The sequence below is a fragment of the Ideonella lacteola genome, from assembly GCF_038066555.1.
Taxonomy (GTDB): domain Bacteria; phylum Pseudomonadota; class Gammaproteobacteria; order Burkholderiales; family Burkholderiaceae_C; genus Ideonella; species Ideonella lacteola.
The window spans coordinates 342,258-438,763 of the sequence record NZ_JBBUTG010000005.1; the positions used below are offsets into that span (position 1 = coordinate 342,258).

Here is a 96,506-nt window from a genome sequence, read left to right on the forward strand (position 1 = left end):
CTGCCGCATCGGACACCCACGGATCGGGGTCTGCGCGGTAGGCTTGACCCACTGCAAACTTTGCTGATGGCCGCATTGCTCGATATCGGCCGAACGTCAAGGCGTCGTCACACCCGATACATACAGTCCATCGCAGCTTCCTTGTCAGGACCCTGTGATGACAACTTATCGCCCGCTGCTCTGCCTGGCCCTGGTGGCCGCTTCGATCGGAACCGCCCGCGCCGAAACGACGTTGACCGTCTACACGGCGCTCGAAGCCGATCAGCTCAAGTCCTATCAAACGCTGTTCGAAGCCGAGAACCCCGGCATCAAGCTCAAGTGGGTGCGCGACTCCACCGGCATCATCACCGCGCGCCTGCTGGCCGAAAAGGCGGCCCCGCAGGCCGATGTGGTGATGGGTGTGGCCGCCAGCTCGCTGCTGATTCTCGAGCGCGAGGGGCTGCTGCAGCCGTATGCGCCGAAGGGCCTGGCGCAACTGGACAAGCGCTATGTCGACAGTGCGCCCGTGCCAAGCTGGGTGGGCATGGACGTCTGGGGCGCCACGGTGTGCTTCAACACTGTAGAGGCCGCCAAGCAGGGCCTGAAGAAGCCCGAGAGCTGGAAGGACCTGCTCAAGCCTGAGTACCGCGGCAAGATCGTGATGCCGCACCCGGCCTCCAGCGGCACCGGCTATTTCGACGTGACCGCGTGGCTGAAGATCTTCGGCGAGAACGATGGCTGGGCCTACATGGACAAACTGCACGACAACATCGCGCAGTACACGCATTCAGGCTCAAAGCCCTGCAAGCAAGCCGCGGCCGGTGAGTTCCCGATCGGCATTGCATTCGAGTACCGCGCTGCCAAGCTGAAAGAAGCCGGCGCGCCGATCGACCTCGTCTTTCCCACTGAAGGGCTGGGCTGGGACCTGGAAGCGACGGCCCTGATGAAGGGCAGCAAGAACAGCGACGCCGCCAAGAAGCTGGCCGATTGGGCCGCCTCGCGCCAAGCCAACGAGCTCTACGAGAAGAACTTCGCGATCGTGGCCTACCCCGGCGTGGCCAAGCCGAATGCGCACATCCCGGCGAACTACGAGCAGTTGCTGATCAAGCAAGACCTGCGTTGGTCGGCCGACAACCGCGACCGCATCCTGGCCGAGTGGACCAAGCGCTACGACGCGAAAGCCGAGCCCAAGCGCTGAGCGTTGGGCCGGAGCCCCGCCGACCACGGAACCTGCATGAACGCCCCACTCCACCCGACACCGGTCGCGATGGCCGCATCGATGCCCGCGCCGCAACGCCCGGCCTGGATGCGATTCGAAGGCATCACCAAGCGCTTCGGCACCTTCCAGGCCTTGGAGGGCATCGATCTGTCGGTGTCGCAGGGCGAGTTCGTCTGCCTGCTCGGGCCATCGGGTTGCGGCAAGACGACCTTGCTTCGGATCCTGGCGGGATTGGAGCAACAAGATTCAGGCCAGCTGTGGATGGGTGGCCGTGACATCAGCCGCGTGCCCCCTGCGGGGCGCGACTACGGAATCGTCTTCCAGTCGTACGCGCTGTTTCCCAACCTGAGCGTCACCGGCAACGTGGGCTATGGGCTGCGCACCTCGCCCGCGCAAAGGGCCCGCCGCGTGTCAGAGCTGCTGGACCTCGTCGGGCTGGCGGGCTGCGCTGACAAGTATCCCGCCCAGCTCTCGGGCGGGCAGCAGCAGCGCGTGGCCTTGGCCCGGGCGCTGGCGACATCGCCCAGCCTGCTGCTGCTGGACGAACCGCTCTCGGCGCTGGATGCGCAGGTGCGTGACCACCTGCGACGTGAACTGCGCGCCCTGCAGCGCAAGCTGGGCGTGACGACGGTGATGGTGACGCACGACCAGGAAGAAGCGCTCACCACGGCCGACACGATCGCCGTGATGAACGCCGGGCGCATCGAGCAGGTGGGCACACCCGAAGAGATCTACAGCCTGCCGCGCACACGTTTCGTGGCGGATTTCGTCGGCCATGCCAACTGGCTGCCAGTGCGTCGGCGGGCGGATGGCGCGATCGACATCGCCGGCCACGCCATCGACGCGCCGGCCGCTGCATGCACGCTGAAGCCAGGCGATAGCGGCACCTTGTTCTGCCGACCGGAAGACGTGGTCCTGCAGAGGCTCCCCGCACCCGGGTTGCTGGCCCGGGTGGAGCGCGTTGATTTCATGGGGGGCATTCGGCGCGTGGTGCTGACGCTGTGCGACCTTCCCTCGCTGCCGCTGATCGCCCATGTCATGGCGAACGACCCGGTGTGCACGCTGCTGCATCCCGGCTCACGGTGGCCGATCGGGCTGCGCAGCGAACGCGTGCGCTGCTTCGTTGACGTGGAAGGCGCGGCATGACACGGGCCGCGCTCGCTCGCTGGCCCACCACCCCACGCCCCCCGCGCTCGGCCGATGAGCGGTGGGCGGACGTACTGGCCTGGCTGCTCGCCGCCAGCCTCATCGTCTGCGTGGCCTGGCCGTTGGCCAGCATCTTGATCAAGGCGATGGAGACGCCCTCGGGCGAGCCCGCGGGCCTGGGGCCGCTGCTCGCCGCCGCCGCCGACCCGCGTTTGCGCGCCGCCATGTCCAACAGCGTGTCGCTGGCCCTGGCCAGCACGGCCATCGTGCTGCCCCTGGCAACGATCTTTGCCTACGCTCTGACCCGCTCGTGCCTGTGGGGCAAGCCGGTGTGGCGCGGCATCGCGTTGTCGCCGCTGCTGGCGCCTTCGTTGATGCCGGCCCTCTCATTGGTGTACCTGTTCGGCAACCAAGGGGTGCTGAAGTCGTGGCTGGGCTCCGCCTCCATTTACGGCCCGATCGGCATCGTGATGGGCGAGGTGTTCTACACGTTTCCGCACGCATTGCTGATCATCGCGACCAGCCTGGCCACCGCCGACCAGCGCGTGTACGAGGCGGCCGAGACACTGGGTGCAGGCCGAGTGCGGCGCTTCGCCACCGTGACCTTGCCCAGCGCGCGCTACGGGCTGGTGACCGCGGCGATGGTGACCTTCACCCTGGTGGTCACCGACTTCGGCGTGCCCAAGGTGATTGGCGGGACAACCCAGGTGCTGGCGCTGGAAGCCTACAAACAGGTCATCGGCCAGCAGAACTTCAACCGGGGCGCTGTCATCGGGCTCATGCTGCTGTTGCCCGCTTTGCTGAGCATGCTGGCCGAGCGGTACGTGGCACGCCGTCAGTCTGCATCGCTCAGCGGGCGGGCTGTGCTCTACCAGCCCCAACGCAACCACTGGCGGGACGCGCTGCTCGGCTTGTTCTGCCTGGCCATGGCCATGGGGCTGCTGGCCATGCTCGGCACGGCCATCGTCGCCTCGTTCATCAAGCTGTGGCCCTATCAGCTGGAGCTGACCCTCACCCACTACCAATTCGACGACGTCGACGGGGGCGGGTGGGCCGCTTTCTTCAACAGCATGCGGCTGTCGGCGGCCACAGCACTGGCGGGCACCGCGGCGGTCTTTCTCGGTGCGTACCTGAGCGCCAAGCTGCCGGTGCCGATGGTGCCGGCGGCCGTCATCCGATCTGTGTCGATGCTGCCGATGGCTGTTCCGGGCCTCGTGCTCGGCCTGGGCTACATCTTCTGCTTCAGCCAGCCTTCGCATCCTCTGCATGGGTTGTACGGCAGCATGACCCTGATGGTGCTCGCCACCATCGTTCATTTCTTCACCACCGCCTACCTCACGGTCGGCACGGCACTGGGCCATATCGCGCCCGAGATCGAGGCGGTGGGCCGCAGCCTGCGCCAACCGTGGTGGACGGGGTGCTGGCGCGTCACCTTGCCCATGGTCACGCCTGCGCTGCTCGACGCCGCACGATTCTTCTTCGTTTCCGGCATGAGCACCGTGAGCGCGGTGATCTTCCTCTACACGCCAGACACGCCTCTGGCCTCGATCGCCGTGCTCTCGATGGACGACGCCGGCGACACCGCCGCCGCCGCCGCGATGGCCACGCTGATCCTCGCCACCTCGGTGGTGGCCTCGCTGGGCTTCGGCGCGCTGGAGCGCGTGCTGCGCCAGAAGACCCAAGCCTGGCGTCCGAACTGAATTGACTTGTCTGCCCCTGTCCAACCCACCATGCGAGACGCCCTGCTTCTGACCCCCGGCCCCTTGACCACGTCACTGACCACCAAGACCGCGATGCTGCGGGATTGGGGCTCGTGGGATGCCGACTTCAATGCGATGACCGCCCGCGTGTGCCGACGCCTGGTGTCGCTGATCGACGGTGAAGGCGAGTACACCTGCGTACCGCTGCAGGGATCGGGCACCTTCGCGGTGGAAGCCGCGATCGGCACACTGGTGCCCCGCGAGGGCAAGCTGCTGGTGCTGGCCAATGGCGCCTACGGCCATCGCATGGCCCGGTTGACCGCGGTGATGGGCCGCGACGTCGAGGTGCTCGATGTCGGCGAGACGTCGCCCGTGGACCCGGCCCGCGTCGACGCCGCGCTGCGCGCCGACAAGCGCATCACCCACGTGGGCGTGATCCACTGCGAGACCAGCACCGGCATCCTGAATCCGCTCAGCGATGTGGCCCGGGTGGTGAACACCCATCGCCGTCGATTGATCGTCGATGCCATGAGCAGCTTCGGTGCCCTGGCGATTTCTGCACGCGAGATCGATTTCGACGCCGTCATCGCGAGCGCGAACAAGTGCCTGGAAGGCGTGCCCGGCATGGGCTTCGTGCTGGCGCGGCAATCGTCGCTGATGCAGGCGGAGGGGCGCGCTCATTCGCTGTCGCTCGACCTGCACGACCAGTGGTGCTACCTCGAACGCACGGGCCAATGGCGCTTCACGCCGCCCACCCACGTGGTGGCGGCCTTGGCACAGGCGCTGGACCAATTCGATGCCGAAGGCGGCCAGCCCGCCCGCCTGGCGCGCTACCAGGCCAACTGCCATGCGCTGCAGGAAGGCCTTCGCGCGATGGGCCTGCAACCCTTTCTGCCCGAACGGTGGCAGGCCCCCATCATCGTGACCGTGCACGCGCCCGCCCATCCCGCCTGGGACTTTGGCGACTTCTACCGACGCACCAAAGCCCGAGGGGTGGTGCTGTACCCCGGCAAGCTGACGACCGTGGAGACCTTCCGCGTCGGTTGCATCGGTGCCATCGACTCGAGCGACATCGACGCCGCGCTGGACGCGATGCGACGCAGCCTGGCCGACATGGGCATCCCGGCCTGAATCCCCCTGCCTCCCGACGGAATCCGCCATGTTCTCGACACTTCACCGCTACGAACGCCGCTACCAGGGGCCAATCCAGGCCGTCATCTTCGATTGGGCGGGCACGCTCGTCGACTTTGGCTCGTTCGCCCCGACCCAGGTGTTGATCGACGCCTTCAAGGGTTTCGGCATCGACATCTCGATGGAAGAGGCCCGCCAGCCGATGGGCTTGGCGAAGTGGGACCACATTCAGGCCCTGGGGCACCTGCCTGGCGTGGCCGCCCGATGGCAGGCAGCCCATGGCCGCCCCATGGCCCGGGGCGACGTCGACGCGATCTACGAAGCCTTCATGCCCTTGCAGATCGAGCGTGTGGCCGCCTATTCGGCGGTGATCCCGGGGGCCTTGGGTGTGCTGGCCGGGCTGCGCGAGCGCCAGGTGCGGATCGGCTCATGCACCGGCTACCCGCGCCAGGTGATGAACCAGCTGCTGCCCCACGCCGCGATGCAAGGGCTGGTGGTCGACCATGCGGTGGCCACTGACGATCTGAAGGCGGGGGGCCGACCAGGGCCCTGGATGGCGCTGGCCAACCTGATCGAGCTGGGCGTTCGGGAGGTGGCAGCCTGCGTGAAGGTGGACGACACCACACCCGGCATCGAGGAGGGCCTCTGCGCCGGCATGTGGACGGTCGGGCTGGCGGTCTCCGGCAACGAGTTGGGCTTGACCCTGGCCGAGTGGCACGGCCTCGACGCTGAATCCCAATCGCAACGCCGCGCCGCGGCAGGGCGCAAGCTGGCGCAGGCCGGCGCGCACGAGGTGGTCGGCACGATCGCCGATTTGCCCGCCGCCCTGTCGCGCATCGAAGCGCGCCTGGCACGCGGCGAACGGCCGTGAGCCGACGCGTCGCGATCATCGGTGCCGGCGTGGTGGGGCTGGCGCACGCGTGGGCGGCCGCCGAGCGTGGGCACCAGGTGACGGTCTTCGAACGCGATGCACAAGCGATCGGCGCTTCGGTGCGCAACTTCGGCCTGGGCCTGGTGCTGGGGCAGCCGCTGGGCGAGAGGCATGACCTCGCCCTGCGCAGCCGAGAGATCTGGCTCGGCCTGCTGCCCCGCATCGGCGCCTGGCACAAGGCCGAAGGCAGCCTCATGGTGGCCAGAGACGAGGTGCAGTGGCGGATGCTTCAGGCGTTTCAGGCGCTTCTGGGCGCCGACTACGCCACCCGCCTGATGACCGACGGTGACGTGGCACGCCAGGGCGCGCAGGGCCTCGGCGGTCTTTTCAGCCGACATGAGATTTCATTGGACGCCCGCGAGGCCATACCGCGGCTCACCGCCTGGTTGAAAGAGGCTCACGGGGTGGTCGTCCATCACGGCGCGCAGGTCCATGGCATCGAGTTACCTCTGGTGGAAACCAGCCACGGCCGATTCACCGCCGACGAGGTGGTGGTCTGTGCCGGACACGACTTCCAAACGCTGTACCCCAAGGTCTTTGCACCGCTGGGGCTGCGCCGATGTGCGCTGCAGATGCTGCGCCTGGCCGACCCGGGCATCCAGCTGAAGCCGGCACTTCTGACCGGGCTCTCGTGCCTGCACTACCCGTCGTTCACCCAACACGACGCCCTCACTGCGCCGCTGCACGCCTTGCGCCAGCACGTGCAGTCGACGCAACCCGATGTCTTGGCGCATGGCGTGCACCTCATCGTGCAGCAGGTGGGCGCCAACGCTGAATTGATCATCGGCGATTCGCACGACCATGGCGCGGCGCCGGCACCCTTCAACCGCGCGTCCATCGATGACCTGCTGCTCGCCGAAGCCGCCGTGTTGCTGCAGCGCCCGCTGCGCGTGTTGGAGCGATGGCAAGGGCTCTATGCAAGCGGGCCCAAGCCCTTCGAAGTCCATCAGCCCGCACCCGGGGTTCGCGTTGTCGCCATCACCTCTGGCGTGGGGATGAGCATCGCCTACGCGTTGGCAGAGCGTCACTTCGCGGAGTGATGGGCAGATGTTCGTCACCCAACTCAAGGCCTTCTTCACCGTGGCGCGGGTCGGCAGCGTGACGCGGGCGGCCAAGCAGCTGCGCCTCAGCCAACCGGCCGTCACCGCGCAGATCAAAGCGCTGGAAGCGCACTATGGCGTTGAGCTGTTTCACCGCCAAGGCGGCCGATTGCGGCTCAGCGACGAGGGCGTTCGCCTGCTGCCGGCGGTGGATCAACTGTTGCAAGACGAGATCAAGGTGGAGTTCGCGCTCCGCGAAGCGGGCGACAGCTACCGAGGCAGCTTGAGAGTCGGTGCCACCGCGCCGTACTACGTGCTCGGTCTCCTGCGCCAATATCGCGAGCGCTATCCGCTGGTCGAGATCGGCATGAGCGCCGGCAACTCGCAACAGATGATCGACGCCCTGCTCGAATCGCGGGTCGACGTGGCAACCTCTTCGCACCTGGAGAACGACAGGCGCCTGCACCGCATCGTGCTGGGTGACGATCCCTTGGTGCTGGCCCTGCACCGAAGCCATCCCCTGGCGACGCGACCAGTGCTGTCGTGGCACGACCTCACGGGCTGCGACCTGCTGCTGCGCGAGCAAGGCTCGATCACCAGGCGCCTGACCGAGCAGGTGCTCGACGACCACGGCATCACCCCCGTTCACGTCATCGAGATCGCGAGCCGAGAGGCCATCCGCGAGGCCATCTTGCGGCAGATGGGCGTCAGCGTCTTCGCCCGCCACGAGACAGGCAACCATCCAGACGTGGTGGTGCGGCCCTTCGCAGAGAAGACGCCACACGTCATCGAATACCTCTACTGCCTCGCCGAGCGCCGAGCATCCCGCCTCATCAAAGCCTTCATCGGCTTGGCCGAAGCTGGGCTTGATCCGGAGCACGGATGAACGGGGCCGGGCATCACAGGAGCGCGGGAGCGCGGGACAGGGACCCACAAAGAAAAAGGCCCAGAGCGCTGATGCTCCAGGCCCTCTTGCTACGCCGCGGGAAGCCCGCAAGCTTTGAATGGTGGAGCCGGGGGGAATTGAACCCCCGTCCGCAAGCCATCGCCAGGTAGATCTACATGCTTAGCTGACTGATTTGGTTCTCACGGGCCCGATCGCGCAGCAGCACGCTACCGGACTCGCCAGCCACTTGATCTCGTTTCCTGGCGCGTGGCCCATCAGGAAACCAGCCAATGTGAATGACCTCTCAGCTTCAGACCTTGCGGTCTTCAACCCGGCCCATTGGCCAACCGTTGAGAGGCTCACCGGTGTTAAGCGGCGAGGGCGAAACGTTCGTCGTTCGCAGTTACTTGATTCCAGTGGTTTAACGAGCGAACTGGTGCTCGGCATGCACTATCCCGACTCCGCACCCACGTCGAAACCAGGTCGGCCCCAGGAGAACTTGTAGTTTAGGCCAGATCCAGCCACTTCAAGAGGTCGATCGGGCCTTCGATGATCACATCAGCCTCCCATTGCTCGACGCCCTCACCTTGGCCCAGGTAGCCCCAGGCGGCCACCGCCGTCGTCATACCCGCCGCACGCCCGGCCTGCACATCTCGCAGATCGTCTCCCACATACACGCATTCGGCCGGGGCGTGGCCGAGGCGGCGCGCGGCTTCCCACAGCGGCTCGGGGTGCGGTTTGGCATGGGGCGTGGTGTCTCCGCAGACAAGCGCCCCGGCCCGCGGCGACAGGCCCAAGCCTTCGGCCACCGGTACCGCGAACCGCGTGGCCTTGTTCGTGACGATGCCCCAGGCGATGCCTGCGGCTTCGAGCGACGACAGCAGCTGCAAGACCCCGTCGAAGATCGCCGTGCGATCCAGCATGCCCCGCTCGTACCAAGCCAGGAAAGCATCCCGCAGGGCTTCGAAGCGCTCGTCCCCGGGCGCCACGCCAAAGGCGAGGCCCACCATGCCGCGCGCGCCGGCGCCCACCATGGGGCGCAAGTGCTCGTAGGGCAATGGCTCCAGACCATGTTCCTGGCGCAAGGCATTGGCCGCGCCGGCCAGATCGGGGGCGCTGTCGATGAGCGTGCCATCCAGGTCGAACAGCACGGCACGCGGCTTGCGCCGCGTGGCATCTTGGCGCTGCGGGCTCATGCCGGCCAGCGGCACGCGACCAGGTAGTTCACATCGGTGTTGGCAGACAACCAGTAGCGCTTGGTCAACGGGTTGTATTCCATGCCCTTGAACTGGTCGATCTCGAGACCCGCGTCGCGCGCAAAGCGAGCCAGCTCGCTGGGCCTGATGAAGCGCGCGTACTCGTGCGTGCCCTTCGGCAGCAAACCCAGCACATGCTCGGCACCCACGATGGCGAAAAGGAAAGACTTCGGGTTGCGATTCAGCGTCGAGAAGAAGACCCACCCACCCGGCTTCACCAACTGGGCACAGGCTTGCACCACCGATGCGGGCTCGGGCACATGTTCCAGCATCTCCATGCAGGTGACGACATCGAAGCTGGCCGGTCGCTCCGCAGCGAGCTGCTCGACGGCCACTTCACGGTAGGTGAGGCTCTCAACGCCTGCTTCCATCGCGTGAAGCTGCGCCACCTTCAGCGGCTTGGTCGACAGGTCGATGCCCAGCACCTTGGCGCCCCTGCGGGCCATCGACTCTGCCAGGATGCCGCCGCCGCAGCCCACATCCACCACATCTTGCCCCGGCAGCGCAGCCAGGCTGGCGATCCAATCCAGCCGCAGCGGATTGATCTGATGCAAAGGGCGGAATTCGCCCTCCGGATCCCACCAACGGTGCGCGAGGTCACCGAATTTGGCGAGTTCTTGCGGATCGGCATTCACGGTGGTTTGGCTCATGTTGGCAATGTTAATGATGCAGCGAATCGGCCGGCGCCAGGGGCTCAGAAAGCCCGCTGCCGACCCAGAAAAAAAAAACCCCGCCGAGGCGGGGTTTCGGGCAAAACCAGCGTACTGGTTATTGCTTGGCGCGGGTGCCAACGACTTCGATTTCAACGCGGCGGTTCTTCGCCTTGCCTTCACGAGTCTTGTTGTCGGCCACGGGCTGCTTCTCGCCCTTGCCTTCGGTGTAGACGCGATTCTTCTCGATGCCCTTCTCGACCAGGTAGGTCTTGACGGACTCGGCGCGCTTGACCGACAGCTTCTGGTTGTACGTGTCGGAGCCGTCGCTGTCGGTGTGACCGACGGCGATGATGACTTCCAGGTTCACGCCCTTGGTCTTGCTGACCAGGTCATCCAGCTTCGCCTTGGCTTCGGGCTTCAGCACAGCCTTGTCGACATCGAAGAAGGCATCAGCAGCGTAGGTGACCTTCTCGCTCACCGGAGCGGCCGGCGGCGGGGGCGGGGGCGGCGGAGCAACCGGAGCGGGAGCCGGCGCCGGGGGCGGCGGGGCAACCGGCGGCGGCGGCGGCGGCTTCACGGCGCCGTCGCAGTTCTCCGCGGCGGTGGCGGGCGTCCAGTTGGCATCGCGCCAGCAGAGTTCGTTCGTGCCGTTCTTCCACACCAGCGAGCCATCGCCGTTGCGCCAGTTGTCGACTGACTTCTGGGCAAACGCGCTGGGCAGGGGCGCGGCAAGCGCGGCCGATGCGAAGAGCATCGCCACCTTGTTCAATTTCTTCATTGATTCTCCTCTCAAGGAAAGCCGCAGTTGCCTGCGATACGTCCGCATAGGAAGCGAAGTTTTCAGGGCAAACACTGCTGTTTCCAGTGCTTGCCACCGACGACTCATTGTGCCATACGGTCTCGGATGAGCCGCATTTTGGGGCGGTGCGCGCCGGGGTGCGCGCGCCATGTTGCGGCGCCACCACAAGGCGGCGACCGTAGAATCGTCTTTTTCGCGGTTACCGCTTTGCACGCCCGTGCAACGGCGCGCCAAAACAGGCCTTCAGCCCGCCCTCGCCTCGATGACCTCATTCGCCAAGGAAACCCTGCCCATCAGCCTCGAAGAGGAGATGCGGCGCTCGTATCTAGATTACGCGATGAGCGTGATCGTCGGGCGTGCACTGCCCGACGCGCGCGATGGACTCAAGCCCGTGCACCGGCGCGTGCTGTTCGCCATGCATGAGCTGGGCAACTCATGGAATCGGCCTTACAAGAAATCGGCTCGCATCGTCGGCGATGTGATCGGTAAGTACCACCCCCACGGCGACACGGCGGTGTACGACACAATCGTGCGCATGGCGCAAGACTTCTCGCTGCGCCACATGCTGGTGGATGGCCAGGGCAATTTCGGCTCGGTGGACGGCGACAACGCCGCCGCGATGCGATACACCGAAATCCGCCTGTCGAAGATCGCGCACGAAATGCTGGCCGACATCGACAAGGAGACCGTCGATTTCGGGCCCAACTATGACGGCTCCGAGAAAGAGCCTCTGGTGCTGCCCACGCGGCTGCCGAACCTGCTCGTCAACGGCGCAGCCGGCATTGCGGTGGGCATGGCCACGAACATCCCGCCGCACAACCTCAATGAGGTGGTGGATGCCTGCCTGCACCTGTTGAAAGCGCCCGAGGCCACCATCGACGAGTTGATGGAGATCATCCCGGCGCCGGATTTCCCGACCGCGGGCATCATCTACGGCCTCAATGGTGTACGCGAGGGCTATCGCACCGGACGCGGCAAGGTGGTGATGCGCGCGAAGGTGCACTTCGAAGACATCGATCGCGGCGCTCGCCAGGCGATCATCGTTGACGAGATCCCCTACCAGGTCAACAAGAAGACGCTGCTGGAGCGCATTGCTGAGCTGGTGCACGAGAAGAAGATCGAGGGCATCAGCCACATCCAGGACGAGTCCGACAAGTCCGGCATGCGGGTCGTGATCGAGCTCAAGCGCGGCGAAGTGCCCGAGGTCGTGCTGAACAACCTGTACAAGCAGACCCAGCTGCAGGACACGTTCGGCATCAACATGGTGGCGCTGATCGATGGTCAGCCGAAGCTGTGCAACATCAAGCAGTTGCTCGAGATCTTCCTCGAGCACCGTCGCGAAGTGGTCACCCGCCGCACGGTGTACGAACTGCGCAAGGCCCGCGAGCGCGGCCACCTGCTGGAAGGCCAGGCGGTGGCGCTGGCCAACATCGACGAGTTCATCCGCATCATCAAGGAATCACCGACCCCGCCGATGGCCAAGACGGCCTTGATGGCGGTGAGCTGGGATTCTTCCCTGGTGCGCGAAATGCTGGCGCGCGCCGAAGGCGATACGCCCGGCGGCCGCGAGGCCTATCGGCCCGAAGGCCTGCCGACGCACTACGGCATGCAGCCCGATGGCCTCTACCGGTTGTCTGACGATCAGGCCAGCGAAATCCTGCAGATGCGCCTGCAGCGCCTGACCGGCCTGGAACAGGACAAGGTCATCGGCGAGTACAAGGAAGTGATGGCCGTCATCGCCGACTTGCTGGACATCCTCGCCAAGCCGGCCCGCGTGACGACCATCATCAGCGACGAGCTCACCGCCCTGCGCCTGGAGTTCGGCCAGACGAAGCTCGGCGAGCGTCGCTCGGTGGTCGAGCACAACGTGCAGGAGCTGGGCACGGAAGACCTGATCACGCCCACCGACATGGTCGTGACGCTCAGCCATACCGGCTACATCAAGAGCCAGCCCTTGGCCGAGTACCGCGCCCAACGTCGAGGCGGCCGGGGCAAACAGGCGGCGCAGACCAAGGATGACGACTGGATCGATCAGCTCTTCATCGCCAACACGCACGACTGGATTCTCTGCTTCTCCAACCGGGGCCGCGTGTATTGGTTGAAGGTGTGGGAGGTACCGCAAGGCGGGCGCGCTTCGCGCGGCAAGCCCATCGTGAACATGTTCCCGCTGCAGCAGGAAGAGAAGATCACCGTGGTGCTGCCGTTGACCGGCGAGTTCCGCAGCTTCCCTGCCGATCACTACGTGTTCATGTGCACCGCGCTCGGCACGGTGAAGAAGACGGCGCTCGACGAGTTCAGCAACCCCCGCAAGGCCGGCATCATCGCCGTGGACCTGGACGAGGGCGACTACCTGATCGGCGCCGCCCTCACCGACGGCAAGCACGATGTGATGCTCTTCAGCGATGGCGGCAAGGCCGTGCGTTTCGACGAAGACGACGTGCGCGCGATGGGCCGCAACGCCCGCGGTGTGCGCGGCATGATGCTTGAAGACGGGCAGAGCGTGATCGCGATGCTGGTGGCTGAGGATGAGACGCAAAGCGTGCTGACGGCCACTCAGAACGGCTACGGCAAGCGCACCTCGATCGTCGAGTACACACGCCATGGCCGCGGCACCAAGGGCATGATCGCCATCCAGCAGAGCGAACGCAACGGCAAGGTCGTGGCCGCCACGCTGGTGCGCCCGAATGACGAGATCATGCTGATCACCGACAAGGGCGTGTTGGTCCGCACCCGCGTCAGCGAGATCCGCGAGCTCGGCCGCGCCACCCAGGGCGTGACCCTGATCGCGCTCGACGATGGCTCCAAACTCTCCGGCCTGCAGCGCATCGTGGAGAACGACGCTCAGACCGAATCCGACAACGACACCGAAGGCGGCTCGCCGTCCAACGAAGAAGGCACCGCATGACGCTGCGTAAGTACACCCCACCCGCCCTGCTGCTGGTGGCTCTGCTGGCCGGCTCGCCCATGGCGCAGGCCCAGACCAAAAAAGAACTGGTGGCCAAGGTCATCCAGTTGCAGCAGCCCGCGGTGGATGCGCTGTCGGCCAGCATCGCACGCGACACCGCCGCACGCATGATGGACGCGGCGGGCCAAGCGCTGGCTGGCGTTCCGACAGACAAGCGTGAAGCGCTCGGCAAGCAGGTGCAGGCGGACATCAAGGCCTTCTACGAAGACGTGCAAGCCAAGCTGCACGACAGCGGCGTGAAGATTGCACCCACGACGCTGGGCCCCCTGCTCGAGGAAAAGTTCTCGGAAGACGAGCTGAAGCAGATCGCGGTCTGGCTCGAATCACCGGCGGCCAAGAAGTTCCAGCAGTTGGGTGGCGAGATGCAGTCGCAACTGTCGCGCAAGCTGGTTGAAGACACCCGCCCCGCAGTCGAGCCGAAACTGAAGGCGCTGGAGCAGACGCTGCAGAAGCGCTTCGCACAAGCCGCACCCGCCGCCGCGAGCGCACCGAGCGCCCCCGCTTCAGGTGCCAAGCCTGCCGCCGCCCCTGCCAAGAAGAAGTAACCCTGAACGCTGCCATCCGCCCGCACGATGCCCACAGCAAATCCACGCCCATTCAACTTCTCTGCCGGCCCTGCCACCCTGCCCGAGCCGGTGCTGCGTCAGGCAGCCGAAGAGATGCTGGACTGGCACGGCTGTGGCATGGGCGTGATGGAGATGAGCCACCGGGGCAAGGAGTTCATCAGCATCCATGAACAGGCGGTGGCCACGCTGCGCGAGCTGCTGGCGGTGCCGTCGAACTTCCATGTCCTGTTCATGCAGGGCGGCGGCCTCGGCGAAAACGCCATCGTGCCGATGAACCTGGCCGGCCCCCAACCCGGCGGCCTGGTCGACGTGGTGGTCACCGGCTCGTGGAGCAAGAAGTCGCTTGCCGAAGCGCAGCGCTACGCCGATGCGCGCGCCGCGGCGAGCAACGACGCCGACGGACGCTCGGCCATCCCCGCCCCCGGCACGTGGCAGTTGCGCGAGGGCGCAGCCTACGTGCACGTGTGCTCGAACGAGACCATCGACGGCCTTGAAATGGCCGAGCTGCCTGACCTGGCCGCCCTCGGCTGCCGCTCACCGCTGGTGGCCGATTGCTCGTCGCACATCCTGTCGCGCACCATCGACTGGAGCCGCGCCGGCGTCGTGTTTGCTGGCGCGCAGAAGAACATCGGCCCAGCAGGATTGACGCTGGTGTTCGTGCGCGACGATCTGCTCGGTCGCGCACTGCCGATCTGTCCTTCGGCCTTCGACTACTCGGTGGTCGCCGCGCACGGCTCGATGTTCAACACGCCCCCCACCTATGCGATCTACGTCGCCGGGTTGGTTTTCGAATGGGTCAAGGCCCAAGGCGGTGTGGCCGAGATGGACCGGCGCGCGGCGGAGAAATCCGCCCTGCTGTACAACTACCTGGACGATTGCGGTGGCTTCTACCGCAATCGGGTTGCCTTAACCGCACGTTCTCGCATGAACGTGCCCTTCTTCCTTCACAACGAATCCCTGAACGACGCCTTCCTGGCCGGCGCACGCGAAGCCGGTTTGTTGCAGCTCAAGGGCCACAAGTCCGTGGGCGGCATGCGGGCCTCCCTGTACAACGCCATGCCGCTGGCCGGGGTGCAAGCCCTGGTCGGCTACATGAAGGACTTTGCCCGCCGCCATGGCTGAACCCGCCGCCTCTCCCATCGCCCCCGAATTGCTGGCCCTGCGGCAGCAGATTGACGCGCTCGATCGCGAACTGCTGGGCTTGCTCAATCGCCGCGCCGGCTTGGCGCTTGCCGTAGGTGAGTTGAAGAAACAGGAGGGCTCGGTCGTCTTCCGGCCCGAGCGCGAAGCGCAGGTCATCGACGGCCTGAAAGCCACTAACCCGGGCCCGCTGGGCACCGACAGCGTCGCACCCATCTGGCGCGAGATCATGTCGGCCTGCCGTGCCCTGGAGACACCGACTCGCGTGGCGTACCTCGGGCCGGCCGGCACCTTCAGCGAAGAGGCCGCGTTGGGCTTCTTCGGTTCGTCGATCGTGCGGGTGCTGTGTGCCAGCATCGACGAGGTGTTTGCGATGACGGCGGCCGGCGCCGCTGATTTCGGCGTGGTGCCGGTCGAGAACTCCAACGAAGGCGTGGTCGCCCGTTCGCTCGACATCCTGTTGACCACGCCGTTGTTCATCATCGGCGAGACGAGCCTGTTCGTGCGGCAGAACTTGCTGCGCAAGGACAACGCGCTCGAAGGCATCGACGTGGTCTGCGCGCATCCGCAGGCGCTGGCGCAATGCCACGGCTGGCTGTCCAACCATTTGCCGCATGCCGAGCGCCGTCCGGCCTCCAGCAACGCCGAGGGCGCCCGGCAAGCCGCACAGAACCCGAAGATGGCCGCGATTGCGAGCACACGTGCGAGCAGCGAATACGGTCTGCATGTGGTGGCACCAGCCATTCAAGACGACCCGCACAACCGCACCCGGTTTGCCATCGTCACCGATCCGCACCGCCACCCGGCGCCCAAGGCATCGGGACACGACTGCACCAGCCTGATCGTCTCCGTGACGAACCGGCCCGGCGCCGTGCACGACATGCTGGTGCCACTGAAAAAGCACGGCGTGTCGATGACACGCTTCGAATCACGCCCTGCCCGCTCAGGCCAGTGGGAGTACTACTTCTACATCGACCTGCAAGGCCACCCGGACGAACCGCACGTGAGCACCGCGCTGAAGGAGTTGCGCGACGTCTGTGCGTTCTTCAAGGTGTTGGGCACCTACCCGCTGGACGTTCACTGACCGAATGCCGACGATGTTCAAGCAACTGGGCCTGATCGGTTGTGGCTTGATGGGTGGCTCCTTCGCGCTCGCCTTGAAGCAGGCGGGTCTGGTCGAGCGAATCATTGGGTACAGCAAGTCGCCTTCCACCACCGAGCGCGCCCGCCAGATGGGCGTGATCGATCAGGCCGCCGAATCGGCGCTGCTGGCCGTGTCCGGATCGGACATCGTGCTGCTGGCGGTTCCGGTGGCCGCCACCGACATCACCTTCCGCGCCATCCGCCATCTGGTCAATCCGGACGTGCTGTTCATGGACGTGGGCAGCACCAAGCGCGATGTCGTCGACGCGGCCCGGCGGGTGCTGAAAGAGCGCGTCGGGGCGTTCGTGCCCGCCCACCCGATCACCGGCAAAGAGCTGGCCGGGGTGCAGCACGCCGACGTTGACCTCTACAAAGACCGGCGCATCATCCTGACGCCCATTGCGCAGACCTCGCCGGTGCTGCTGGAAAAGGCCCATGCGGTGTGGACCGCCATCGGTGCCCACGTGCAAGAGATGACGCCCGAGGCGCACGACGCCGCCTTCGCCGCCGTGAGCCACCTGCCGCACCTGCTGGCATTCGCCTACTTCACCAGCATCCTGCAGCAGAAGGAAAGCGAGCAGTTCCTGGCGCTGGCTGGCCCGGGCTTCCGAGATTTCACACGCATCGCGGCGAGCGATCCCGCAATCTGGCGCGACATCCTCATCGCCAACCGGGAAGAAATCCTCAAGCAGAGCGAACGGTTCCGCGGTGCGCTCGGGGTGCTCGAACAGGTGCTGCGCGACTGCCAAGGTGAAGCCTTGGAGGCGCTGGTCACCGGCGTGTCGCACACCCGCAGCCATTGGCGCATGGGCGCCGGCAAGAACCTGAAGAAATAGCAGTCGAACCTTCCCGGTTGCGCAGGCCGCCGGGCCCGCCATGTACACCACCGCGTTCCTCGATCTCCCCCCTTTCGTCCGCGCCGGAGGCACGGTTCGCCTCCCCGGCTCGAAAAGCATTTCGAACCGGGTGCTGCTGTTGGCGGGCCTGTCCGAAGGGGTCACGGCCGTGCATGACCTGCTCGACTCGGACGACACCAAGGTCATGCTGGAGGCGCTGGCCCGGTTGGGCTGCCAACTGGAGCGCCAAGGCGAGGTGTTGCAGGTGACCGGTATCGGTGGCCGTTTGCGCACCCGTGAAGCCCAGCTGTTCCTCGGCAACGCCGGCACCGCGATGCGCCCCCTGACGGCCGCTCTGGCGGTGCTGGCGGCCCGCCAGGGCGGCAGCTTCGAGCTCAGCGGCGTACCCCGCATGCATGAGCGGCCAATTGGCGACCTGGTGGACGCGCTGCGGCAGCTCGGCTGCCCCGTCACCGACCTGGGTCGCGCGGGTTACCCGCCGCTGCGCGTGGGAGACGGCACCGAGCGAGCTTTGGACACGGCCACGCCCATCCGCGTGCGCGGAGACGTCTCCAGCCAGTTCCTCACCGCGCTCCTGCTGGCTCTGCCCCTGGTGACGCAAGACGGGCCCGTCACGATCCAGGTGGAAGGGGAGCTGATCTCCAAGCCGTACATCGACATCACGCTGCGGCTGCTCGAACGCTTTGGCATCGCGGTGCAGCGCGACGGATACGCCTGCTTCGTCATTCCACAAGGCTCTCGGTACCGATCGCCTGGCCGCATCCATGTCGAAGGAGACGCTTCGTCGGCTTCGTACTTCGTGGCCATCGGCGCCATCGCCGGCGTGGATCGGCCGGTGCGCATCGAAGGCGTTGGGCTCGATTCCATCCAGGGCGACATCCGTTTCGTCGACGCCGCTCGCGCCATGGGTGCGCAGGTCGAAGGCGGGCCGGGCTGGCTTGAAGTCCGCCGCGGCGCGTGGCCGCTGAAGGCCCTGACGCTCGACTGCAACCACATCCCCGATGCTGCGATGACGCTGGCCGTCATGGCGCTGTATGCCGATGGCCCCTGCCGCCTGACCGGCATCGCCAGTTGGCGCGTCAAGGAGACGGACCGCATCGCGGCCATGGCCGCCGAGCTGCGACGCGTGGGCGCCACTGTCGTCGACGGGGCCGATTTCATCGAAGTCGCCCCGCCCAAGCGCTGGCAGGCTGCCGCGTTGCAGACCTACGACGACCATCGCATGGCGATGTGCGGCTCGCTGGCCGCCTTCAACCCGCTGGCGGCGAATGCTGGCGGCGGCGCGCTGCCGGTGCGCATCGTCGATCCGCGCTGCGTCGGCAAGACCTTTCCCGACTACTTTGAAGCCCTGTTTGACTTGGTGACCCCTTCGGCGGGCGGCGTCCCGGTGCTCGCAGTCGACGGTCCCACCGCCTCCGGCAAGGGCACCTTGGCCGCGGAGCTGGCACATCAGCTGGGTTACCACCTGCTCGACTCCGGCGCGCTTTACCGGGCCACCGCGCTGGCGGCACAAGACGCTGGCATCTCGCTCGAGGATGAGCCAGCGCTCGCCGAACTGGCCGCCCGCCTGGAATTGCGCTTCACCGGCCACCAGGTGTTTCTGGCCGGCCGCGACATCACCGACCCGCTGCGGCTGGAATCGACCGGCGGCATGGCCTCTCGGGTGTCGGTGCATCCGGCCGTGCGCAAGGCCCTGCACGCCCTGCAACTGAGCTTCCGGCGCGCGCCCGGCCTGGTGGCCGACGGGCGGGACATGGGCACGGTCGTCTTCCCCGAGGCCGACCTCAAGGTTTTCCTCACCGCCAGCGCCGACGCGCGCGCCGAGCGCCGCTATAAGCAATTGATTTCCAAGGGAAATTCCGCTAATATCGACAGTCTTCGGGCTGATTTGCAGATGCGCGACGAGCGGGACAAAAACCGCGCGGTCGCACCGCTCAAGCCAGCCGAGGACGCGATGCTGCTGGACAACTCCCACCTCTCGGTCGAGGCTTCGGTCGAAAAGGTGTTGGGCTGGTGGCAGCAACGCAGGCCGTTCTGATCGTCAAGCCGACGGTCAAAACGTTCGAGAAAGAGCTGCGAGGCGTGCAAGGCCCCGCGGCTTCACGGGCCCACCGCCCTTCCCTCCAGGCTGGCATCAGCCGATCGAGGGCGGTGAACTCATCAACCTAACCCCCTGCGGTGTCACGCACCGCAAGCGGCCGGTGACTTGCAAGCCGGCCACCCAAGGAAATCCACATGTCCCAGACTCAAGCCGCCAGCTTCGGTGGTGAATCGTTCGCCGCCCTGTTCGAGGAAAGCCTGCAGCGCTCGGAAATGCGCTCGGGTGAGGTCATTACCGCCGAGGTGGTGCGCATCGAGCACAGCTTCGTGGTCGTCAATGCCGGCCTGAAGAGCGAAGCCTATGTGCCCATCGACGAATTCAAGAACGACCAGGGCGAGATCGAAGTCCAGGTTGGCGACTTCGTCTCCGTGGCCATCGACGCTGTCGAAAACGGCTATGGCGACACCATCCTCTCGCGCGACAAGGCCAAGCGCCTGGCCTCGTGGCTGGCTCTGGAAACCGCGCTGGAATCCGGCGACTTCGTCACCGGCACCGTCTCCGGCAAGGTCAAGGGTGGCCTGACCGTTCTGGTCAACGGCATCCGCGCCTTCCTGCCCGGCTCGCTCCTCGATACGCGTCCTGTCAAGGACATGTCGCCGTTCGAGGGCAAGACCATGGAATTCAAGGTCATCAAGCTCGACCGCAAGCGCAACAACGTCGTGCTGTCGCGCCGTGCTGTGGTCGAAGCCTCGATGGGTGAAGAGCGCGCCAAGCTGCTCGAGACCCTGTCCGAAGGCGCCATCGTCAACGGCGTGGTCAAGAACATCACCGAATACGGTGCGTTCGTCGACCTGGGCGGCATCGACGGCCTGCTGCACATCACCGACATGGCCTGGCGCCGTGTCCGCCACCCGAGCGAAGTGGTGCAGGTTGGTCAGGAACTGACCGCCAAGGTCCTGAAGTTCGACGCCGAGAAGAACCGCGTCTCGCTGGGCCTGAAGCAGCTGGGCGACGATCCGTGGCTGGGCGTGGCTCGCCGCTACCCCACGGGCACCCGCCTGTTCGGCAAGGTCACCAACATCGCCGACTACGGCGCGTTCGTCGAGATCGAGCCGGGCATCGAAGGCCTGGTGCACGTCTCCGAAATGGACTGGACCAACAAGAACGTCGCCCCCTCGAAGGTCGTGACCCTCGGCGAAGAAGTCGAAGTCATGGTGCTCGAGATCGACGAGGACAAGCGCCGCATCAGCCTGGGCATGAAGCAGTGCAAGGCCAATCCTTGGGAAGAGTTCAGCGCCACCGTCAAGCGCGGCGACAAGGTCAAGGGCCCGATCAAGTCGATCACCGACTTCGGCGTGTTCGTCGGCCTGGCTGCCGGCATCGACGGCCTGGTGCACCTGTCGGACCTGTCCTGGCACGAGCCGGGCGAGACCGCCGTGCGCAACTACAAGAAGGGCCAGGAAGTCGAGGCCGTGGTGCTGGGCATCGACGTCGAGCGCGAGCGCATCTCGCTGGGCATCAAGCAGCTCGATGGCGACCCGTTCGCGACCTTCACCTCGGTCAACGACCGTGGCTCGGTGGTCTCGGGTGTCGTCAAGACGGTCGACCCGCGTGGCGCTGAAGTGCAACTGGCCGACGACGTGCTGGGCTACCTGCGCGCCTCTGAAATCAGCCGCGACCGCGTCGAAGACGCCCGCAACGTGCTGAAGGAAGGCGACGAAGTCTCGGTGATGATCGTCAACGTCGACCGCAAGACCCGCAACATCCAGCTGTCGATCAAGGCCAAGGACCAGGCCGACCAGCAAGAAGCGATGCAGCGCCTGTCGGCCTCGAACGAGCGCGAAACCGCTGGCACGACCAGCCTGGGCGCCCTGCTGCGCGCCAAGCTGGACAACCAGAACAACGGCTGATCGCAAGCCCCCGCGAGCCCTCTGGAGGCCGCCCACCCGAGTTGAAGCTTGTGACAGGTCGGCATCATCGCCGGCCTGCTCAAGCCGCCTGCCCCGGGTGAGTCGGCACGGATGAGGAGTGCGCGGGGTTGCCGACTGGAGGAGAACCGATGACCCGATCCGATCTCGTTGCCAAGCTCGCGGATCGCTTCGCGCAACTGACGCAACGCGACACCGAGTTCGCGGTCAAGACGATCCTCGATGCCATGTCCGACGCCTTGGCGCGCGGCCACCGCATCGAGATCCGAGGCTTCGGCAGCTTCTCGATCAACCGTCGCCCGCCGCGCGTGGGGCGCAATCCCCGCAGTGGCGAGCAAGTGACCATTCCGGAGAAGCTGGTGCCGCACTTCAAGCCGGGCAAGGCCCTGCGCGAAGGCGTGGACGCCAGCCTCCCGGCCGATGCACCAGCGGCCGAAGAAGAAGCGCCAAGCGCCTGACCGGCGCCGCCCGGTCAGCCTTACCGCGGCAATCACCCTCCAGGGCCCCGACCGGGGCCCTTTTCGTTTCAGGCACCACGGCACATCGAGCCTGTTCGTAGAATCCACGGTGATGCGCTTCCTCACCTGGCTCGTTCGCGCCTTCATCTTCTTTTCGCTGTTCGCCTTCTCGTTGCACAACCAGCAACCGGCGTCGGTGAACTGGGCCTTTGGCTATGCCTGGAACGCGCCCATGGTCATCATCGTTCTCGGCGCTTTTGCCGCCGGCACCGTCTTTGGCGTGCTGGCGATGACGCCCAGTTGGTGGCGACACCGTCAACTGGCGCGCAAGCTCGCACCCGACGCCGGCGTGACCGAGCCGCCCCCCGCCAAACCTGACACGCCGCGCGAACCGCAGCAACCTGTGATCCCCGATGGAGTTTGACCTGCTGTATTGGTGGCTGCTGGCCTTGCCGGCAGCCTTTGCGGTGGGCTGGCTCGCATCGCGGCTGGATCTGCGGCAACTCAAACGCGAGAACCGTGAATCGCCCAAGGCCTACTTCAAAGGCCTGAATCTGCTGCTGAACGAACAGCAGGACAAGGCCATCGACGCCTTCATCGAGGCGGTACAGCACGACCCAGACACCAGCGAGCTGCACTTCGCGCTTGGCAACCTGTTCCGCCGCCGCGGCGAATTCGAGCGCGCGGTGCGAGTGCACCAGCATCTGCTTGGCCGGGCCGACCTGGCCGTGAGCGAACGCGATCGTGCCCAGCATGCGCTGGCGCAAGACTTCATGAAAGCCGGGCTCTTCGATCGCGCCGAGCAGGCTTACCGGGCCCTGAAGGGCACGGCATTCGATACCGAAGCCCAATTGGCATTGCTGAACCTTTACGAGCGTTCGCGAGATTGGTCGGCCGCGGCCGAAGCGGCCGCCGCGCTCGAACGCAGCGGTACGGGCTCATTCGGCACCCGGATCGCTCACCATTGGTGTGAGCTCGCACTCGAGGCCGATGCCAAGGGGCTGGCCGAAGCGGCCGACGCCGCACTGGCCAAGGCGCGAGCCGCCGCCCCCCACGCGGCACGCCCGCTGCTGCTGGCCGGACAACGCCTGGCCAAGGCGGGCCGGCATGCGGAAGCCATCACCATTTGGGACGAATTGCGTGTACGCGATCTCGCCAGCTTCGCCCTCGTGGCGCACGACTACGCTGACAGCGCGGTCGCCAGCGGCCAAGCCACCTCGGCGAGGCAGCGCCTGCAAGCCGCCTACGAGCAGGCGCCCGGCATCGACCTGCTGCGCGCACGCGCCCGGCTCGACGGCCACGACTTGAGCGCCGATGCCGCGCTGATGTCCCACCTGCGGCACCAGCCCACCCTCAGCGCCGCCCTCGCGGTACTGGCCAGGCCGGTCGACCAGTGGAGTGCCGAGGCCGCGCAGGCGGTGGGCGAAGCGGTGGCCCGCGCCGCCAAACCACAGCAGCGCTACCGCTGCGCAGCCTGCGGCTTCGAGGCCCAACGCTATTTCTGGCAATGCCCTGGCTGTCTGACCTGGGACAGCTTCCCACCTCGTCGGGTAGAAGAGCTGTGAACACCATCTCCTCGATGGGCTCTGCCCCCATCTGAGGCACCAGGAGCAACAACACCATGGCTTCGCTCTTTCTTGCCAATCTGGCCGAACACCTGCGCACCTTCGAGCGTCTGCCAGCCCTCGATGCCGAGATCGCGCGGGCCGGCTCTCTGATCGCGCAAAGCTTGGCTGCCGATGGCAAGCTGCTGTCCTGCGGCAATGGTGGATCGGCCGCCGACGCCCAGCACATAGCCTCCGAGCTCACGGGGCGCTTCATCAAAGAACGCCGGCCGCTCGCCGCCGTTTCGCTGACGACCGACAGCTCGGCCCTCACTTGCATCGGGAACGACTACTCTTTCGATGAGGTCTTCGCCAGGCAAGTGCGGGCACTGGGCCGCCAGGGGGACGTGCTGCTCGCCATTTCCACCTCCGGCAATTCGCCCAACGTGCGGCGTGCGGCCGAAGAGGCCCAGGCCCTTGGCATGCCGGTGATCGGCCTGCTGGGGCGCGACGGCGGCGCGATCAAGACGCTGTCCGACGTGGCCCTCGTGGTGCCCAGCGACGTGACCGCCCGCATCCAGGAGGCCCACATTCTGATCATCCACACCCTGTGCGGCTTGATCGAGCACGAGCTGCAGCTCGCATGAACACGCACAGCGTCTCGCGGCCCTTGCCCACACGAGATGCCCTGGCGGCCAGCCGCGTGCTGGTCGTGGGCGATGTGATGCTCGACCGGTACTGGTTCGGTGCGGTGGATCGCATTTCTCCAGAAGCCCCTGTGCCGGTGGTGCGCGTCACCCGCGAGGAAGACCGGCTGGGCGGCGCAGCCAATGTGGCGGTGAATGTTCAGTCGCTGGGTGCGCGAGCGAGCTTGCTGACCGTGGTGGGTGAAGACGAGGCCGCCAGCCGCCTCGAGGCGCTGTTAGCTGAACGCGGGATCCGCACCGCGCTGGGCCGGGACCCGCAGCTCAAGACCATCGTCAAGTTGCGCGTGATCGGACGCTCGCAGCAGCTGATTCGGGTGGATTTTGAGAACACGCCGGACCATGAGGTGCTGGCGCAGATGCTCAACGCCTTCGACGCCGAGTTGCCACAGCACGACGCCGTCATCTTTTCCGATTACGGCAAGGGCGGCCTCGCGCACATCCCGCAGATGATCCAGCGCGCACGCGCCGCTGGCAAGCCGGTGCTGATCGACCCCAAAGGCAGCGACTACCGGCGCTACGCCGGCGCATCGGTGTTGACGCCCAACCGTGGCGAGCTGGCGCAGATCACGGGGGCGTGGCGCGACGAGGCGCACTTGGCGCAGCTCGCCCAGCAAATGCGCTCCGATCTCCAGTTGGATGCGCTGCTGTTGACCCGCTCGGAAGAAGGCATGACCTTGTTCGATGCCGCTGGGGCACGCCATGTGGCCGCCGAAGCGCGCGAGGTGTTCGACGTGACCGGTGCGGGCGACACCGTCATCGCTGCGTTGGCCGCGCTGGCTGGCGCCGGCATGCCCATGCGCGACGCCGTCGCCTGGGCCAACCATGCGGCCGCCATCGTGGTGGGCAAGTTCGGTACCGCCAGCGTCAGCTACGACGAATGGGCGCGGTGACCACTGGCCTGCGTCCCGCGGCCTTTCTCGATCGTGATGGGGTCGTCAACGTCGAGCGTGACTATGTGTACCGCATCGAAGATTTCGAGCTGCTGCCCGGGGTGATCGACGCCCTGGTCACACTTCAGCGGGCTGGCTATGCGCTGGTCGTCGTCACCAACCAGGGCGGCATCGGTCTGGGCAAGTACCAAGAATCTGACCTGCAGCGTCTGCATCACCATCTGCGCGCCGAACTGGCTGGCGCGGGTGTGCGCCTGGACGGCATCTACCACTGCCCTCACCACCCGCGCAGCGAGCGCCCCGAGATGCGTGGCCCGTGCGATTGCCGCAAGCCCGCGCCGGGCATGATCCTGCAAGCCGCCCGCGACCTGGCACTCGACCTGCCGAACTCCTTCCTCGCTGGCGACAAGGTGGGCGATGTGGCGGCCGGGCGCGCCGCGGGTGTGGGCCAGAATTACCTCGTGCGCAGCGGCCACCGGCTGTCCGTCCAAGACATGGCCCTGGCCGATGGCGTCTTCCACGATCTTGCCGATCTGGTACACCACCACATCGTTCCTCGTGCACCGGCGTAACCGGAGCGCGCCCCATCCCGAACCGACACCCACGCCGATGCAAGTCGACGCCTCCCATTACAAGTTCGAGCGCTATGTCGATATCAAGCGCTGGTGCAGCTACTGGCACCAACTGCGGGAAGTGCTCGCGCTTCAGCCTCGCTCCGTGCTCGAAGTTGGCGTGGGCAACGGCATCAACAGCTTATTGCTGCGGCAGCTGGGTTGCGAAACGGCGACGATGGACATTGACCCGGCGCTGAACCCTACGCACGTCGGCAGCGTCACGGCCATTCCGCTGGCTGATGCCAGCTACGACGTGGTCGCCGCATTTCAGGTGCTCGAACACCTGCCGTACGACAACTTCCGAACCGCCGTGTCCGAGCTACGCCGCGTGTCCACTCGATACGTGGTGCTGTCGCTGCCCGATTCGCACAAGATGCTCACCTTCGTGCTGCCGCTGCCCTTCGGCGGCGAACGACGAATCCAGTTTGCCAAGCCCCGCTGGCGGGCTCGCGTGCACCGCATCACCGGCGAGCACCAGTGGGAGATCAACAAGCGCGGCTACCCGGTATCCCGCATCGTCGACGATCTGAGAGCCTCAGGGCTTGAGGTGCTGCGCACCTTCCGCGCACCCGAGAACCCGTATCACCGATTCTTCATCTGCCGCAAGTAGACAGCCAGGTTCCCCTCGACCATCGCATCGATCGAGAAGTGCTGCTCCACCCAGGCCCGTCCAGCGGCGCCTTGCTGTGCACGCAGGGCCTCTGAATCCAGCAGGGTGTTCAAGGCCCGGGCCAAGCCGGCGACGTCGCCGGGTTCGATCAACTCGCCGTTGAGCCCCGGCCGCACGATCTCGGGGATGCCCCCGGCGCGGCCGCCCACAATCGGCACACCGCAAGCGGCCGCCTGAAGAAGCGCCACACCCAGCCCCTCCATCGACGCCGGATGCGCCAGCACGTCCAAGCACGGCAGGACGCGGTCCAGATCGCGGCGAAAGCCAGGCAGTTGCACGCGCGAGGCCAGGGCGGCATCCGCTGACAGGCGTTGCCGAACCATCTCCACCAGCGGCCCCTGGCCGAACAGCAGCACCCGTGTCTGTGGGTGTCGCTGCAGCACCGTTGGCAACGCATCCAGCAAGGTGGCGTGCCCCTTGCGCTCGATGAACTGCGCAGCCATGCCGATGGTCAAGGCATCGTCAGGCACGCCGAACTCACGCCGGAACCACGCCAGTTCGCCCCGCCCCGGCCGGTACTGTTCGGTATCCACCGCACTGGGCACGCAGGTGATCCGATCCTCGGGCACGCCCTCACCGAGCAGCACCTGGCGTATGCCTTGAGAGATCGTCACCACATGGTTTGGCCCCCGGTACTTCAGCGCCGCCCACCAACGGGATTCGGGGTTGTCGACACGGCGGCTGAGCACGGTGGGAACACCGCGAAACCGGCCTGCCAGCACGCCCCATGTGTCGCAGCCGCGGCGGCTGTGAAGGTGCAGCACATCAGGCGCCCAGCGGCCCATCAAGCCCCCAAGGCGCTCCACGAGGCCCACATCGGCATCGCCGCGCATCGGCATTTCATGCACCGTCAAACCCAGCTCGCGCACCGCCGACGCGATCGCGCTGCCCGTGGGGCAGGCCAGGGCCACGTCGACGCCGCGCTGGGCCAGGCCCCGCATCAGGAAGACGACCTGAAGCGCCCCTCCGTAGAGGTGCTTGCCCGCCTCGACGTGCAGCACTCTCATGCTCATGCGTCGGGCACCTGAAGCTGAAGACGCGCCTGCGCCATCACGCGCTCCACCGTCCAGTGCCGCATGCAATGAAAGGCGCCGCCGCAGGTCGGGTGGCGGCGGCACGGGGAGCAATCGAGCGGTTCGTAGAGGATGGCGGTGCGAGGCGTGCCCGTGTCGAGGTAGGGCCGGGTCGATCCGAACAGGCCGACGGTGGGCACCCCCAGCGCCGTGCCCATGTGGGTCAGGCCCGTGTCCACGCCGATCAGGAGCGCAGCGTCGGCGATGGCGGCGACGGTTTCGTCCAGCTTGAGTTGGCCCACCAGGTTGATGACCGCAGGCGCCGACTGCGCGATGCGGGCCGCGGCTTCGCGGTCGCCTGGGCCACCCATCAGCACCGGCACCAGCCCTTCAGCGCGCAGGGCACCCGCCAATGCAGCCCACCGGTCTTCGAACCAGTGTTTTTGCGGACGGGTCGTGAACGGGGCCAGCACCACGAAGCGGCCGTCTGAAGCCGCTGGTACGGCGGCGCGAGCCAGCGCGGCGCGTGCCACGTCTCGCGGCGCAGCGCCCACGGCCAGATCAAGCCGAAAGCTGCCGGGCGGCGCACCCAGATGGTCCGCCAGATCGCGGTATTCGTGGCTCATCCTGGGATCATCGCCTTCCCGTGGGCCGACCCGCTCGGTCATCAACCACTGGCTGCCTTCGCGTGACAGCAGCCCGACACGGCGCGGCGCGCCGGCCAGCCAGCCCAGCCATCCGCTTTTCAGCAGGCCCTGGGCGTCGAGCACGATGTCGAAGCGACGCACACGAAGCTCGCTGCGAAACCGACGCACCGCGTTCCACAGATCGCGAAAGCGACGTTCCTTCCACATCTGCTGCCAGGCGGCGCGCGGCCAGGGGATCACCTCGTCCAAGCGGGGGTTGTGGCGCAGCAGCGGCACCGTGGTCGGCTCAGTGAGCCAAGCAATGTGGGCTTCAGGCCACCGGGCGCGCAGCGCCGGGATCAGCCCGGAGGCCATCACCACGTCGCCGATCGCGCTCAGGCGCACGACCAGGATGCGCGGGGTCACGCGGCCAGCGGGCGCCGATCAAGGCGCGAGGAGGGCAATGAGCCCGAGAGCGGGCGAACGGGCGAAACGTTCATTCGGTGATACAGGTCAAAAGGCCAGATCGTGCTGTCGCAGCGGGGGCGCGGGCCGCCCCGCCGGAGCCCGGCACAGCCAAAGGCGCGAATTATCCCGTGGGCCGTGACGCCCCCTGCAGGGCCCAGAATCGCTCGATGGCAGGGATTTGCCGGATAAGCGATAATGGTGCGTTGGCGGAGCCAACGCTGCCCACCGCCTGCACCCACAGGCGGTGAAAGGCCGCGGCGCTCGCCGTTTCGAGTTCTGTCAGTCAAAGGAGCTTACCCTGGCCAAGGACGATCCCAAGACCTCCATCGATGCAGGGGGTTTGCGTTACCGCTCGAAAGTGGCGGGTTCTCCATTCTCCGCGACAGGTGCCTTTGGCGCCGCCACCATGTCGTGTTTTCTGTGCGGCAAGCACCGCCCCCGGGCACAGCTGAAGTCGCGCAAGTTGTTGGGTAAAGCCCAGGCAGTCTGCTCGCCATCATGCCGCGAGCTGGACGCCGCCCAATCCTGACAGGGCCCCGCGGCCGCCTTTTGGCGGCCGCGCCCATTTTGAGCACAGCGATTCATGTCGATGCCTGACAACGAACCGTCTGCGGCTCCGCAAGCCGTTGATCCTTGGGCGGATTCGGCCCAGCCTGCGGCGTTGTCGCGCCGGGAACGCGCCGCGGTGCTGGCGCGCATTGAAGCCCTGATGGAGTTCTGGGGCATCACCGTCGACGACCTGCTGGCACCCACGCCTGAGCCCGAAGCGCCCGCCCCCAGCGGCCCGCTGCCCATCAAATACCGTCACCCCGTCACCGGCGAAACCTGGGACGGACAAGGCCCTCACCCGGAATGGCTGCGCCGAGCGCTGTTGCAAGAGGGCCTGCGCGTCGACGAGCTGAAGCCCGCCGAGGCGGTGCCACCCGCGTCAGAAGCCAGTTGATCCCCCCATCGCCGGCGCGCCTCGCAAGGGCCCCGGCGATCTACTTGGCGTAGAACTCCGCGTCCAGCGCAGCCCGCCGAGTAGGCGGCAGCCGCTCGCAGTAGCCCGCCACGAAGCTGGTCAGCTTCATGCGATCGGGATTCGCCCTGGCATGCGCCTGAGCGGCTTGAAGCGCCTGCCGCAATTGGGGCATGGACGCCCCGGTGGACTCGCCGGGGAACATGCGCTGCAACGCTGTTGCCACGTCGGCATCCATCATCCCCGGCTCATCGAGCAGGAAGTCGGCCACGCTGCTGCCCAGGTCCGCGCAGAGCTGGGCGCCCGCACCCTCCTGCCGCTGCCCGAACGTCGGATCATCTTGTTCCAGCGCGGCGCGCGGGATCGTCAGGCAAAGCTGCTGCAGCTCGCCGCGGACGGCGGCCAGTGGTGCACCGGCCAAAAGGCGTTGATAGGCCAAGTCGGCCATGCGAAAACGGGGCCCGTCCCGGCGAAGCCCCAGCTCGTCCATGACCACGGTACGAGGCGCCTTTCGATCGATCAGCGTCTTCACGCCCTGGGCCAGACCATCGGCCTGCAGCCTGCAGTACGCGGGGTGATCGATCCCCGCCGACGTCTGTGCATGGGCGGCCAGCGAGAGCCACGCCAGCAGCGCCGCCGTCGCGCGAATGAACAGGCCCGCCGCACGATATGACGCGGGCCAGGTCAACAGATGTCGCATCGAGCGGATGATCATCAGTAAATCATAGGACGTGCTCGACCCCGACCGCCACCGCACACGGGCACAACACATTGCGAACCCAGCGTTCGGCCCACCACAATGCGCGGCTTGACTCTGAACCGGGCCGAGGGAGACCTGATGGCGATCGACAAGGTGGTGGTGGCGCTGAAATCTGCCCTGCGGGCCAAGTACGGCCACGCAGGTCTCGGGCACATCGACAAGGCCCTGCGGGCCCTGATCTCGGCAGACCGGCGCCGCGGGCTGAGCACCGTGGTGATCCATCTCGATGAAGCCGATGACATGGCCAGCTACGGTGGGCCCGCTCCAGAGCAGCCCACTCCGCGAGACGTCAAGAAGGCGATTGACCGCATCGCCACGACGGCCAAACCACACTATCTGCTGCTGCTGGGTGGGCCGGACGTGATGCCGATGGTGCCCATCACCAACCCGGCGTACAGCGGCCCGGAGGGCGACTCCGACCGCCACGTCCCCAGCGACCTGCCCTACGCCTGCGATGCGCCCTACAGCACCAACCCCAACCGGTTCCTTGGCCCGACGCGGGTGGTGGGGCGCCTGCCCGACCTGATGGGCGCCCGCAAGCCCACCTTGCTCACCCAGTTGATCAACGCCGCCGCCCGGGCGCAGCCGCGTCCGCGCTCCGAATACCAATCCAGCTTTGCGCTCAGCACAGCGGCGTGGGCCAAATCAACCGAGCTGAGCTTGACCAACACCTTCGGCCACGCTCGCAACCTGCACACGTGCCCGGGCAAGGGCCCGCGGTGGACGGACCGCCAGATCGCACCGCGCGTTCACTTCATCAACTGCCACGGTGGCGACAGCGTGCCCGAGTACTACGGCCAGCCGGTGGACCAGGACGAGTTCCCGATTGCCCACCATGCCAAGCACCTGCGCGGCCGGGTGAGTGCGGGCACCATCGTCGCCGCCGAATGCTGTTACGGTGCACAGCTGTACGACCCGGCCGACGCCGGTGGAGAACAAGGCATCGCCCTCACCTACCTGGAAGACGGTGCCGCCGCCGTGCTGGGCAGCACCACCATCGCCTACGGCCCGAGCGAAGGCAATGGCTCAGCCGACCTGATCTGCCAGTTCTTCATCCAGAACGTGCTCAACGGCTCGTCCATCGGCCGTGCGGCACTGGAAGCGCGGCAGAAGTTCGCCGGCGCGCGCACGCATCTCGACCCCTACGATCTGAAGACGCTGATGCAGTTCTACCTGCTCGGTGATCCATCGGCCCAGCCGGTGAGCATGAGCGCCCACGCACTGACGCGGGGCAAGGCATTCAAGAAGGCCTTCGCCGACGTGCAAGACCGCACCGTGAGGAACCTGCGCCGAGAGCGCCTCGAGCGCGAAGGTCAATACCTGGGCAAGGCATTGCCGGCCCTGAAGCCCACGAAGCACCGCCCTTCGGACAAAGTGGCCGCCACACTGCAGGCGATGACCCAAGAGACCGGCCTGAATGGCCCGCTGTCGCAGCTGAGCTTCGAAATCGTGCCCAGTGGCCGTCGCCCTGGCCCGGCCGCTGCCCGGCGGGTGCATGTCGTGAAAGGACGACGCCAGGTTCAGGTGAACGGTGCGACCATGACACGTGTGGTGGCCTTGGTGGCCACCGAGGAAGATGGGGAGTTGATCCATGTGCGCCGACTCCATTCCCGCTGACGGCGAGGCTGGCAGCAGCGGCTCGATCGTGCTGCAAGGCCGGGTCGAGAAGCGCCCGCTGGGCCAGGGCACCAAGAGTGCCCACCCCGGCATGGTGCTGGTGCTTCCTGATGGGCGCTGGCACGTGCTGCGGCGTGCCGGGGGCCACGCCTACTCCGACCCAATGTTCGAGGCGATGGAAGGTCAGCAGGTTCGCCTGCGTGGGCGGCTGAGGCCCAACTTCTTTCTCGTCGACGGCCTGGACGAAGAACCCAACGACTGACCATGGGCCCGCGCCACCTGGCGGCCCCGCAGACCGGTCAGGCGATGCCGACCACCTTGTGCGTCTGCAGGCCCAGCCGCCACTGCGGATGCTGCATGCAGTAGGCGATCGCCTCCTGGGTGTGGCGGGCACGGTCCGGGCCATCCATCGGTTGCAGGATGAAGTGGCGGAAGTCCAGCGCTGCGAAGCGCTCGGGCTGCGCCAGTGCCTGCGGGTAGACCAGCTTGAGCTCATCACCCCGCGTGAGGGCCAGCGGCGCATCGGCCTTCGGGCTGACGCAGATCCAGTCCAGCCCGCGAGGGGCCGGTTGGGTGCCATTGGTTTCGACCGCCACATCGAATCCCCGCGCGTGCAGGGCGTCGATCAGCGGCTCGTCCAATTGCAGCAAGGGCTCGCCGCCGGTGCACACCACCATCGGCCGGCCCCCGGTGCCGCCGGACCAGGCGCGAGCCACCGCCGCCGCCAGGTCGTCCGCCGATTCGAATTTGCCGCCACCCACGCCATCCGTGCCAACGAAATCCGTGTCGCAAAAGCGGCAAACGGCAGTGGCACGATCAGCCTCGCGGCCCGACCACAGATTGCAGCCCGCAAACCGGCAGAAGACCGCCGCCCGGCCCGCCTGAGCGCCTTCGCCCTGCAAGGTATAGAAAATCTCTTTGACGGAATAAGTCATGGCTGCTCGTCGCTCACGCCCACATCGGTTCAGGCGAGCCCGACGCCCACGCTACCGCACCACAGCCTTCCGTCTCAAAGAGATCAACCCGGCAGACCTGCGGCAGCCGCTCGCGCGCCTGCGACAGCACCCACTGCGCCACGCTGGCACAGTCTCCGTCCGGCAGGCCGGGCACGTCGTGCAAGGCATGGTGGTCCAGCGCCTTGAAGACAGGCTTGAACAATTCCTTCACGTCGCCGAAATCAACCGCCCAGCCGCGCAGCTCATCGAGGGCCGCGCTCAGGTGCAGACGCAGGGTGTAGGTGTGGCCGTGCAGCCTCGCCTCGGGGTGGCCCGCCGGCGCGTGGCGCAGGCGCACCGCGCTGTCCAGGTGAAAGTCTTTCCAGATGCGATGAGTGGCACCGTCGTACAGGGCCCCACACGACGCCGTCTCGTACACCTTCACCGCGCGCAGCCTAGCTCCCGCGCCAGCCGACAGGCGCTGCCACAGCCATCGGCTGAGCATCTCGCTGGTGGGGTTCTCCAGCCCGGGCAGCTCATTCAGGCAGGCGTAGTTCAGCTCGAAGTGCAAAGGCGCCCAGAGGTCGTCGAGCCAGTCGGTGGTGAGGTGCGACGGCTGACCCTCGCCCACCCGCACATGAACGACAGCCTCGAATCCATGACCATGCATGCGGCCGCACTTGTGCCCCAGCGGCACGTTCGGAAGCCGATGGGCCGACTGAAAGCGATAGCGGCGCCAAGCCCACGCGGCACCCGCTTCATCGATGTCGACACCGCTGGCGGGATGACTCTGAACCGACACCGCCGCGCCGGGCACACCGAGCCGGGCGCCGATCCAGCGGGCCAGGCGTTCGTCACTCGGCTCTTCGACTTGTTCGTTCAACAGACTGTGATCCAGCGGCGCCACCACCTGCGCCAGGGCATGCTGCAACCAGCCCACCTCACCGCCCGCAAAGGGCGACGGCGCCGCATCCAGGGCCGAGCGCACTTGCACCACGAAGCCGTGGCCGTGCGGGCGCGAAGCGCGGTGGCTGGACGGCAGCGCATGCAATTGCCGCGCAGCATCAAAGCCAGCCTGCGCGATGAAACGGAGAGGTCGGGTGGGCATCTGCGAAAAACAAGCGAATCTGCCGAGGGGTGACGCGTCGCATGGACATGCGTCAATGCGGCCCGGGCCAGCCAGGGCATCATCCAGGGCCAGCAACCCAACGGCGGGTTCTGCTCGCCGGCGATCCGTGGCGGGCACGGCATCTGGCAAAGCGGGCCGGCGGGCGGCGATAACGGTTTCGATTGTCGCACGCAGGCCCTGCCCCTACACCCGGCTCGCCAAGGCCTCCCAGCCTCTGGCCTACAGTCGGCCCCATTGCGATGAAGCGTGCGATGACGCCTGCGATGGCGTGTGCGGCGCCTCCATGCATCACCCCACCCCGTCCCGATGGACTACACCTTCGTCAAACTCATCCACCAAGGCGCCGTGGCGCTGTCGGTGACCGGATTTTTCGCCCGCGGCTTCGCCTCGTTGCGCGGCGCGCCATGGGTGACCGGACGTGCCGCCAAAACCTGGCCGCATGTCATCGACACCGTCCTGCTGGCTTCGGCGGTCACACTGGCCTGGATGCTGCGGCTGAACCCGCTCGCCACGCCGTGGCTGGCCGCCAAGATCTGCGGCCTGTTCGTCTACATCGGCCTGGGCATGGTCGCGTTGCGGGCATCGCTGCCGCGGCGCCTGCGAGCACTGGCGTGGGTCGGCGCGCTGGCCACCATCGGCTGGATCGTCTCGGTGGCCATCACCAAGCACCCCGCCGGTTGGCTGGCCGGATGAGCCGGCGCAGCCATCACCCGCGTCCCCCACCCCAGCTTTCTCAACGCTCCATGCAAGCGCACCTCACGCCCCTTGACGCTCCATCACCCGCGCAGCCCAGGGCTGCGGCCATCGTTGACGACCAGTTGCTGGACGTCGGCGCGCTGCTGGCCCAGATCGTCCGCCAACAGCTGCAGGCGGGCCGCCGCGTGCGCGGTTGCCTGATGACCCGAACCCCGCGCACCGAGACCCGTGCGGCGACCATGGTGCTGGAGGAAATCGACGGCGGGCAACGCTTTCTGGTGTCGCAACCCATGGGCAGCGGCTCGATGGCGTGTCGGGCGGACCCACAAGGCTTTGCGAACGCCAGCGAGATCTTTCGCCGCGCCCTGCAACAGAAGCCCGACCTGATCGTCAGCAACCGCTTCGGCGACCTCGAAGTCAAGCGCGGTGGTGGCTTCATGGCAGAGTTGCTGTCGATCATGGCGGAAGGCATCCCGCTGCTCACCACGGTGGCGCGCCGCAACGCCCCAGCCTGGCAAGACTTCACCGGCGGCGGCGCCCTGCTGCCGCCGGATGCCTGGGCCGTCGCGTCGTGGATCGACGCGGCCGTGGCGCAGTACCGATCCGATCAGCGCGACAGCGTGAAGTAGCGGCCTGGCCGGTGATTCCAGATCAGCACGGCATTGACCGCCAGCGCCCCGACCACCGACCATCCCACCCGCCGCAGATCCATCACGCCGAAGGCAGCCATCAGAATGGCCAGGTCGATCGCCATCTGAACCTTGCCGGCCGGCCAACCCCAACGGCGCTGCAGGTAGAGCGCCAGGATGTTCACGCCGCCAAAGCTGGCTTGATGCCGGAACATCACCAGCAACCCCGCCCCGACCAGCACACCGCCCGCCACAGCGGCATAGCCGATGTCTGCCTGAACGACCACGAGGCGCCGGACCACCTCTACCCCCAGCGACAGACCCGCCACCGCGGCCAGGGTCTTGAGCGTGAAGCGCGGCCCCATGCCCCGCCAGCCCAACAGGTAGAACGGGAGATTGACGAGGAACAGAGCCACCCCCAGCGGCAGCCCCACCGAGTAGCTGAGCAAGAAGGCGATCCCGGGCGTACCACCAGTCATCAGCCCCGCACTGTTCAGGAACGACAGGCCCAACGACACCAGAATGATCGCGGTCGCCCCCGCCTGAATGTCATCGACGGAGCTGTGACGCAGTGCCGTACCGCTGGCCCGTGCGGGGCCGACGCCCGCCGGTGTCGGATTCGATGGCTCGGCGGGTACGCCGCCAGCGGCCTCGCCTGCGGGTGCGGCAGGGGTCGCGGTCGAATCAACAGGAGAAGCTGCAGGCGGTGTCATGGGAGCAGGTGGGCAGACAGATCAGTCAGCGGTCATCGGCCCAGCCACGCCGGGCCCGGTCGCCTCCGGCCGCACCCCATCGGGCCGCAAATTCAAACATGGCAGGCCGACGCCGACACCCGGCCCGGGCGATGGCAGATCGACCGGCGCGGGCGGTGAGACCGGTGAACCCCATTCTCGCCAATCGTCGCCGAAGAGTTCAGCCGGATGTGGCGTTCGGATCGTGCCATTGCCGCAGATCATCGAAGTCGCCGGGCAGTAGCGGTCACAGCCCCAGCAAACGCGCTCGGGGTGGGCCGGGGTGATCGGAAAGCGTTTGCTCATCGCGTAGGCGGCAGTCTGCCTGCCAGCTTCCCGAGGGCGCCTGACCGGCGTCAACTGCGATCGTCGCCGTGCGGCGCCTGCCACCCCACCCTTGCACGCCCCCCGCACCAGTCTTTGACCTCGATCAATGCCGACTGCACCCACAGATTGAGCCTGGGCAAATCCACGCTGGCCGTGGCGCGAGAGAGTGAAGCACATCGCCAAGGAGCCAGCTCATGGGAACGGACACCGCCACTGTCACGCTGGAGCGCCCCGACGCTCCCTCGCCACGCCATTCGTCGTCACGCACTGCGGCCTTCGACGCCACGAGCGGCTCGGCCGTGGCGGATGCGCTGCAGCGCGCCTTCCATCCCTCTGAGCTCGATCCGGCCGATGCCTCCCTGCTCGCCCAAATCGCCATCCGCCACGCGTTCGCGGCCCATGCGCCGGTGTTGCAGCACGGGTCGCCCAATTCATCGCTGTGGCTGGTCGCTCGGGGACGTGTGTCGGTGGGCATGCACGACGCGCAAGGCCACTGGCGCCAGACACGCGGGGCCAACGCCGGCGAATGGCTGGACGTGGCCAGCGCGTGGCTAGGCGGTGCGCTGTTCGAAGAGGCGGTGGCCGCCACCGACGCCGTGGTGTACGAACTGCCGCTGGAGGAAGTGCAGGCACTGTGCAATGAGCGGCCTCGCGTGGCCCAGCTGCTGATCGAGGCACTGGCCCTGCGCATCCGACAGACCACCGACACGGCCCGCGAGCTCGCCGTCAAAGACGTGCCGAGCCGCCTGGCCGGATGGCTGCTCGATCACCTGAGCCCCGCCCAACCTGGGCCGGCGCGGGTGAAGCTGGACCAGCACAAGCGACTGCTGGCCTCAGAGCTCGGCACCTCACCAGAAACCTTCTCGCGTGCCCTGGCGCGTTTGCGCGCGCTCGGCTGCATTGCGGTCAAAGGCTATTCGGTGGACGTGCTGGACGTCGAGGCCCTGAGCCGACTCGCCGGGCGCGCGTCCTTGGCGCACCGCCCCGGCGCTTGACGCAACGCAAGCCGTATCCGCCACCGCACACCTAGAGTGCGCGGCATGGCCACACCTCGCTCACTCGCTCTGCGCCTCGTCTTGACCGGCGTGGTGTTCCTGGCGGTGGCGCTGGCCTCGATCACCGTGAGCCTGTGGGTGACATGGCAGCTCGAAGGGGGTGCGGCAGCGGTCAACGAAGCCGGCCGGATGCGGATGATGACCTACCGCATGGCCTTCGACGTGTCGCAAGGTCGGCGTGAAGCCCTTCCGCTGCAGATCGCAGCGTTCGAACGCACCCTGGCGCTGCTGCGAGACGGCGATCCGTCGCGGCCACTGTTCGTGCCCTCCTCCGACGACACCCGGGCCGGGCTGGCCCGCGCCAACGAGGCGTGGGCGGTGTTCAACACCTTGCTCACTCATGACGCGCAGGTCGACGCGGCGCCGGCGGCCACCCTCGTCTCGGCCATCGACAACCTGGTGCAAGCCATCGAGCAGCGGCTCGCGTACTGGACGTCCGCGCTGCGGGCCTTCCAGCTGACGATGGTCGCGTTGGCCGTGATCGGTGCGATGCTGCTGCTCTACACCAGCCACATCACCGTGCTCGATCCGCTGCGCCGCCTGGGCGCTGCGATCGCCGCCTTGCGAGGCGGTCACCTGTCCGCCCGGGTCGATGCGATGCCCAGCGCCGAGTTCCAGGAGCTTGCCGATGGCTTCAACACGATGGCCGAACGCCTTGAGGCCCAGTACGCCACGCTGGAAGAGACCGTTCGCCTGAAGACGGCCGATCTGCAGGCCCAGCGCGAACGCCTGTCCGCGCTGTACGAAGTCAGCGCATTCATTGCCACCGCCGATACGCTGGACGACATGGCCAAGGGCTTCGTGCAGAAAGTGCGCCGCATCGCGCGGGCCGACGGCATGGCGCTGCGCTGGTCCGACGCGGACAACCGCCGCTACCTGCTGCTCGCACACGAAGGGCTGCCGCCCACCTTCGCCGCCGAAGAACAATGCCTGTCAGCGGGGGACTGCCACTGCGGCCAGGCCGGCCGAGGCTCGATCGCTCCGGCCTCGCGCGTCATCCCAATACGCGATGCCGTCGATGGTCACGGCCGCTGCCAGAAGGCCGGCTTCCAAACGCTGCTGACCATTCCCGTCAGTCTGCACCATCGCATCCACGGCGAAATCGATCTCTTCTACCGCACCGGCCCCGATTCGACCGACATCGATCAATCACTGATTGAGCTGCTGGCCAGCCATCTTGCCGGCGGCATGGAAGGCCTGCGCTCGGCCGCGGTGGAAAAGGAAGCCGCGGTCTCCAACGAGCGCGGCCTGCTGGCGCAAGAGCTGCACGACAGCATCGCGCAGTCGCTGGCCTTCCTGAAGATCCAGGTCCAGCTGCTGCGCGGCGCCCTGGGCCGGCGCGACCAGCCCGGCATCGATCGCAGCATGGGCGAAATCGAGACGGGCGTACTCGAGAGCTACGGCGACGTGCGCGAGTTGCTGATGCACTTCCGCACTCGCGCCGACACCGAAGACATCGAACCGGCGCTCCGCACCACGCTGCGCAAGTTCCAGTTGCAAACCGGTCTCACCACCGAGATCGACATCCAGGGTCACGGCGTGGCCTTGCCCAACGATGTCCAGGTGCAGGTGCTGCACATCGTGCAGGAGGCCCTGTCGAACGTCCGCAAGCACGCGGGTGCGCGCCAAGTGTCGGTGCAAGTGCAGCAGGCCCCCCACTGGCGCTTCACCGTGGCCGATGACGGCGAAGGCTTCAATACCCAGTCGCGGACCGGGGAAGACCATGTGGGCCTGCGCATCATGGCCGAGCGTGCTGCGCGCATCGGCGCCCGGCTGGAGGTGCGCTCCACGCCCGGACGAGGCACGGCGGTCATCTTGACGGTGGCGCCGCCCGCCTGCCCCCAAGACACGGAGATCCAAGATGCCGCCTATTCGACTGCTGGTGGTTGACGACCACACCTTGTTCCGGCGCGGCCTCATCGCCTTGCTCTCGCAGCACGATCGGCTGCAGGTGGTGGGCGAAGCCGGTGACGCGGGCGAGGCACAACGGCGCGCGGCCGAGCTGCAACCCGACATCATCCTTCTGGACAACCACCTGCCCGGCGTGCGCGGCGTCGATGCGCTGCCCGGCCTCAAAGAGGCGGCCCCTGATGCCCGCGTGATGATGCTCACTGTCAGCGAGGACGAAGCCGACCTCGCCAGCGCCTTGCGCCATGGGGCCCACGGCTACCTGTTGAAGACGATCGACAGCGATGACCTGCGGGCCGCGATCGAGCGCTGCGTGGGCGGCGATTCCGTCGTGAGCCCCGACATGATGCCCAAGCTGGTCGCCGCATTTCAAAACGCCAACGCCACCGCCGGCGCGGCGACTCGACCACCGGACCCGCTCGACAGCCTCTCACCGCGCGAGCGCGACACACTGCGCCAGCTGGCCCGTGGGGCCAGCAACAAAGAAATCGCGCGCCAGCTGGACATCGCCGAAACCACGGTGAAGATCCACGTGCAGCACATCCTGCGCAAACTCCACCTCAGCTCACGCGTACAGGCCGCCGTGTTCGCCAGTGAGCGCGGCATCGCGCTGAACTAGGAAAATCCGACAGCCAGTGGCCTGTAACGTTTAAATCGGGGTGGAGGACGGTGCGAGACGGTATGCCATGCAAGGCACGAAGCGCAGCGATGCCTCGTGGCATCGCGAGCATTCGCAACGCCGCAGTGCGTGCCGTATCGCGTCGGCAGCCGCTTCCGAGTTAAGCGTTACAGGCCAATAGTTCTTTCGAACGATCCCGCGGCGCCCTCGCCTCGTTCTTCTGCCTCGCCCGGTACCCACCACCGGAGAATGGTCTGAATGGGCCGCGACGGCCACAGTGGCATGTATCCGAAGGAGGATACATGGCCGCCGCAGACATCGCCGTCAAGGCACCCACTCGCAACCCCCATCACGCCGCGGCACCGGTCCATGCCAGCCGCACCGCCGTCCTGATCGTCAGCACGCTGGCCTTCACCGCGTGCTTCATGGTCTGGATGATGTTTGGCGTGATCGGCATCCCGATCCGAAAGGCGCTCGACCTCAACGCCACCCAGTTCGGCCTGCTCACCGCCATGCCGGTGCTGACGGGCTCGCTGATCCGCGTGCCGCTGGGTATCTGGACGGACAAGTTCGGCGGCCGCATCGTGATGGCCGCGCTGATGGCGGCGGTGATCCCCGCGATCTGGCTGATGAGCTACGCCACCGCGTACTGGCACTTCCTCGTCATTGGCCTGTTCGTGGGTTTGGCCGGTGGCAGTTTCTCGGTCGGCACACCATATGTGGCGCGCTGGTTCCCGAAGAACCGCCAGGGCTTTGCGATGGGCGTGTACGGCGCCGGCAACTCGGGTGCAGCGGTGAACAAGTTCATCGCGCCAGCCCTGCTGGTGGCCTTCGGCTGGTCGATGGTGCCCAAGGTCTACGCCGCGGTGATGCTGGGCGTGCTGGTGCTATTCTGGCTGTTCAGCGCCAGCGACCCCTCGCACCGCGTGCCGAGCCAACTGAGCTTCACCGACCAGCTCAAGGCGCTGAAGGATCCACGCGTGCTCAAGTACTGCCAGTACTACAGCATCGTCTTTGGCGGGTACGTGGCGCTCTCGCTGTGGATGGTCCAGTACTACGTCGGTGAATACGGCCTGGATATCCGCGTGGCCGCGCTGCTGGCTGCCTGCTTTTCATTGCCGGGCGGCGTGCTGCGCGCCGTGGGCGGCTGGCTGTCCGACAAGTACGGCGCCCACTCGGTGACCTGGTGGGTGATGTGGGTGAGCTGGATCTGCCTGTTCCTGCTCTCATACCCGCAGACCCAGTTCACCGTGCAGACGGTTCATGGCCCGGCCACCTTCGAGATCGGCCTGAACGTCTACGGCTTCACCGGGCTGATGTTCGTCTTGGGCATCGCCTGGGCCTTCGGCAAGGCGAGCGTCTTCAAGTACATCAGCGACGACTACCCGCAGAACATTGGCGCCATCAGCGGCATCGTTGGGCTGGCGGGCGGCCTGGGCGGCTTCGTGCTGCCCATCCTCTTCGGCGCCTTGCTGGACATCACCGCCGTGCGCTCATCGGCCTTCATGTTGCTGTACGGCGTGGTCTGGGTCTCGCTGATCTGGATGTACTTCACCGAAGTGCGCTGCGCCACGCTGTTCGGTGACGCGGCATCCCGTCCCACCGCGCACGCCACCACGGCCTAAGCCGCGGGTCGCCTCCACCTCTTGTGTGTCGTCCGGGCGCCAAGCCCTCGACACGCCCCACAGGTCATCAAGGACACACCATGGCATCTACCGCTGCCCCCTACGCGCAGCCGGCCCGAAAGGGCCGCACGCTGCAAATCTGGACCCCGGAGGACAAGGCCTTCTGGGAGCGTGAAGGCGAAGCGATCGCCAAGCTCAATCTCTGGATCTCGGTGCCGGCGCTGTTCCTCGCATTCGCCATCTGGCAGGTGTGGAGCGTGGTCGCCGTCGGCCTGCCTGCACTCGGCTTCAAGTACTCGACCAACCAGCTCTTCTGGCTGGCCGCAGCGCCGGCCCTTTCAGGGGCGACGCTGCGCATCTTCTACTCCTTCATCGTGCCGCTCGTCGGCGGCCGGCGATGGACGGCCATCTCCACCGCCACCCTGCTGATCCCCGCGGTAGGCATCGGCCTCGCCGTGCAGGACAACACCACCACCTACCCGACCATGCTGACACTGGCGCTGCTGTGCGGCCTGGGTGGTGGCAACTTCAGCTCGAGCATGGCCAACATCAGCTTCTTCTTCCCGAAGGAGCGCAAGGGATCGGCGCTCGGCGTCAACGCCGGACTCGGCAACCTGGGTGTCTCGGTGGTGCAGTTCCTGAGCCCTCTGGTGGTCACCGCCGGCATCTTCGGCGTGTTCGGCGGTGAGGCGCAGACCATCGTCAAGAACAACCAGACGTTGCAGGTGTGGACGCAGAACGCCGCCTTCATCTGGGTGCCCTGGATCCTCATCGCCGCTATCACGGCCTGGTTCGGCATGAACGACATCGCCGACGCGAAGGCATCGTTCGCCACCCAGGCCACCATCTTCCAGCGCAAGGACAACTGGCTGATGTGCGTGCTGTACCTGGGCACGTTCGGCTCCTTCATCGGCTACGCCGCCGGCTTCCCACTGCTGATCAAGAGCCAGTTCCCTGGCGTCAACCCACTCGCCTACGCCTGGCTGGGCCCACTGGTCGGCGCGACCATTCGGCCATTCGGCGGTTGGCTGGCGGACAAGCTCGGCGGCGCCCGCGTCACCTTCTGGAACTTCATCGTGATGGCACTCGCGGTGCTGGGCGTCATCTGGTTCCTGCCCAAGGGCCAGGCTTCGGCGTTTGCCCTGCCGTGGGGCCCCGCCGAGGGCAGTTTTGCAGGCTTCTTCGCGATGTTCCTGGTGCTGTTCATGACCACCGGCATCGGCAACGGCTCCACCTTCCGGATGATCCCGGTGATCTTCCTGAACCTGAAGCTGCGCGGCGTCGACAAGAACGATGCGCAAGCCGTGGCACAGGCGACCAAGGAAGGCAACACCGAAGGCGCCGCGACGCTGGGCTTCACCGGTGCGATGGCGGCCTACGGCGGCTTCTTCATCCCGAAGAGCTACGGCACCTCGATCGCCATCACCGGTGGTCCCGAAGCCGCGCTCTACACCTTCCTCTCCTTCTACGTCCTGTGCATCTGCATCACGTGGTGGAACTACGCGCGCCGCAACGCGCCCATGCCTTGCTGATTCGGAGCACCCAATGAGCCACTTCCTCGATCGACTCACCCATTTCTCGCAACCCAAGGAGAGCTTCTCGGACGGCCACGGCGTGGTCACCGGCGAAGACCGCACTTGGGAAGACGCCTACCGCAGCCGCTGGCAACACGACAAGATCGTGCGCAGCACCCACGGCACCAACTGCACCGGCTCGTGCTCGTGGAAGATCTATGTCAAAGGCGGCATCGTCACCTGGGAAACCCAGCAAACCGACTACCCGCGCACTCGCCCGGATCTGCCCAATCACGAACCGCGCGGCTGCGCGCGGGGTGCGTCGTACTCCTGGTATCTCTACAGCGCCAACCGAGTGAAGTACCCGATGGTGCGCGGCCGATTGCTCAAGCACTGGCGCGCCGCCCTGGCCGTTGCCAAGAGCCCGGTCGATGCCTGGGCCAGCATCGTCGAGAACCCCAGCTCGCGTGACGACTGGACACGCCAGCGCGGGCTGGGCGGCTTCGTGCGCTCGACCTGGGACGAGGTCATCCAGATCGTGGCGGCGGCCAACATCCACACCATCAAGAAGCACGGCCCCGACCGCATCATCGGCTTCTCGCCGATTCCGGCGATGTCGATGGTCTCTTACGCTGCCGGCTCACGCTACCTGTCGCTGATCGGCGGCGTGTGCATGAGCTTCTACGACTGGTACTGCGACCTGCCCCCGTCGAGCCCGCAAACCTGGGGCGAGCAGACGGACGTGCCCGAATCGGCCGATTGGTACAACTCCACCTTCATCATCGCTTGGGGCTCCAACGTGCCCCAGACCCGCACGCCCGACGCCCACTTCTTCACCGAGGTGCGGTACAAGGGCGCAAAGACGGTGGCGGTCACGCCCGACTACGCCGAGGTCAGCAAGCTGGCTGACCTCTGGATGCACCCCAAGCAGGGCACCGACGCGGCACTCGCGATGGCAATGGGCCACGTGATCCTGAAGGAGTTCTACTTCGACAAGCGGTCGGCGTACTTCGATGACTATGCCCGCCGCCTGACCGACCTGCCGATGCTGGTTCAGCTCGAAGAGCGGACGCTGCCGGATGGTCGAAAGGTGCTCGCCAGCAAGCGTTACCTGCGCGCCAGCGACTTCGACGGCGCCCTGGACCAATCGAACAACGCCGAATGGAAGACGCTCGCCTTCAATGACGACGGCAGCATCGTCGTGCCCAATGGCTCGATCGGCTTCCGCTGGGGCGCACAGGACCGCGACGACAGCGGCAAATGGAACCTCGAAGACCGCGAAGCCCGCGGCGGCGAGAAGGTGCACCTGCGCCTGTCGGCCATCGAGGGCGAAGGCCACGAACTGGTCGACGCGGCTTTCCCGTACTTCGCCGGCATCGAGACGCCGCATTTCAAGGCCAACAACCAGGGTAGCGACGTGCTGGTGCGCAAGGTGCCCGCGCGGCGCCTGCAGCTGGGCGCCGGCCGCAGTGTGCTCGTCGCCACCGTGTTCGACCTGCTGGCCGCGCACTATGGCGTGGACCGCGGCTTTGGCGACGGTGCGGCCAGCCACGACGAAGACACCCCGTACACGCCCGCCTGGCAGGAAAAGATCACCGGCGTACCGCGGGACCAGGCCATCACGGTGGCACGCCAATTCGCCGACAACGCCGACAAGACGCACGGCAAATCCATGGTGATCATCGGCGCGGCGATGAACCACTGGTACCACTGCGACATGAACTACCGGGGCATCATCAACATGCTGATGCTCTGCGGCTGCATCGGTCAATCGGGCGGTGGCTGGTCGCACTACGTGGGCCAGGAGAAGCTGCGGCCGCAGACCGGCTGGACCGCCCTGGCCTTCGCGCTCGACTGGGTTCGCCCGCCGCGCCAGCAAAACTCGACCAGCTTCTTCTACAGCCACACCGACCAGTGGCGCTACGAGCGCCTCGGTGTGGACGAAGTGCTCTCGCCGCTGGCCGACAGACAAGAATTCGGCGGCAGCCTGATCGACTACAACGTGCGCGCCGAGCGCATGGGCTGGTTGCCTTCGTATCCCCAGTTCAAGACCAGTTCGCTCGACGTGGTGAAGGCCGCCACCACGCAAGGCAAAGAGCCGCTTCGGCACATCGTCGACAGCCTGAAGGACGGCTCGCTGCAGCTGAGCTGCGAAGACCCTGACCACCCCGACAACTGGCCGCGCAACATGTTCGTGTGGCGCTCCAACATCCTGGGCTCGTCCGGCAAGGGCCACGAGTACTTCCTCAAGCACCTGCTGGGCACGTCGCACGGCGTGCAGGGCAAAGACCTCGGTGAATGGGACCCCCATGCGCCCCAAGGGGGTTCGCCCGGTTTGGGGCGGCCCGGCACCGGGCGAGGCGACGCCAAGCCGCAGGAGGTGCGCTGGCACGACCAGGCCCCTGAAGGCAAGCTCGACCTGCTGGTGACGCTCGACTTCCGTATGAGCACCACGTGTCTGTACTCGGACATCGTGCTGCCCACCGCCACCTGGTACGAGAAGAACGACCTCAACACCAGCGACATGCACCCGTTCATCCACCCGTTGTCCGCAGCCGTGGACCCGGCCTGGCAGGCCCGCAGCGACTGGGAGATCTACAAAGGATTCGCCAAGGCCTTCAGCGAACTCTGCGTCGGCCACCTGGGGGTCGAGAAGGAAGTGGTGATGACGCCGCTGATGCACGACACGCCGGCCGAACTGGCCCAGGCGCTCGACGTGAAAGACTGGAAGCGCGGCGAAGTCGACCTGATTCCCGGCAAGACCGGGCCGAATTTCGCGGTGGTCGAGCGCGACTATCCGGCCACCTACGCACGGTTCACCGCACTGGGCCCGCTGATGGAGAAGGTAGGCAACGGCGGCAAGGGCATCGCCTGGAACACCGTCGACGAGGTGCGCCAACTGGCCGAGCTCAATGGCAAGGTGCACACCGCCGGGCCCACCAAGGGCATGCCGAAGATCGAGAGCGACATCGACGCGACCGAGGTCATCCTGATGCTCGCGCCCGAGACCAACGGCCAAGTTGCCGTGAAGGCCTGGGAGGCTCTCAGCAAGATCACAGGCCGCGAGCACGCCCACCTGGCGCTGCACCGCGAGGACGAGAAGATCCGCTTCCGTGATGTGCAGGCCCAGCCGCGCAAGATCATCAGCTCGCCCACCTGGAGCGGGCTAGAAAGCGACAAGGTCTCGTACAACGCCGGCTACACCAACGTGCACGAGCTGATCCCCTGGCGCACCCTGACCGGGCGGCAGCAGTTCTACCAGGACCACGCCTGGATGCGCGCCTTCGGCGAGGAGTTCACCAGCTACCGGCCGCCGGTCGATTTGAAGGCGGTGGCTGGCGCCCAGGGCATCAAGCCCAACGGCCACAAGGAGATCGCGCTGAACTTCATCACGCCGCACCAGAAGTGGGGCATCCATTCCACTTACAGCGACAACCTGATGATGCTGACGCTCAACCGAGGCGGCCCGGTGGTGTGGCTGTCGGAAGACGACGCGAAGTCGGCCGGCATCGTGGACAACGACTGGATCGAGCTGTTCAACGCCAATGGCGCCATTGCAGCGCGTGCAGTCGTGAGCCAGCGGGTGAAGCCCGGCATGACGATGATGTACCACGCCCAAGAAAAGATCATCAACACACCGGGCAGCGAGATCACCGGCCAGCGCGGCGGCATCCACAACTCGGTGACCCGCATCGTGACCAAGCCCACCCACATGATCGGCGGCTATGCACAGCTGAGCTACGGCTTCAACTACTACGGAACCATCGGCACCAATCGAGACGAGTTCGTGGTGGTGCGGAAGATGAATCGCGTTGATTGGTTGGATGGAGAACAGCAATGAAAGTCCGCGCCCAGATCGGCATGGTGCTCAATCTCGACAAGTGCATCGGCTGCCACACCTGCTCCGTCACCTGCAAGAACGTCTGGACCAACCGTCCCGGCATGGAATACGCGTGGTTCAACAACGTCGAGACCAAACCCGGCATCGGCTACCCGAAAGACTGGGAGAACCAGGACAGGTGGAACGGTGGCTGGACACGCCATGCCGATGGCTCGATCGAGCCCAAGCAGGGCGGCAAGTGGAAGCTGCTGATGCGCATCTTCGCCAACCCGAACCTGCCGCAGATCGACGACTACTACGAGCCGTTCACCTTCGACTACGACCACCTGCAGTCGGCGCCTGAATCGAAGGCCGCGCCGACCGCCCGCCCGCGCAGCCTCATCACCGGCCAGCGCATGCAGAAGATCGAATGGGGCCCGAACTGGGAGGAGATCCTCGGCGGCGAATTCTCCAAACGCTCGAAGGACAAGAACTTCGACGACATCCAGAAAGAGATGTACGGCGAGTTCGAGAACACCTTCATGATGTACCTGCCCAGGCTCTGCGAGCACTGCCTGAACCCGGCGTGCGTCGCCTCGTGCCCCTCAGGCTCGATCTACAAGCGCGAGGAAGACGGCATCGTGCTGATCGACCAGGACAAGTGCCGCGGCTGGCGCATGTGCGTGTCGGGCTGTCCGTACAAGAAGATCTACTACAACTGGCAAAGCGGCAAGGCCGAGAAGTGCATCTTCTGCTACCCACGCATCGAGGCCGGCCAGCCCACGGTCTGCTCGGAAACCTGTGTGGGCCGCATCCGCTACCTCGGCGTGATGCTGTACGACGCCGACCGCATCGAACACGCGGCGAGCATCGAGCGTGACCGCGACCTGTACCAGGCACAGTGCGACATCTTCCTGGATCCGAACGATCCGAAGGTGATCGAGCAGGCCCGTGCCGACGGCATCCCCGAGCCCTGGCTGATCGCCGCGCGCAACAGCCCGGTGTGGAAGATGGCGATGGACTGGAAGGTCGCGCTGCCGTTGCACCCCGAGTACCGCACGCTGCCGATGGTCTGGTACATCCCGCCGCTGTCGCCGATCACCGCGGCGGCCCATGCGGGCCACGTCGGCATCAACGGCGAGATCCCCGATGTCGCGAGCCTGCGGATCCCGGTGCAGTACCTGGCCAACCTGTTGACGGCCGGCGACACCCAGCCGGTGGTGCGCGCACTCGACCGCATGCTGGCGATGCGCGCCTACCAGCGCAGCAAGCATGTCGACGGCACCGAGAACCTCGCGGCATTGAAGCAGTGCGGGCTGAGCGTCGAGCAGGTCGAGGACATGTACAAGATCATGGCCATCGCCAACTACGAAGACCGCTTCGTCATCCCGACGACTCACCGCGAATACGCCGAGAACACCTTCGACCTGCGCGGCGGCTGCGGGTTCTCGTTCGGCAACGGCTGCTCGGACGGCGCCTCCGAGACCTCGCTGTTCGGCGGCAAGAAGCGCCGCACGATCCCGATCAAGGCCACGGTGTGAGGAGAGACAAATGAAGAAGAGCTACACGATGCGTGCGCTGGCCGCGATGCTGCGCTACCCGGACGCGGCCTTTCGCCAGGCCGCGCCCGATATCCGCCAGGCCTTGGCCGATGAACAAGCCCTGCCCAAGGGCCGGCTTGCCGAGCTGGATGCGCTGCTGAAACAGTTGCAGGCGTCGGATGCATTCGAGGTGGAGTCGCGCTATGTCGACACCTTCGACCGTGGCCGTGCCACCTCGCTGCACATGTTCGAACACGTGCATGGCGATTCGCGCGACCGCGGTCCGGCGCTCGTCGACCTGGGCCAGATGTACGAGCGAGCCGGCCTGTTGCTGGCCGAAGACGAACTGCCGGACCACCTCGCGGTGGTGCTCGAATTCGCCTCGACGCAGCCCGAACGCGTGGCTCGCGACTTCCTCGGCGAGATGGCCCACATCCTAACGGCCGTGTTCAGCGCACTGCGCGAGCGCGACAACCCGTATGCGTCGGTGCTGGCCGCGGTGTTGGAACTCGCCGGCCAGAAGGTGCAGGCGGTGCCTGTCGTGCCCGACGAAGACATGGACGAAGCCTGGGCCGAGCCTCCCGCCTTCGCCGGCTGCAGCACGCGCGGACAGGCCAGCCCCGACACGCCGCAGCCGATCCAGATCGTCCGTACCGCGACGAACGGGCCCAAGAATAGACCTGCGTCCTCCGCGCAAGGAGCATCCGCATGAACACGACAAGCCTCTGGCTGGACACCCTGCTGTTCGGCTACTACCCCTACATCTGCCTCAGCGTCTTCCTGCTCGGCAGCCTCATCCGCTTCGATCGCGATCAGTACACCTGGAAGAGCGACTCTTCACAGCTGCTGCGCGCGGGCAGCCTGCGCTGGGGCAGCAACCTGTTCCACCTCGGCATCCTGTTCCTGATGGCCGGCCACACGGTCGGCATGCTGACGCCGCACTTCCTCTACGAGCCCCTCATCAGCGCCGGCGCCAAGCAGCTCGTGGCGATGGTCTCGGGCGGCCTGTTCGGGCTGCTGGGCTTTGCCGGCGTGAGCCTGCTGCTGCACCGCCGGCTGTCGGACGAGCGCATCCGCGCCACCTCGAAGACCAGCGACATCGTGCTGCTGATGCTGCTGTGGGTGCAGTTCGCGCTTGGCTTGGCGACGATCCCGCTGTCGGCCCACCACCTGGACGGCGGCATGATGATGAAGCTCGCCGAATGGGCACAGCGGGTCGTCACCTTCCGATCTGGCGGGATTGAGCTGCTGGCCGATGCGAGCTGGGTCTTCAAGACCCACATGGCGCTGGGCATGACGATCTTCCTGATCTTCCCCTTCACACGACTGGTGCATGTGTGGAGCGGCTTCGGCACGCTGGCCTATGCGATTCGGCCTTATCAGATGGTGCGAAGCCGCCGGCTCAATGTGCCGCACGGACACCTTTCGCCTCAGCACGGCCTCAACGCCGCTTCACCCGCCCCGCTGCCGACGAGTGCGCCACGCAGCGTGCCGGCGCCCACCACCCGCGAAGCCCAGGCCTGAGGAGACACCATGAGTGCGATCGACATGGCCGCGATGGCCGAAACGGCCCGCGTCAACGGCGTGGCCCTGCACACGCCTGGCGCTCAACTGACGCCCGATCTGATCCGCCAGTTGGCCTGCACCGAATTGCTGCGGCAGGAAGCCATCGCGCGGGGCTATCTGCACGACACGGGCGACCCACGCGATACGACCAACTCGGTCGCTGGCGCCATCGAGGCATTGTTGGAAGACGCCTTCGAAACCCCCGAGCCAACGGAAGAGGCCTGCCGGTGCTATTTCGAAGCGAACGCGGCGCGCTATGCGCACGGCGAGCGGCTCGCCCTGCGCCATGTGCTGTTCGCGGTCACCCCGGGTGTGAACGTGCTGGCATTGCGGCAGCGCGCGGAGGCGCTGCTGTTCGAGCTGCGTTGTGCCGAGCCCACCTCAGACGACTTCGGCCAGGCGGCTCGCCGATGGTCCAACTGCCCCACCGGCGCACGAGGCGGCGAACTGGGCTGGACCACCCGCGACGACTGCGCGCCGGAGCTCGCGCAGGAGGTCTTCGGCCAGCAGACGATCGGCGTCCTGCCGCGCCTGGTGCAAAGCCGGTTCGGCTTCCATATCGTCGAGATCACCAGACGCGAGTCAGGGTTGGAGCCGAGCTTTGAGCAGGTCAAGCCGGCGGTGGCCATGCGCCTGAAGCAGCAGGCATGGGCGCATGCACTGCGGCAATACCTGTTGCTGCTCGCCGGCCGTGCCCGGTTGGAAGGCGTGGCGCTCGAGGGCTCGTTCAGTCCGCTGGTGCAGTGATGCCCGACGAACTGCTCGAACGGTTGCGCCGCTTCCGCGAGGATGCCTTCCCGCGCTACCGGGTGCAGTTCCAGGCGCTGGTCGACCAAGGCCAGCATCCGACCACGCTGTTCATCGGCTGTTCGGATTCGCGACTCGTGCCCTACTTGCTCACCGGCACCGGGCCCGGCGATCTGTTCATGGTGCGCAACGTCGGCGCGCTCGTGCCCCCGTGCTGCGGCACACGCGACGGTGGTCACCACGGCACGTCTGCGGCCATCGAGTTCGCGGTGCTGCAACTGAGGGTCAAGCGCATCATCGTGTGCGGCCACACCCACTGCGGCGCGATCCGTGCGCTGTACGAAGACATTTCGCCCGAAGCGGTGAATCTCGGCACCTGGCTCGACTTGGCCCGCGATGCCACGCTTCCCGTGCAGCCCAGCCCGGAGGCCCTGCGCCGAACGGAACAGCGGTCGATCGCCTTACAACTCGAACGATTGATGGACTACCCGATGGTTCGCCGCCGTGTCGACGCAGGCGAGCTGACTTTGCACGGCTGGCACTACGTGATCGAGGCCGGCGAAGTCAACGTGTTCGATGTGCGCACCGGCAGCTTTGTGCCGGCATCGCGGCTGGAAGAGTCGCGGGCAGATGCCGACGCCGACGCGAGCGACACGATCGCCCGGCGCTGTTGACCTCGATCAGGCGAGCTCCGCAGGCGAACGGCGACCTGTGTCGGCCCAGAATCATGCGGTCCCTTGTCCGGGCTACGCGACCACCATCGACAGGCAACGTCCCCTGGCCGTCGACAGCCTTTGCCCGAGGTCAAAACCACATCGTCGATAGGCACCGACGATGCCCGGAACGCTTCAACCCTTGACGGAGGCATTCATGTCGTTGACCACCTATGGCACCCAAATCGATCTGCGCGACATCCCGGCGCGTGATCGGGTCGCACTTCTGTTCAACACCTACCGGTTGCTGCAATCGGGCCAGTCGATGGAGCTGCTCTCTGACGAGGATCTGGCACCACTGCAGACCGAATTCCGGCTGCGCCAGCCTGCAGGCTTCAGCTGGGCGCCCACCGAAATCGGGCCGGTGGCGTGGCGCGTGCGCGTGGTGCGCCTGAGCCACCGCGAGCGCGAGGTGCCCTGTGGAGGCGGCTGCGCCTGCGTGTGAGCGCAGAGGCCAACGCGCCCTTCGTCTGGACATTGACGTGGCGCAAGGCCCACCGACGCGGCGCGGTCCACGATCACAGCATTGAGCGCCCGAGGCAGGGCGTGCGGGAGACACCCATGCCGAAGCTGTGCCTTCAGATCATTCGCCGCGAGCATGAGGCGCTGGCGGCGATGCTTCGATCCATCCCGCTGCTGCTGGCGCAGCGACGCGACCCGCAAGAATCACCCGATTTTTCAGCCTTGCGCGCCATGTTGTTCTACATGGACGAGTTTCCGGAGAAGCGCCACCATCACAAGGAATCGGCGCTGCTGTTCCCCAAGCTGAGGGCACGCACCCCGCTGCACCGCGATTTGCTGGATCAGTTGGATGCAGACCACTCGCGCGGCGAGTTGCGCATCCGAGAACTGGAGCATGCCTTGCTCGCGTACGAGGTGATGGGCGAGCCGCGCCGCGCGGCCTTTGAAGAGAAGCTGTCGAAGTATGTCGACTTCTATCTGTCTCACATGGCCAAGGAAGAGCGCGAGATCCTGCCCCTCGCCGAGCGCGTGTTGACGCCTGAAGACTGGGCCGAGTTGGACGAAGCCTTCGCCGCCAACCGCGACCCCTTTGCCGGTCTAGAACCCGAGGCGGCCTACTCGGCCCTCTTCTCCCGCATCGTCCACCTCGTACCCGCACCCATCGGGCTGGGGCCGGCAATCGCCTGACGGCGGCGCGCCGTCTGTGCGGCGGCGGCGGCTCGCCCGGCCCGCACCGTGCCCCGGCCCTTCAGACCATGAAGAGGCCGGCGACTGCGTCATCGCACCGCAGGGAACGATGTCGCACCTGAATCGACGGAGGCGAGAAGATCCGGCGTGGTCTACCAACGAAAAAACCCGGCGCCCTTTCGGACACCGGGTTTCTGCGTTCAATGGTCGGGGTGGCGGGATTCGAACTCGCGACCCCTTGCACCCCATGCAAGTGCGCTACCAGGCTGCGCTACACCCCGACGAAGCTCGCAGTATAACTTGGTATTGGGCACTCATCGGCATCTCGCGCATTTTTCGACTGTTCGTGCGGCGAAGACAACAGGCGCTCGCGGCAAGCAACCACCGCCTGGTCTGACCAGGCCAGCCGAGCCGGCAGGACCGGGCGCTAGAAAACGAGCAAGTCGCGGATGGCGAGCAACTCGTCGCGCACCTGTTCGACGCTGGGATTGGCGGGCAGCACGGGCAAGCGCAGCTCCGCCGTTGCGGGGTGGCTCAGCGCAGCCATCGCCGGCGCTGACGCTGCCATGGCAGCCGGCGGCAGCGTGTGCGGCTCGGGCAGCGAATCCGGCAGGTTGTCGTCGACATCGTCCAGGACGGGTGACTCGGACAGGCGATTGCGCGCCCCGCTGATGGTGAATCCCTGATCGTAGAGCAGATCCCGAATCCGCCGGATCAGCAGCACTTCGTGGTGCTGGTAGTAGCGGCGATTGCCTCGCCGCTTCATCGGCTTGAGCTGGCTGAATTCTTGCTCCCAGTACCGCAGCACATACGGCTTCACGCCACACAGCTCACTGACCTCACCAATGGTGAAGTAGCGCTTGGCGGGAATCGCGGGCAGGCGGGAAGAGCCAGAGTCCATGTGTATGGGCGTGCGAATTCAACTCGCTCAGGGCGGGTTGCTCAAACTTTACTCGAACTCCTCCGCAGGGGGTACGTCGCCCTGAACAATCGCTTTCAACTTGTGGCTTGCGTGAAAGGTGACCACGTTGCGCGCCTTGATCGGGATCGGTTCGCCGGTGCGCGGGTTGCGTCCTGGGCGAGGTGCCTTGCGGCGGATGGCGAAATTGCCGAAGCCGGAGAGCTTGACGTCGGTGCCTTGCACCAACGCCTCGTTGACGATCTCGAAGAACGCTTCGACCATGTCCTTCGACTCGCGCTTGTTCAGGCCCAGACGCTCGAACAGCAGTTCAGCCAGCTCGGCCTTTGTGAGCGTGGGCGTTTCAAGCGAGGGCAGGATGACGCGGTCCACCGGCGATGGTGTGTCGATGGGGTCGGAATTCGAATCGGGCAGCATGCGCAACAGCCTTTGAAATCAGTGCGTGTGTCGTCCCATCTCAACCGCGCAGGCGGGCGCCATGCGCCGCTTGCGCCCGCGCCACGGCCTGCGCCACAGCTGCGTCGATGCGATCGTCGGTCAAGGTGGCATCGTCATCCAGCATTTCCAGCCGAACGGCAAGGCTGCGGTGACCAGCGGGGATGTCGACAGTGGGCGCGGCCGGCTTGTAGATATCGAACAACACAGCGCTGCGCACAAGGCCATCGGCATCCGCGCGAAGCGTCGCCGTCAAGGCGTCGTGGGTGACTTGCTCAGACACCACGAGCGCCAGGTCACGCACGGCGGCCTGCTGCCGGGGCACCGGCTGCGCTTGGGGCACATCGCGACGTTGCACCGCCGCCAGGTCGAGTTCGAACATCACCGGTGCGAGCGGCAATTCATAGGCCTGGCGCCAGCGAGGATGCAATTCACCGACGTGGCCAATGATCTGGCCGTCCAGCTCCACCGCCGCACAACGCCCTGGGTGCATGGCCGGGTGTTCCGCCGCGACAAACTTGGCCACGCGTGGTGCCAGCAACGCCTCGACGTCGCCCTTGACGTCAAAGAAGTCGACAGCCTTTTCGGCCTGCCCCCACTGCTGCACCACCGTGGGGCCATAAGCCAGCCCCGCCACGCGCGCCGGCTGGGCAATGCCCTGAACCGTGCTGTCGCTGGCGGCCACTGACGCATCGCGGCGGAAAACACGGCCCACTTCGAATACACGAACCCGCGCCGCCTTGCGTGACAGGTTGTAGCGAAGCACCTGCACCAGGCTTCCGAGCACGCTGGAGCGCATCACCGCCAGCGGGGCGGCGATCGGGTTGAGCACCTTGATGGGGTCGGCATTGCCGGCCAGCTCGCGCTCCCATCGCTCTTCGACGAAGCTGAAGTTGATCGTCTCCTGGTAACCCAAGCTGGCCACGGCGCGGCGCACGGCGTAGGCGCCGCGTTGCGATTCGACGCGCACTTGCGCTTTGACCGGTGCGAGGGGCGGCGTGGACGGCAGGCGGTCGTAGCCCATCACGCGGGCCACTTCCTCGATCAGGTCTTCCTCGATCGCGATGTCAAAACGCCAGCTCGGCGGCGTGACGGTGAGCATGCCCTCGGCTTCGGTGAAGCTCAGCCCGAGGCGGCGCAGCACGCTGGCGCACTCCTCCTGGCTGATTGGCATGCCAATGACTTTCGAGGCTCGCGCCACGCGAAGCACCACCGGCTTGGCTTCAGGCAAGGCCCCCTGCCAATCGGTCATCGGGCCCGCATCGCCGCCACAAATCTCTTGCACCAAGCGGGTGATGTGCTCGATGTGCTCCACCGTCAACGCCGGATCGACGCCACGCTCAAACCGATGGCCGGCATCGGTCGAGAAGGTGTAGCGACGCGAGCGCCCGGACACCGCATTCGGCCACCAGAATGCGGCCTCGATGTAAATGTTGGTGGTGTCGTCAGACACGGCGGTGGAATCGCCGCCCATGATGCCGGCGAGCGACTCGACCTGCGCCTCATCCGCGATCACGCCCACCTGCTCGTCCAGCTCGATCGTGTTGCCGTTCAGCAGCTTCAGCGTTTCGCCCTGACGGGCCCAGCGCACGTGCAGACCGCCATGGATCTTGTCCAGATCGAAGATGTGCGATGGCCGGCCGTACTCGAACATCACATAGTTCGAGATGTCGACCAGCGCCGAAACACTGCGCTGGCCACAGCGGGCCAGGCGCTCCACCATCCAGGCGGGCGTTGTAGCCTTCGGGTTGACCCCCCGCACCACGCGGCCGGAGAAGCGGCCGCAAAGATCGGCTGCGTGCACCGTCACGGGCAAGCGCTGATCGTGGCGCGGCGCCACGGGTTCAAAGCTGGGCACCTTCAGCGGTGCGCCGGTGAGGGCCGACACCTCGCGTGCGATGCCATAGACCGACAGGCCATGCGCCAGATTCGGCGTGAGCTTGAGGGTGAACAGCGTGTCGTCGAGCTTCAGGTACTGGCGGATGTCCTGGCCGAGCGGCGCGTCCAGCGGCAACTCGAGCAAGCCACCGTGGTCTTCCGACAGCTTCAGCTCGCGCGCCGAGCACAACATGCCGAAGCTCTCCACGCCACGCAGCTTGCCCACCTTGATCTCGAAGGGCTTGCCATCTTCGCCGGGCGGCAGCTGTGCGCCCACCGTGGCCAGCGGCACGCGGATACCCACCCGGGCATTGGGCGCGCCGCACACGATCTGCAGCGGGCCGTCCTTGCTGAACGGGCCGGCATCGACGCGGCACACGCGCAGTCGATCGGCATTCGGGTGCTGCTCCGCCTCGACGATTTCGGCCACGACGATGCCTGAGAACGGGGGGGCGACGGGCTTCTGTTCTTCGACCTCCATGCCGGACATGGTCAGGAGATGGGCCAGTTCGGCGGTGGAGAGCGGCGGGTTGCAAAACTCGCGCAGCCAGGATTCTGGGAATTGCATGGATCGATTCAGTCTTCTGTGTTCAGGGTCGACGGCATCCGCGGCACCACCGCGTCACTGGAACTGCGACAGGAATCGCAGGTCGCCATCGAAGAACAGGCGCAGGTCGTTCACACCGTAGCGCAGCATGGTGAGCCGGTCGGGGCCCATGCCGAACGCAAAGCCGATGTAGCGCTCGGGGTCGAGACCGAAGTTGCGCACCACGTTCGGGTGCACCTGGCCCGACCCCGCCACCTCCAGCCACCGGCCCTTGAGCGGGCCGTGTGCGAAGGCGATGTCCACCTCGGCCGAAGGCTCGGTGAATGGGAAAAACGAGGGGCGAAAGCGGATCGTCAGATCATCCGTTTCGAAGAAATGGCGGAAGAAGTCGGCGAACACCGCCTTCAGGTCCTTGAAGCTGACGTTCTCGCCAATCCACAGGCCTTCGCACTGGTGGAACATCGGCGAGTGGGTGGCGTCGCTGTCGACGCGGTAGGTGCGGCCCGGCGCGATCACACGGATCTCGGGAATCGCCTCCCCCCTGGCCAGCGCTTCGGCGTGCCGCGCGGCGTGGGCACGCGCGTAGCGCACTTGCATCGGGCTGGTGTGGGGGCGAAGGTTCAGCCAACGGCCTTCATCGTCCTTCATGTCGACGTAGAAGGTGTCCTGCATCGAGCGCGCCGGGTGGTTCTCGGGGTTGTTCAACGCCGTGAAACTCATCCAGTCGGTTTCGATTTCCGGACCGTCGGCCACGTCGAAACCCATCGACCCAAAGATGCCCTCGATGCGCTCGATCGTGCGTGACACCGGGTGCAAGCCGCCAGAACCACGTTGGCGGCCGGGCAGGGTGACGTCCAGAGCCTCGGCCTTGAGCTGCGCCTGCAGCTCCGCATCGGCCAGCGATTGGCGGCGCGCGGTCAGCGCTGCTTCGATGCGCTGCTTGGTCTGGTTGATTTCGGCACCGCGGGTCTTCTTGTCATCCGCGCTGAGCGCGGCCAAACCCTTGAGCAGCTCGGTGACACGGCCAGACTTGCCCAGGAATCGGGCCTTGGCGTTCTCCAGCTCGGCCGGCGTTTCAGCGGCGTCGAAGTCGGCACGCGCGGCATCCACCAGTTGATCGAGGTCGTTCATGGGCGAAGCGAGAAATGGAAAGCGAAATAAAAAAGGCCGCACCAACAGGTGACGGCCTTGGAGTGCCTGTGCGGTTTCCGGCAGGCCCGTCACCGGGCCCATCGAAGACCGTCAGCGGTATCAGCTCAGCTGGGCCTTCACCTTGTCGACGATGGCAGCAAAAGCAGCCGGATCGTGAATGGCCATGTCCGACAGCACCTTGCGGTCGAGTTCGATCTGGGCCTTCTTCAAGCCGGCGATGAACTTGCTGTAGGTCAGGCCCAGGCCACGGGTTGCCGCGTTGATACGGGCAATCCAAAGCTGGCGGAACACGCGCTTCTTGGTGCGGCGGTCACGGTAGGCGTATTGGCCCGCCTTCATCACCGCCTGCTTGGCGATGCGGAAGACGTTCTTGCGGCGACCACGGAAGCCCTTGGCCAGGGCCAGGATCTTCTTGTGACGGGCGCGGGCGGTTACACCACGTTTGACGCGAGGCATGGATGGTTTCCTTTCAGTCCGTCAGAAGATCAGAGGCCAGCGAAGGGCATCATCGCGGCGATGTGGCCCATGTTGGTCTCGTGCACGTTGGCAGCACCACGCAGTTGGCGCTTGTTCTTCGTGGTCTTCTTGGTCAGGATGTGGCGCTTGTACGCCTGACCGCGCTTGACGGTGCCACCCGGACGGACGCGGAAGCGCTTCTTGGCCCCGCTCTTGGTCTTCATTTTGGGCATGACTGCTCCTTATCGATTGCCTTGGCTGGGCGGCCACCGGGTACTGTGACACTTGACGAGCCTGCCGAGGCTTCTGCTTCAACCCGGCGGTGACCAAACCACCGAGCGAAATCTTCAAAACTCTTTCACCCTCCGCTCGCCCGCTTCTCAAGCGGCGCGGAGGTCGGGTGCCATCGCACCCCGACCGAATCAGCGCTTCTTGGGCGCCAGCACCATGATCATCTGGCGACCTTCCAGCTTCGGCATGTGCTCTACCACCGCCACATCGGCCAACTCGTCACGGATACGCTCCAGCAGACGCATACCGATGTCCTGGTGGGTGATCTCGCGGCCACGGAACCGCAGAGTCACCTTGCCCTTGTCACCGTCTTCGGCGATGAATCGGCGCAGATTACGCATCTTGATCGCGTAATCGCCTTCGTCGGTACCAGGCCGGAACTTGACTTCCTTGACTTCGATGACCTTCTGCTTGGCCTTCGCCTCGGCGGCGCGCTTCTGTTCCTGGTACTTGAACTTGCCGTAGTCCATCAGCCGGCACACCGGCGGATCAGCTTGAGCGGCGATTTCGACCAAGTCCACGTCAGCCTCGCCCGCCATTCGCAAGGCCTCCTGGATGTTCACGATGCCAAGCGGCTCGTTGTCGACGCCGTTCAGGCGCACATTCAGGGCGGTGATCTCACGGTTCAGTCGATGCTTGCGCTCGACGTTGGGCATCCGACGGTCGGCAAAGGTAGCGATGGTTTAAACCCCTCAAACGGGCCCTGAGGCAAGTGCAGAGCCCGACAAAAAAACGTTCGGCGAACGAAAACCGAGGCAGAACTCAAGCCTTGGCCGCAATGTCACCTGCGAGCTTCGATTGGAAGTCTGCGAGGGACATCACGCCCAGATCCTGATTGCCTCGGGCGCGCACCGCGACGGCCCCGCTTGCCTTTTCCTTGTCACCTACGACCAGGATGAACGGGACCTTTTGCAACGAATGCTCCCGTATTTTATACGTGATCTTTTCGTTGCGCAAATCCGCCACTGCCCTAACCCCTTGTTTTTTCAGCGTTTTCACGACTGAATCAACATAGTCCGCCTGGGCGTCGGTGATCGACGACACCACCACCTGCGTCGGCGCCAACCACACCGGCAAAGCACCGGCGTGCTGCTCGATCAAGATGCCGATAAAGCGCTCCAGGCTTCCGACGATGGCGCGGTGGAGCATCACCGGGGTGCGGCGCTCGCCTGACTCCTCGACGTACTCAGCCCCGAGCCGCTCGGCCATGAAGAAATCGACCTGCATCGTGCCGCACTGCCATTCACGGCCCAATGCGTCCTTCAGCGTGTATTCGATCTTCGGGCCATAGAACGCCCCGTCGCCCGGGGCGATCACGAACTCGCAGCCGGAGCGGCGCAGGCTTTCCATCAACGCGTGCTCGGCCTTGTCCCAACTTTCGTCAGTGCCGATGCGGGCCTCGGGCCGAGTGGCCACCTTGTAGAGAATCTCCTTGAAGCCGAAGTCGGCGTAGACGCGCTGCAGCAGCGCGGTGTACTCCACGCATTCCGGCAGGATGGAATCTTCGGTGCAGAAGATGTGGCCATCGTCCTGCGTGAATCCGCGCACCCGCATGATCCCGTGCAGGCCGCCCGTGGGCTCGTTGCGGTGGCACTGACCAAACTCGCCGTAGCGCAACGGCAGGTCGCGGTAGCTCTTGATGCCCTGCTTGAAGATCAGGATGTGGCCCGGGCAGTTCATCGGCTTGAGCGCGTAGTCACGCTTTTCCGACTCGGTCGTGAACATGTTTTCCCGGTACTTCTGCCAGTGCCCCGTCTTTTCCCAGAGTGACTTGTCCAGGATCTGAGGCCCCTTGACCTCGAGGTAGCCGTTGTCACGGTAGACGCGGCGCATGTACTGCTCCACCTCCTGCCACACCGTCCAACCCTTGGGGTGCCAGAACACCGTACCGGGCGAATGCTCATCGAGGTGGAACAGGTCGAGCTCGCGGCCGAGCTTGCGGTGGTCCCGCTTCTCGGCCTCTTCCAGCATCGTCAGGTACTTCTGCAGATCATCCTTCGAAGCCCAGGCGGTGCCGTAGATGCGCTGGAGCATCTCGTTGCGGTGGTCGCCTCGCCAGTAGGCGCCCGCCACCTTCATCAGCTTGAAGTGCTTGAGCTTGCCTGTCGACGGCACATGGGGGCCGCGGCACAGGTCTTCGAACTTGCCCTCGCGGTAGAGCGACACGTCTTCATTGGACGGGATCGAGCCGATGATCTCGGCCTTGTAGTGTTCGCCCAGACCTTTGAAATAGGAGACCGCTTCGTCGCGCGGCAACACCCGACGCTCGACTTTTTCATCCTTCTTAGCGAGCTCGGTCATCTTCGCCTCGATCGCCGCCAGATCATCCGGCGTGAAGGGGCGCTTGTAGGAGAAGTCGTAGTAGAAGCCGTTGTCAATGACCGGGCCGATCGTCACCTGCGCATCGGGGAACAGCTCCTTCACCGCGTAGGCCAGCAGGTGGGCCGTCGAGTGGCGGATCATCTCCAGCCCGTCGGCATCCTTGTCCGTCACGATGGCCAGCGGCACGTCGGCGTCGATCAGGTAGCTCGTGTCGACCAGCTTGGCCTGCTCACCCCGGCCGATGCGGCCACCCAGCGCAGCCTTGGCCAAGCCGGCGCCGATCGAGGCCGCGACCTCGGCCACTGTCAACGGGGCCGGGTACTCGCGCTGCGAACCATCAGGCAATGAAATCTTGATCATCTTGAATCCAATCCAGAAACGAAAAACGCGGCTCAGTGGCCGCGCTTCGTTGCAAGAGAAAAGACGTGTGTGAACGAGCCGCGGCCGACCGACTAGGAAAAATCTCCGGAGGTCGTAGTTCGCGGTGTCATAACCCGTGCTGCCTTTCCTGCTCTTTTTGAGGTGAATGGCGATTGTAGGCCCAGAGCGCCCACGACATGGCACGAAGCGCTGCCCCAGCCGGGTTCAAAGGGGCTCCGCCTCGATGGAGGCGTTGGATTCGACCAACGCTGCGAACTCGTCGGCCAATCGCTGCCCTTCAGCGACCGCTTTGCGCCAGGCGGCCTGCCGTCCCGCCAGATCGTTGCCGTAGCGCTGAAAGTCGCCGCGATCCGGCAGCTTGCCCCCCGGGAGCGTGGCCAGCCATTCGGTTCTCGGCGCCAGAACCACCAGGCGATCCAGGGCGTGGGTCGCGCGGTGGCGGTAGCGCAGGTTCTTGTCCAACCAACCGGGCACGATCGACGATTGAAAGTGGGGATACAGCGCCAAGCCATCTGCCAGAGCGTCGTAGCGCCAGTGCAGGTGATAGTCGGTGATGCCTCCGTCCCAGTAAGCCCCGGCGGGCCCGCCCGGCACATCGTGCACCGCCTTCATCCAGAACGGAATCGAGCAACTGGCGATCACCGCCTCCAGCAGGTTGTCCGCCGTCAGCGAGACCTGACGGGAAGGAAAGTCGCTGAGCGGGAAAGGAATCGGATCGCGCGGGTCTGAGAAGACGACGCGCTCCAGCCACGACCCCAGCGCCCGGCGAGAGACCATGTTCACGGCGAACGCGGTCAAGAAACCCGCCGGCGTGCGCCACCGCCCCTCGCGATGCAGCAAATGACGGCCGCGGCTGGCCACCACATGCAGCCGAAGGCGCGGGTGCGACAGCAGTTCGCGCTGCCGCCCGCCAAAGTGCTCATTCACGGTCGAGACGAAATCCGCGCTGACCGACTGCGCCGATGGTCGTCGGCCGTCGGCACGGGAGTAGTCCGCGCTGATGTAGTCGTCCGCCAGGCGCTCCAGGGCGCGATCCGCATCGGGCATGCACGCGGCTGCCAGGCGCCAGGCGCCGATGGAGGCCCCAATCAGATGCACCGGCTGCGTCGAGCGCGGCAGCCAGCGCGCAAACAGGTAGCGGTCCAATGCATTGAGCGCCAACCCTTTGGGCCCCCCCGCCGCGCCGGGCACGACCCGAACGTCGTCTGCCCGCAAGCCCTTTTGCCGCAGCTGGGCGCGGGCCGAAGGGCCGGCAAGGATACGCAATGCAACAAGCTGGGGCTTCACAAACACCTGAGATTCTGAGAGGTTGAGGATCGCCGGCACCGCTCCCCTCCATCCTTGGGGGGCGGTCCAGGCCGGCAAAGCACGCCAGCCATAATTGTGGGATGAACTCACGCCACCACCCGGCCACGCCAGGCGCAGAAGCCCTGCGGCCGCATGCGCCGCTGACCGAGTACTACAGCCAGGCGGACCAACACCGGGAGTTCGTGCAGAACATCTTCGACAGCACGGCGATCGACTACGACCGCATCGAGCGCATCCTGGCGCTTGGCAGTGGCCCCTGGTATCGACGGCAAGCCCTCCTGCGTGCGAAGCTGCAACCGGGCCAGCATGTGCTGGACGTCGGCACCGGCACCGGCCTGGTGGCCCGCGAAGCCTTGAGCATCGTGGGTGCGTCTGGTCAGGTGGTCGGCGTGGATCCCAGCCCTGGCATGCTCGGCCAGTATGGTCTGCAAGGGATCCAACTGTTTCGCGGCTTTGCCGAGTCGATCCCTCGCCCGGACCGAGCCGCCGACTTTCTCAGCATGGGCTACGCATTGCGCCACCTGAGTGACGTGCGGCCCGCGTTCCGAGAATTCTTTCGCGTGCTGAAACCAGGCGGGCGGCTGCTCGTTCTGGAGATCACCCGGCCCGAGACACGATGGGCGCTGTGGCTGCTGAAGGCTTACATGCGCTTGTTGGTGCCGACCATTGCACGCTTCGTGAGCCGAGGCGCCGACACCTCACTGCTGTGGCGCTACTACTGGGACACGATCGAGGCCTGCATATCGCCTGAAACGGTGATGGCGGAGCTGCGTTCCGCCGGCTTCATCGACGTGAACCGCCACGTCGAGTTGGGCATCTTTTCTGAATACACCGCGACCAAGCCAGAAGAATGAAGTACGACCACCTGGTGTTCTGCAGGGATCAGGACGCCACATGAACGGGACCCCGCCATCGCCAACGGCCCCGATGACCACCACCTGTGACGTGCTGGTCATCGGCGGCGGCCCCGCCGGATCGACCGCCGCCGCGCTGCTGGCCCGACAGGGGCGGCGGGTGGTGATGGTCGAAAAGGCTCATCACCCGCGCTTTCACATCGGTGAATCGCTGCTTCCCGCCAATGTCGCGCTGTTCGACCAGCTCGGCATCCGCGAAGAGGTCGAGCGCATCGGCATGCCCAAGTGGGGCATCGAATTTGTGTCGCCCGACCACGCACACCAGAGCTTTCTCGAGTTCGGCGATGCCTGGGACAAGTCGATGCCTTACTCATGGCAGGTGCGGCGTTCGGAGCTCGATGAGCTCATGTTCCGCCACGCCGGGCGCTGCGGCGCCGAGACCTTGGAAGGCTGCCGCATCCGAAACGTCGAATTCGATGCCGAAGGTGCCCATGTCATCGGCCGCTGCGACGACGGCAGTGAACGCCACTGGCGCGCCGCGTTTGTCGTCGATGCCTCTGGCCGCGACACCTTGCTGGCCTCGCAGATGGGCGCCAAACGCAAGATGCCCGAGCACAACAGCGCAGCTCTGTTCGCTCACTACACCGGCGTGCAGCGCCTTCCAGGCAAGAAGGAAGGGAACATCACCATCTTCTGGTTCCAGCATGGTTGGTTCTGGATGATCCCCTTGGCCGATGGCACCACGAGCATCGGCGCCGTCTGCTGGCCGCACTACCTGAAAACGCGCGACAAGCCCCTGCAAGAGTTCTTCGCCGACACGGTCGCGCTGTGCCCGCAATTGCAGGCCCGCCTGGCCAACGCCCAGATGGTCGACAACGCCGTGCACGCGACCGGCAATTATTCGTACCGCAGCACGCTCTGCTCGGGCGATCGGTTCTTGCTGGTGGGCGACGCGTACACCTTCGTCGATCCGGTGTTCTCTTCGGGTGTGTACCTTGCCATGCAAGGCGCTTTCGAGGCCGTCAACGTCATCGCCGCCCGGCTCGACCGGCCGGCCGAGGCCCCGCGCGCCCGCCGGGCCTACGAGGCCATGATGACCAAGGGGCCGCGCGAGTTCTGCTGGTTCATCTTCCGTGTGACCAACCCGACGATTCGCAATCTCTTCATGCATCCCGCCAATCCTTGGCGGGTGAAGGAGGCGGTGCTCTCGCTGCTGGCTGGCGACATCTATGGCAAGACGCCCATCTGGCGTTCGTTGCGGATGTTCCGGGTCATTTACTACGTCAGCCAATTGCTCAACCTGCCGCGTGCGTTTCGCACCTGGCGCCAGCGTCGTGCCAACATCCGTGACGTCGGGGCGCTGCGCGGCGAAAACGTGCTGGATGCGGCGTCATGAGCGCCTTGCCTCGTACCAGTGCGCTGCGCGCCCAGAGGTTGCCTGATGCCCAAGCAGGCTGGCCACTGGCGCGGTCTGCTCGGCTGCTTGGCGGTGTGGCCTACCAACGCCTGGATCGCGCGGCACCGCCGATGATGGCCGAATCCGACCTGCCTTCCCTGTCGATCAACTCGCGTGAAATCGACGGCTGGCTCGTCGACGCCGATGTGCGCCATGGCCAGACGGGCGAGGTGCGCTGGGCCACCGATGGGCAATGGCTGTTTGGCGCCTACGACAGCACCCTCGCCGAAGGCGAGGGGCCGCTCGACAATCTCACGGAACGCACCTACGCAAACATCTTCCAGGCCCTCGAGACGGCCGAGGTGCCCCACCTGTTGCGCCTGTGGAACTATCTGCCCAGCATCAACCGCGAGCAGTTGGGCCTCGAGCGCTATCGCCAGTTCAACCTCGGCCGGCAACAGGCGTTCTTGAATGCCCACCGCGATGCCTTTGCGGGCGCGCCCGCCGCCTGCGCCCTGGGCACCTTCGGCGGCCCCATGCGAATCCGCTTTCTGGCCGGTCGTGTGGCCCCCGTGCCCCTCGAGAACCCCCGCCAGGTGCCGGCTTGGCGGTACCCAGCCGAATTCGGGCCGCGCAGCCCCACCTTTTCTCGCGCCGTGCTGGTGCCGAGCTCTTCCCAGGAAACCACCCTCCTGATTTCCGGCACTGCCAGCATCGTGGGCAGCGCCAGCGTGCATCCCGGCGATGTCCCGAAGCAGATGGAAGAGACCTTGCGCAACCTGGAAGCCGTCATGGGCGCTGCCCACGAGCGCGGCACGGCACGCTACAGCTTGTCCGATCTGGTCTGCACGGTGTACGTGCGGCATGCCTCTCACATCGACGATGTCAAGCGCTGCTTCGAAGCCGGCGTCGGGGCAGACTCGTTGGCCGCCCGTCAAGCCATCTACGTCCAGGCTGACATCTGCCGGGGCGATCTGCTGCTCGAAGTCGAGGCCCACGCCACCGCACCTGGGGCTCTCAGCTGATGCGGCGCTCCGTGAAAGTCTGGCTGCGACAAGCGGCCGGCGTGGCAGTGGGGTCGCTGGCGATGGCGGCCAGCGCCCAGGCCGCCGACGACAAGCCGCTGTGGGAACTGGGCGTTGGCATCGGTGCACTGCAACTGCCTCACTATCGTGGTTCGGATCAGTCACACACTTGGCTGCTGCCCGTGCCGTATGCGGTGTACCGGGGCGATCTGCTGAAAGCCGACCGCGACGGCGCGCGCGCCACCCTGTTCGATGGCGACCGCCAGGAGCTGAACCTCAGCCTGGCGGCCAGTGCGCCGACGCGCAGTGAAGACAATCGCGCCCGCCAGGGCATGGCTGATCTGAAGCCAACGGTCGAGATCGGCCCGGTCTGGAACTACACCCTGCTTCGCGCCGACGACCATCGCCTCGATCTGCGCTGGCCTGTGCGTGCGGCTTTCACGCTGGAGGGCTCGCCGCGGCACATTGGCTGGGTGAGCAACCCGCACCTGAATCTGGACCAGCGCTGGAATGACTGGAACGTGGGGCTGTTGGCGGGCCCCCTGTTCGCCGATCGGCGCTTCCATGCCTACTTTTACGACGTGACCGGCCCCGATATCACCGCGGATCGACCGGGGTTCCGTTCTCGGGGCGGCTACGCTGGTTGGCAGGCCACCGCGGCACTGTCGCGACAGTTCGGGGATGCGTGGCTCGGTCTGTTCGTCAAGGCAGATCGGGTGGCCGGCACGGCCATGGCCGACAGCCCCTTGGTGCGCGAGCGCCAGCAGTTCTCCGCCGGTGTGGCGGTGACCTGGGTTTTCGCCCGCTCCTCGACGCTGGTACCCGCCGTCGATTGATCGCGCTCGCGCGCCTTGCTTGTGAACCACTGGCTGTTGCAACCCGTGATGCTGACGCTGCTGTACTTGCAGCTGCTGTTTCTCGGCTTGATCTCGCTGGTCTGGAACGTCATTGCCGCCCTCCTCTACCCGCTGTTGCCTCGGCGCCGTGGAATGGCGATCGGCCGCGCCGGTATTTCTCGCGGCTACGGCCTGTTCTGGAACGTGGCCAACGCCTCGGGGTTGCTGAAAATGGACGCGACTGCGCTCGACCCGTTGCGAGACGAGCGCGGCGTGATCTTCGTGGCCAATCACCCCAGCATGCTGGATGCCCTGATGCTGGTCGCTCGCCTGCCGCGCAGTGTCTGCGTGATGAAGGCCAGCCTGATGCGCAACCCGTTCCTCGGGCCAGGCGCCAAGCTGGCGCGCTACATCCAGAACGATTCGGCGCGAAGCATGGTGCGTCACGCGGTGAATGACCTGAAGGAAGGCGGGCAACTGGTGCTCTTTCCCGAAGGGACGCGCACGGTGCGCCCCCCGGTGAACGACTTCCGGCCCGGCTTCACGCTCATCGCCAAACTGGCCAACGCGCCCATCCAAACGGTGTTCATCGACACCGAATCACCGTACCTCAGCAAGGGCTGGCCGCTGTGGCGCCTGCCGCCGCTGCCCATCGCGTTCTCCGTGCGCCTGGGCAAGCGCTTTGCCCCCTCGGCCGACCCGGCCGCGCAGCTGACGGAGATCCAAACCTACTTCGCCGAAAGCCTGGCCGCCGATCCGGCGCGGACCACCTGACCCTCATGTCGTCGACACCGCAGCCCACCGCTTCGCGAACGCACCTGGTGCTCATCCCCAGCTTCAACACGGGGGCCACGTTGGTCAGCACCGTTCGAGGCGCCCGCGCTCAATGGAACCCCGTGTGGGTGATCGTCGACGGCAGCACCGATGAGAGCCAAAAGCCGCTGCGCGCCATGGCCGCGGCCGACCCGGGCTTGCGCTTGATCGAACTTCCCGTCAATCAAGGCAAGGGCGCGGCCGTTCTGCATGGGCTGGAGATGGCGCGAGCCGCCGGCTACACGCATGCGCTGACCATGGATTCCGACGGCCAACATCCGGCCGCCCTGATCCCTGCGTTCATGGCGCAGTCACAGCAGCGCCCTGAATCGATGATCCTCGGCAAGCCGATCTTCGACGCCAGTGCCCCGCTGCTTCGCGTGCGCGGCCGCCGCGTCTCCAACTGGTGGACCAACCTGGAGACGCTCGGCGCTGGCGTGGCCGACTCGCTGTACGGCTTTCGGGTCTACCCGATCGAACCCCTGATCGGCGTGATGAAGCGCCAGCCTTGGATGCGGCGCTTCGATTTCGACACGGAGGCCGTCGTCCGCCTGGCCTGGCGTGGCGTCAAGCCGATCAACCAGGATGCCCCGGTCAAGTACCTGAGCGCCGACGAAGGCGGCGTCTCGCACTTTCGCTACGGCCGCGACAACGTGCTGCTCACCTGGATGCACACGCGGCTGATGCTCGAATTCGCCGTGCGGCTGCCGCTGCTCATCGCCAAACGGCTGACGGGCAGCCCGCCCTTCCAGCGTTGACATTCAGCGCGGTCACCGCACCCCATCCGCCCTCGGTGGCTGGTCGCGCAAAAGACCACCAATCTGGCAAGTTAGGTCTGGCAACCTTCGACACGGTCGTGCCCAAGACGCTACCGATGGGGTGTCACGCCATCCCGCCGTTGATCGAGATCACTTGCCCGGTGATGTAGCCGGCCTCCGTGCTGCACAGGAAGCCCACCAAGGCGGCCACCTCGTCTGGCGTCCCGGGGCGCTTGGCCGGCACGAGCTCGGCCACCGCCTTGGGGTCGAACACGGCATCGGCCATGGGGGATTGGATGATGCCTGGTGCCACCGCATTCACTGTGACGCCACGCGCCGCCACCTCGAGCGACAGCGCCTTGGTGGCGCTGTTGAGCGCGCCCTTGGCCGCTGCATAGTTCACCTGCCCCCGATTGCCCATCAGGCCGGCCACCGATGACATGTTCACCACACGGCCCCAGCGCGTGCGCAGCATCGGCAGCAGCAGCGGCTGGGTGACGTTAAAAAAGCCGTTCAACGACACGTCAATCACCCGGTGCCACTGATCGGCCCGCATGCCCGGAAACACGGCATCGTCGTGCACGCCGGCGTTGTTGACGATGATTTGAACGGGGCCGTCCGCCAGCATGCGCTCGCCGGCCTGTCGGCTCGCTTCAGCATCGGTCACATCGAACACGAAGGTCTGCGCCGAGCCCCCCGCCTGGGTGATCTCGTCTGCCAGCCCCTGCACCGCCTCAGGTCGGCTGTTGGCGTGCAGCAGCAAGGTGGCGCCGTCGCGCGCCAGGCGGCGCGCCATCGCTGCGCCCAACGCGCCGCTGGCACCCGTGATCAGCGCTCGCTTGCCGTTCAGTGTGGAAGTCATTTCATCGCCAAAGGTGTGTTGAGGACCACCGTGGCTCGGCCTTCGGCCACGACGATGCCCGAAGCGCCCGCCACGTGGAACTGGTAGAGCAACTGGCGGTCATCGCCCGCCAAGCGTCGGGCCTCGACCCGGAGGGGGCCGGCGACATCGTCCAGCCGCCACACCCCCAGCTGCACGCTGCGAGCGCTGGCCAAAAAGCCGGGCTCGGGTGAAGACGAGTCGGCCGAGCCCGCGGCCTGCGCGCACAGCGCGCCGTGCAAGGCCATGGCCTGCGCTGCGTACTCGATGGCGGCGCCGCCGAGCAGGCCTCGGGCCGTGCGCAGCGGGTGGTCTCGGTCCTGGTGGTTGCTCGCACGGCAGACGATGTGATCGTCCGACCATTCCAGCAGGCCGTCGAGCCAGGCCATTCGTCCTTGATGCGGGATCCGTTGTGCGATGCCAGCCGCATCCATCAAGGGCTCGGCACTCACCAAGGATCTCCAGGCATGAGGGCCAGACTCAGTGACGCCTCGGAAAACCCGTCGAACGAGAGATTCGCCGAGGGGCCGCACGCCAGCGCCTGCAACAGCGGCAACCCGCGGGCGGCGGGCACGCTGCGGCACAGCGTCTCCAGGCCCGGATCGGACACCGGGCTGGGCGCCGTTTTCTGCTGGCTGACCGTCAGCCGCAGTTCGGCACCTTGGGGACTGGTTCCGGGAGGAGCGAGCAACACCGCGATCGCGAAGGCGTCCGGCATGGGGCGCAAGGCGTGCATCGGTTCCGGGTACGGCGTGTCAGAAGCCACCAACAGCACCGGCGACTGTGCCGCCAGGCATTGGGCATAGGCCTCCAACAAGCCCGCCGCCCAACTGGCGTCGTAAGCACACAGGCTGGTGGACGGCGCCCGAGACTGGGTGGCAATGTGCCAATACCCCGCCGTCGCGTTGTGGACCGAATTGGTGAACCGCGTCGGCGACACCGCGCGATCCGGCTGCGCCAGCGCTTCGCAGAGCGCATGGCAGTTCGATGGATCGCCACTCGACGAGGTGAAGACCGTGGCGAGGCGCCCGGGCTCGATCGCCAGCCCGCATCGCGCCTGTGCCATGGCCAGGGCTTCGTCTGCCACGGCCAGGGAGAGCTTCACGATGGCCCCGCTTCGCCGGCGTTCGGCGGCAGGCAGGCGCGCCGGAGGCGGCAGCACCGTGGGTGCAGGCTGCCACGCCCCCTGCTGACGAAGCAGCGGGGCGCTGGCCTGCCACCCCGGCAGCCCGGGGCCCAAGAGACCGAGACCGACAACCTTGACGGCGCTCATGCGGCAGCCTCGAAGAGCAGGCAGGTGTTGGTCCCGCCGAAACCGAAAGAATTGCTGGCGACCAGCCGCGGAGCGGCGTCCCGGCCCTCGCGCAGGTAGTGTGATTTCAACGCAGGATCGGGTTGCAGCAAGGTGCTGCCCCCGGGCAAGTAGCCCGTTTGAAGTGCCACCATCGCAAAGCCCGCTTCCAACGCTCCCGCGGCGCCCAGCGTGTGGCCGGTGGCGCCCTTGGTGGAACTGCAGGGCACGTGCGGGAAGACGGCTTGCATCGCCTGGTCCTCCGCAGCGTCGTTGTTGGGCGTGGCGGTACCGTGCAGGTTCACGTAGCCCACCTCGTTCGCGTCGACGCCACCCCGTTCGAGCGCTTGGCGCATTGCCATCGCGGCACCACTGCCATCGGGCAAGGGCGAGCTCATGTGGTGGCCGTCGCTGCTTTCGCCGACACCGCGCAGCCACGCCACGGGCCGGTCTGCGTCGCGCTCAAGCAGTGCGAACGCAGCGGCTTCGCCCAGAGACAAGCCGCGACGGCCGGCATCCCAGGGCCGGCAGATGTCGGGTGACACCAGTTCCAGGGAGTTGAAGCCGTACAGCGTGGTCAGGCAGAGCGAATCGACGCCGCCGACCACCGCTGCATCGATCAACCCGAGCGACAGCAATCGTTCTGCGTTGCCGAACGCCTTGGCGCCCGACGAGCAAGCGGTGGACACGGACCAGGCCGGCCCGCTCAAGCCCAGCGCGGCTTGGACGAAGCGGGACAACGAGCCCGTGTTGTGCGTTTCCGGATAGTGCAGGCTGGACGGCAGCGCGCCCGTCTGCGGATCGCGCGCGCGGTAGGCCTGCTCGGTCTGCAGGATGCCCGAGGTGCTGGTGCCCATGAACACGCCCACACGGTGCGCGCCATAGCGGCGCACGGCTTGCTGGACACGCGCCAGGAAGCCGTCCGCCTGCAGCCCCAGCCAGGCGAGCCGGTTGTTGCGGCAGTCGAAATCCTGCAGGCCCTCGGGCATCGCGACATCGTCCACACCGTCGACCAGCCCGAGCCAGGCTTCGAAATGGGCGGTCTCGAAACGCTGCAGCCGCAAGCCGCTGCGGCCGACACGCAGGGCCTGTTCGTGGGCCTGCACGCCGCCGCCCAGCGCGCTCGTCATGGTGTAGGTGGCCACGGGCCATCTCGTCATGCGTGGTCTCCCGCCGGCCGGCCGAGATCGGCCACCAGCAACACATTCGCAAAAGGGGTGCCTTGGCTCATGGGCAAGGACGTGAGGCTGAAACCCAAGCCCTGCAGCAACTGGCGCCAGTCGTCGAGCGTGCGGCAAAAGGTGGGGGCCACCTGGTGGCCGCGGCTCCACGCGGCAGCGCGGTCCACCCACTGGCTGATCCGGAAGCGGCGGCGATCCGCCGCGTCGCCCACTCGCAGCAGCAATCGCCCGCGAGGCGACAGCGCCTGGCGGATGCTTTGCAGCACGGCCACTTGCCCGGCATGTGGAAAGTAGTGCAGCACGTCCAGGATCACGACCACGTCGCAATCGGGCAGCGCCACCTTCTGGATGTCTCCGCAGATGAACGCGGCATCGGGGTTCGCGCTGGCCAGGGCGCGCTGCGCCCGCTCGACGTCTCGCGGCATCAACTCGACCCCGGTGTAGCGGGTGTGTGCAGGTGCCCTGCCCCAGGCCTCCGGCCATGGCCGCCGATGTCGGACGTGTTCGTCGATCGTGGCCAGCAGGCTGGCCAGCAGCCCCTGCCCACACCCGAGGTCCAGCACATGGGCCCGTTCGGGCAGCAGACCGCGCTCGAGGATGCCCCTGAACACGGGATCGCGGCCCAGCTTGCCGCGGGCGAAGTGCCAGGCGAACCGGCCCGCCTGTCGGTAGGGGCGGCAGGCTTGTTCGTGAAGCGAATGCCAGGTCACATCCATATCGTTCTCGTTGCCCATCGTGGCGTCGCGTCAGGCCAGGGCGTCAGACAAGCGCGTCAGACAAGCGCACCGTTTTCAAGCCGGCTTGTCGGCAACGCGCGGCCAGCGCCGGCAACAGCGCGCAGATGACGGGCTGGCCAGAGCCGTCACGGGCGGCGTGGCCGTCATGCAGCAGTAAGATGTCACCGCCCCGCAAGCCACGCGTCAAACGGCCGAGCACACGTTCTGCATCGGCCTCTCGGGTGTCGAAGCCACGACGTGTCCAACTCACCAGCTCAAGGCCCGCCGCGGCCAGCACCGGGGCGAGGAACGGGTTGCGGAAGCCTGCCGGGGCGCGAAAACACGTCGGTCGATGGCCCGTCACCCGCTCGATGATCTGCTGCGCCCGCTCGACCTCGGCGAGGTAGGCACGCGGGCCCAGGAAGGAGAACGTGTGTCGGTGGGAAGCGGTGTGGTTCTGGATGTCATGGCCACGCGCCACGATGTCGCGGGCCAGTTCCGGGTACGCGGCCACACGGTCGGCGATGCAGAAGAAGCTGGCGGTCAGGCCGAGCGATTCCAGCAACTCGAGCACACGCGGGGTGACCTCAGGATCGGGGCCATCGTCGATCGTGATGGCCAGCTCGCCGCGGCTCGCGGCGGCCGCCGGCAAGCGACACCGGTTCGGCCCCAGCCAGGTGCTGCGAGGCCACAGCGTGGCCGCGACGATCAACGCGTGGTTCAGCACCAGTGCCGCGAGCACACCCACCGGCCACCACCACACGGTGAAGACGGCCAGCACATGCAGGGCCAGCGTGGCTCGCAAGAACCAGGTCAGGCGAGAGGGCAAGGTGAAACGCAAGCGTTGGTCAAGTGCGAGGAGCATCGGCGGCATCGGGCCCGGCGACCAGCGCTTGGGGGTCTTTCCAGGGGTCGCCGAATTGTCCCACAGGGGTCCATCAGCCGTCAGACGACGGGGCGGATCCCGGCTTGGCGAAAGCGGCCGAGATCAGCAGCGCCAACAGCGCCCCCGGCGCCACCACCTGCCCGATGGCCGAGAGCGCAGGAATCTCGGAGCAGGCGATCAACCCAAAGGACAAGACCGCCGTCAGGTTGGCCAGGCACAGCGACGAGAGCGCACTGGCGTCCAGCGCCTGACCATCCGGCCCACCACCAGGCGAGTCAAAGAACAAAGCGTAGTTCGACCCCAATGCCACGACCAACAACAGGCCCACCAGGTGCAGCACGCCCAGGGCCGCGCCGGACAGGTGCAGCCCAGCCAGGCACAGCACCACGGCCAACGCCAACGGCATGGCCACGCGGATCAACCTCGACACGCTGCGAAGCCACAAGCCCAGCAAGGCCACCACCGCCAACGCACCCAGCGACGATTGCCACATCGCCTCGTGCAGATAGCCTTGGTAGAGGCCGTCCAGCTCCTGTTTCAGTGCGAGCACGTGCGCGCCGGGTACACCGCTCAGCGCCTGCTGCAGCGCTGCCCCTTCCAACGTCTGCCCGCTCGCGGGGTGTACCGTGATCAGAGCGGTGACCGAACCATCGTCGCGGTCCAGCAGCATCGCATTGACCATCGGCGCAAAGGCCGTGCCGTTGAGGTCGGCCCGACGCACCGGCGCCGCCTGGCGAGCCGATTCGACGTCGCTGAGGAAGGCATTGAGGCTGGAAGCGCTCAACGGGCTGTCGCGGGTCGCCCGTTCGACGGCCTGACGCAGCGCCACCGGCTCCGGCAGGCTGGCTTGGCGTTGGGCTTGGGTGCTCACGCTCGGCAGGACCCGGGTGGGGCTGTCGTAGCCCAGCAGTCGCCCCTCGTCGATCCACCGGTCCAGCACCTCGGTGGCGGCTTCTGCGCGCTGCAGCGCCTGCTCTTCACCGTCGCCACGCACGAGCACCAGCCATCCGCCATCGTCGGCGGACAGATCCGAACGCAGTTCTGCATCCAGCGCGAGGGCCGCGGGCGACACCGGGCTGAGCGCGGTCAGGTCGCCGCGCCACAGCGGTTCTGGGGCGCGCCAAAGTACCAGTGCGGCCGCCATCGACAGGCCGAGCCACCACCAGCGGCTGCGGCGCCACTGTGGCATGGCGGCCGCGGTCCAGCGGCCCAGGCTGATGCGCCAGCCTTGCGCTGCAGCGCCATCGGGCAACAGCGCCGGCAAGACCCACCGCGCGGTGACCGTGGCCGCCACCAAGCCCGCCATCGAAAACACGCCGAGCTGGGCCAGGCCCGGGAACCCCGAGAAGGTCAGCGCCGCGAAGCCGCACAGCGATGTCAGCAGGCCCAACTTGACGGTTGGCCAACTCGAACGCAACCACCTGCGCCAGCCTTGGCCGTGCGGATCCCCGGCGGCCACCCCGGCGTGCGCCTGGATCAGGTAGTAAATCGCATAGTCGACCGCCTCGCCGATCAGCGTGCTGCCGAAGCCCAGAGTCATGCCGTGAACGGTGCCAAAGCCGAGGCTGACCGCCACCACGCCGGCCATCACGCCAGCCAACACCGGCAAGGCGGCCGCGAGCAATGCGCGCCCGGAGGCGAACGCCACCCACAACAGCCCGCCGACCAGCAGCGTGCACCAGGCGGACAGCCAATGGACCTCATGCTCGATTTGCGCCCGGCTTTGCACGGCAAAGACCGGCGCCCCGCTGAGTTGCAGCGTCAAGCCATCCTTTGCCCAGGGCACGAACTCATCTCGAATGCGCTGCAGCATGTGCGCCTGCGCATCGAGGTCGCTGCCCGCCGCCAAGGCACTGGCCAACAGCACGGCGCGTGGCGCTTCGCGCGACATCCATACACCGTCAGCCACCTTGGGCGCACGAGCCGGAATCAGGTTCTCGACGATGTGCTGCGTCTCACCGGTCGGATCGCGCTGCAGCAAAGGTTTCACCACGGCACCAGCCGGCGTGCCCAGAAGCGAGAGGGTGTCGTCGATCGCTTCGGCCAGCCCATCGGCCCCAAAGCGCTGCGGCACCACCGCGGGGCTGAGCAGATAGCGCCTGTCGACCAACCAACGGGCGCTGGCGGCCCAGTCGCCGCGCTCGCCGTTCTGCACCTGCTCGAACAGCCCGCTGGCCCGTAACGCACGCGCCAACGCCATCGAAGCCTGGGCACGCGCGGCCTCGTCGCCCCCGGATATGCCGATGAGCACGGTGCGGGCCGGGGCGCCACGTTGGATCTGCTCGATCAGCACCTGCTGGGCCGCGTTGGGGCTGGCGGGCAGAAAGGCCGACATGTCGGCCGTGAAGTGACTGCGCGTGACCACCCAGACGCCCCACAGCATGGCGATCAGCCACAGCCCCAAGGCCCAGGCGGCGCGACGCTGCGCGCCAGGCAGCCACCCCTGCATCACTTGGGCGCTGGGGTGCGCTCGACAGGCTCGATGCTCATCAGCGTCCGGTCGCCGTCGGCCATCTGAACCTCAACCGCCCGCAACTCGCCGCGCCGACCACTCAGCTGGATGTAGCTGAGCTGGGCCGCCAGCCGGGCATCCTGGGGCTCGAGCTGCACGCTCCATTGCGCCAGGCTGCCGCTGACGATCGGCTTGAACGAGCGTCGTAGCGCCGCGGTATCGCCGTTCAACGTGCCGCGTATCGCCTCGACCATCAACGCCATTTCGGGCACCGCGTCCAGCGTCATCTGTCGGCTGCGTCCGCCACGCGACAAGGTGACCTGGTTGCCGTCGACGATCATCGCCTCGGGTTTGGGCTCCAAGGTGCGCCGCTCGAAGCGATGGGGGGCCGTGAAACTCAAGGTACCGCTGGACTGCAGCGGCTTGGACAGCCCCTGCACATGGCGTTGCTCGACGAACTTGGCCTCACCCGACGTGGTGCGAGCCAATTGCTCCATCACTTCGGCCAGCTCGATCGCCTGCGCCGCCGGCACCCACGCCAGCATCGCGACCACCGACAGCATGGCCGTCCTCAAGCCAGAAATCATGGAAGTTGAACCAGTTGTACGGCGCCTCGGCGCAAAGGGCTTCCAGGCGCGCCGCATAGGCTTCGACGGCCGTCTGCACCTGAGCGTGGCGATCGGCTGCATCCACCGCCGGCACGCTGAAGTCGGCCAGCAACTCGAATCGGACATCGTAGGCGCGGCCGCCATTGTAGAGACCGGCCATGAAGAACACCGGGCGCCGAAGCACCTGCGCCAGCCGGAACGGGCCATCGGCGAATGGCGCACTTCGACCGAGAAAGGGCAGTCGGTGCACCGTGTCTCGCTGCCCGGCCCCTGGCAAGGTGCGATCGGCCAACAACCCGACCAGCCCACCTTCATCGAGCCAGTCTCGGATCGCCAGCGTGGTTCCACGCTGCCCCAACGGGATGATGCGCATCTCGAACTGCGGCGCGATGGCCTGGAGCGCCGCATTGATCATGCGCGCGTTGTCGGGGTACATCACCATCGCGATGTTCGAGCACCCTTGCGACCGCCCCGCCGCCGCCAGCGCCTCGAAGCTGCCCAGATGCCCACCGACCAGGAACGCGCCGTGTCCGGCCTCCAGCGCACGCTTCAGCTCAGGCGTGCCCGTGATCGTCAGATCGAAACAATCCGAGGCTTCGCGGAGAAAGTACACCCGGTCGAGCACGGTGGAGGCGAAGGTGTGGAAGTGCCGCCACTGGTCGCGCCATGTCGGCGCCCGCCCCAGTGCGCGCGCGAGGTAGCGCGCCGAATGGCGGCGCGCCGAGGCAGCGAACAACAGGAAGTAGGCGGTGATCGGCCACAACAGCACTCGGGCCGCACGACGCCCCCCGTGCACAGCCACCCAACTGATGATGCGCAGCGCGAGCGCGTTGCTGCGCTCACGAGTCTGGCTCCAGTCTGACGACGAAGTGTCTGCGCCGCTCATGGCTTCATGCACCGCAACTGGCCGCGCACCGCGACCCGCTCGCCGCTGTGCACTTCGAAGTCGACACCGTTCGCGGCCTCCTTCAGCACCACAACGATCACCACGTCCGGCTGATCAGTGGGGAGCACGGGCGACATGAACTTGACCGCCTCGACGCGCGGGGTGTCGCCCAGTCGCACTGCCGATGGTGGGTCATCCAGCGCGACCTCCATGACTTCTGCCAGCAGCACCACGCCCGGAAACACCGGCTTCCCGGGGAAGTGGCCGGCCAGCGAGGGATGCCGGCATGAGAGCCGGCGCTCCACCTGGAGGCTGCGTGGTGCGGAGGTCACCGTGCCGCCCCCGCCTGGCCCGTGCCCGTAGGCAGGTGCTGCAGCGCAAAGGCTCGCAGCGTCTGCGCCGTGAGCTTGCCGGTGGCTTCGCGCGGCAAGGCATCCACATGCACCACCTTGCGCGGCACGAAAGCGGGCTCGAGCAGCCCGCGCAGGCCCGAGATCACCTGCGCCGCGGTCACATCGGGCGCCACCACGAAGGCGATCGGACGTACCACGCCCTCGACCACGTCGTCCGGCATCCAGAAACAACCGTCCTGAACGCCGGCCACGCGGTTGAGCTGGAAGTTCAGGAAGGCCAACGAGCTTCGCTTGCCCGCCACATGGATCAGGTCGTTCGCCCGGCCCAGCAGGCGGAAACGTCGATCATCCTCCAGCACCAGCACATCGGCGAGCGGCGTCGGCTCCAGCACATGCCCGCCTTCGACGACATACTGCTCGCCCTCGGCCACGCGCTCGCTGCGGATGCGCAAGTCGCCCAAGGTCGTCCAGGTGTCCCCTTCGCTGGTGCGACGGCTGGCCACCTGGCCGGCCTCGGTACAACCGTAGATCTCGACCAGCACGCCCCCCAGCAACTGCTCGGCCTGCTGCGCGAGCTGCGGCGACAACGGCGCCGTGGCACTCAGGATCAAATCCACTGGCGGCAGGCTCACACCCGACAAGAGCAAGGTCTTCAGATGGAACGGCGTGGTGACCAGCGCGCGAGGGCGTGGCACGCGCGCCAGGGCGTCGGCGATATCGGCGGGATAGAACGGCCGCCCGCTGTCCATCACCGCCCCGCCAATCAGCGCCAGCAGCACCGTCGACTCGAAGCCATAGCTGTGCTGAGGAGGCACCGAGGCGACGATGGTCAGCCCCTGAAGATCAGGGCGTTGCAGCAGGTGCGCCAGTCGGGCCGCCTCGGCACCGATGTTGCTAATCAAAGCCCCCCATCGCTTGCTGTGCGGCTGAGGCCGGCCGGTGGAGCCCGAGGTCAACAGACACGCGACCTCGGCGTCAAGCGGCAGGGTGGGCACATCGCCAACGGCCCGGTTCGCCTCCGGCGCCACGACGTGCTGCATCGGAATACCCGGCAGCGACAAACCGGCATCGTCCACCAACGCCACCAACGGATGGTCGCCGTCGGCCAACTGGGCCAACGTTTCCGGCATGGCATTGGGGGGAAGCAAGCAGACGAGGCCACGCGACCAGGCCGCCGCCAACGCCACCGCGAACCGGTAACGATCGGAGCACAAGTTGATCACCCGTGCCGGCACCGGCAACCGCGCGGCGACGATCGCCACGTCGGCGAGAAACTGGCGCGCGCTGATCGGCGCCCCGGCACACCACGCCAGCGGTGCATCCAGGTCACGCGCCGACCACAGCGGCATCACGGCATTCATCGTTGCGACACCGCCCCGCCCGGCTCGCGAAAGGCACGAATCGCCACGCTGATCGGGACGCGCTCGAACTCAGGGTGCAACCAGTAGCGCAGACGCCATTCGCCCACCAGAAGCGCACCGGCCAGAAGTGGCGTGACGAAGTTGGCGAACGCCGACCACACCGCCCAGTTGGCAAAGCCGTAGAGCAGCAGCGACAGCAGCACCACGCCAAAAAAGTAGGCGACCCAGGCTTCGGTCACCCGCCGGGTGTAGGGGAACTTGGCCGCCTGCATCTGGCCGCCGTGCACCTTGAGGGCCACCGACGTGATCATCGGCACACGGCCCGCCCGAAGCGTGGCCGCAAACACGGTGCCGATCGCTCCGTTGATGAGCGCATGTTGCAAGACATACAGCCTCTGCACATCACCAAGGCCACCCTTGGCCATGAGCCAGCCGAGTGCTGCGAGCGCGGAACCCGACAGGGCCAGCGTCCGCCACCGTCGGCGAGCCGCCGCGAGGCCAGCCGCCATCACCAGCGGCGGGCCCAGCAGCCAAGCCAGCGCCCAGGGTGAATCCGGCGCGTTCACCATGAGCCAGTGCGCCAGCCATGCATAGAAGGCCAACGACAGCGCCGACAACACCAGGCGCCACATCACACACCCCGTGCTTCAGCGTGTGCGGTGGGCTGCGACGTGGGAGGCCAACGTGCGCAGCGAACGGAAGATCTCATGGTTGCGCTCATCATCGGAGCGCAACTCGAAACCATACTTGCGCGAGACTTCGAGCGCCAGTTCGAGGATGTCGATCGAATCGAGGCCCAGCCCGTCGCCGTACAGCGGCTCGACCGGGTCGATGCTCTCTGGCGCCTGTTCGAGGTTGAGTGCACTCACGCAGAGCTCGGCCAGCTCGCGTTCAAGCCCGGCCTGATCGGCGGCAGAAGGCACTTGTGTCATGGCGTTTTCAGCTGTCATCATCGCATTCCCCCCTTGCCGTGTCGTCACCCGTACAGCGGTGTAACGGTCTGTTGCCTGGCCGTGCGTGTGGCCGGCCCGGCTGGCAGGTCAATCGATCATTTTACGATGGGGCTGGAACGCCACGTTCGCAGGCGCCCCCCGAGAACCAGGGGGCTGCCGGGCAAAGTCAACGCCGCTGCAGCTTCGCGAACGCCGCAGCCATGGCGTTTTGGCCGGCCGGCTCCTGGCCGCGGGACGAGCCTGGTCGCTCACCACGAGCCGGGGGGCGGAAGCTGTTGTCGCCACGCCCCTGCCCTTTTTGCGAGGGCGCTGCATCGAGCTTCATGGTGAGCGAGATGCGCTTGCGAGGCAAATCGACCTCGAGCACCTTCACCTTGACGATGTCGCCGGTTTTGACGACCTCGCGAGCGTCGTTGACGAACTTGTTCGACAACTGGCTCACGTGCACCAGGCCGTCCTGGTGCACGCCCAGGTCGACGAAGGCACCGAACTGCGCCACGTTGCTCACGGTCCCCTCGAGCACCATGCCCGGCTGCAGGTCCTTGATGTCTTCAACGCCATCGTTGAAGCGCGCCACCTTGAAGTCCGGGCGCGGATCGCGGCCTGGTTTCTCCAGCTCGGCCAGGATGTCCTTCACCGTGATGGCGCCGAACTTCTCGTCGGCGAAGGCTTCGGGCTTCAGCGTGCGGATCACGTCGCTCTTGCCCATCACCTCGGCCACCGGACGCTGCAGCTTGTCCAGCATGCGCTGAACGACCGGATAGGTCTCGGGGTGCACACCGGAAAGATCGAGCGGGTTGTCACCGCCGCGGATGCGCAGGAAGCCCGCGGCCTGCTCGAAGGTCTTGGCGCCGAGCCCCGCCACCTCCAGCAACTGCTGGCGATTGCGAAACGCGCCGTTGGCATCGCGCCACCGCACGATGCTGTTGGCCACAGCATTCGACAAGCCGGACACGCGGGCCAGCAAGGGTGCGGATGCCGTGTTCAGATCGACACCGACCGAGTTCACGCAGTCTTCGACCACCGCGTCCAGCGTGCGAGCCAACTCGCTCTGGTTCACGTCGTGCTGGTACTGGCCCACGCCAATGCTCTTGGGCTCGATCTTGACCAGCTCGGCAAGCGGGTCCTGCAAACGTCGTGCGATCGACACGGCGCCGCGCAGTGACACGTCCAGATCCGGCAGCTCCTTCGAGGCGAATTCCGATGCCGAGTAGACCGATGCGCCAGCCTCACTGACGACCACCTTCTCGATGTGGGTGCCCGGCGCCAGTTGCTGGATGCGCTTGATGAGATCGGCCGCCAGCTTGTCGGTTTCACGGCTGGCGGTTCCGTTGCCGATGGCGATCAGGTTCACACCGTGGGTGGCACACAGCCGCCCCAGGGTGTGGATGGAGCCTTCCCAATCATTGCGGGGTTCGTGCGGGTAAACGGTGTGGGTGTCAAGCACCTTGCCGGTATCGCTGACCACCGCCACCTTCACGCCGGTGCGGATGCCCGGGTCCAGGCCCATCACCACCCGCTTGCCGGCCGGTGCGGCCAGCAGCAGATCGCGCAGGTTCTCGCTGAACACCTTGATCGCCACCTTCTCGGCCTCTTCGCGCAGGCGGCCGAAGAGATCGCGTTCCAGGCTCATCGACAGCTTGACCTTCCAGGTCCAGGCGATGGACTTGCGGATCAGTTCGTCACCCGCACGCTTCGAGTGGCTCCATCCCAGGTGATGCGCGATCCGGCCCTCGGCCAGCGTCGGCTGCCCCGGCACCACCTCTTCATCGAGGATCAGCTTGGCGTCGAGGATCTCCTGCGTTCGGCCGCGGAAAACCGCCAGGGCGCGGTGCGACGGCACGGTACGGATCGGCTCGTCGTACTCGAAGTAATCACGGAACTTGGCCACGTCGGCGTTGTTCGTGTCCTTGCCGTCCATCAGCTTGGACTGGAACAGCCCCTCGTCCCACAACCATTCGCGCAACTTGCCCACCAGGCCAGCATCTTCGGCCCAGCGCTCGGAAAGTATGTCGCGCACACCGTCCAGCACCGCGTAGGGGTCGGCGAAGCCAGCCTCGGCGTTGACGAAGGCTGTCGCCTCGGCCTGAGGGTCGAGCGAGGGATCGGCGAACAGCTTGTCGGCCAAGGGCTCGATGCCGGCCTCTCTGGCGATCATGCCCTTGGTACGGCGCTTGGGCTTGTACGGCAGGTACAGGTCCTCGAGCTCCTGCTTGGTCGGCACCGTCTCGATGGCGGCACGCAGCTCCGGCGTCAGCTTGCCCTGCTCTTCGATGCTCTTGAGCACCGCCGCACGGCGCTCTTCCAGCTCTCGCAGGTAACCCAGGCGCGATTCCAGCTCACGCAGTTGGGTGTCATCCAGCCCATCGGTCGCCTCTTTGCGGTAGCGGGCGATGAAGGGCACCGTCGCGCCGCCATCCAGCAGTTGGACAGCGGTGTTCACTTGGGCCGGCCGAACCTTCAGTTCGGCGGCAATTTGCAACAGGATCTTTTCCAAGACAGACAGACCGGTTCAGGCTAAGCGGGAAAGCGCGCGAGTGTGCCAGAACACGAAGCGCGCAGATGTGCTAATGCGGCGGCCACGAAGGCCCTAAGCTCTGCACGCGGTTGGACAGGACGTTAGGGCACAGGCCCCCTGAAGACCCACGCCTCGTAAGTCTCGCGCTCGCCTTCGAGCAGGGACAGGGCCGGCGCGAATCCGGTCACCTTCAGCGGCTTACGTGCCGACGCGCTGTGCAGTCCGACAATCAGGTTCTGCGGGTTCCGCACGATCACCCAGTCGCGCTGGCCGGTAAGCGGGTCGACGGGGATCTGCCGCAAGTAGCGCTGTACGCCCGGCTGCCGCGGATCCTTCAACAAAGACTCAAGGTCGGTCGGCGCCCGCGGCGTACCGACCGGGGTGGCCGCCGCATAGCGTTGCAAGGCGCGCTGGAAGTCCAGCCCGATTGCCAGCAGTTCTTCTTCGGCGTCATGCTGCGCCAGCGACGCCCCGGCGCTGACCGTGTAGGCGGCCGAGAGGCCGATGATGGCCACTGCCATCATGACAGCCAGGTAGGCCACGCCCAATTCGGCGCGGCGGGACCATCGTCGAACCCGGGCAGGCACCATCACCAGTCGCGAAAGGCCGTGCCGTCGCGCGCGGTGCCGAGCGCACCACTTCGCAAGTCGGCGACGCTGCCCTTCACCGCATCGGTCGGCGCGATCAGCTCCCAGCCGATGTTCGAGTTGGCGATCGGGTCCATCGGCAACATCGACAGGTACTTGCGCGCCACCAGGTCGTCCAGGGAATCGGGATAGCGGCCGAGATCACCCCGGAAATGAGCGATGGCCTCCCGGGTCACGCGGAGGTTCTCGCGAAGAACCGATTCTTTGGCCGCGTCGACGCTGTGGAAGTAGCGCGGCACCGCGATGGTCAGCAGCAAGGCAAGGATGGCGAGCACGACCAGCAGCTCGATCAGCGTGAAGCCGACGGCGGAACGTCGACCAGGCATGCGGGTCACCATTGGGTGTAGGCCACGCCGTTCAGGCCTTGCACGGTCGATCGGGAATGCACGTCATAGACGTCCTCGCCCGCCCGCGGATCGGCGGCCTCGCTCGCGTAGGACCGCAGCGCCCAGCTCGACACGGCGTCGCGGTCGGTGTCGTCGCTCATCGGATCGCGCGGCACACGGCGCAGGAAGAACATCTTGCGCTTCTTCGGGTCGGCCTGGTCCTCTTCGCCCTCGACCAATCGTTCGAGGCTGGCGGGGTAGCCGGAAGCACCCGCATCCTTGCGGATGCGACCCTGGTCGCTCGCCGTCTTGTAGGCATCGATGGCCGTGCGGATCTCGCGTAGCGCCAGACGCAACTCGCGCTCCTTGGCACGCTGGTAGGTCACCTGCGCCAAGGGCGCGGCCACCGTCGCCAGCAGGGCCAGCACTGCCAGGGTGATGAGCAATTCGACCAGCGTGAAGCCCGCGGGTGGGTTGCCGGTCGCATGACGCTGTCGGGTCACGGCGCCACGATCAGTTGGAGCGGTGCGGGGATCGAATAGGTGACCGCGCGCCCGCCCTCGCCCTCGGGCGCGATGGTCAGTACCCGGACGGTTGCGGCCGGGTTGGCCTTGAGCGCCCGCAGGCTCACGGTCATCACCGTGCCCGCGCCCGTCGCACCGGCCGTGCCGGTGCGCTTGATCGTGGCCAGCACCTGCCCCGACGGGTCGACGCGCTTCTCGAAGGTGGTCGCCGCACCGCCTTGCGTCAGGAACTCACCCTCAGTCACGTCCACCGCCTCCAGCACGGCGGCATCGAAACCCAATGCCAGCGGCAAGGCCCTCAGCGGCTTGCCCGCTTCGATCTGCAACGGAATCTGCACGACCTGGCCCGGCTTCAATGCCGGGACGGTGCCCCAGGCGAACCTGACGTCCGCGGGCGGCGGCACCGCGGCGTTCGGGACCCCACCCGGGTCCTGCGGCGCAGCGCCTTGCTGCGGCGGTGAGGCGGCGCGATCCGGCACGGTGCCGGGCGCGGCGGACGCCCCGGCGGCCGTTGCCGGGCTTTGCCCCGCGGCGCCGGCGACCGATGACGCGGCGGTGCCGCTGCGCATGCCGGAGTCGGTGCCCGAATCGAAATCGAGCAGGCTGGCATCGGGCCGCTGGATGTTCCGCAGCACGTGCGGGGTGATCGACAGCACGATCTCGGACTTCGCCGTTTCGTCGGTGCTGCCACCGAACAGCTTGCCGACGATAGGCGCCGCACCCAGCGCCGGGATCTGGTTCGCCGACTTGCGCTCCTCGTCGTTGATCAGGCCCGCGAGGATCTGGTTCTCGCCATCACGCAGGCGCAGCACGGTGGTCGCACTGCGCGTGCCGATCTGGTAGGCCAGGGTGCCGGACTTGGTCTGGATCTGGCTGACCAGGCTGCTAACCTCCAGAGCCACCTTGATCGCCACGTCGCCTTCCGGGTAGACCGTGGGCTCGACGTCCAGCTTGAGACCCACGTCGATGTAGTTGACCGAATCCGACACGAAGCCGGTGGAGGTCGCCGTCGACGTGATGTTGGGCACCCGGTCGCCGATCAGCACACGCGCCTTCTCGCGGCTCTTGGCGCGGATCTTCGGATTGGCGAGGATGTTCGCCATCGTCCGGTCCTGGCGCGCCGACACCGTGAGCGGATTGACCGCGATGCCCAAGGTGCCGGAGTTCAGGTTGCGCAGGTCGTTGAGCGTGAGCTGGGCCCCGGTGCCCGAGGACAGGGGGCTGATGCTCGCCTGGTCCGGCCAGCGAACGCCGAGGTTCAGCAGGTCGGTCCGCTTGACCTCTAGCACTTCGACCTCGAGCATGACCTCGGGCTCGGGCAGGTCCAGCAGCGCGACCATGCGCTCCACCATCTTGACCGCCTCGGCCGAGTCGCGCACGACCATCGCGTTCAGGCGCTCGTCGACGACCACGTCCTTGATCTTCAGGATCGACTTGACGGAGTTGGCCACCGACTTCGCATCGCCGTTGGACAGATAGAACGTCCGCACCGACAGCAGTTGATAGTCCTTCTGCTTGGCGGGCGTGTCGGGATATATCAGCACCGAGTTCGCATCCAGCACCCGCTGCGCCAGCTGGTTGCTGAGCAGCAGCCGCCCGACCGCCGCCTCGACGGTACCGTTGCGCAGATACAGCGAGGTCTTCTGGTCGGTCCTCACGTCGCGGTCGAACACGAAGTTCAGGCCAGAGGTCTTGGCGATGACTTCGAACACCGACTTCAGCGGCGCATCCTTGAATTCCAGGCTCAGGGACTTGCGGTAGGCCGGGCCGAGCGCCATCTCGGGGCTGGGCTTGCTGTCCAACAGCTCGAGGCGTTGCTGAAGTTGCAACGCGCGCGCATGCCGGGGGCTCTCCGCGAGCACGCTGCGCAGCTGGCTGCGCGCGGGGTCGAGGTTCTTCTGCTCGATGTTCGCGTTGACCTGGTCGAGTTGCCGCTCCCAGGTCCTCTCACGCTCGACGGCCTTGAGCCCGAGCACCGCGGACTCGTTCGTCGCGTCGGCCCGCAGCACCTTGCGATAAAGGTCGTCGGCATGGTCGAACTCGCCGGCCTCCCGCTCGCGCCGGGCCCCTTCCAGCCAGCCGGTCGTCAGCCTGGCCCTGAGCTTCAACCACGCGGCACGCACCGGCACGGACTCGGGCTCCGCCTTGGCGGCCTGCTCGAATCTTTCCAGCGCCTCGACCGGGCGATCCTGTGCCAGCAGTTCCTGGCCGTCGCGGTAGGCGGGGTTGCTAGCGCAGCCCGCCACGGTGCCCAGCGAGATCGCCAGCACCCATGCAAATCCGTGGCGCCACCGCGCCGTCCATTGCCGCCTCACTCAGCCTCCCCAATCGAAATCTTGTAGGTGTGATTCATCGGCAGGTAGAGCACCGTCAGTTCAGGCGGCGCGATCTTGACTACCTTGAATGCCTGCTCCGCCACCTCGTCCTCCTTCAGGACGAAGGTCGATTCGTCCTTGGCGAGAAAGACCGTCCAGGCGCCAGCTTCGCGCTTCTTGCCGATGTATTCGAACGGAAACGGCGGCGCTTCGGGCGCCGCCGCCTCGGACTCGGCCGCAGCCGGCGGCGGCGGCGTCCAATCGCGACCAGCAAACAGGTCGCTGCCCGCTCCGCGCTTGCCGGCGGCCGCGAACAGGGACTGGCGATCCAGCAGCCTGGGCAGCGTCACCGCCGCGGTGGTGCCGGGCCGGTCGGCTGCGGGCAGCCGCGACGAGGTCCGCGCCGGCGCGGCCGCCACCACCTCGGTCTTGGCGCCCGGCTCATCACTGAAGATCACCAGGCCCAGCGCGCCGATCAATGCCGGCGCCCACAAGTGCCAGCGGTTCATGGCGAGCCCCTCCCCGTCGACGCGTTGCCGTGGGGCAGCGCGAACCAGGCACTGAAGCTGAGCTCCACGTCGGCCTGCGGCTTCTGAGAGGCTTCCCGCTGGATGCTGAGCTGGTCGAGCGACATGTTCGGGTGGTCGCGCAGGACCGATTGCACGAGGTTGCGGACCGCCGGATACGAGCCACTCACCGGCACCGCGATCGTCACGCGGGTCCATGGCAGGCCGCTAGGCGCCTCGTACTGGTAGCTGGACCGCTCGAATCGCAGGCCCTCGCGTTCCGCGGCCACGAACAGGCTCGCCATCGCCGGGCTCACCTCGGCCGGCGGCGCCAGCACGCCGCGAAGCTGATCCAGCGGCTCGTCGAGCCCTTCGGACGGAGCGGGTTTCGGCAAGGGCCGCGCCGCCGACAGCGGCTTTGGCGGGTTGGCCAGAAGGGCCTGCAGCTCATCCTGCTGGTCCTTCAGCGGCTGCAGCCACGCCCACTGGAAGGCCACGTTGGCGGCCAGGGCGACCACGAGGGCCAGCGGCAGCCAACCATGGCGATGGACGGTCACCTCGCCACGCAGGCGCCAGGATGTCTTCGCACCGCGCGTCACGGAGGGCTCCCTATCGCCGCGGACAGGCTGAACCGCACCGGCCGGTTGGGGTCGCGATCGTTGGTCTCGTGCTTCAGCGCGCGCACGTGATGAAGGTAGGTCGACTGGTTGAGCGCATCGACGTAACGCCATGCGTCCTGCGCCGTTCGCGTCTCGATGGTGAGCGTCAAGGCGGCCTGGCCGGGTCGCGGCTCGATCTCCAGCACCGCGACGTCGCGGGGGGTCAGGCGTTCGAGTTCATCGAGCAACTGGGGCCAATCGGTGTTCAGGCGGGCGATGACATCGGCGGCCGCTCGCAGTTGGTTCGCGCTCCAGGCCTGGCGGGGCGGCAGCGGTGCAGGCGCGGTGGCCGGTTGACGGTGCGCGACTCGCTCGCGCAGCTCGGCGTTCTCCTGCTCGACTCGCTGCCAGGCGAGAAACTGCCATGTCGCCCAGGCCACGCTGATGGACGCCGCCAGCAGGTATGCAGCGCGGACGCCGCGCGAGGTTTCGTGCCCCAGCGCGCGCGCCCAGCCGGTGCTGCGCGGCGAGAAATCAACGCGCGGCCACGAGCTCATGGGCGCCCTCCAGATGAGCGGCACCGATCGCCGCAGCCATGGCGGCCGGGGACTCCGCCTTCACGGCGGCGAGAGCCGCGAGTTCGTAGCGATCCACGTCGGCCCCGCTCAGGGCGAGCTCGGGGGAACTGGCACGCGAGATGACGTCCAGCACCACCGCCCGGCCTGGCGTGACTTCGCTTCGACGGGACGACACTCGAGCCAGCTCGCGGTCGAGCGCGGCGGCCGGATTCTCGGCAGGCAGGCGAACCGTGCGCAACTCGACCGGCAGGCCGTCGACCAACCACCAGGCGACCGCCCGGTCGCTGGCCGAGCGACACACCACAGCGCCGGCGCTTCGCTTCTTCGTTCGCCAGATGTCCATCAAGCGCTGCGTCGCGGGGCTGACCTCGGACAGCCGCCAACCCAGCCGGGCGACCAAGGTGTCGGCACACTTCGCCGCCGAGGCGGCCTGGGCACAGCAGACGCTAGGGCCATCGAGCCGCCAGCGGCAGGCCATCGTGCCGCCGTCCGCCGGGTGCCCGAACAACTCTTCGTGACGAAGCTTCGCGAACGCTTCGAGCTCGGCCAGCGAGCGAGCGCCCGGAGGTGCCGTCACGAGCCACCAGCGCACGAGATCTTCGGCCAAGGTCACCGACACGGGACTTCCTGCCAGCAGCGCGGCCAACTCGGCCGTTTCCTTCATCCAGCCGACGACGGCATCAGGCACCTCGCCGATCACCACGCTGGCGACCCGGTGGGCCAGCGCCCCATTCGCCCCGCGCCAGGTCATCGCGACGCCGCTGGCCGACAGGCCCAGCGACACGCGAGGCCGCCGAATGCGGCTACGAAGCCAACGTGACACGACGCACCTCCTCCAGCGTGGTGTGGCCCGCGGCCACCAGGTCGAGCGCCGTTTCGAACAGCGTGCGCGTGCCATTGGCGCGGGCCGCCTCCTTGATCTGGCGAACGGGCTGCTTGGCGATCACCAGCTCGCGGATGTCGTCGCTCATCGTCAACAGTTCGGCGATCGCGCGTCGCCCCTTGAAGCCCGTGCCGCGGCACGCGCCGCAGCCGTGGCCCTGGCGGAAGTCGAAGCCACCCACGGCCCGGGCATCCAGCCCGCACCGCGCCAAGGCCTCGGCATCAGGCCGGGTCGGGCGCGTGCATTCGGGGCAGTTGATGCGCACCAGGCGCTGCGCCCAGATGCCATTCAGCGCCGACGACAACGAATACGGGTCCAGCCCCATGTGGGCGAAGCGGCCGAAGACGTCGAACACGCTGTTGGCGTGCACCGTCGACAACACCAGGTGCCCGGTCAACGCGGACTGCACGGCGATCTCGGCGGTCTCCTGGTCGCGGATCTCGCCGACCATGATTTTGTCCGGGTCGTGGCGCAGGATCGAACGCAGGCCGCGGGCGAAAGTCAGGCCCTTCTTGTCATTGACCGGGATCTGCAGGATGCCCGCGATCTGGTACTCGACCGGATCCTCGATGGTGATGATCTTGTCGCGGCCGGTGTGCATTTCGGTCAGCGCCGCATAGAGCGTGGTGGTCTTGCCGGAGCCTGTCGGGCCCGTCACCAGCACCATGCCGTAGGCGGCCTCCACCAGCATGCGCAGCGAGCGGACCGACGACGCGTCGAAGCCGAGCGCATCGATGCTGAGCCGTCCGTGCTGCTCGACCATGGACTGCTTGTCGAGCACGCGGATCACGGCGTCTTCACCGTGCACGCTGGGCATGATGGACACGCGCAGGTCAATGTCGCGCCGCTGCACGCAGACCCGGAAGCTGCCGTCCTGCGGCACGCGGCGCTCCGCGATGTCCAGCTCGGCCAGGACCTTCAGCCGGGAGATCACCTGCTCGGCCAGCGCCACGCCGGCGACCTGCATCACCGAATCGAGCACGCCATCGATGCGGTACTTGACGGCCAGGCCTTCGGCCGTCGATTCGATGTGGACATCGCTGGCACCTTGCCGCAGCGCGTCGTACAGCGACGAGTTGACCAGTTGTACGGCCGGGCTGGCCGACTCGCTGATGCGGGCCAGCGACAGCGTTTCGCTGACAGGCGCCAATGGATCCGCATCGCCGGCCTGCGCCGCGATGCCGTCGGTGGCGCGGGCCGAAGATTCGTGGCGGCTCAGCAGCGCATGCAGGTCGGACGGCGTGCACACGTGCCAGTGGACGGGGCCGTCGGCCAGGGCTTCGGCCCAGGCGAGCAGGTCGTCGTCGTAAGGGTCGACCAGCACGCCAAGCATCGACGTGCCCGTCGATGCGCGCATCAGCGCGCACTGGCGCAACTGGGCCTTGACCAGGGACAGGACCCCGAACGCCGGCTCCCAGCGCAGCAGGTCGTCCATCGTCGCCAGCGGCATACGGACCGCCGCAGCCAGGCACGACGCCACGTGCGCTTCGGCACAGGACAGTTCTTCGGCCAGCAAGGTTACCCAGCCGCGGCCCTGTTGGCGCGCAGCGAGGATCTGCCGGATGGGGACGTCAGGCTCGCCGCTGATCATTGGAAGGACCCCGCCAGATCGAAGATCGGCATGTAGAGCAACAGAACGATCAGGCCGATGACCAGGCCGATCACGGCCATCAGCACCGGTTCGAACGCGCGGGTGAATCGCTCGATCCAGCGCGCGGTCTCGCCTTCGTGGAACAGCGCGGCCCGGCGCAGCATGGTGCCCAACTGGCCGGTTTCTTCACCCACTTTCAGCAGGCGGGCGGCCACCGGCATGGTGAGCGCCTCTTTCTCGAGGGCCTTGGACAGCGGCTGACCTTCGGAGACCGTCGCACGGACGCGGTCCATGCGCTCGCGGTCGGCCGGCGCACCCACGGACCGCAGCAGCTGCAGCGCCTGGCCGATCGACATGCCGCCCTCGAGAAGCAGGCCGAGCGTCAGGTACAGTCGCGCGACCTCCATCTGGCGCAAGCGGTCGCCGACCCAGGGCAGGCGCTTGATCGCGGCACCCAAGGCGCCAGTGCGGCGCGCCCTCAGCACGCCGAACACTAGGGCGGTCACCACCAGTGCGGCGGTCACCGCCAGCGGCACCGCATGCTCGGCGGCATAGCGGCCCCACTGGATCAGCAATTGCGAAGCCCAGGGCAGTGCACGCCCCGTGCCTTGATAGACGAGCGCGAACTTGGGGACCACGTAGCTCAGCAGGAACACCGTGACGGCGGCACCGACCAGCATCAGGATCGCTGGGTAGACCGATGCACTCACCACCTTGGCGCGCACCGAGTCCACGCGGGTCTGGTACTCGATGAAGCGAGTGAGCGCCTCCGTCAGGTTGCTGGTGCGCTCCGCGGCGCCCACCAGGCCGACAAAGAGCGGGGCGAAGGTCGAGGGCTGTCGCTGCAGCGCCACCGACAACTTGTGCCCGGACCGCAAGTCTTGCGCCAGTTGCTGCAGGACCAGGCGGCTCGCCGGCGACGAATCTTTCTCGAGCAGCGCGTCGACCGATTCGATGACGCTCAGGCCGGCCTGCAGCAACGCCAGAAGCTCCTGCGCGAACAACACCAGCGAGAAGGTCTTGCCCCGGCTCGCGCCCCAGGCCGCCGATGCCCGCTCGGCATCGAGCGACATCACCTTCAACCCTTGCTGCAGCAGCTCCTTGCGCGCCTCGGCAGGACCGATGGCCTCCAGGCGCACCGTGTCGATCCGCTGCTGTGCGTCCAGGACGCGCGCTCGAAATTGCACGAAACCACCCGACCGTCAGAAGCTGGTGATGTCGGCGGCGTCGCCGTCTCCCCCTGCCTTGCCGTCCTTGCCGTACGAGATCACCTCGACCTCGGCGCGTGAGCCGGGGCTGCGGTATTCGTAGGCATGGCCCCAGGGATCGGCCGGGACGGCCTTCTGAAGGTAGGGGCCGTTCCAGTTGGCCAGCGTCCCCGGACGGTTCACCAGGGCGTTCAATCCCTCTTCGGGACTGGGGTAGCGGCCGACATCGAGTCGGTAGGCGTCCAGCGCCTTCACGAGCGCCTCGACCTGCGCCTTCGCGACGCCGCGCTCTGACTTGCTGATCTGCGAGAAGTAGCGCGGCCCCACGTAGGCGGCCAGCAACCCGATGATCGCGACGACCACCAGCAGTTCGAGCAGGGTGAAGCCGGCCTGAAGGCGCGCAGGCGTCGCCCGGCCCCGCGAAGCGGTGGTGTGTGAGTACGGCATAGGTTTCCTCCCCCTTTGCTTTTCTGGCGATTTGGCAGACGCTTGCGCAATCGTTCCGCGGATTCTAGATTCCGTCAGTCCCGCGAATCCGGGCGCTGCCCCCCCAAGTTGTAGGCACTTGAAGGCCAGCCGCTCAACGATTCGAGGAAAGCCACCAGCTCGCCCTTCTCGGTCGGCGTCAGGATCAACGGGTGGCCGTCCTCCTTGCCGCGGTAGTAGATCTCGCGCTCCACCGCCTCCTCGAGAGTGGCGACGCTGCCGTCGTGCATGTAAGGCGCTGTAAGCGCGACGTTGCGCAGGCCGGGGGTCTTGAACTTGCCGATGTCCTTCGGGTCCAGGGTCACGACGAATCGGCCGAGCGCGGCCATGCCGGGGTCGCGCAGGATCGAGTGGTCCTGCGCGCGGCCATCGTCGTGCCACTCGCCGAGCTGGCGCACCAGCGAGGGCAGCTGGCGCTCAATGTCCTTCATCCCTACACCCAGCGAATGGAAGCCGTGATCGGTCAGCAGCGGCTTCGGCCCTTCGGCCGTGTGGCAACGGGTGCAGGCGGCCACACCGCTGAACAGCTGCCAGCCTCGCTGCGCCGCGATGGGCAATGCCGTCGCATCACCGGCCCGGTAGCGATCGAATGCAGAGCGCCCATCGACCAGGCGCCGCTCGAAGGCCGAAAGGGCCTGTGCGACACGTGCTGCCGTGATGGGTTCGGCCTCTTCCGGGCTCAGGCCAAAGCTCTGCCGGAACTGCGCCGCGTACTCGCCGTCGGACTTCAGCAGCGCCAACATCTCGGACGCGCCGCGCAGGCCGTGTTCCAGTGGATTGAGCAAGGGGTCAAGCGCCTGATCTTCCAGCGTGGCGCGTCGGCCGTCCCAGAAGAAGCTGCGCTGCGCGCCAACGTCCACGAGAGACGGCGTGTTGCGGCTGCCCAAGCGGCCGCCTATGCCCTCGGCCACAGGCTTCCCGTCCGAGAAGGCATGTTCCGGCTTGTGGCAGGACGCGCACGAGACCCTGCCGTCACTGCTCAGCCGCGCATCGAAGAACAGGCGGCGGCCGAGCTGCTCCTTTGCCTGGACGGCCGACGTTTCGGCGGCCGTCATCGGGGCCGGCGGCGCGGCCAACACCAAGCTCCCCGCCACCAGCGCAGCGCCGCCGGCCTTCAGCGCCGCGACGGCTTTCACGAAGTCCCTGGCGAGCTGCGTTCCATTTTGCGCTTCAAGCCAGCGGCCCGAGGAAGATTCGTCGGGCTGGCGCGAGCCGCCGCGGCGCAAAAACCGATGCACTGGAGACCTGAAGGAACGTTGGATCAAAGGCCGGCGGGACTAGCGGGTCAGGGATTCTGGCGGAAAGCCGCCCCACCGCCCGAGTTGCCTGGGCTGGTGGTTCCGATCAGTTTGCCGGATGCATCGAGCAGGAGGTGACCACTGGGACGACCGCCTTCTGCGGCGCTGAAGGCATGCAAGGTGGCCTGCGCGCCAGCAGCGGTTATCTTGAACGTCGTCCCGTAGCCGGTGGCGGCGCCGTAGGACGTAGTGCCGTAGTACACGAAGTTGTTGGCCATGGTCACGCCACCCTTGGGGATACCGCCGTCCGCGCCGCCGGTGAACGAATACAAGCGGCTGAAGGCACCCGCCTTGGTGACGCGGTACACCGTGCCGTAGCCGTTGGCGCCGCCGCTCTGGGTGGTGCCGTAGAAGCTGCCGTCGATGCCCCACTCCAGAGGACCCGTCGGCGATGAGCCGCTCGTGCCGCCGACGAAGGAATAGATTGGCGTAAGGGCGCCGCTCGTCGCCACCTTGAAGACGACGCCGGCATTGTTGGCGCCCCCGTTGGTCGTGACCCCGTAGAAAACGCCGTCGCCGGTGTGGGTCAAGCAGTTCGCGGGCATCGTGCCGTTTGTGCCGTTGAACGAAGCCACCGTCGTCACGGTGCCGCTGCGCGAGAGACGGAATACCGTCCCCTTGTCATTGGCGCCGTCGAACATCGCGACACCGTAGAAATTGCCGTCGTTGCCGTTCGAGATGCACTGCGGTGCCGAGCCTTCGGTCGCACTGCCCTTGAAGTGGTGGATGACGGTGAACACACCGGACGACGAAACTTTGAAGGCCGTACCACCGCCGTGCGTGCCGCCGGTGGACGTGGTGCCGTAGAAGTAGCCGTCATGACCGTCGACCAGCGTTCCGCGCGGTTGGCCGCCATCGCTGCCGTTGAACGAATGCAGCACGGTGACCGCGCCAGCGGGGGTCATGCGAAAAACGCTGCCGTACCAGTTCAGCGCGCCACCCTGGAGCGCGGTGCCGTAGTAGTTGCCGTCACTGGCCTGGATCAGCGGATTAGGGTACGAGCCTTCGGCGGTGGTGAACTGGTGCAAGACACTGAATTCGCCGGCGGCCATGGCAGCCGTGGCCGACAAGGTGATGGCTGCGGTAGCGCAAGTGAGTCTGGTCAGAGTCATTTTTGGCATATGCGGATGCTTGGAAGCAGTATGGAAACATTACGGCAACGGCCACCCTTGGTCATGTGGCGTCGCCTCGCGGTTCGAAGCCGTTCAAGAACAGCAACAAGTCCTTGACCGATCGGACTGCGGATTGTTGTGTCATCTCGGCGGCGGTCGGCAGCCGAAGACCGGCAGCCTGGGCGACACTGATGACGAGTTGATCGAGTTCGTCGTCGACGATGCCAAACGCCTTGTAGAGGTCGGACTCCAAGGTCGGCGCCTTGACGCTGAAGGAATGCACCAGCGTGTCGTACAGGAGAGCGGCGAGGTGCTCCTTTGCGCCCAAGGAGCAAGCGTCTTCAATGAATGTGCATTTCGCCACCCTGTTCAGGCCCTCCAACGTCAATCGGCAAATGTGCAAGCTGCGATGCTTACCGCATCGTATACAAGGATGGCGGTGCCGATGACCGGAATCCATCTGGCGGCCACGATGCCCAGCGATGCGGACCTGGCCAGCGGCCTCACAAATGTAGGTGCCCAGACACGAGGAATTCGTTGCGGGAAGGCTTTCGACAGGTATTTCGATGCCAACGAAGTGCGCGGACTCGAGCCTGGCGTCACGAACGGCTTGGGAACCAATGGCATGCCCGCGACCACTCCCGCCGCGGCGACCAGGTCTGTGATGCCGTAGTGATCTGCGGCGCAGCCCGCGAGCGACCCAAGACCCTCGGGGTCGTTCTCCAGAATCGGATCGCCGCCCACGTATGCGTAGTTGTTGGTCTGCCCCGAAGCCCAGCCGATGGGGTCTTCGGAGATGAAGCGCATGCAACCGGGCATGTAGTAGCGGGCGCGGTAGTAGTACAGCCCGTTGGCACTGCCCGGGTTGTCGTTCTCTCGTCCAGTGAACTGTTGGGTGTTGCCATTGCTGGCATCGGCCGTGGTCGTTCCGTAGGGCTCGTAGGTGTAGTCCACGAGCTTGTCTTGGCTGGCGTTGGTCGACCGAACGGTGTTGTTGTTGGCGTCGGTCAGCAAGCTGGCCAATTCGCCACCTTCCATGCGCAAGAAGGTCTCGTCGAGCGCACCGGTGATCAGTTGGGCACGGACGCTGCTCGTGTTGCTGTTGCCATTGAGTTCCTGCACGAAGTTGTCGCTGTCATACACGTAGCCGGTGGTCGTCGCACCAATGGTCTTGCTGGTGCGGCGGCCTCCGATGTCGTACTGGAAGCTGGCCTGCTCGGAGCCCCCGTTATTGATGCTTTTGAGCTGGTTGCGCTCGTCCCAGGTATAGGTCAAGGTGCCGTCGCTGAGCAGGTTGCCGTTGTTGTCGTACTGGAAGCTCGCACCGCCCCATTGCTTGAGACGATTGTTCGCGTCGTACTGGCCAGCCACCTCGGCCGTGGGCAGGTTCATGCGTGCCATGCTGCCGCCGATGCTCGTGCGGCGGCCCGCGCCGTCGTAGCCGTAGGTCAGGTCGCCGATCACCGATCCATCGGCCTTCTTAAACACGATGGCCTTGAGCTGGCTCGCATCGTCCCACGTGTAGTTCATGGTCGAGCCGTTGGTCAGCGTGGTCTTCTTGCGTCGACCTGCATCATCGGGATCCAGCTTGACGATCTGCTTGACGTTGCCATTGGCCGGCCCAGCGGCTTGCTCGATCTGGCGAAGCCGGTCCGCATCGTCCCAGTTGTAGCTGACCAAGGGCTGGTCGACCTGGCTGCCCGGCGCGCCATTGCGCACGAGCATCGTCAAGCGACGGCCGCCGTCGTCGTAGGTGTAGTTGACTTCGGCTTGCGGCGTGACCTCCTGGGTCATCTGGTCCAGGTCGTTGAAGGTACGTTTGATGACGCGCTTACTGGCCACCACCGAGCAGTTCAGGTTGGTCTGCGGCGTGGCACAGATGCGGTCTTCGATGTTGCGCAGGCGGTTTCCCTTGTCCCAGGTCAGCTCCACCTGGCTGCGGAACGCGGTCGGCTTGGCCGCCGTTGCGCCGAAGCTCACCAGCTTGACACGGCCCAGTCCGTCGTAGCTCACCGCCGACAGCTGACCGTTGCGGTCGATAAGCTGACGCAACTTGCCACCCGGCTCATACAGCCGCGATTCCCCGTTGTTCAGCGCATCGGTCATCGTGTCCAACGTGCCGATCGCCGTCGGCTTGAACTGGCGAATATTTTTCTTCTCGTCGATCAATTGGGTGTTGAAGCCGTTGTCGTCATAGGCAAATTCAGCCGTCCCCTTGAGAGGATCAGTGACAGCCCTCAAGCCGTTCAGCGCAGTCCACTCGAGGTACGTCGTGTTACTCATAGGGTCGGATATGGACCACATGCGACCCACATTGTCGTAACCAAGTCGGATAGTCCCGTTGAGCGGATCGACCACACTCGACAGGTCACCACCGTCGTAGTTGTAGGACGTGGCCTTGTTCAGCGCATCGGTGACCGTCTTCAGCCTGCCGGTGTCCGGGTCATACGTGAACTTCGCGATCACGTGGTTCAGGCCATCGGTCACGCTCTTGAGCTTGCCGTCGGCGTAGTAGTCGAACGTGGTCTTGTGCTTGTTCGCGTCGGTGTAGGTGCGCGGCTTGTT

Annotated in this window: 92 protein-coding genes, 1 tRNA gene, 1 other RNA gene and 1 pseudogene; 45 read left to right on the forward strand and 50 right to left on the reverse strand. The window is 66.4% G+C overall.

The window, feature by feature from the left end; translation table 11 throughout:
* Positions 1-157: 157 nt before the first annotated feature.
* The 7 genes from AACH06_RS11570 to AACH06_RS11600 all read left to right on the forward strand — a co-directional run bounded on the left by AACH06_RS11570 (position 158) and on the right by AACH06_RS11600 (position 8,032).
* Complete coding sequence (locus AACH06_RS11570; protein WP_341425835.1) at positions 158-1,177, forward strand: putative 2-aminoethylphosphonate ABC transporter substrate-binding protein; 1,020 nt, start codon at positions 158-160, stop codon at positions 1,175-1,177.
* 69 nt (positions 1,178-1,246) lie between these two features.
* Entirely contained in the window at positions 1,247-2,344 is a 1,098-nt protein-coding gene (locus AACH06_RS11575; RefSeq protein WP_423222018.1) for a putative 2-aminoethylphosphonate ABC transporter ATP-binding protein, read from the forward strand.
* Positions 2,341-4,044 (forward strand): putative 2-aminoethylphosphonate ABC transporter permease subunit, encoded by a 1,704-nt coding sequence (locus AACH06_RS11580; RefSeq protein ID WP_341425836.1) that lies wholly within the window; start codon positions 2,341-2,343, stop codon positions 4,042-4,044. Before AACH06_RS11575 ends, AACH06_RS11580 begins: the two co-directional genes overlap by 4 nt.
* 30 nt (positions 4,045-4,074) lie before the next feature.
* Complete coding sequence (locus tag AACH06_RS11585; RefSeq protein WP_341425837.1) at positions 4,075-5,175, forward strand: 2-aminoethylphosphonate--pyruvate transaminase; 1,101 nt, start codon at positions 4,075-4,077, stop codon at positions 5,173-5,175.
* Positions 5,176-5,203: 28 nt separating this feature from the next.
* A complete protein-coding gene (gene phnX / locus AACH06_RS11590) occupies positions 5,204-6,046 on the forward strand; it encodes a phosphonoacetaldehyde hydrolase (protein WP_341425838.1) in 843 nt (280 codons plus the stop codon).
* A complete protein-coding gene (locus AACH06_RS11595) occupies positions 6,043-7,146 on the forward strand; it encodes a TIGR03364 family FAD-dependent oxidoreductase (RefSeq protein ID WP_341425839.1) in 1,104 nt (367 codons plus the stop codon). The genes phnX and AACH06_RS11595 overlap by 4 nt, the downstream gene beginning before the upstream one ends.
* Before the next feature lie 7 nt (positions 7,147-7,153).
* Positions 7,154-8,032 carry a LysR substrate-binding domain-containing protein gene (locus tag AACH06_RS11600; protein ID WP_341425840.1) on the forward strand — a complete coding sequence of 293 codons (879 nt, stop codon included), beginning with the start codon at positions 7,154-7,156 and terminating at the stop codon, positions 8,030-8,032.
* A 119-nt stretch (positions 8,033-8,151) separates the two neighbouring features.
* On the opposite strand, the gene ssrA is transcribed toward AACH06_RS11600, so the two are convergent.
* The 4 genes from ssrA to ompA all read right to left on the reverse strand — a co-directional run bounded on the left by ssrA (position 8,152) and on the right by ompA (position 10,719).
* Positions 8,152-8,523, reverse strand: a transfer-messenger RNA (tmRNA) gene (ssrA, locus tag AACH06_RS11605).
* A gap of 15 nt (positions 8,524-8,538) precedes the next feature.
* Complete coding sequence (gene gph / locus AACH06_RS11610; protein WP_341425841.1) at positions 8,539-9,228, reverse strand: phosphoglycolate phosphatase; 690 nt, start codon at positions 9,226-9,228, stop codon at positions 8,539-8,541.
* Positions 9,225-9,938, reverse strand: coding sequence for a bifunctional 2-polyprenyl-6-hydroxyphenol methylase/3-demethylubiquinol 3-O-methyltransferase UbiG (gene ubiG / locus AACH06_RS11615; protein ID WP_341425842.1), 714 nt, complete (start codon positions 9,936-9,938; stop codon positions 9,225-9,227). The genes gph and ubiG overlap by 4 nt, the downstream gene beginning before the upstream one ends.
* A 118-nt stretch (positions 9,939-10,056) precedes the next feature.
* Positions 10,057-10,719, reverse strand: a complete 663-nt coding sequence (gene ompA / locus AACH06_RS11620; RefSeq protein ID WP_341425843.1) for an outer membrane protein OmpA — start codon at positions 10,717-10,719, stop codon at positions 10,057-10,059.
* A 283-nt stretch (positions 10,720-11,002) separates the two neighbouring features.
* Here ompA and gyrA point away from each other — a divergent pair, with 283 nt between their 5' ends.
* The 14 genes from gyrA (at position 11,003) to AACH06_RS11690 (ending at position 26,203) form a co-directional block, all read left to right on the forward strand.
* Positions 11,003-13,645 (forward strand): DNA gyrase subunit A, encoded by a 2,643-nt coding sequence (gene gyrA / locus AACH06_RS11625; RefSeq protein WP_341425844.1) that lies wholly within the window; start codon positions 11,003-11,005, stop codon positions 13,643-13,645.
* Positions 13,642-14,250, forward strand: coding sequence for a DUF2059 domain-containing protein (locus AACH06_RS11630; RefSeq protein ID WP_341425846.1), 609 nt, complete (start codon positions 13,642-13,644; stop codon positions 14,248-14,250). The genes gyrA and AACH06_RS11630 overlap by 4 nt, the downstream gene beginning before the upstream one ends.
* A gap of 27 nt (positions 14,251-14,277) precedes the next feature.
* Complete coding sequence (gene serC, locus AACH06_RS11635) at positions 14,278-15,393, forward strand: 3-phosphoserine/phosphohydroxythreonine transaminase (protein ID WP_341425848.1); 1,116 nt, start codon at positions 14,278-14,280, stop codon at positions 15,391-15,393.
* Positions 15,386-16,495 carry a prephenate dehydratase gene (gene pheA, locus AACH06_RS11640; RefSeq protein WP_341425849.1) on the forward strand — a complete coding sequence of 370 codons (1,110 nt, stop codon included), beginning with the start codon at positions 15,386-15,388 and terminating at the stop codon, positions 16,493-16,495. The genes serC and pheA overlap by 8 nt, the downstream gene beginning before the upstream one ends.
* Before the next feature lie 13 nt (positions 16,496-16,508).
* Positions 16,509-17,390, forward strand: a complete 882-nt coding sequence (locus AACH06_RS11645) for a prephenate dehydrogenase (protein WP_341425850.1) — start codon at positions 16,509-16,511, stop codon at positions 17,388-17,390.
* A gap of 40 nt (positions 17,391-17,430) precedes the next feature.
* A complete protein-coding gene (locus AACH06_RS11650; protein ID WP_341425851.1) occupies positions 17,431-19,449 on the forward strand; it encodes a bifunctional 3-phosphoshikimate 1-carboxyvinyltransferase/cytidylate kinase in 2,019 nt (672 codons plus the stop codon).
* A gap of 197 nt (positions 19,450-19,646) precedes the next feature.
* Positions 19,647-21,362 carry a 30S ribosomal protein S1 gene (rpsA, locus tag AACH06_RS11655; RefSeq protein WP_341425852.1) on the forward strand — a complete coding sequence of 572 codons (1,716 nt, stop codon included), beginning with the start codon at positions 19,647-19,649 and terminating at the stop codon, positions 21,360-21,362.
* A 149-nt stretch (positions 21,363-21,511) separates the two neighbouring features.
* Positions 21,512-21,838 carry an integration host factor subunit beta gene (locus AACH06_RS11660; RefSeq protein ID WP_341425853.1) on the forward strand — a complete coding sequence of 109 codons (327 nt, stop codon included), beginning with the start codon at positions 21,512-21,514 and terminating at the stop codon, positions 21,836-21,838.
* 112 nt (positions 21,839-21,950) lie between these two features.
* A complete protein-coding gene (locus tag AACH06_RS11665) occupies positions 21,951-22,262 on the forward strand; it encodes a LapA family protein (protein ID WP_341425854.1) in 312 nt (103 codons plus the stop codon).
* Positions 22,252-23,403, forward strand: coding sequence for a lipopolysaccharide assembly protein LapB (gene lapB, locus AACH06_RS11670; RefSeq protein WP_341425855.1), 1,152 nt, complete (start codon positions 22,252-22,254; stop codon positions 23,401-23,403). Before AACH06_RS11665 ends, lapB begins: the two co-directional genes overlap by 11 nt.
* Before the next feature lie 56 nt (positions 23,404-23,459).
* Positions 23,460-24,029 (forward strand): D-sedoheptulose 7-phosphate isomerase, encoded by a 570-nt coding sequence (gmhA, locus tag AACH06_RS11675; RefSeq protein ID WP_341425856.1) that lies wholly within the window; start codon positions 23,460-23,462, stop codon positions 24,027-24,029.
* Positions 24,026-24,979 (forward strand): D-glycero-beta-D-manno-heptose-7-phosphate kinase, encoded by a 954-nt coding sequence (rfaE1, locus tag AACH06_RS11680; protein WP_341425857.1) that lies wholly within the window; start codon positions 24,026-24,028, stop codon positions 24,977-24,979. Before gmhA ends, rfaE1 begins: the two co-directional genes overlap by 4 nt.
* The gene (gene gmhB, locus AACH06_RS11685; RefSeq protein WP_341425858.1) at positions 24,976-25,551 is read left to right on the forward strand and encodes a D-glycero-beta-D-manno-heptose 1,7-bisphosphate 7-phosphatase; all 576 of its coding nucleotides are present in this window, start codon (positions 24,976-24,978) and stop codon (positions 25,549-25,551) included. The genes rfaE1 and gmhB overlap by 4 nt, the downstream gene beginning before the upstream one ends.
* 37 nt (positions 25,552-25,588) lie before the next feature.
* Complete coding sequence (locus AACH06_RS11690) at positions 25,589-26,203, forward strand: class I SAM-dependent methyltransferase (protein WP_341425859.1); 615 nt, start codon at positions 25,589-25,591, stop codon at positions 26,201-26,203.
* Here the strand turns inward: AACH06_RS11690 and AACH06_RS11695 are convergent.
* The gene (locus AACH06_RS11695; RefSeq protein WP_341425860.1) at positions 26,176-27,276 is read right to left on the reverse strand and encodes a glycosyltransferase family 4 protein; all 1,101 of its coding nucleotides are present in this window, start codon (positions 27,274-27,276) and stop codon (positions 26,176-26,178) included. The two genes, AACH06_RS11690 and AACH06_RS11695, sit on opposite strands and share 28 nt — an antisense overlap.
* Positions 27,273-28,328, reverse strand: coding sequence for a glycosyltransferase family 9 protein (locus AACH06_RS11700; RefSeq protein WP_341425861.1), 1,056 nt, complete (start codon positions 28,326-28,328; stop codon positions 27,273-27,275). The genes AACH06_RS11695 and AACH06_RS11700 overlap by 4 nt, the downstream gene beginning before the upstream one ends.
* A 625-nt stretch (positions 28,329-28,953) precedes the next feature.
* Between AACH06_RS11700 and AACH06_RS11710 the strand changes: the two genes are divergently transcribed.
* Complete coding sequence (locus AACH06_RS11710) at positions 28,954-29,313, forward strand: H-NS histone family protein (RefSeq protein ID WP_341425862.1); 360 nt, start codon at positions 28,954-28,956, stop codon at positions 29,311-29,313.
* Between the two features lie 40 nt (positions 29,314-29,353).
* Here AACH06_RS11710 and AACH06_RS11715 read toward each other — a convergent pair whose 3' ends face one another.
* The gene (locus AACH06_RS11715; RefSeq protein ID WP_341425863.1) at positions 29,354-30,046 is read right to left on the reverse strand and encodes a hypothetical protein; all 693 of its coding nucleotides are present in this window, start codon (positions 30,044-30,046) and stop codon (positions 29,354-29,356) included.
* A gap of 93 nt (positions 30,047-30,139) precedes the next feature.
* Here AACH06_RS11715 and AACH06_RS11720 point away from each other — a divergent pair, with 93 nt between their 5' ends.
* Both AACH06_RS11720 and AACH06_RS11725 read left to right on the forward strand, forming a co-directional pair.
* Positions 30,140-31,708, forward strand: a complete 1,569-nt coding sequence (locus AACH06_RS11720) for a hypothetical protein (protein ID WP_341425864.1) — start codon at positions 30,140-30,142, stop codon at positions 31,706-31,708.
* Positions 31,683-31,970 (forward strand): hypothetical protein, encoded by a 288-nt coding sequence (locus tag AACH06_RS11725; RefSeq protein WP_341425865.1) that lies wholly within the window; start codon positions 31,683-31,685, stop codon positions 31,968-31,970. The genes AACH06_RS11720 and AACH06_RS11725 overlap by 26 nt, the downstream gene beginning before the upstream one ends.
* Before the next feature lie 37 nt (positions 31,971-32,007).
* Here the strand turns inward: AACH06_RS11725 and queE are convergent, their stop codons facing one another.
* Both queE and AACH06_RS11735 read right to left on the reverse strand, forming a co-directional pair.
* Positions 32,008-32,643 carry a 7-carboxy-7-deazaguanine synthase gene (gene queE, locus AACH06_RS11730; protein WP_341425866.1) on the reverse strand — a complete coding sequence of 212 codons (636 nt, stop codon included), beginning with the start codon at positions 32,641-32,643 and terminating at the stop codon, positions 32,008-32,010.
* A 13-nt stretch (positions 32,644-32,656) separates the two neighbouring features.
* Positions 32,657-33,751 (reverse strand): 6-pyruvoyl trahydropterin synthase family protein, encoded by a 1,095-nt coding sequence (locus AACH06_RS11735; RefSeq protein WP_341425867.1) that lies wholly within the window; start codon positions 33,749-33,751, stop codon positions 32,657-32,659.
* A gap of 327 nt (positions 33,752-34,078) precedes the next feature.
* Between AACH06_RS11735 and AACH06_RS11740 the strand changes: the two genes are divergently transcribed.
* Complete coding sequence (locus AACH06_RS11740) at positions 34,079-34,465, forward strand: SirB2 family protein (RefSeq protein ID WP_341425868.1); 387 nt, start codon at positions 34,079-34,081, stop codon at positions 34,463-34,465.
* A gap of 50 nt (positions 34,466-34,515) precedes the next feature.
* Positions 34,516-35,097, forward strand: coding sequence for a DUF2478 domain-containing protein (locus AACH06_RS11745; RefSeq protein ID WP_341425869.1), 582 nt, complete (start codon positions 34,516-34,518; stop codon positions 35,095-35,097).
* Here AACH06_RS11745 and AACH06_RS11750 read toward each other — a convergent pair.
* Positions 35,076-35,810 carry a YitT family protein gene (locus AACH06_RS11750; protein WP_341425871.1) on the reverse strand — a complete coding sequence of 245 codons (735 nt, stop codon included), beginning with the start codon at positions 35,808-35,810 and terminating at the stop codon, positions 35,076-35,078. The genes AACH06_RS11745 and AACH06_RS11750 overlap by 22 nt on opposite strands.
* 147 nt (positions 35,811-35,957) lie before the next feature.
* A pseudogene (locus tag AACH06_RS11755) lies at positions 35,958-36,134 on the reverse strand (DUF3079 domain-containing protein); the annotation flags it as partial.
* Positions 36,135-36,349: 215 nt separating this feature from the next.
* Between AACH06_RS11755 and AACH06_RS11760 the strand changes: the two are divergent.
* The 13 genes from AACH06_RS11760 to AACH06_RS11820 all read left to right on the forward strand — a co-directional run bounded on the left by AACH06_RS11760 (position 36,350) and on the right by AACH06_RS11820 (position 52,412).
* Positions 36,350-37,150 carry a Crp/Fnr family transcriptional regulator gene (locus AACH06_RS11760; protein WP_341425872.1) on the forward strand — a complete coding sequence of 267 codons (801 nt, stop codon included), beginning with the start codon at positions 36,350-36,352 and terminating at the stop codon, positions 37,148-37,150.
* 45 nt (positions 37,151-37,195) lie between these two features.
* Positions 37,196-39,100 (forward strand): type IV pili methyl-accepting chemotaxis transducer N-terminal domain-containing protein, encoded by a 1,905-nt coding sequence (locus tag AACH06_RS11765; RefSeq protein WP_341425873.1) that lies wholly within the window; start codon positions 37,196-37,198, stop codon positions 39,098-39,100.
* Entirely contained in the window at positions 39,072-39,737 is a 666-nt protein-coding gene (locus tag AACH06_RS11770) for a response regulator (protein WP_341425874.1), read from the forward strand. The genes AACH06_RS11765 and AACH06_RS11770 overlap by 29 nt, the downstream gene beginning before the upstream one ends.
* Positions 39,738-40,039: 302 nt before the next feature.
* Positions 40,040-41,362 carry an MFS transporter gene (locus AACH06_RS11775; RefSeq protein ID WP_341425875.1) on the forward strand — a complete coding sequence of 441 codons (1,323 nt, stop codon included), beginning with the start codon at positions 40,040-40,042 and terminating at the stop codon, positions 41,360-41,362.
* 80 nt (positions 41,363-41,442) lie between these two features.
* Complete coding sequence (locus AACH06_RS11780; RefSeq protein ID WP_341425876.1) at positions 41,443-42,894, forward strand: MFS transporter; 1,452 nt, start codon at positions 41,443-41,445, stop codon at positions 42,892-42,894.
* 13 nt (positions 42,895-42,907) lie between these two features.
* Positions 42,908-46,717 (forward strand): nitrate reductase subunit alpha, encoded by a 3,810-nt coding sequence (locus tag AACH06_RS11785; protein ID WP_341425877.1) that lies wholly within the window; start codon positions 42,908-42,910, stop codon positions 46,715-46,717.
* Positions 46,714-48,237 carry a nitrate reductase subunit beta gene (gene narH, locus AACH06_RS11790; RefSeq protein ID WP_341425878.1) on the forward strand — a complete coding sequence of 508 codons (1,524 nt, stop codon included), beginning with the start codon at positions 46,714-46,716 and terminating at the stop codon, positions 48,235-48,237. Before AACH06_RS11785 ends, narH begins: the two co-directional genes overlap by 4 nt.
* Positions 48,238-48,247: 10 nt before the next feature.
* A complete protein-coding gene (narJ, locus tag AACH06_RS11795; RefSeq protein WP_341425879.1) occupies positions 48,248-48,949 on the forward strand; it encodes a nitrate reductase molybdenum cofactor assembly chaperone in 702 nt (233 codons plus the stop codon).
* Positions 48,946-49,761, forward strand: a complete 816-nt coding sequence (narI, locus tag AACH06_RS11800) for a respiratory nitrate reductase subunit gamma (protein WP_341425880.1) — start codon at positions 48,946-48,948, stop codon at positions 49,759-49,761. Before narJ ends, narI begins: the two co-directional genes overlap by 4 nt.
* Before the next feature lie 9 nt (positions 49,762-49,770).
* A complete protein-coding gene (locus tag AACH06_RS11805) occupies positions 49,771-50,550 on the forward strand; it encodes a peptidylprolyl isomerase (RefSeq protein ID WP_341425881.1) in 780 nt (259 codons plus the stop codon).
* Positions 50,550-51,224 carry a carbonic anhydrase gene (locus AACH06_RS11810; RefSeq protein ID WP_341425882.1) on the forward strand — a complete coding sequence of 225 codons (675 nt, stop codon included), beginning with the start codon at positions 50,550-50,552 and terminating at the stop codon, positions 51,222-51,224. Before AACH06_RS11805 ends, AACH06_RS11810 begins: the two co-directional genes overlap by 1 nt.
* Before the next feature lie 196 nt (positions 51,225-51,420).
* On the forward strand, positions 51,421-51,708 hold the full coding sequence (locus AACH06_RS11815) for a DUF2249 domain-containing protein (RefSeq protein WP_341425883.1): 288 nt from the start codon (positions 51,421-51,423) through the stop codon (positions 51,706-51,708).
* Between the two features lie 116 nt (positions 51,709-51,824).
* Positions 51,825-52,412 (forward strand): hemerythrin domain-containing protein, encoded by a 588-nt coding sequence (locus AACH06_RS11820; RefSeq protein WP_341425884.1) that lies wholly within the window; start codon positions 51,825-51,827, stop codon positions 52,410-52,412.
* Between the two features lie 204 nt (positions 52,413-52,616).
* On the opposite strand, the gene AACH06_RS11825 is transcribed toward AACH06_RS11820, so the two are convergent.
* The 10 genes from AACH06_RS11825 to AACH06_RS11870 form a co-directional block, all read right to left on the reverse strand.
* Positions 52,617-52,693: transfer RNA gene (locus AACH06_RS11825), tRNA-Pro, on the reverse strand.
* A gap of 146 nt (positions 52,694-52,839) precedes the next feature.
* Positions 52,840-53,313 carry a MerR family transcriptional regulator gene (locus AACH06_RS11830; protein ID WP_341425885.1) on the reverse strand — a complete coding sequence of 158 codons (474 nt, stop codon included), beginning with the start codon at positions 53,311-53,313 and terminating at the stop codon, positions 52,840-52,842.
* Between the two features lie 48 nt (positions 53,314-53,361).
* A complete protein-coding gene (locus AACH06_RS11835; protein WP_341425940.1) occupies positions 53,362-53,748 on the reverse strand; it encodes an integration host factor subunit alpha in 387 nt (128 codons plus the stop codon).
* 40 nt (positions 53,749-53,788) lie between these two features.
* Entirely contained in the window at positions 53,789-56,212 is a 2,424-nt protein-coding gene (gene pheT, locus AACH06_RS11840; RefSeq protein WP_341425886.1) for a phenylalanine--tRNA ligase subunit beta, read from the reverse strand.
* 54 nt (positions 56,213-56,266) lie between these two features.
* A complete protein-coding gene (gene pheS / locus AACH06_RS11845) occupies positions 56,267-57,322 on the reverse strand; it encodes a phenylalanine--tRNA ligase subunit alpha (protein WP_341425887.1) in 1,056 nt (351 codons plus the stop codon).
* Positions 57,323-57,442: 120 nt separating this feature from the next.
* Positions 57,443-57,799, reverse strand: coding sequence for a 50S ribosomal protein L20 (gene rplT, locus AACH06_RS11850; RefSeq protein WP_329717331.1), 357 nt, complete (start codon positions 57,797-57,799; stop codon positions 57,443-57,445).
* Positions 57,800-57,828: 29 nt separating this feature from the next.
* Positions 57,829-58,032 (reverse strand): 50S ribosomal protein L35, encoded by a 204-nt coding sequence (rpmI, locus tag AACH06_RS11855; RefSeq protein ID WP_341425889.1) that lies wholly within the window; start codon positions 58,030-58,032, stop codon positions 57,829-57,831.
* Between the two features lie 189 nt (positions 58,033-58,221).
* Complete coding sequence (infC, locus tag AACH06_RS11860; protein ID WP_341425891.1) at positions 58,222-58,746, reverse strand: translation initiation factor IF-3; 525 nt, start codon at positions 58,744-58,746, stop codon at positions 58,222-58,224.
* Between the two features lie 106 nt (positions 58,747-58,852).
* Positions 58,853-60,772 (reverse strand): threonine--tRNA ligase, encoded by a 1,920-nt coding sequence (gene thrS / locus AACH06_RS11865; RefSeq protein ID WP_341425892.1) that lies wholly within the window; start codon positions 60,770-60,772, stop codon positions 58,853-58,855.
* A gap of 225 nt (positions 60,773-60,997) precedes the next feature.
* Positions 60,998-62,059 carry a patatin-like phospholipase family protein gene (locus AACH06_RS11870; protein ID WP_341425893.1) on the reverse strand — a complete coding sequence of 354 codons (1,062 nt, stop codon included), beginning with the start codon at positions 62,057-62,059 and terminating at the stop codon, positions 60,998-61,000.
* Between the two features lie 122 nt (positions 62,060-62,181).
* Between AACH06_RS11870 and AACH06_RS11875 the strand changes: the two genes are divergently transcribed.
* The 6 genes from AACH06_RS11875 to AACH06_RS11900 all read left to right on the forward strand — a co-directional run bounded on the left by AACH06_RS11875 (position 62,182) and on the right by AACH06_RS11900 (position 67,783).
* Positions 62,182-62,955, forward strand: a complete 774-nt coding sequence (locus AACH06_RS11875; protein WP_341425894.1) for a class I SAM-dependent methyltransferase — start codon at positions 62,182-62,184, stop codon at positions 62,953-62,955.
* 73 nt (positions 62,956-63,028) lie between these two features.
* Positions 63,029-64,351 (forward strand): NAD(P)/FAD-dependent oxidoreductase, encoded by a 1,323-nt coding sequence (locus AACH06_RS11880; RefSeq protein ID WP_341425895.1) that lies wholly within the window; start codon positions 63,029-63,031, stop codon positions 64,349-64,351.
* Positions 64,348-65,376, forward strand: coding sequence for a chorismate transformation FkbO/Hyg5 family protein (locus tag AACH06_RS11885; RefSeq protein WP_341425896.1), 1,029 nt, complete (start codon positions 64,348-64,350; stop codon positions 65,374-65,376). Before AACH06_RS11880 ends, AACH06_RS11885 begins: the two co-directional genes overlap by 4 nt.
* An 11-nt stretch (positions 65,377-65,387) precedes the next feature.
* Positions 65,388-66,212, forward strand: a complete 825-nt coding sequence (locus AACH06_RS11890) for a MipA/OmpV family protein (protein ID WP_341425897.1) — start codon at positions 65,388-65,390, stop codon at positions 66,210-66,212.
* Positions 66,213-66,233: 21 nt separating this feature from the next.
* A complete protein-coding gene (locus AACH06_RS11895) occupies positions 66,234-66,986 on the forward strand; it encodes a lysophospholipid acyltransferase family protein (RefSeq protein ID WP_341425941.1) in 753 nt (250 codons plus the stop codon).
* Positions 66,987-66,991: 5 nt separating this feature from the next.
* On the forward strand, positions 66,992-67,783 hold the full coding sequence (locus AACH06_RS11900) for a glycosyltransferase family 2 protein (RefSeq protein WP_341425898.1): 792 nt from the start codon (positions 66,992-66,994) through the stop codon (positions 67,781-67,783).
* A 124-nt stretch (positions 67,784-67,907) separates the two neighbouring features.
* Here the strand turns inward: AACH06_RS11900 and fabG are convergent, their stop codons facing one another.
* The 29 genes from fabG to AACH06_RS12045 all read right to left on the reverse strand — a co-directional run.
* Complete coding sequence (gene fabG, locus AACH06_RS11905) at positions 67,908-68,645, reverse strand: 3-oxoacyl-ACP reductase FabG (protein ID WP_341425899.1); 738 nt, start codon at positions 68,643-68,645, stop codon at positions 67,908-67,910.
* Complete coding sequence (locus AACH06_RS11910; protein ID WP_479723919.1) at positions 68,642-69,097, reverse strand: hotdog family protein; 456 nt, start codon at positions 69,095-69,097, stop codon at positions 68,642-68,644. The genes fabG and AACH06_RS11910 overlap by 4 nt, the downstream gene beginning before the upstream one ends.
* A 14-nt stretch (positions 69,098-69,111) precedes the next feature.
* Complete coding sequence (locus AACH06_RS11915; RefSeq protein WP_341425901.1) at positions 69,112-69,936, reverse strand: beta-ketoacyl synthase chain length factor; 825 nt, start codon at positions 69,934-69,936, stop codon at positions 69,112-69,114.
* A complete protein-coding gene (locus AACH06_RS11920) occupies positions 69,933-71,114 on the reverse strand; it encodes a beta-ketoacyl-[acyl-carrier-protein] synthase family protein (protein WP_341425902.1) in 1,182 nt (393 codons plus the stop codon). Before AACH06_RS11920 ends, AACH06_RS11915 begins: the two co-directional genes overlap by 4 nt.
* On the reverse strand, positions 71,111-71,851 hold the full coding sequence (locus AACH06_RS11925; protein ID WP_341425903.1) for a class I SAM-dependent methyltransferase: 741 nt from the start codon (positions 71,849-71,851) through the stop codon (positions 71,111-71,113). The genes AACH06_RS11920 and AACH06_RS11925 overlap by 4 nt, the downstream gene beginning before the upstream one ends.
* Before the next feature lie 43 nt (positions 71,852-71,894).
* The gene (locus tag AACH06_RS11930; RefSeq protein WP_341425904.1) at positions 71,895-72,716 is read right to left on the reverse strand and encodes a polysaccharide deacetylase family protein; all 822 of its coding nucleotides are present in this window, start codon (positions 72,714-72,716) and stop codon (positions 71,895-71,897) included.
* A 73-nt stretch (positions 72,717-72,789) separates the two neighbouring features.
* Positions 72,790-75,186 (reverse strand): MMPL family transporter, encoded by a 2,397-nt coding sequence (locus AACH06_RS11935; protein ID WP_341425905.1) that lies wholly within the window; start codon positions 75,184-75,186, stop codon positions 72,790-72,792.
* Positions 75,186-75,752 (reverse strand): LolA-related protein, encoded by a 567-nt coding sequence (locus AACH06_RS11940; protein ID WP_341425906.1) that lies wholly within the window; start codon positions 75,750-75,752, stop codon positions 75,186-75,188. The genes AACH06_RS11935 and AACH06_RS11940 overlap by 1 nt, the downstream gene beginning before the upstream one ends.
* The gene (locus AACH06_RS11945; protein WP_341425907.1) at positions 75,655-76,683 is read right to left on the reverse strand and encodes an LpxL/LpxP family acyltransferase; all 1,029 of its coding nucleotides are present in this window, start codon (positions 76,681-76,683) and stop codon (positions 75,655-75,657) included. The genes AACH06_RS11940 and AACH06_RS11945 overlap by 98 nt, the downstream gene beginning before the upstream one ends.
* On the reverse strand, positions 76,680-77,015 hold the full coding sequence (locus AACH06_RS11950) for an ApeI family dehydratase (RefSeq protein ID WP_341425908.1): 336 nt from the start codon (positions 77,013-77,015) through the stop codon (positions 76,680-76,682). Before AACH06_RS11950 ends, AACH06_RS11945 begins: the two co-directional genes overlap by 4 nt.
* Positions 77,012-78,385, reverse strand: coding sequence for an AMP-binding protein (locus AACH06_RS11955; protein ID WP_341425909.1), 1,374 nt, complete (start codon positions 78,383-78,385; stop codon positions 77,012-77,014). Before AACH06_RS11955 ends, AACH06_RS11950 begins: the two co-directional genes overlap by 4 nt.
* Positions 78,386-78,393: 8 nt before the next feature.
* On the reverse strand, positions 78,394-79,029 hold the full coding sequence (locus AACH06_RS11960) for a COG4648 family protein (RefSeq protein WP_341425910.1): 636 nt from the start codon (positions 79,027-79,029) through the stop codon (positions 78,394-78,396).
* 15 nt (positions 79,030-79,044) lie between these two features.
* A complete protein-coding gene (locus AACH06_RS11965; RefSeq protein ID WP_341425911.1) occupies positions 79,045-79,329 on the reverse strand; it encodes a phosphopantetheine-binding protein in 285 nt (94 codons plus the stop codon).
* Between the two features lie 187 nt (positions 79,330-79,516).
* On the reverse strand, positions 79,517-81,847 hold the full coding sequence (locus AACH06_RS11970; RefSeq protein ID WP_341425912.1) for a Tex family protein: 2,331 nt from the start codon (positions 81,845-81,847) through the stop codon (positions 79,517-79,519).
* Positions 81,848-81,969: 122 nt separating this feature from the next.
* On the reverse strand, positions 81,970-82,410 hold the full coding sequence (locus AACH06_RS11975; RefSeq protein ID WP_341425913.1) for a type II secretion system protein: 441 nt from the start codon (positions 82,408-82,410) through the stop codon (positions 81,970-81,972).
* A gap of 47 nt (positions 82,411-82,457) precedes the next feature.
* Positions 82,458-82,841 carry a type II secretion system protein gene (locus AACH06_RS11980; RefSeq protein WP_341425914.1) on the reverse strand — a complete coding sequence of 128 codons (384 nt, stop codon included), beginning with the start codon at positions 82,839-82,841 and terminating at the stop codon, positions 82,458-82,460.
* A 5-nt stretch (positions 82,842-82,846) separates the two neighbouring features.
* A complete protein-coding gene (locus AACH06_RS11985; RefSeq protein ID WP_341425915.1) occupies positions 82,847-83,344 on the reverse strand; it encodes a type II secretion system protein in 498 nt (165 codons plus the stop codon).
* Positions 83,341-85,635: a secretin N-terminal domain-containing protein gene (locus AACH06_RS11990; RefSeq protein WP_341425916.1), complete on the reverse strand. Its 2,295-nt coding sequence runs from the start codon at positions 85,633-85,635 to the stop codon at positions 83,341-83,343. The genes AACH06_RS11985 and AACH06_RS11990 overlap by 4 nt, the downstream gene beginning before the upstream one ends.
* Before the next feature lie 41 nt (positions 85,636-85,676).
* Positions 85,677-86,159, reverse strand: coding sequence for a hypothetical protein (locus tag AACH06_RS11995; RefSeq protein WP_341425917.1), 483 nt, complete (start codon positions 86,157-86,159; stop codon positions 85,677-85,679).
* Between the two features lie 26 nt (positions 86,160-86,185).
* Positions 86,186-86,785: a GspMb/PilO family protein gene (locus tag AACH06_RS12000; RefSeq protein WP_341425918.1), complete on the reverse strand. Its 600-nt coding sequence runs from the start codon at positions 86,783-86,785 to the stop codon at positions 86,186-86,188.
* Positions 86,782-87,342, reverse strand: a complete 561-nt coding sequence (locus AACH06_RS12005; protein ID WP_341425919.1) for a PilN domain-containing protein — start codon at positions 87,340-87,342, stop codon at positions 86,782-86,784. The genes AACH06_RS12000 and AACH06_RS12005 overlap by 4 nt, the downstream gene beginning before the upstream one ends.
* Positions 87,320-88,186 (reverse strand): hypothetical protein, encoded by an 867-nt coding sequence (locus AACH06_RS12010; RefSeq protein ID WP_341425920.1) that lies wholly within the window; start codon positions 88,184-88,186, stop codon positions 87,320-87,322. The genes AACH06_RS12005 and AACH06_RS12010 overlap by 23 nt, the downstream gene beginning before the upstream one ends.
* Positions 88,167-89,837, reverse strand: a complete 1,671-nt coding sequence (locus AACH06_RS12015) for a GspE/PulE family protein (protein ID WP_341425921.1) — start codon at positions 89,835-89,837, stop codon at positions 88,167-88,169. The genes AACH06_RS12010 and AACH06_RS12015 overlap by 20 nt, the downstream gene beginning before the upstream one ends.
* Positions 89,834-91,024 carry a type II secretion system F family protein gene (locus AACH06_RS12020; RefSeq protein ID WP_341425922.1) on the reverse strand — a complete coding sequence of 397 codons (1,191 nt, stop codon included), beginning with the start codon at positions 91,022-91,024 and terminating at the stop codon, positions 89,834-89,836. Before AACH06_RS12020 ends, AACH06_RS12015 begins: the two co-directional genes overlap by 4 nt.
* Before the next feature lie 15 nt (positions 91,025-91,039).
* Entirely contained in the window at positions 91,040-91,492 is a 453-nt protein-coding gene (gene gspG / locus AACH06_RS12025) for a type II secretion system major pseudopilin GspG (RefSeq protein ID WP_341425923.1), read from the reverse strand.
* Positions 91,493-91,566: 74 nt separating this feature from the next.
* Positions 91,567-92,667, reverse strand: a complete 1,101-nt coding sequence (locus AACH06_RS12030) for a cytochrome-c peroxidase (protein WP_341425924.1) — start codon at positions 92,665-92,667, stop codon at positions 91,567-91,569.
* A gap of 149 nt (positions 92,668-92,816) precedes the next feature.
* Positions 92,817-93,881 (reverse strand): choice-of-anchor tandem repeat GloVer-containing protein, encoded by a 1,065-nt coding sequence (locus AACH06_RS12035; RefSeq protein WP_341425925.1) that lies wholly within the window; start codon positions 93,879-93,881, stop codon positions 92,817-92,819.
* 121 nt (positions 93,882-94,002) lie between these two features.
* A complete protein-coding gene (locus tag AACH06_RS12040; protein WP_341425926.1) occupies positions 94,003-94,323 on the reverse strand; it encodes a hypothetical protein in 321 nt (106 codons plus the stop codon).
* Between the two features lie 2 nt (positions 94,324-94,325).
* Positions 94,326-96,506 (reverse strand): RHS repeat domain-containing protein (locus tag AACH06_RS12045; protein WP_341425927.1); only part of this gene is annotated, 2,181 nt, incomplete at its 5' end.

Excerpts from the sequence above, each read along its gene's own strand:
- AACH06_RS11820 (WP_341425884.1), top strand. The coding sequence starts at position 51,825 with ATGCCGAAGCTGTGCCTTCAGATCATTCGCCGCGAGCATGAGGCGCTG.
- AACH06_RS11740 (WP_341425868.1), top strand. The coding sequence starts at position 34,079 with ATGGACTACACCTTCGTCAAACTCATCCACCAAGGCGCCGTGGCGCTG.
- AACH06_RS11955 (WP_341425909.1), bottom strand. The coding sequence starts at position 78,385 with ATGCCGCTGTGGTCGGCGCGTGACCTGGATGCACCGCTGGCGTGGTGT.
- AACH06_RS11830 (WP_341425885.1), bottom strand. The coding sequence starts at position 53,313 with ATGGACTCTGGCTCTTCCCGCCTGCCCGCGATTCCCGCCAAGCGCTAC.
- AACH06_RS11900 (WP_341425898.1), top strand. The coding sequence starts at position 66,992 with ATGTCGTCGACACCGCAGCCCACCGCTTCGCGAACGCACCTGGTGCTC.
- fabG (WP_341425899.1), bottom strand. The coding sequence starts at position 68,645 with ATGACTTCCACACTGAACGGCAAGCGAGCGCTGATCACGGGTGCCAGC.
- AACH06_RS11600 (WP_341425840.1), top strand. The coding sequence starts at position 7,154 with ATGTTCGTCACCCAACTCAAGGCCTTCTTCACCGTGGCGCGGGTCGGC.
- AACH06_RS11960 (WP_341425910.1), bottom strand. The coding sequence starts at position 79,029 with ATGTGGCGCCTGGTGTTGTCGGCGCTGTCGTTGGCCTTCTATGCATGG.
- AACH06_RS11660 (WP_341425853.1), top strand. The coding sequence starts at position 21,512 with ATGACCCGATCCGATCTCGTTGCCAAGCTCGCGGATCGCTTCGCGCAA.
- AACH06_RS12005 (WP_341425919.1), bottom strand. The coding sequence starts at position 87,342 with ATGAGCTCGTGGCCGCGCGTTGATTTCTCGCCGCGCAGCACCGGCTGG.
- AACH06_RS11575 (WP_423222018.1), top strand. The coding sequence starts at position 1,247 with ATGGCCGCATCGATGCCCGCGCCGCAACGCCCGGCCTGGATGCGATTC.
- AACH06_RS11765 (WP_341425873.1), top strand. The coding sequence starts at position 37,196 with ATGGCCACACCTCGCTCACTCGCTCTGCGCCTCGTCTTGACCGGCGTG.
- AACH06_RS11580 (WP_341425836.1), top strand. The coding sequence starts at position 2,341 with ATGACACGGGCCGCGCTCGCTCGCTGGCCCACCACCCCACGCCCCCCG.
- AACH06_RS11750 (WP_341425871.1), bottom strand. The coding sequence starts at position 35,810 with ATGACACCGCCTGCAGCTTCTCCTGTTGATTCGACCGCGACCCCTGCC.
- AACH06_RS11815 (WP_341425883.1), top strand. The coding sequence starts at position 51,421 with ATGTCGTTGACCACCTATGGCACCCAAATCGATCTGCGCGACATCCCG.
- rfaE1 (WP_341425857.1), top strand. The coding sequence starts at position 24,026 with ATGAACACGCACAGCGTCTCGCGGCCCTTGCCCACACGAGATGCCCTG.
- AACH06_RS11715 (WP_341425863.1), bottom strand. The coding sequence starts at position 30,046 with ATGATCATCCGCTCGATGCGACATCTGTTGACCTGGCCCGCGTCATAT.
- phnX (WP_341425838.1), top strand. The coding sequence starts at position 5,204 with ATGTTCTCGACACTTCACCGCTACGAACGCCGCTACCAGGGGCCAATC.
- pheS (WP_341425887.1), bottom strand. The coding sequence starts at position 57,322 with ATGAACGACCTCGATCAACTGGTGGATGCCGCGCGTGCCGACTTCGAC.
- gyrA (WP_341425844.1), top strand. The coding sequence starts at position 11,003 with ATGACCTCATTCGCCAAGGAAACCCTGCCCATCAGCCTCGAAGAGGAG.
- AACH06_RS11630 (WP_341425846.1), top strand. The coding sequence starts at position 13,642 with ATGACGCTGCGTAAGTACACCCCACCCGCCCTGCTGCTGGTGGCTCTG.
- AACH06_RS11665 (WP_341425854.1), top strand. The coding sequence starts at position 21,951 with ATGCGCTTCCTCACCTGGCTCGTTCGCGCCTTCATCTTCTTTTCGCTG.
- AACH06_RS11770 (WP_341425874.1), top strand. The coding sequence starts at position 39,072 with ATGCCGCCTATTCGACTGCTGGTGGTTGACGACCACACCTTGTTCCGG.
- AACH06_RS11940 (WP_341425906.1), bottom strand. The coding sequence starts at position 75,752 with ATGCTGTCGGTGGTCGCGATGCTGGCGTGGGTGCCGGCGGCGCAGGCG.
- AACH06_RS11710 (WP_341425862.1), top strand. The coding sequence starts at position 28,954 with ATGTCGATGCCTGACAACGAACCGTCTGCGGCTCCGCAAGCCGTTGAT.
- rpsA (WP_341425852.1), top strand. The coding sequence starts at position 19,647 with ATGTCCCAGACTCAAGCCGCCAGCTTCGGTGGTGAATCGTTCGCCGCC.
- AACH06_RS12035 (WP_341425925.1), bottom strand. The coding sequence starts at position 93,881 with ATGGCCGCCGGCGAATTCAGTGTCTTGCACCAGTTCACCACCGCCGAA.
- AACH06_RS11690 (WP_341425859.1), top strand. The coding sequence starts at position 25,589 with ATGCAAGTCGACGCCTCCCATTACAAGTTCGAGCGCTATGTCGATATC.
- AACH06_RS11780 (WP_341425876.1), top strand. The coding sequence starts at position 41,443 with ATGGCATCTACCGCTGCCCCCTACGCGCAGCCGGCCCGAAAGGGCCGC.
- AACH06_RS11925 (WP_341425903.1), bottom strand. The coding sequence starts at position 71,851 with ATGGATGTGACCTGGCATTCGCTTCACGAACAAGCCTGCCGCCCCTAC.
- thrS (WP_341425892.1), bottom strand. The coding sequence starts at position 60,772 with ATGATCAAGATTTCATTGCCTGATGGTTCGCAGCGCGAGTACCCGGCC.
- gph (WP_341425841.1), bottom strand. The coding sequence starts at position 9,228 with ATGAGCCCGCAGCGCCAAGATGCCACGCGGCGCAAGCCGCGTGCCGTG.
- AACH06_RS11910 (WP_479723919.1), bottom strand. The coding sequence starts at position 69,097 with ATGGATGCGGCTGGCATCGCACAACGGATCCCGCATCAAGGACGAATG.
- AACH06_RS11835 (WP_341425940.1), bottom strand. The coding sequence starts at position 53,748 with ATGCTGCCCGATTCGAATTCCGACCCCATCGACACACCATCGCCGGTG.
- AACH06_RS11885 (WP_341425896.1), top strand. The coding sequence starts at position 64,348 with ATGAGCGCCTTGCCTCGTACCAGTGCGCTGCGCGCCCAGAGGTTGCCT.
- AACH06_RS11570 (WP_341425835.1), top strand. The coding sequence starts at position 158 with ATGACAACTTATCGCCCGCTGCTCTGCCTGGCCCTGGTGGCCGCTTCG.
- AACH06_RS11965 (WP_341425911.1), bottom strand. The coding sequence starts at position 79,329 with ATGACACAAGTGCCTTCTGCCGCCGATCAGGCCGGGCTTGAACGCGAG.
- AACH06_RS11745 (WP_341425869.1), top strand. The coding sequence starts at position 34,516 with ATGCAAGCGCACCTCACGCCCCTTGACGCTCCATCACCCGCGCAGCCC.
- narI (WP_341425880.1), top strand. The coding sequence starts at position 48,946 with ATGAACACGACAAGCCTCTGGCTGGACACCCTGCTGTTCGGCTACTAC.
- AACH06_RS11760 (WP_341425872.1), top strand. The coding sequence starts at position 36,350 with ATGGGAACGGACACCGCCACTGTCACGCTGGAGCGCCCCGACGCTCCC.
- AACH06_RS11785 (WP_341425877.1), top strand. The coding sequence starts at position 42,908 with ATGAGCCACTTCCTCGATCGACTCACCCATTTCTCGCAACCCAAGGAG.
- AACH06_RS11735 (WP_341425867.1), bottom strand. The coding sequence starts at position 33,751 with ATGCCCACCCGACCTCTCCGTTTCATCGCGCAGGCTGGCTTTGATGCT.
- AACH06_RS11810 (WP_341425882.1), top strand. The coding sequence starts at position 50,550 with ATGCCCGACGAACTGCTCGAACGGTTGCGCCGCTTCCGCGAGGATGCC.
- gmhA (WP_341425856.1), top strand. The coding sequence starts at position 23,460 with ATGGCTTCGCTCTTTCTTGCCAATCTGGCCGAACACCTGCGCACCTTC.
- AACH06_RS11915 (WP_341425901.1), bottom strand. The coding sequence starts at position 69,936 with ATGAGCGCCGTCAAGGTTGTCGGTCTCGGTCTCTTGGGCCCCGGGCTG.
- AACH06_RS11650 (WP_341425851.1), top strand. The coding sequence starts at position 17,431 with ATGTACACCACCGCGTTCCTCGATCTCCCCCCTTTCGTCCGCGCCGGA.
- ubiG (WP_341425842.1), bottom strand. The coding sequence starts at position 9,938 with ATGAGCCAAACCACCGTGAATGCCGATCCGCAAGAACTCGCCAAATTC.
- AACH06_RS11805 (WP_341425881.1), top strand. The coding sequence starts at position 49,771 with ATGAGTGCGATCGACATGGCCGCGATGGCCGAAACGGCCCGCGTCAAC.
- AACH06_RS11645 (WP_341425850.1), top strand. The coding sequence starts at position 16,509 with ATGTTCAAGCAACTGGGCCTGATCGGTTGTGGCTTGATGGGTGGCTCC.
- rpmI (WP_341425889.1), bottom strand. The coding sequence starts at position 58,032 with ATGCCCAAAATGAAGACCAAGAGCGGGGCCAAGAAGCGCTTCCGCGTC.
- AACH06_RS11695 (WP_341425860.1), bottom strand. The coding sequence starts at position 27,276 with ATGAGCATGAGAGTGCTGCACGTCGAGGCGGGCAAGCACCTCTACGGA.
- AACH06_RS11725 (WP_341425865.1), top strand. The coding sequence starts at position 31,683 with ATGTGCGCCGACTCCATTCCCGCTGACGGCGAGGCTGGCAGCAGCGGC.
- AACH06_RS12015 (WP_341425921.1), bottom strand. The coding sequence starts at position 89,837 with ATGATCAGCGGCGAGCCTGACGTCCCCATCCGGCAGATCCTCGCTGCG.
- AACH06_RS11945 (WP_341425907.1), bottom strand. The coding sequence starts at position 76,683 with ATGAGCGGCGCAGACACTTCGTCGTCAGACTGGAGCCAGACTCGTGAG.
- AACH06_RS11585 (WP_341425837.1), top strand. The coding sequence starts at position 4,075 with ATGCGAGACGCCCTGCTTCTGACCCCCGGCCCCTTGACCACGTCACTG.
- gspG (WP_341425923.1), bottom strand. The coding sequence starts at position 91,492 with ATGCCGTACTCACACACCACCGCTTCGCGGGGCCGGGCGACGCCTGCG.
- AACH06_RS11980 (WP_341425914.1), bottom strand. The coding sequence starts at position 82,841 with ATGCCTGGTCGACGTTCCGCCGTCGGCTTCACGCTGATCGAGCTGCTG.
- serC (WP_341425848.1), top strand. The coding sequence starts at position 14,278 with ATGCCCACAGCAAATCCACGCCCATTCAACTTCTCTGCCGGCCCTGCC.
- narH (WP_341425878.1), top strand. The coding sequence starts at position 46,714 with ATGAAAGTCCGCGCCCAGATCGGCATGGTGCTCAATCTCGACAAGTGC.
- infC (WP_341425891.1), bottom strand. The coding sequence starts at position 58,746 with ATGCCCAACGTCGAGCGCAAGCATCGACTGAACCGTGAGATCACCGCC.
- AACH06_RS11880 (WP_341425895.1), top strand. The coding sequence starts at position 63,029 with ATGACCACCACCTGTGACGTGCTGGTCATCGGCGGCGGCCCCGCCGGA.
- ompA (WP_341425843.1), bottom strand. The coding sequence starts at position 10,719 with ATGAAGAAATTGAACAAGGTGGCGATGCTCTTCGCATCGGCCGCGCTT.
- AACH06_RS11775 (WP_341425875.1), top strand. The coding sequence starts at position 40,040 with ATGGCCGCCGCAGACATCGCCGTCAAGGCACCCACTCGCAACCCCCAT.
- queE (WP_341425866.1), bottom strand. The coding sequence starts at position 32,643 with ATGACTTATTCCGTCAAAGAGATTTTCTATACCTTGCAGGGCGAAGGC.
- AACH06_RS11920 (WP_341425902.1), bottom strand. The coding sequence starts at position 71,114 with ATGACGAGATGGCCCGTGGCCACCTACACCATGACGAGCGCGCTGGGC.
- AACH06_RS11930 (WP_341425904.1), bottom strand. The coding sequence starts at position 72,716 with ATGCTCCTCGCACTTGACCAACGCTTGCGTTTCACCTTGCCCTCTCGC.
- AACH06_RS11935 (WP_341425905.1), bottom strand. The coding sequence starts at position 75,186 with ATGCAGGGGTGGCTGCCTGGCGCGCAGCGTCGCGCCGCCTGGGCCTTG.
- pheA (WP_341425849.1), top strand. The coding sequence starts at position 15,386 with ATGGCTGAACCCGCCGCCTCTCCCATCGCCCCCGAATTGCTGGCCCTG.
- AACH06_RS11875 (WP_341425894.1), top strand. The coding sequence starts at position 62,182 with ATGAACTCACGCCACCACCCGGCCACGCCAGGCGCAGAAGCCCTGCGG.
- rplT (WP_329717331.1), bottom strand. The coding sequence starts at position 57,799 with ATGCCTCGCGTCAAACGTGGTGTAACCGCCCGCGCCCGTCACAAGAAG.
- pheT (WP_341425886.1), bottom strand. The coding sequence starts at position 56,212 with ATGCAATTCCCAGAATCCTGGCTGCGCGAGTTTTGCAACCCGCCGCTC.
- narJ (WP_341425879.1), top strand. The coding sequence starts at position 48,248 with ATGAAGAAGAGCTACACGATGCGTGCGCTGGCCGCGATGCTGCGCTAC.
- lapB (WP_341425855.1), top strand. The coding sequence starts at position 22,252 with ATGGAGTTTGACCTGCTGTATTGGTGGCTGCTGGCCTTGCCGGCAGCC.